Origin of the sequence: Streptomyces erythrochromogenes, from assembly GCF_036170895.1 — a bacterium.
Lineage (GTDB): Bacteria > Actinomycetota > Actinomycetes > Streptomycetales > Streptomycetaceae > Streptomyces > Streptomyces erythrochromogenes.
The window spans coordinates 6,297,501-6,412,843 of record NZ_CP108036.1 but is presented as its reverse complement, the minus strand read 5'-3'; the positions used below and the strand labels follow the sequence as shown (position 1 = coordinate 6,412,843).

General features: G+C 73.2%; 94 protein-coding genes, 2 rRNA genes and 4 pseudogenes (2 of these 100 cut by a window edge). 40 read left to right on the top strand and 60 right to left on the bottom strand.

The genetic code is table 11. The features are described from left to right. The 4 genes from OHA91_RS29325 to OHA91_RS29310 all read left to right on the top strand — a co-directional run. A protein-coding gene (locus OHA91_RS29325) for an exo-beta-N-acetylmuramidase NamZ family protein (protein WP_328740325.1) crosses the window boundary here: on the top strand, positions 1–701 show its 3' portion. It extends 583 nt beyond the left edge of the window; only the last 701 of its 1,284 coding nucleotides appear in the window; its start codon lies beyond the left edge, outside the window; the stop codon is at positions 699–701. A gap of 83 nt (positions 702–784) precedes the next feature. Continuing rightward, on the top strand, positions 785–2,098 hold the full coding sequence (locus OHA91_RS29320) for a serine-threonine protein kinase (protein ID WP_328740324.1): 1,314 nt from the start codon (positions 785–787) through the stop codon (positions 2,096–2,098). A 95-nt stretch (positions 2,099–2,193) separates the two neighbouring features. Then, entirely contained in the window at positions 2,194–2,775 is a 582-nt protein-coding gene (locus tag OHA91_RS29315) for a hypothetical protein (RefSeq protein WP_031153956.1), read from the top strand. Continuing rightward, positions 2,772–3,557 carry a 3-keto-5-aminohexanoate cleavage protein gene (locus tag OHA91_RS29310; RefSeq protein ID WP_328740323.1) on the top strand — a complete coding sequence of 262 codons (786 nt, stop codon included), beginning with the start codon at positions 2,772–2,774 and terminating at the stop codon, positions 3,555–3,557. The genes OHA91_RS29315 and OHA91_RS29310 overlap by 4 nt, the downstream gene beginning before the upstream one ends. Here OHA91_RS29310 and soxR read toward each other — a convergent pair. Beyond that, positions 3,538–3,981, bottom strand: a complete 444-nt coding sequence (soxR, locus tag OHA91_RS29305) for a redox-sensitive transcriptional activator SoxR (RefSeq protein ID WP_031153960.1) — start codon at positions 3,979–3,981, stop codon at positions 3,538–3,540. The genes OHA91_RS29310 and soxR overlap by 20 nt on opposite strands. A gap of 105 nt (positions 3,982–4,086) precedes the next feature. Here soxR and OHA91_RS29300 point away from each other — a divergent pair, with 105 nt between their 5' ends. Beyond that, positions 4,087–4,548: a MaoC family dehydratase gene (locus OHA91_RS29300; RefSeq protein ID WP_030901938.1), complete on the top strand. Its 462-nt coding sequence runs from the start codon at positions 4,087–4,089 to the stop codon at positions 4,546–4,548. On the opposite strand, the gene OHA91_RS29295 is transcribed toward OHA91_RS29300, so the two are convergent. The 3 genes from OHA91_RS29295 to OHA91_RS29285 form a co-directional block, all read right to left on the bottom strand. After that, complete coding sequence (locus OHA91_RS29295) at positions 4,539–5,174, bottom strand: TetR/AcrR family transcriptional regulator (protein ID WP_031153965.1); 636 nt, start codon at positions 5,172–5,174, stop codon at positions 4,539–4,541. The two genes, OHA91_RS29300 and OHA91_RS29295, sit on opposite strands and share 10 nt — an antisense overlap. Before the next feature lie 96 nt (positions 5,175–5,270). Further along, positions 5,271–5,558, bottom strand: coding sequence for a YiaA/YiaB family inner membrane protein (locus tag OHA91_RS29290; protein ID WP_030661476.1), 288 nt, complete (start codon positions 5,556–5,558; stop codon positions 5,271–5,273). Positions 5,559–5,617: 59 nt separating this feature from the next. After that, a complete protein-coding gene (locus OHA91_RS29285) occupies positions 5,618–6,769 on the bottom strand; it encodes an acyl-CoA dehydrogenase family protein (RefSeq protein WP_328740322.1) in 1,152 nt (383 codons plus the stop codon). A gap of 92 nt (positions 6,770–6,861) precedes the next feature. On the opposite strand from OHA91_RS29285, the gene OHA91_RS29280 reads away from it, so the two are divergent. After that, positions 6,862–7,515 carry a TetR/AcrR family transcriptional regulator gene (locus OHA91_RS29280; protein WP_266502854.1) on the top strand — a complete coding sequence of 218 codons (654 nt, stop codon included), beginning with the start codon at positions 6,862–6,864 and terminating at the stop codon, positions 7,513–7,515. Positions 7,516–7,627: 112 nt separating this feature from the next. Here OHA91_RS29280 and OHA91_RS29275 read toward each other — a convergent pair whose 3' ends face one another. The 8 genes from OHA91_RS29275 to OHA91_RS29240 form a co-directional block, all read right to left on the bottom strand. Continuing rightward, positions 7,628–8,707 (bottom strand): Zn-dependent alcohol dehydrogenase, encoded by a 1,080-nt coding sequence (locus tag OHA91_RS29275; protein ID WP_031153971.1) that lies wholly within the window; start codon positions 8,705–8,707, stop codon positions 7,628–7,630. A gap of 127 nt (positions 8,708–8,834) precedes the next feature. Then, a complete protein-coding gene (locus tag OHA91_RS29270; protein ID WP_031153974.1) occupies positions 8,835–10,247 on the bottom strand; it encodes an aldehyde dehydrogenase family protein in 1,413 nt (470 codons plus the stop codon). A gap of 96 nt (positions 10,248–10,343) precedes the next feature. Then, positions 10,344–11,831, bottom strand: coding sequence for a CitMHS family transporter (locus OHA91_RS29265; RefSeq protein WP_328740321.1), 1,488 nt, complete (start codon positions 11,829–11,831; stop codon positions 10,344–10,346). 73 nt (positions 11,832–11,904) lie between these two features. Next, complete coding sequence (locus OHA91_RS29260) at positions 11,905–14,103, bottom strand: molybdopterin-dependent oxidoreductase (protein ID WP_328740320.1); 2,199 nt, start codon at positions 14,101–14,103, stop codon at positions 11,905–11,907. 182 nt (positions 14,104–14,285) lie between these two features. Beyond that, complete coding sequence (locus OHA91_RS29255) at positions 14,286–14,906, bottom strand: TetR/AcrR family transcriptional regulator (protein WP_031153980.1); 621 nt, start codon at positions 14,904–14,906, stop codon at positions 14,286–14,288. A 35-nt stretch (positions 14,907–14,941) separates the two neighbouring features. Further along, entirely contained in the window at positions 14,942–16,246 is a 1,305-nt protein-coding gene (locus OHA91_RS29250) for a hypothetical protein (protein ID WP_328740319.1), read from the bottom strand. A gap of 184 nt (positions 16,247–16,430) precedes the next feature. Beyond that, positions 16,431–17,282 (bottom strand): cupredoxin domain-containing protein, encoded by an 852-nt coding sequence (locus tag OHA91_RS29245; RefSeq protein ID WP_031153984.1) that lies wholly within the window; start codon positions 17,280–17,282, stop codon positions 16,431–16,433. Positions 17,283–17,422: 140 nt separating this feature from the next. After that, complete coding sequence (locus OHA91_RS29240) at positions 17,423–19,693, bottom strand: right-handed parallel beta-helix repeat-containing protein (RefSeq protein ID WP_328740318.1); 2,271 nt, start codon at positions 19,691–19,693, stop codon at positions 17,423–17,425. A 217-nt stretch (positions 19,694–19,910) separates the two neighbouring features. Here OHA91_RS29240 and hmgA point away from each other — a divergent pair, with 217 nt between their 5' ends. Then, on the top strand, positions 19,911–21,239 hold the full coding sequence (gene hmgA / locus OHA91_RS29235; protein WP_266502841.1) for a homogentisate 1,2-dioxygenase: 1,329 nt from the start codon (positions 19,911–19,913) through the stop codon (positions 21,237–21,239). 68 nt (positions 21,240–21,307) lie between these two features. Further along, entirely contained in the window at positions 21,308–22,057 is a 750-nt protein-coding gene (locus OHA91_RS29230) for a GntR family transcriptional regulator (RefSeq protein ID WP_266502839.1), read from the top strand. 38 nt (positions 22,058–22,095) lie between these two features. Here the strand turns inward: OHA91_RS29230 and OHA91_RS29225 are convergent, their stop codons facing one another. Beyond that, positions 22,096–22,257: a hypothetical protein gene (locus OHA91_RS29225; RefSeq protein WP_167344737.1), complete on the bottom strand. Its 162-nt coding sequence runs from the start codon at positions 22,255–22,257 to the stop codon at positions 22,096–22,098. A gap of 148 nt (positions 22,258–22,405) precedes the next feature. On the opposite strand from OHA91_RS29225, the gene OHA91_RS29220 reads away from it, so the two are divergent. From OHA91_RS29220 to OHA91_RS29205, 4 genes and pseudogenes are all read left to right on the top strand, one after another. Beyond that, positions 22,406–23,530: a type ISP restriction/modification enzyme gene (locus tag OHA91_RS29220; RefSeq protein WP_328741185.1), complete on the top strand. Its 1,125-nt coding sequence runs from the start codon at positions 22,406–22,408 to the stop codon at positions 23,528–23,530. 78 nt (positions 23,531–23,608) lie between these two features. After that, positions 23,609–24,418: pseudogene (locus tag OHA91_RS29215) on the top strand (ATP-binding cassette domain-containing protein); the annotation flags it as partial. After that, a pseudogene (locus tag OHA91_RS29210) lies at positions 24,415–25,203 on the top strand (ABC transporter permease). The pseudogenes OHA91_RS29215 and OHA91_RS29210, both read left to right, overlap by 4 nt. An 83-nt stretch (positions 25,204–25,286) precedes the next feature. Next, positions 25,287–26,483 (top strand): CaiB/BaiF CoA transferase family protein, encoded by a 1,197-nt coding sequence (locus OHA91_RS29205; RefSeq protein WP_031153997.1) that lies wholly within the window; start codon positions 25,287–25,289, stop codon positions 26,481–26,483. 51 nt (positions 26,484–26,534) lie between these two features. On the opposite strand, the gene OHA91_RS29200 is transcribed toward OHA91_RS29205, so the two are convergent. After that, the gene (locus OHA91_RS29200; RefSeq protein ID WP_076046471.1) at positions 26,535–26,804 is read right to left on the bottom strand and encodes a hypothetical protein; all 270 of its coding nucleotides are present in this window, start codon (positions 26,802–26,804) and stop codon (positions 26,535–26,537) included. A gap of 290 nt (positions 26,805–27,094) precedes the next feature. Here OHA91_RS29200 and OHA91_RS29195 point away from each other — a divergent pair, with 290 nt between their 5' ends. After that, the gene (locus OHA91_RS29195) at positions 27,095–28,795 is read left to right on the top strand and encodes a serine/threonine-protein kinase (protein WP_328740317.1); all 1,701 of its coding nucleotides are present in this window, start codon (positions 27,095–27,097) and stop codon (positions 28,793–28,795) included. On the opposite strand, the gene OHA91_RS29190 is transcribed toward OHA91_RS29195, so the two are convergent. Continuing rightward, positions 28,765–29,568 carry an SGNH/GDSL hydrolase family protein gene (locus OHA91_RS29190; RefSeq protein ID WP_031154002.1) on the bottom strand — a complete coding sequence of 268 codons (804 nt, stop codon included), beginning with the start codon at positions 29,566–29,568 and terminating at the stop codon, positions 28,765–28,767. The two genes, OHA91_RS29195 and OHA91_RS29190, sit on opposite strands and share 31 nt — an antisense overlap. Before the next feature lie 205 nt (positions 29,569–29,773). Here OHA91_RS29190 and OHA91_RS29185 point away from each other — a divergent pair, with 205 nt between their 5' ends. Then, positions 29,774–30,868 carry a DUF5925 domain-containing protein gene (locus OHA91_RS29185; protein WP_037633113.1) on the top strand — a complete coding sequence of 365 codons (1,095 nt, stop codon included), beginning with the start codon at positions 29,774–29,776 and terminating at the stop codon, positions 30,866–30,868. A gap of 128 nt (positions 30,869–30,996) precedes the next feature. Here OHA91_RS29185 and OHA91_RS29180 read toward each other — a convergent pair whose 3' ends face one another. Beyond that, positions 30,997–31,386: a GntR family transcriptional regulator gene (locus tag OHA91_RS29180; protein WP_031154007.1), complete on the bottom strand. Its 390-nt coding sequence runs from the start codon at positions 31,384–31,386 to the stop codon at positions 30,997–30,999. A gap of 71 nt (positions 31,387–31,457) precedes the next feature. Between OHA91_RS29180 and OHA91_RS29175 the strand changes: the two genes are divergently transcribed. The 3 genes from OHA91_RS29175 to OHA91_RS29165 all read left to right on the top strand — a co-directional run bounded on the left by OHA91_RS29175 (position 31,458) and on the right by OHA91_RS29165 (position 34,191). Then, positions 31,458–32,399 carry a GNAT family N-acetyltransferase gene (locus OHA91_RS29175; protein WP_266502828.1) on the top strand — a complete coding sequence of 314 codons (942 nt, stop codon included), beginning with the start codon at positions 31,458–31,460 and terminating at the stop codon, positions 32,397–32,399. Beyond that, positions 32,396–32,878, top strand: coding sequence for a DUF402 domain-containing protein (locus tag OHA91_RS29170; RefSeq protein WP_031154012.1), 483 nt, complete (start codon positions 32,396–32,398; stop codon positions 32,876–32,878). The genes OHA91_RS29175 and OHA91_RS29170 overlap by 4 nt, the downstream gene beginning before the upstream one ends. A 230-nt stretch (positions 32,879–33,108) precedes the next feature. Continuing rightward, a complete protein-coding gene (locus OHA91_RS29165) occupies positions 33,109–34,191 on the top strand; it encodes a lytic polysaccharide monooxygenase auxiliary activity family 9 protein (protein WP_031154014.1) in 1,083 nt (360 codons plus the stop codon). Between the two features lie 36 nt (positions 34,192–34,227). On the opposite strand, the gene OHA91_RS29160 is transcribed toward OHA91_RS29165, so the two are convergent. From OHA91_RS29160 to OHA91_RS29150, 3 genes are all read right to left on the bottom strand, one after another. After that, entirely contained in the window at positions 34,228–35,088 is an 861-nt protein-coding gene (locus tag OHA91_RS29160) for an esterase/lipase family protein (RefSeq protein WP_031154016.1), read from the bottom strand. A gap of 156 nt (positions 35,089–35,244) precedes the next feature. Beyond that, positions 35,245–36,249, bottom strand: coding sequence for a DinB/UmuC family translesion DNA polymerase (locus tag OHA91_RS29155; protein WP_031154019.1), 1,005 nt, complete (start codon positions 36,247–36,249; stop codon positions 35,245–35,247). After that, positions 36,246–39,794, bottom strand: a complete 3,549-nt coding sequence (locus OHA91_RS29150; RefSeq protein WP_328740316.1) for a DNA polymerase III subunit alpha — start codon at positions 39,792–39,794, stop codon at positions 36,246–36,248. The genes OHA91_RS29155 and OHA91_RS29150 overlap by 4 nt, the downstream gene beginning before the upstream one ends. 163 nt (positions 39,795–39,957) lie before the next feature. Here OHA91_RS29150 and OHA91_RS29145 point away from each other — a divergent pair, with 163 nt between their 5' ends. Together OHA91_RS29145 and OHA91_RS29140 are read left to right on the top strand one after the other, a co-directional pair. Beyond that, positions 39,958–40,986: a YhgE/Pip domain-containing protein gene (locus OHA91_RS29145; RefSeq protein WP_037633084.1), complete on the top strand. Its 1,029-nt coding sequence runs from the start codon at positions 39,958–39,960 to the stop codon at positions 40,984–40,986. A gap of 927 nt (positions 40,987–41,913) precedes the next feature. Further along, on the top strand, positions 41,914–43,098 hold the full coding sequence (locus OHA91_RS29140; protein ID WP_031154026.1) for an AAA family ATPase: 1,185 nt from the start codon (positions 41,914–41,916) through the stop codon (positions 43,096–43,098). A gap of 211 nt (positions 43,099–43,309) precedes the next feature. Here OHA91_RS29140 and OHA91_RS29135 read toward each other — a convergent pair whose 3' ends face one another. Continuing rightward, positions 43,310–44,959 carry an amidohydrolase gene (locus OHA91_RS29135; protein WP_328740314.1) on the bottom strand — a complete coding sequence of 550 codons (1,650 nt, stop codon included), beginning with the start codon at positions 44,957–44,959 and terminating at the stop codon, positions 43,310–43,312. 32 nt (positions 44,960–44,991) lie between these two features. Beyond that, positions 44,992–46,374: a purine-cytosine permease family protein gene (locus tag OHA91_RS29130; RefSeq protein ID WP_328740313.1), complete on the bottom strand. Its 1,383-nt coding sequence runs from the start codon at positions 46,372–46,374 to the stop codon at positions 44,992–44,994. A gap of 132 nt (positions 46,375–46,506) precedes the next feature. Here OHA91_RS29130 and OHA91_RS29125 point away from each other — a divergent pair, with 132 nt between their 5' ends. The 8 genes from OHA91_RS29125 to OHA91_RS29090 all read left to right on the top strand — a co-directional run bounded on the left by OHA91_RS29125 (position 46,507) and on the right by OHA91_RS29090 (position 58,245). Beyond that, positions 46,507–47,109, top strand: coding sequence for a TetR/AcrR family transcriptional regulator (locus tag OHA91_RS29125; RefSeq protein ID WP_031154034.1), 603 nt, complete (start codon positions 46,507–46,509; stop codon positions 47,107–47,109). A gap of 173 nt (positions 47,110–47,282) precedes the next feature. After that, positions 47,283–48,185, top strand: a complete 903-nt coding sequence (locus tag OHA91_RS29120; protein ID WP_037633085.1) for an alpha/beta fold hydrolase — start codon at positions 47,283–47,285, stop codon at positions 48,183–48,185. Between the two features lie 367 nt (positions 48,186–48,552). Further along, on the top strand, positions 48,553–48,717 hold the full coding sequence (fxsA, locus tag OHA91_RS29115; RefSeq protein WP_063835594.1) for an FxSxx-COOH cyclophane-containing RiPP peptide: 165 nt from the start codon (positions 48,553–48,555) through the stop codon (positions 48,715–48,717). Between the two features lie 28 nt (positions 48,718–48,745). Beyond that, positions 48,746–50,998, top strand: coding sequence for a radical SAM/SPASM protein FxsBH, inactivated beta-hydroxylase extension form (fxsBH, locus tag OHA91_RS29110; RefSeq protein ID WP_328740312.1), 2,253 nt, complete (start codon positions 48,746–48,748; stop codon positions 50,996–50,998). Further along, positions 50,995–51,855, top strand: a complete 861-nt coding sequence (locus tag OHA91_RS29105) for an aminoglycoside N(3)-acetyltransferase (RefSeq protein ID WP_031154041.1) — start codon at positions 50,995–50,997, stop codon at positions 51,853–51,855. Before fxsBH ends, OHA91_RS29105 begins: the two co-directional genes overlap by 4 nt. A gap of 43 nt (positions 51,856–51,898) precedes the next feature. After that, entirely contained in the window at positions 51,899–53,287 is a 1,389-nt protein-coding gene (locus tag OHA91_RS29100; protein WP_245240191.1) for a TIR-like protein FxsC, read from the top strand. After that, a complete protein-coding gene (gene fxsT / locus OHA91_RS29095) occupies positions 53,271–57,272 on the top strand; it encodes an FxSxx-COOH system tetratricopeptide repeat protein (RefSeq protein ID WP_031154046.1) in 4,002 nt (1,333 codons plus the stop codon). Before OHA91_RS29100 ends, fxsT begins: the two co-directional genes overlap by 17 nt. A gap of 76 nt (positions 57,273–57,348) precedes the next feature. Next, on the top strand, positions 57,349–58,245 hold the full coding sequence (locus OHA91_RS29090; RefSeq protein WP_031154049.1) for a DUF4231 domain-containing protein: 897 nt from the start codon (positions 57,349–57,351) through the stop codon (positions 58,243–58,245). 22 nt (positions 58,246–58,267) lie between these two features. Here OHA91_RS29090 and OHA91_RS29085 read toward each other — a convergent pair whose 3' ends face one another. From OHA91_RS29085 to OHA91_RS29075, 3 genes are all read right to left on the bottom strand, one after another. Continuing rightward, positions 58,268–58,747: a hypothetical protein gene (locus OHA91_RS29085; protein WP_328740311.1), complete on the bottom strand. Its 480-nt coding sequence runs from the start codon at positions 58,745–58,747 to the stop codon at positions 58,268–58,270. A gap of 95 nt (positions 58,748–58,842) precedes the next feature. After that, on the bottom strand, positions 58,843–59,727 hold the full coding sequence (locus tag OHA91_RS29080; RefSeq protein ID WP_031154051.1) for a S1 family peptidase: 885 nt from the start codon (positions 59,725–59,727) through the stop codon (positions 58,843–58,845). A 932-nt stretch (positions 59,728–60,659) separates the two neighbouring features. Then, entirely contained in the window at positions 60,660–62,036 is a 1,377-nt protein-coding gene (locus OHA91_RS29075; RefSeq protein ID WP_266502811.1) for a DUF5685 family protein, read from the bottom strand. A 285-nt stretch (positions 62,037–62,321) separates the two neighbouring features. Between OHA91_RS29075 and OHA91_RS29070 the strand changes: the two genes are divergently transcribed. Next, positions 62,322–62,771, top strand: coding sequence for a cell division protein SepF (locus tag OHA91_RS29070; protein WP_030030440.1), 450 nt, complete (start codon positions 62,322–62,324; stop codon positions 62,769–62,771). Between the two features lie 9 nt (positions 62,772–62,780). Here the strand turns inward: OHA91_RS29070 and OHA91_RS29065 are convergent, their stop codons facing one another. Continuing rightward, a complete protein-coding gene (locus OHA91_RS29065) occupies positions 62,781–63,950 on the bottom strand; it encodes an acyl-CoA dehydrogenase family protein (RefSeq protein ID WP_031154056.1) in 1,170 nt (389 codons plus the stop codon). Positions 63,951–64,045: 95 nt separating this feature from the next. Next, the gene (locus tag OHA91_RS29060; protein WP_031154058.1) at positions 64,046–65,686 is read right to left on the bottom strand and encodes an MFS transporter; all 1,641 of its coding nucleotides are present in this window, start codon (positions 65,684–65,686) and stop codon (positions 64,046–64,048) included. 282 nt (positions 65,687–65,968) lie between these two features. Between OHA91_RS29060 and OHA91_RS29055 the strand changes: the two genes are divergently transcribed. Together OHA91_RS29055 and OHA91_RS29050 are read left to right on the top strand one after the other, a co-directional pair. After that, positions 65,969–67,084, top strand: a complete 1,116-nt coding sequence (locus OHA91_RS29055) for a glycosyltransferase family protein (protein WP_266502803.1) — start codon at positions 65,969–65,971, stop codon at positions 67,082–67,084. Between the two features lie 237 nt (positions 67,085–67,321). Next, positions 67,322–68,398: a phosphatase PAP2 family protein gene (locus OHA91_RS29050; RefSeq protein WP_328740309.1), complete on the top strand. Its 1,077-nt coding sequence runs from the start codon at positions 67,322–67,324 to the stop codon at positions 68,396–68,398. 292 nt (positions 68,399–68,690) lie between these two features. On the opposite strand, the gene OHA91_RS29045 is transcribed toward OHA91_RS29050, so the two are convergent. Beyond that, positions 68,691–69,659, bottom strand: a complete 969-nt coding sequence (locus tag OHA91_RS29045; RefSeq protein WP_031154065.1) for a helix-turn-helix transcriptional regulator — start codon at positions 69,657–69,659, stop codon at positions 68,691–68,693. Between the two features lie 426 nt (positions 69,660–70,085). Beyond that, positions 70,086–70,670: pseudogene (locus OHA91_RS39910) on the bottom strand (transglycosylase family protein); the annotation flags it as partial. Between the two features lie 296 nt (positions 70,671–70,966). Between OHA91_RS39910 and OHA91_RS29035 the strand changes: the two are divergent. Further along, a complete protein-coding gene (locus tag OHA91_RS29035; protein WP_031154070.1) occupies positions 70,967–71,779 on the top strand; it encodes a hypothetical protein in 813 nt (270 codons plus the stop codon). A 208-nt stretch (positions 71,780–71,987) separates the two neighbouring features. After that, a complete protein-coding gene (locus tag OHA91_RS29030; protein ID WP_266502799.1) occupies positions 71,988–72,383 on the top strand; it encodes a hypothetical protein in 396 nt (131 codons plus the stop codon). Between the two features lie 13 nt (positions 72,384–72,396). On the opposite strand, the gene der is transcribed toward OHA91_RS29030, so the two are convergent. From der to OHA91_RS29005, 5 genes are all read right to left on the bottom strand, one after another. After that, positions 72,397–73,860, bottom strand: coding sequence for a ribosome biogenesis GTPase Der (gene der / locus OHA91_RS29025; RefSeq protein ID WP_031154075.1), 1,464 nt, complete (start codon positions 73,858–73,860; stop codon positions 72,397–72,399). A 75-nt stretch (positions 73,861–73,935) separates the two neighbouring features. Beyond that, complete coding sequence (locus OHA91_RS29020) at positions 73,936–74,625, bottom strand: lysophospholipid acyltransferase family protein (RefSeq protein WP_078959442.1); 690 nt, start codon at positions 74,623–74,625, stop codon at positions 73,936–73,938. Beyond that, positions 74,580–75,287: a (d)CMP kinase gene (gene cmk / locus OHA91_RS29015; RefSeq protein ID WP_031154079.1), complete on the bottom strand. Its 708-nt coding sequence runs from the start codon at positions 75,285–75,287 to the stop codon at positions 74,580–74,582. Before cmk ends, OHA91_RS29020 begins: the two co-directional genes overlap by 46 nt. Positions 75,288–75,403: 116 nt before the next feature. After that, on the bottom strand, positions 75,404–76,492 hold the full coding sequence (locus OHA91_RS29010; RefSeq protein WP_031154081.1) for a prephenate dehydrogenase: 1,089 nt from the start codon (positions 76,490–76,492) through the stop codon (positions 75,404–75,406). A 117-nt stretch (positions 76,493–76,609) separates the two neighbouring features. Further along, positions 76,610–77,047: a YidB family protein gene (locus OHA91_RS29005; protein ID WP_328740305.1), complete on the bottom strand. Its 438-nt coding sequence runs from the start codon at positions 77,045–77,047 to the stop codon at positions 76,610–76,612. Positions 77,048–77,184: 137 nt separating this feature from the next. On the opposite strand from OHA91_RS29005, the gene OHA91_RS29000 reads away from it, so the two are divergent. The 3 genes from OHA91_RS29000 to OHA91_RS28990 all read left to right on the top strand — a co-directional run bounded on the left by OHA91_RS29000 (position 77,185) and on the right by OHA91_RS28990 (position 78,848). Next, the gene (locus OHA91_RS29000) at positions 77,185–77,526 is read left to right on the top strand and encodes a DUF952 domain-containing protein (protein ID WP_031154085.1); all 342 of its coding nucleotides are present in this window, start codon (positions 77,185–77,187) and stop codon (positions 77,524–77,526) included. 82 nt (positions 77,527–77,608) lie between these two features. After that, the gene (locus tag OHA91_RS28995) at positions 77,609–78,094 is read left to right on the top strand and encodes a Rieske (2Fe-2S) protein (protein ID WP_328740304.1); all 486 of its coding nucleotides are present in this window, start codon (positions 77,609–77,611) and stop codon (positions 78,092–78,094) included. 73 nt (positions 78,095–78,167) lie between these two features. After that, on the top strand, positions 78,168–78,848 hold the full coding sequence (locus OHA91_RS28990; protein ID WP_328740303.1) for a nucleotidyltransferase domain-containing protein: 681 nt from the start codon (positions 78,168–78,170) through the stop codon (positions 78,846–78,848). On the opposite strand, the gene OHA91_RS28985 is transcribed toward OHA91_RS28990, so the two are convergent. The 14 genes from OHA91_RS28985 to OHA91_RS28920 form a co-directional block, all read right to left on the bottom strand. Beyond that, entirely contained in the window at positions 78,837–79,598 is a 762-nt protein-coding gene (locus OHA91_RS28985; protein WP_328740302.1) for a nucleotidyltransferase domain-containing protein, read from the bottom strand. The two genes, OHA91_RS28990 and OHA91_RS28985, sit on opposite strands and share 12 nt — an antisense overlap. 3 nt (positions 79,599–79,601) lie before the next feature. After that, positions 79,602–80,612 carry an ADP-ribosylglycohydrolase family protein gene (locus OHA91_RS28980; RefSeq protein WP_031154094.1) on the bottom strand — a complete coding sequence of 337 codons (1,011 nt, stop codon included), beginning with the start codon at positions 80,610–80,612 and terminating at the stop codon, positions 79,602–79,604. Next, entirely contained in the window at positions 80,609–81,349 is a 741-nt protein-coding gene (locus OHA91_RS28975; RefSeq protein ID WP_328740301.1) for an NUDIX hydrolase, read from the bottom strand. Before OHA91_RS28975 ends, OHA91_RS28980 begins: the two co-directional genes overlap by 4 nt. Then, positions 81,346–82,425 carry an AAA family ATPase gene (locus OHA91_RS28970; RefSeq protein ID WP_031154098.1) on the bottom strand — a complete coding sequence of 360 codons (1,080 nt, stop codon included), beginning with the start codon at positions 82,423–82,425 and terminating at the stop codon, positions 81,346–81,348. The genes OHA91_RS28975 and OHA91_RS28970 overlap by 4 nt, the downstream gene beginning before the upstream one ends. Beyond that, positions 82,422–83,030: a nicotinamide riboside transporter PnuC gene (gene pnuC / locus OHA91_RS28965; protein ID WP_031154100.1), complete on the bottom strand. Its 609-nt coding sequence runs from the start codon at positions 83,028–83,030 to the stop codon at positions 82,422–82,424. Before pnuC ends, OHA91_RS28970 begins: the two co-directional genes overlap by 4 nt. Positions 83,031–83,164: 134 nt before the next feature. Continuing rightward, the gene (locus OHA91_RS28960) at positions 83,165–84,466 is read right to left on the bottom strand and encodes a pseudouridine synthase (protein ID WP_031154102.1); all 1,302 of its coding nucleotides are present in this window, start codon (positions 84,464–84,466) and stop codon (positions 83,165–83,167) included. Beyond that, a complete protein-coding gene (gene scpB, locus OHA91_RS28955; protein ID WP_031154104.1) occupies positions 84,466–85,098 on the bottom strand; it encodes an SMC-Scp complex subunit ScpB in 633 nt (210 codons plus the stop codon). Before scpB ends, OHA91_RS28960 begins: the two co-directional genes overlap by 1 nt. After that, positions 85,095–86,171 carry a segregation and condensation protein A gene (locus tag OHA91_RS28950; RefSeq protein ID WP_031154105.1) on the bottom strand — a complete coding sequence of 359 codons (1,077 nt, stop codon included), beginning with the start codon at positions 86,169–86,171 and terminating at the stop codon, positions 85,095–85,097. Before OHA91_RS28950 ends, scpB begins: the two co-directional genes overlap by 4 nt. Before the next feature lie 275 nt (positions 86,172–86,446). Continuing rightward, positions 86,447–86,986, bottom strand: a complete 540-nt coding sequence (locus tag OHA91_RS28945) for a hypothetical protein (RefSeq protein ID WP_266502783.1) — start codon at positions 86,984–86,986, stop codon at positions 86,447–86,449. After that, complete coding sequence (locus OHA91_RS28940; RefSeq protein ID WP_225884681.1) at positions 86,971–88,008, bottom strand: ParA family protein; 1,038 nt, start codon at positions 88,006–88,008, stop codon at positions 86,971–86,973. The genes OHA91_RS28945 and OHA91_RS28940 overlap by 16 nt, the downstream gene beginning before the upstream one ends. A 449-nt stretch (positions 88,009–88,457) precedes the next feature. Further along, positions 88,458–89,573 (bottom strand): alanine dehydrogenase, encoded by a 1,116-nt coding sequence (gene ald / locus OHA91_RS28935; protein WP_031154107.1) that lies wholly within the window; start codon positions 89,571–89,573, stop codon positions 88,458–88,460. A gap of 153 nt (positions 89,574–89,726) precedes the next feature. Further along, positions 89,727–91,751 carry a tetratricopeptide repeat protein gene (locus OHA91_RS28930; RefSeq protein ID WP_408059247.1) on the bottom strand — a complete coding sequence of 675 codons (2,025 nt, stop codon included), beginning with the start codon at positions 91,749–91,751 and terminating at the stop codon, positions 89,727–89,729. 299 nt (positions 91,752–92,050) lie between these two features. Then, positions 92,051–92,683 (bottom strand): NUDIX hydrolase, encoded by a 633-nt coding sequence (locus OHA91_RS28925; protein WP_328740299.1) that lies wholly within the window; start codon positions 92,681–92,683, stop codon positions 92,051–92,053. An 81-nt stretch (positions 92,684–92,764) separates the two neighbouring features. Further along, positions 92,765–94,417, bottom strand: a complete 1,653-nt coding sequence (locus OHA91_RS28920; protein WP_031154112.1) for a CTP synthase — start codon at positions 94,415–94,417, stop codon at positions 92,765–92,767. A gap of 446 nt (positions 94,418–94,863) precedes the next feature. On the opposite strand from OHA91_RS28920, the gene OHA91_RS28915 reads away from it, so the two are divergent. From OHA91_RS28915 to OHA91_RS28905, 3 genes are all read left to right on the top strand, one after another. Then, positions 94,864–96,693, top strand: a complete 1,830-nt coding sequence (locus tag OHA91_RS28915) for a glycoside hydrolase family 15 protein (protein WP_209441526.1) — start codon at positions 94,864–94,866, stop codon at positions 96,691–96,693. 136 nt (positions 96,694–96,829) lie between these two features. Then, positions 96,830–98,215 carry an FAD-binding oxidoreductase gene (locus OHA91_RS28910; protein ID WP_031154115.1) on the top strand — a complete coding sequence of 462 codons (1,386 nt, stop codon included), beginning with the start codon at positions 96,830–96,832 and terminating at the stop codon, positions 98,213–98,215. A 22-nt stretch (positions 98,216–98,237) separates the two neighbouring features. Then, a complete protein-coding gene (locus tag OHA91_RS28905; RefSeq protein WP_266502775.1) occupies positions 98,238–99,863 on the top strand; it encodes a PucR family transcriptional regulator in 1,626 nt (541 codons plus the stop codon). Positions 99,864–100,133: 270 nt separating this feature from the next. Here OHA91_RS28905 and OHA91_RS28900 read toward each other — a convergent pair whose 3' ends face one another. From OHA91_RS28900 to OHA91_RS28880, 5 genes are all read right to left on the bottom strand, one after another. Next, positions 100,134–101,243 (bottom strand): glycosyltransferase family 4 protein, encoded by a 1,110-nt coding sequence (locus tag OHA91_RS28900; protein ID WP_031154119.1) that lies wholly within the window; start codon positions 101,241–101,243, stop codon positions 100,134–100,136. A 256-nt stretch (positions 101,244–101,499) separates the two neighbouring features. Then, entirely contained in the window at positions 101,500–103,224 is a 1,725-nt protein-coding gene (gene recN / locus OHA91_RS28895; RefSeq protein ID WP_031154121.1) for a DNA repair protein RecN, read from the bottom strand. A gap of 188 nt (positions 103,225–103,412) precedes the next feature. After that, on the bottom strand, positions 103,413–104,321 hold the full coding sequence (locus OHA91_RS28890; protein ID WP_031154123.1) for an NAD kinase: 909 nt from the start codon (positions 104,319–104,321) through the stop codon (positions 103,413–103,415). Then, positions 104,318–105,133: a TlyA family RNA methyltransferase gene (locus OHA91_RS28885; protein WP_031154124.1), complete on the bottom strand. Its 816-nt coding sequence runs from the start codon at positions 105,131–105,133 to the stop codon at positions 104,318–104,320. The genes OHA91_RS28890 and OHA91_RS28885 overlap by 4 nt, the downstream gene beginning before the upstream one ends. A gap of 7 nt (positions 105,134–105,140) precedes the next feature. Next, the gene (locus tag OHA91_RS28880) at positions 105,141–105,458 is read right to left on the bottom strand and encodes a hypothetical protein (RefSeq protein WP_031154125.1); all 318 of its coding nucleotides are present in this window, start codon (positions 105,456–105,458) and stop codon (positions 105,141–105,143) included. Positions 105,459–105,523: 65 nt separating this feature from the next. Between OHA91_RS28880 and OHA91_RS28875 the strand changes: the two genes are divergently transcribed. Next, positions 105,524–105,871, top strand: a complete 348-nt coding sequence (locus OHA91_RS28875; protein ID WP_328740298.1) for an SCP2 sterol-binding domain-containing protein — start codon at positions 105,524–105,526, stop codon at positions 105,869–105,871. Between the two features lie 24 nt (positions 105,872–105,895). Here OHA91_RS28875 and OHA91_RS28870 read toward each other — a convergent pair whose 3' ends face one another. Genes OHA91_RS28870 through OHA91_RS28855 form a run of 4 tightly spaced genes read right to left on the bottom strand, consistent with a single transcriptional unit; the run spans position 105,896 to position 109,956 of the window. Next, on the bottom strand, positions 105,896–106,726 hold the full coding sequence (locus OHA91_RS28870) for an ABC transporter ATP-binding protein (protein WP_266502769.1): 831 nt from the start codon (positions 106,724–106,726) through the stop codon (positions 105,896–105,898). After that, entirely contained in the window at positions 106,723–107,763 is a 1,041-nt protein-coding gene (locus tag OHA91_RS28865; protein WP_408059246.1) for a FecCD family ABC transporter permease, read from the bottom strand. Before OHA91_RS28865 ends, OHA91_RS28870 begins: the two co-directional genes overlap by 4 nt. Before the next feature lie 2 nt (positions 107,764–107,765). After that, positions 107,766–108,824, bottom strand: coding sequence for a FecCD family ABC transporter permease (locus OHA91_RS28860; RefSeq protein WP_266502765.1), 1,059 nt, complete (start codon positions 108,822–108,824; stop codon positions 107,766–107,768). A 46-nt stretch (positions 108,825–108,870) separates the two neighbouring features. Then, positions 108,871–109,956: an HAD-IIA family hydrolase gene (locus OHA91_RS28855; protein ID WP_031154130.1), complete on the bottom strand. Its 1,086-nt coding sequence runs from the start codon at positions 109,954–109,956 to the stop codon at positions 108,871–108,873. Positions 109,957–110,043: 87 nt separating this feature from the next. Between OHA91_RS28855 and OHA91_RS28850 the strand changes: the two genes are divergently transcribed. Further along, positions 110,044–111,315 carry a DUF1015 family protein gene (locus tag OHA91_RS28850; protein WP_031154132.1) on the top strand — a complete coding sequence of 424 codons (1,272 nt, stop codon included), beginning with the start codon at positions 110,044–110,046 and terminating at the stop codon, positions 111,313–111,315. Between the two features lie 82 nt (positions 111,316–111,397). Here OHA91_RS28850 and OHA91_RS28845 read toward each other — a convergent pair whose 3' ends face one another. The 4 genes and pseudogenes from OHA91_RS28845 to OHA91_RS28830 all read right to left on the bottom strand — a co-directional run. Beyond that, complete coding sequence (locus tag OHA91_RS28845) at positions 111,398–112,258, bottom strand: tetratricopeptide repeat protein (protein ID WP_408059193.1); 861 nt, start codon at positions 112,256–112,258, stop codon at positions 111,398–111,400. Between the two features lie 195 nt (positions 112,259–112,453). Further along, positions 112,454–113,701: pseudogene (locus OHA91_RS39905) on the bottom strand (hypothetical protein); the annotation flags it as partial. 143 nt (positions 113,702–113,844) lie between these two features. Continuing rightward, positions 113,845–113,961: ribosomal RNA gene (gene rrf, locus OHA91_RS28835) — 5S ribosomal RNA — on the bottom strand. A gap of 108 nt (positions 113,962–114,069) precedes the next feature. Then, positions 114,070–115,343: ribosomal RNA gene (locus OHA91_RS28830) — 23S ribosomal RNA — on the bottom strand (it continues 1,849 nt past the right edge of the window).

Sequence of the window (115,343 nt, the reverse complement as noted above, 5' to 3'; positions counted from 1 at the left end):
GGGCGGCGGGCCCGGTGCTGGAGCGGCCGTACGCCAGCTTCGTGGGCCGGGAGCCGATCGCGCTCGCGCACGGGATGACGGCGGCCGAGCTGGCCCGGCTGTTCAACGGCGAGTTCCTGGCCGCCGGTCCGGTGAGGCTGACCACGGTGTCCATGTCCGGGTGGCGCCGCGGGGCCTTCTTCGGGGAGACCGGGCTGCCCTGGGTGCCGCCGAGCCCGAACATGCCGACGCCGGACACGGCCCTCGCGTACGCCGGGACCTGCCTGTTCGAGGGGACGAACCTCTCCGAGGGGCGCGGGACGACCACGCCCTTCGAGGTGCTGGGGGCCGAGGGGATCGACCGGCGGTGGGCGGAGGCGGCGAACGGGCTGGGGCTGCCCGGGGTGTGGTTCCGGGAGGCGTACTTCACGCCGACCTTCTCCAAGCACGTGGGGAAGGTGTGCGGCGGGGTGCGGCTGATCGTGCACGACCGGGAGGCCTTTGACCCGGTACGGGCCGGCATCGGGCTGCTGGTCACCGCCCGACGGGTGTGGAGCGGCTTCGGCTGGCGCGCGGACCACTGGATCGACCGGCTGACCGGCTCGGACCGGGTGCGCACGCTGGTGGACGCGGGCGCCGGGGTGGAGGAGGTCGCGGGCGACTGGGCGGCGGGGCTGGCCCGCTTCGATGCGGTGCGCGCGCAGTACCTGCTCTACTCCTGAGCCGGCCGCGCCGGGGGGCTGGTCGGGCGGGCGCCGCAGCAGGATGCTGACTGCACCGGAGGCACGGCGTGAAGGGGGACGTCATGGCGGACGTCGGTGGCGGATTCGGCTTCGCGACGGGGAGCGGGATCGGGGTGGGCCCGTACGCGGAGCTGACCTTCGACTCCGAAGGGGACGTGGACCGCGCCTCGCAGGGGGCGGTGTCCCGGATGGAGGCGACGGACGTGCTCGTCTTCGCGCACGGCTGGAACAGCGACCGGTCCACGGCGAACCGGCTCTACGACCGCTTCTTCGCGCCCTTCCCCGCACTGGTGGGGTCGGGGGTGCGGCTGGGGTACGTGGGTGTGGTGTGGCCGTCGATGCGGTTCTCCGACGAGCCGATACCCGACTTCGAGGCGCCCGGGGCACTCGCGGAACCGGGCCGCGGCTGCGCGCTCGACCCCCTGACCCGGCAGGCGCTCGGGGAGTTCTGGCCCGGACGGCGCGCGGAGCTGGACCGGCTGGCGGAACTGCTGGCGGAGCAGCCCGAGTCGGCGGCCGCGTTCATCGAGTTCGGCGCGCTCGTCAGGGAGCTGGCCGGCCTGGACGCGGTGCACGCGGTGGCGGCGCCGGCGGTACCCGCGATCTTCGCGGAGGACGTGCTGGAGGTCTGCCGGGCCCTCTCGCTCGCCCTGGCCAGGGCCGGCGCCGCGGCCGCCGGCACCGAGGGGCCGGGGCTCACGGTCGGCGGCGGCCTGCGCGGCCTGTGGGGCGGCGCCAAGGAACTGCTGCGACAGGCTACGTACTACAAGATGAAGAAGAGGGCGGGTGTGGTCGGCGAGCGGGGGCTGGGCCCGGTCCTGGCGGAGCTGGCGGCGGGCCGCCCGGCCCTGCGGTTCCATCTGATCGGGCACAGCTTCGGGGCCCGCGTGGTGTCCTTCTCGCTGCGCGCGGTGCCGGACGGGGCCCGGTACGTCAGGTCCGTGACCCTGCTCCAGGGAGCGTTCTCCCACTACGCGTTCGCCGACCGGCTGCCGCACGACAGGGGTCGCGGCGGCGCCCTGCGCGGCCTCCACCGCAAGGTCGACGGACCGGTGGTGGCCTGCCACTCCCCGCACGACTCGGCGCTCAAGGTCTTCTACCCGCTGGCGTCCCGGATGGCAGGTGATTCGGCCGGTCTGCTCGGCTTCGACGAGCGGTGGGGCGCGATCGGGCACGACGGGGTCCGGGCGGTGCCGGGAGCGCCCCGTCTGAGCCTCGACACCGCCCTGCGCGAGGGGGTGCCCACGGCCGGATGCGTCAGTGTGGACGCGGGCTCCGTGGTGCGGCGCGGCGGCGCCCCCTCGGGGGCGCACAGCGACATCTGCCACGAGGAACTGGCCCGGGTCGTGGTGTCCGCGGGGCGCATGGGGCGCTGAGTTCCGGCCATGTGCCACCTGCACGCCTCGTCCGCCCCCGCATGCGCCCGCACCCGACCGGGCATGTTGGGCACATCGGCGGAGGTGATGGTGTGATGGCGGGATTCCGGAGTCTGGCCTACCAGGTGCGCGACGCGCGCAATGACCGGGCCCTGCGGCGCCACTCGCTGCGCCGCTGCCTGGAGCGGTTCGCGCCCTACGGGCACCGGGCCACCTGGTGGCACCTGTGCGACCGGCACGGGATCGCCCCCGAGGACCGGGGGGCGGACCCGCTGCGGCTGGTGGCCGCGCTGGAGGAGCTGGAGGACGCGCGGACGGTCTGGCTGGAGTACGAGCGCCAGTTCGCGGAACGGCGCCGGAGGGAGAAGCACCACGGGCTGCGCCGGCCGGAGTGGGCCTGGGGCGGGAGCGGGGACGCGGTGGTGCGCTGCGCGGATCCGGGGGTGCGGCCCGAGGGGGCGCTGGGCGAGGTGCTGCGGCGGCTGGTCCGGGCGCTGGAGTCGGAGCCGGGGACGGCGTGCCCGGTCTGCGGGGACACGGAGCTGCGGTGGCCGGAGGTGGCTCCGCTGGGCCTCTGGGAGGGGGCGCCGGCCTGGGACGGGCCGGTGTGCGCGGGCTGCGGGATCGTGGTGCCGAGACCGGCCCTGGCGGACTTCCCTTCGACGGACGCGGCGTGAGAGCTGCGGGCGGGCCGGCCGTGGTGTCGGTCAACGGTTCGCGCTGCGCCGCCGACGGGCCTGCCGTGCCCATGTCACCGCGGGACCTGGCGGAGTCCGCGGTGCGGGCGGTCGCCGCCGGGGCGGGTGAGGTGCTCGTGCACCCGCGGACCCCGTGCGGGCGGGAGAGCCTCTCGCCGCGGGTGGTCGGGCCCCTGCTGGAGGCGCTGCGGGGCGCGGGGGTGGGCGTACCGCTGGCGGTGCCGGCGGACATCGGGGCCGAGCCGGATCCGGCGCAGCGGCTGGCGCGGGTGGGCGCGTGGACGGTGCTGCCGGACCGGGCGGTGGTGCATTTCGCCGAGCCGGGGGCGGCCGGGCTCGCCGAGGCGCTGCTGGAGCGGGGAGTGCCGGTGGACGCGGTGGCTCCGCTGGGCGGCCCGGCCGGGCCGGAGCCGCTGGAGCGGCTGCGGTCCTGGCTGGTACGGAGCCCGGGCGGCGGCCGCGGCGGGGTCCGGGTGGTGGCCGAGATCGCGGCGGGGCCGGTGGACGAACGGGTGACCGGGCCGACCCTGCCGGCCGGTCTGCGCGGGCTGCTGCCGCGAGCGGTGCTGCTGTTCGGGCGGGACGGGGCCTCCTGGCCGGTGCTGCGGCTGGCCGCCCGGTGCGGCACGGCCGCGCGCACCGGCGTAGGAGACGTGCTGCACCTGCCGGACGGGCGCCCGGCGCGGTCGAACGCCGAACTGGTCGCGGCGGCCCGGGAACTGCTGCCCGCGCAGAGGGCCGTCAGAGCCGCGAGCCGGTGAGCCGTTCGCCGAAGACGTCGTCGGGGTTGGACAGGGCGCAGGTCTCCATCGAGAGGCAGCCGCAGCCGATGCAGTCCGTCAGATGGTCGCGCAGGCGGGCGAGTCGGCTGATCCGTTCGTCGAGCTCGGTTCGCCAGGCCTCGGACAGGCGGGCCCAGTCCTCGCGGTTCGGCGTGCGCTCCTCGGGGAGCTGGGCCAGTGCCTCTCGGATGCTGGCGAGCGGGATGCCCACCCGCTGGGCCGCGCGCACGAAGGCCACCCGGCGCAGCGCGTCACGGGTGTAGCGGCGCTGGTTGCCGGACGTGCGGCGGCTGCTGATCAGGCCCTTGGCCTCGTAGAAGTGGAGCGCGGAGACGGCGGCGCCGCTGCGGGCGGACAGCTGGCCGACGGTGAGTTCGTGGACTTTCTCGGGAATCTGCGGCACCCGGCCGAGGGTAGTCGGAGGTCCGTTGACATACACATACGGTCCCAGCATGCTGAGCAAGCGCTTATTCGTCCGTCAGTGGTCCCGCGAGAGACAGGAACAGGCATGGCCGAGCCGAGGGTCTTCACGTCCGCCGAGGAGCTGCACGCCGGGATCGGCGAACCGCTCGGCCCGAGCGGTTGGCTGGAGGTGGACCAGAAGCGGATCGACCTCTTCGCGGACGCGACCGGCGACCACCAGTGGATCCACGTGGACCCGGAGCGCGCCGCGACCGGACCCTTCGGTTCCACCATCGCGCACGGCTATCTGACGCTGTCGCTGCTGCCCAGCCTGGTGCCGCAGGTCATGCGGGTCGAGGGTATGCGGATGGGCCTCAACTACGGCACGAACAAGGTGCGTTTCCCGGCGACGGTGCCGGTCGGTTCACGCCTGCGCGCCACCGCCGTGATCACGGAGGTCGCGGAGGCGGGCGGCGGCGTACAGGTCACCGCGACGGTGACGGTCGAACGCGAGGGCGGCGAGAAGCCGGTGTGCGTGGCGGAGTCGGTGTCCCGCTACTACTTCTGAGGGCGCGGCCGCGCGCCCACCATGCGGAGCACGAGGTCGGCGTAGAGCGCGCCGACCTCGTCGGGCGTGCGCTGTCCGGCCACGCTGAACCAGCGGGCCACGTCGATGCACAGCGACAGCACGGCGAGGGTGGTGCCCGGCACGTCGGGGACGTCGAACTCTCCCGCAGCGACCCCGTCGGCGAGGATGCGGCGCACGGCGGCGTCGCTCTGCCGGCGCAGCGTCACGATCTCGGAGCGGTGCCCGGGGGCGAGGGCGTCGAGCTCGTACTGGACCACGCGCGCGGTGGTGTGGTGCGCGGCGTGCCACCGTACGAAGGACCGCACGGCGGCGTCGAGGCGCTCGGCGGCGCAGCCGGGGCCGTCGGCGGCGGTGGTGAGGATCTCCAGCGCCTTGTCGTGCCCGATCCGGCTGATCCGGTGGAGCAGCTCTTCCTTGGTCTTGTAGTGGATGTAGAGCGCGGCCGGGCTCATGCCGGCGCGGCCCGCGATGTCACGGGTGGTGGTGGCGTGGTAGCCGCGCTCGGCGAAGGCGTCGACGGCGGCGACGAGCAGCCGCCGTGCGGCGTCCGGGGTGACCTCGGACCACGGCCGGTAGCCGTCGGCCGTGTCCTCCGCGCTGTCCATCGCTCACTCACCTCTTCACCGTTCGGGAGTGAACACCCTACATGGAGGGTGAGCAAGCGCTTAGCATTCTCGAGCCGGCCGCTCCGGCCCGTGCGGCTACTTCGGCGCGAAGGGGTCGTACTCGGCCATGATCTTCTCCATTCTGGCCTGGTCCACGCGGCTGACGATCTGCGTGACCTCCTGGCGGTCACGGATCACCTTGGCGAGGGTGAAGGCCGAGGTGGTGAGGTAGAGGACCGCGATCCCAAGGAAGGCGCGGACCCAGCCGTCGGCCTCCAGACGATAGATCCCGACGGCCACGGCCACGAGGGCGATGGCGAAGGAGGCGACGGCCTGTCCGTAGTACGCCCCCGTGTTCTGCTGCTTGACCGGTGTCTCGTTCATGCGTCGAGCATCGGGCGGGCGACGGGAGAGCACATCCGCGCACGTACTCATAGCGGTACTCAGAAGGCGGAAACCCCGGTGAGGGCACGGCCGATGAGGAGCTTCTGGATCTGGCTGGTGCCCTCGTACAGGGTCGCCACGCGGGCGTCGCGGAGCAGCTTCCCGGTCGGGTACTCGTCGATGTACCCGTAACCGCCGTGCACCTGGAGGGCGTTGCTCGCGGCGCGCACGGCGGCCTCGGAGGCGAAGAGCTTGGCGGTGGAGGACTCGGTGGCGAAGGGCCGTCCGCGGTCGATGAGGTCCGCGACGCGCCAGGTCAGCAGCCGGGCCGCGTCCACGTCGACCGAGATGTCGGCGATGAGCTCCTGGACCAGCTGGTGGTGGGCGATCGGCTTGCCGAACTGCTCGCGGTGGGCGGCGTACGAGACGGCTGCGTCCAGGGCGGCCTGCGCGATGCCGACGCAGCCGGCGGCGACCGACATGCGGCCCTTGGCGAGTGCGGACATGGCCACCGAGAAGCCCTTGCCCGCCGGGCCGAGCATCGCGGAGGCGGGCACGCGGACGCCGTCGAGGACGAGTTCGGAGGTGGCCTGGCCGCGCAGGCCGAGCTTGCCGTGGATCTCGCGGCGGGTGAGGCCGGGGGTGTCGGTGGGGACGAGGAAGGCGGAGACGCCGCGGTGGCCCGGCTCTTCTCCGGTGCGGGCGAAGAGCAGCACGACGTCGGCCCAGGTGCCGTTGCTGATGAAGGTCTTGGTCCCGTGGAGGACGTACGAGTCCCCCTCGCGCGCGGCGCGGGTGGTGAGGTTCGCGGCGTCGGAGCCGGTGCCGGGCTCGGTCAGGCCGAAGCAGCCGAGCGCGTCGCCGGAGCACAGGCGGGGCAGCCAGGTGCGCTTGTGCTCCTCGGTCCCCCAGGCGGCGACGGTCTTGGCGACCAGGCCGAGGGAGACGGAGACGATGCCGCGCACGGCGGAGTCGCCGCGGCCGAGCTCCTCGGTGACGAGGACGTAGGAGAGGTGGTCGCCGCCGGAGCCGCCGTACTCCTCGGGGACGGTCAGGCCGAGGAATCCGAGGGCGCCCAGCTTCTTCACGATGGCCCGGTCCACGCTCTCGGCCCGGTCCCACTCGGCCGCGTACGGGACGATCTCGCGCTCGGCGAACTCACGGGCGAGCCGGCGCACGGCGCTCTGCTCCTCGCTCAGCTCCAGATTCACCGGGACCTCCTCCAGGCGGGTGGCGGGTGGCGGCCGGCGCCGTTTTAACTAGCACCGGTAGTTTTTGGTGGGCAGGCTTTACTATGTGGCGCATGGCCAGACCGCGCAAGCCCCTTCTCAGCCGGGACCGGATCGTCGAGGCGGCCGGGGTTCTGGTCGACGCGGAGGGGCTGGAGGCGGTGTCGACCCGGCGGCTGGCGGCCGCGCTCGGGGTCAGCGGGCCCTCGCTCTACAACCACTTCCGCACCAAGGACGAGATCCTGGACGCGGTGGCGGACGCGGTGAGCTCGCGGGTCGACCTGTCGATGTTCGAGGGCGGTCAGGACTGGCGGGGAGCGCTGCAGGCGTGGGCTCACTCGTACCGGGACGCCCTCGCGGACCATCCCAACATCGTGCCGGTGCTGGCGCGCGGGCCCGGGCGCCGTCCGGCGGGGCTGCGGGTGGCGGACGCGGTGTTCGGCGCGATGACGGAGGCCGGGTGGCCGGCGGCGCAGGCGACCCGGATCGGCGCGCTGATGCGGTACTTCATCCTGGGCTCGGCGGTGGGTTCCTTCGCCCGGGGCTTCGTGGACGACCGCGCGGCCTACGACCCGGCGGACTACCCGCACCTGGGCCAGGCCCACCTGCTGGCCGAGCGGCAGCGCGAGGTGGACGAGGGCGCGTTCGAGACGGGCCTGGAGGCGCTGCTGGACGGACTGGCCCTCCAGTACGAGGCGCTGACGCGCCCGAACCGGGCCGGCGGCTGAGGCGCGCACCCCCGGCACCGGATCTGGTCCGGTGCCGGGCCAGGGACCGGGCCAGGGACCGGGCCAGGGACCGGGCTAGCGACCGGGCCAGCGACCGGGCCAGCGACCGGGACTAGAAGACGACGAGGGAGCGGCCGCCCTTGCCCGCGAGCATGGCCTCGAACGCCGCCGGGATGTCGTCGAGGGTGATCCGGTCGGTCACCAGGGCGCCCAGGTCGAGGCGGCCCGCCCGGACGTGCTCGGCGATCACCGGGAGGTCGCGGGCGGGGTCGCTGTTGCCGTAGACGCAGCCGGTGAGGGTGCGGGCGAAGTGGAAGATCTCCAGGGCGTGGAAGGTGACCTGCTGTTCCTTGCCGCCGATGCCGACGACCGTGGTGCGGCCGCCGCGGCGGGTCGACTCCCAGGCGCCGCGGATGGTCTCGGCGCGGCCGACGCATTCGACGGCGACGTCCGCGCCCTGCCCGCCGGTGAGCGCACGGATCTGCTTGGCGGTGGTGTCGGAGGCGAGCACGAACTCGGTGGCTCCGGCCGCGCGCGCCAGTTCCTCCTTGGCCGGTGACACGTCGACGGCGACGACCGGGCCCGCCTGCGCGATCCGGGCGGCCTGGAGCGCGGCCAGGCCGACCCCGCCGACGCCGAAGACGGCCACCGACTCGCCCGGGCGGACCTGGGCGCTGTGGTGGACGGCCCCGTAGCCGGTGAGGACGGCGCAGCCAAGCAGGGCGGCCTCGGCGAGCGGAATGCCGGCGGGCGCGGGCAGCACGCAGTTGGCCGCGACGACGGTCTCCTCGGCGAACGCGGCCACGTTCAGCCCGGGGTGCAGCGCGGTGCCCCGGGCGTCGTGCGCGTAGACGTTCCCGACCCCGGCGAGGGCGGTCGCGCAGAGCCAGACCTCGCCGATGGTGCAGTGGTGGCACTTCCCGCAGGACGGAGCCCAGTTGAGCACGACGCCGTCGCCGGGGGCGACGTGGGTGATGCCCTCCCCGACGGCGAGGACCGTGCCCGCGCCCTCGTGGCCGAGGACGGCGGGCACGGGAACCCGCATGGTGCCGTCGGTGAGGGACAGGTCGGAGTGGCAGACGCCGGCCGCGGCCAGCCTGACGCGGACCTGCCCGGGGCCGGGGTCGGGCAGCACGATCTCCCTTATCTCCAGCGGTGCTCCGACGGCGGGCAGGATGGCGGCGCGGACCATGGGCGTCGTCTCGACTTTCCGGTGCGGGGGCGGGTGCGGGTGCGGGGCTGCGGGAGCCTGCGGCTGCCGGGCGGGTGGTGGACGTTGCGGGTACTGCGGGAGCTGCAGATGATGCAGGTGCTGCGGCTCAGAACTGCAGGGACTTGGTCTGGAGGTACTCGGCCAGGCCGTGCGGGCCCAGCTCGCGGCCGACGCCCGACTGCTTGTGGCCGCCGAAGGGCGCGAGGATGTTGTAGCGGCCGCCGTTGATGTCCACCTGCCCGGTGTCCATGCGGCGCGCGAAGGCTGCGGCCGTCTCCTCGTCCGCGGCCCAGACGGCGCCGCCCAGGCCGTAGACGGTGCCGTTGGCGATGCGCAGGGCCTCATCCTCGTCCTCGTACGCGAGGATGGACAGGACCGGGCCGAAGATCTCCTCCTGGGCGATGGTCATGTCGGGGGTCACGTCGGCGAACACGGTCGGGGCGACGAAGTACCCCTGCTCGTACGGCGCGTCCGGTCCGCCGGCGACCAGGCGCGCGCCCTCCTCCACGCCCTTGGCGATGAAGCCGCGGACGCGCTCGTGCTGCTTGGCGTTGACGACGGGGCCGACACGGGTGCCCGCCGTGCGGGGGTCGCCGACGGGGTGGTCGGCGACGGCGGCGACCGCGAGTGAGACGGCCTCCTCGTACTGGTCCCGGTGGACGAGCATCCGGGTGAGTGCGTTGCAGCTCTGGCCGGTGTTGTTCATGACGTGGCCGACACCCGCCGCGACGGCCTTGGGCAGGTCGGCCCCGGGCAGGATGACGTTCGCCGACTTGCCGCCCAGTTCGAGGGCGACGCGCTTGACGGCGGCGCCGGCCGTGGCGCCGACCTGCTTGCCGACGGCGGTCGAGCCGGTGAAGGAGACGAAGTCGACTCCCTCGTGGGCGGCCAGTGCCTGGCCGGCGACCGGGCCCGTACCGGTCACCAGGTTGAAGACTCCGGCCGGGATCCCCGCCTCGTGCACGGCTTCGGCGAAGAGCTGTGCGGTCAGCGGGGTGTCCTCCGCCGGCTTGAGGACGAGGGTGCAGCCGGCGGCGAGAGCGGGTGCCACCTTTGCAACGACCTGGTACAGCGGGTAGTTCCAGGGCGTGATGGCCCCGACCACACCGACCGGCTCCAGCAGGACGGTGGAGTTCCCGATGCGCTCCTCGAAGGCGTACGAGGCGGCGAGCTCGACGTAGGTGGAGACCACGGCGATCGACGAGCCGACGTGGACCGCCTTGGCGAAGGGGAGCGGGGCTCCGAGTTCGGCGGTGACGGTCTCGGTCAACTCGTCCTTGCGGGCCTGGAGCGCGTCGCGGAGCGCGCCGATCAGGGCGGCCCGCTCGGCCGGGGGCGTGGCCGACCAGCCGGGCAGGGCCGCACGGGCCGCGCGTACGGCGGCGTCCACGTCCTCTTCGGTGCCGGCCGGCACCTGGGCGATGATCTGGCCGTCGGCCGGGTTGACGACCTCGATCCGGCCGGTTCCGACGGCGGGCCGCCACGCGCCGTCGATGTACATCCCGTCCTGGGCCTTCATGGCATTCCTCCCGAGTGCGCACGTGCGCGTGGATCCACCTGCCCGTCACCCTACAAACTAGCGCCGGTAGTTTTTGTCGGCCAGGGGTGGCAGGGGTCAGATGATGCCGAAAATCATCCCTGCCGCGAGGACGACGAGAGAGGTGAGGGCCGCCCATTTCACGGTGAATCGGGTGTGGTCCCCGAACTCGACCTTGGCCATGCCGACCAGGACGTAGACGGCCGGAACCAGCGGGCTCGACATGTGCAGCGCCTGGCCGACGAGGGAGGCGCGGGCGATCTCCAGCGGGGAGACCCCGTGGGCGGCGCCTGCCTCGGCGAGGACGGGCAGGACCCCGAAGTAGAAGCCGTCGTTGGACATGAAGTAGGTGAGCGGCAGGCTGAGCAGGCCGGTGACCAGCGCCATGTGCGGACCCATGCCCTCGGGGATGGCGCCGACCAGCCAGTCGGCCATGTCCTTGACCATGCCGGTGCCGGTGAGGACCCCGGTGAAGACGGCGGCGGCGAAGACCATGCCGGCGACGTTCAGGACGTTGTCGGCGTGGGCGGCGATCCGGGCCTTCTGGTCGGGCATGTGCGGGAAGTTGACGGTGAGGGCGAGGGCCGCGCCGAGCAGGAACAGCACCGGGATGGGCAGCCACTCCATGATCATCGCGGTGAGGAGGGCGACGGTGAGGCCTGCGTTGAACCAGTAGAGGCGGGGGCGCAGGGTGGGCCGGTCGGGGTCGAGGCCCTGGAACCCGTCCTCGGGGTCGGGGCCGGAGCCCGTGTCGGAAGTGGAGGGGGAGGGGGAGATGGAGGCGGAGGTCTCGGCGGGGGCCGGCCCGGTGGACGGGCCCGACACCACGGGCCCGGCGGAGGCCGTCTGGGCGGTGCCTCCGGTGGCGGCCCCGGCCATGTCCTCCCGGACGCCCTCGACGCCCTCGACGTCCTCGACGTCCTCGGGCGCCTTCTGGCCGGGGAGGGCCAGAACTCCGACGCGACGGCGTTCCCTCAGGCCGAGGACGTACGCCAGGGCGAACACGAAGAGCAGGCCCACCGCGAGGGCCGGGATCATCGGGACGAAGATGTCGGCGGCGTCCAGCTTGAGGGCTGTGGCGGCACGGGCCGTGGGACCGCCCCAGGGCAGGGTGTTCATGACGCCGTTGGCCGTGGCCGCGACGCCCGTCATCACCACCAGGCTGAGACCGAGTCGCTTGTAGAGCGGGTACATGGCCGAGACCGTGATCATGAAGGTGGTCGATCCGTCGCCGTCGAGCGAGACGATCGCGGCGAGGACCGCCGTGCCGACCACGACGCGCATCGGGTCGGCCTTGCAGAAGCGCAGGATGCCCCGGACTATCGGGTCGAAGAGGCCGACGTCGATCATCAGGCCGAAGTAGACGATGGCGAACATCAGCATGGCGGCGGTCGGTGCGAGCTTGCCGACGCCTTCGATGACGTAGTCGCCGAGGTGTGCGCCCTTTCCTGCGAACACGCAGAACAGTGCGGGGATGAGGACGAGCGCCGCGATGGGCGACATTTTCTTCATCATGATCAGGACCAGGAAGGTCGCGATCATGGCGAAGCCGAGGAAGGTCAGCATGGGGGGAAGGTAGGTGCCGCCTCCTTTCGCCAACAAGACGTCGGCGCGTGAGCAATACGAGCAAAACCCCAGCTCAGGGCAGGGGTGTCAGCTCGACGGGGAAGGCGTTGAGCACGGCCGTGCCGGAGAGCCGGTCGATCCGGGTGCCGTCGAGCAGCTGGTTGACGTTGGCGCCGGGCGTGGCGGAGGCGACGCCCAGGCGGGCGCCGGCGCGGTCGTGGCCCCAGCCGTGCGGGAGGCTCACCACTCCCGTGCGGACGGCTTCGGTGACCTCGACGGGGACCTCCAGGCTCCCGCCGTCGGCGGCGACCCTGGCCCGTCCGCCGTCGGTGAGGCCCAGCCGGGCCGCGTCCTGCGGGTGGACCTGGAGGGTGCAGCGGTTGGAACCTCCGGTGAGGGCCGGGATGTTGTGCAACCAGCTGTTGTTGGACCGCAGATGGCGGCGGCCCACGAGCACCAGGGCGGTGGGGCGGTCGGCGAGCGTCGCGCGCAGCCTGGGGAGCTCGGCCGCGATCGGGTCAGGGAGCAGCTCGATCCGGCCGCTGCGCGTCTTCAGTACCTCCGGGAGCCGGGGCCGCAGCGGGCCCAGGTCGATGCCGTGCGGCGCCTCCAGCAGGTCGTCGAGGACCAGCTCGTACGGCCCGAGGCGCAGCATCATGTCCAGCCGCCTCTCCGGGCCCGTGCGCCCCGTCAGCCGGCGGGCCTGCTCGGACGGGTCAGTGCCGTGGAGCGGCGAGTGCGCGTCGGCGGCGGCCCGGGCGAGGGTGTCGGCGATGACGCGTTCGTCGACGGCCTCGGGCGGGGCTCCGTGCAGCCCTGACACGGCGAGGATCAGGCGCGCGTGGATCTCGCACTCGTCCAGCCGCCCCTCCTCCAGGGGAATGGCGGGTGGCGAGTAGCGGGCCTGGTTGCGTACGGCGAAGGCGTTGAACGCGAAGTCGAAGTGCGCGCTCTGTGCGGGCGGTGGCGGCGGCAGCACCACGTGGGCATGACGGGAGGTCTCGTTCAGGTACGGGTCGACCGAGACCATGAAGTCGAGGCCGGCCAGCGCCCGGTCGAGGCGGTCGCCGTCGGGTGCGGAGAGGACGGGATTGGCGGCGATGGCGATCAGGGTGCGGATCCGCCCCTCCCCCGGCGTCTCGATCTCCTCGGCCAGGGCTGCGATGGGCAGTTCGCTCTTGGCCTCGGCGTGGCCGCTGACCCGGCTGTGCCAGCGGCCGACCGTGAAGCCCCTGCCGGGACCGGCCGGCCGGGGCGTGCGGTCGGTGGCGGAGAGCGGGAAGAGGGCTCCGCCGGGCCGGTCGAGGTTGCCGGTGAGGATGTTCAGTACGTCGACGAGCCAGCTGGCGAGCGTGCCGTGCTCGACGGTGCAGCTGCCGATCCGTCCGTAGACGGCGGCGGTGGGTGCGGCGGCGAGCTCGCGGGCGAGGCTGCGGATCTCGTCGGCCGTGAGGTCGCAGGCGGGTGCGACGGCCTCAGGTGTGAAACTCCCGAGGGCGGCGCCGAGTTCCCCGAGCCCTTCGGCGTGTTCCTCCAGCGTCCCGGGGGCGGCGAGCTTCTCGGCGAGGAGGGTGTGCGCGAGGGCGGCGAGCAGGAGTGCGTCGCTGCCGGGGCGCGGTGCGAGGTGGCGGTCGGCGAGTGCGGCGGTCCGGGTGCGGCGCGGGTCGACGACGACGAGGGTGCCGCCGCGGGCGCGCAGGGCTTTGAGCCGGCCGGGGAAGTCGGGGGCCGTGCAGAGGGAGCCGTTGGACTCCACCGGGTTGGCGCCCAGGAGCAGCAGGAAGTCCGTCCGGTCGAGGTCGGGGACCGGGATGGCCAGGGGGTCTCCGAAGAGGAATCCGCTGGAGACGTGCTTGGGCATCTGGTCGAGCGTGCTGGCGGTGAACAGGTTGCGGGTGCCGAGGGTCTTGAGGAGCAGCGGCGGGTAGAGGGCGCCCGCCATGGTGTGCACGTTCGGGTTGCCGAGGACCACGCCTGCGGACTGGGCTCCGTGCTCCGCGACGAGGCCGGGCACGGCGGCGGCGATGGCGTCGTAGGCCTCCTCCCAGGTGGCCTCCTGCAGTCGTCCGTCGCGGCGGACGAGGGGGGTGCGCAGGCGGTCGGGGTCGGCGTCGATCTGCCCGAAGGCGGCGCCCTTTGGGCAGATGAAGCCGCGGCTGAAGACGTCGTCGCGGTCACCGCGGGCGCCGGTGACCGCGGTGCCTTCGATGGTGAGGGTGAGGCCGCAGGTGGCTTCGCAGAGGGGGCAGATGCGCAGGGCGGTGCGGGGCATGGGCCCTCCAGGGCGGCAGGCTGCGGCACGGGCACGCGGGGAGCACCGAGCATACCGACCGGTAGGCACGGTGGCGAGGGAGTACACGGCGCCGGTCGTCACGAAACGCGGGCGGGCCGAGCGGGATACGGGCGGCGGGGCCGGGAGGAAGAGGGAGCGGCCGGGAGGAACGGGGAGGTGGCTCAGTCCAGTACGCGGGCCAGGTAGGCGTGCATCATCGCGCGGGTCTCGGCGACGATGCCGGGGTCCCCGGCCGGGTCGGTCCGGAAGGCCAGTTGGATGAGCGCGTCGGTGGCCTCGACGGCGACGAGTACCGCTCGCTCCAGCGTGGCGTCGGGGGTCAGGCCGAGGTGCGCGGAGAGCAGCTCCGTCAGGCGGGCCGCCACCTGGTGGTTGGGGTCGCCCTCGGCGTCCCCGGCCGGCGGCGCGGGCACGCCGAAGTCGACCAGCGCGAAGCCGGGCACGCTGCGCTTCATAGCCAGGTACTCGTCCAGTACGGCGTCCACGACCGGTCGCCAGTGCGTGGCGGGGAGGCCTTCGAGGCGGTCCGCGATGCCGTCGACGTAGCGGTCCAGGTTGCGGTGGGCGAGGGCGATGGCCATGGCCCGTTTGTTGCCGAAGAAGCGGTAGACGGATCCGATCGGCACGCCGGCGCGCAGGGCGACGGCGCGGGTGCTGAGGTTCTCGTACCCGGTCTCGTCCAGCAGTTCGGCACAGGCGTCGAGGATCCGGGCGAGCCGGTCGGCGCTGCGCTGCTGGATCGGCGTACGGCGCAGGGAGTGGGCGGGAGGCACGGGGTCCATCATGCCGCTCCTCGCTTCCGGGTCCGGCGGGGGCCTCAGTTCAGGAGGAGGCTGAGGCCCCCGATCGTGTAAATGATCATCAGGGTGAGCAGCGGCAGTTGCCCGGCCACCGCTTTCGCGGGCGGGAAGAGGCGTACGGAGCGGTCGTGGGCGGCGACGACTCCGAGGACGTGGCCGGTGACGACGGCGATGACCTGGAGGGCGGCGAGGCCGCCGGGGCCCAGTGGTGGAGCGGGTTCGGGGGCGTTGTCAGTGCCGAATGCCACCATTACTGTGCGTGGTCCTTCGACTACCAGGAGGGAGAAGTAGTGGGCGATGAGATAACCGAGGGCGATCGGGACGAGTGAGTGCGCGAAGGCGGTCAGCGGGCCGGGGTGCGGGCCGCTGACGAGGCGGGTGGCCGCGGCGCACAGGCAGTAGAGGGCGGCGACGAGGGCGATGGAACCGAGCAGTCCGAGGGTGGCCGTGGGGGTGCGGCCGAGGGGGGAGGTCTGGAGGGTGTTGATCCACGAGGGGTTGTCGGAGAAGCCGTCGTAGGCGGTGGATCCGAGGAGGACGCAGACGGTGGCGACGAGTCCGGGCCGCTCGGGCGTCGCGTCGAGTCCGTGGAAGGGGTTGCGGAGTACGAGGCGGCCGTCGCTGCGGCGGCCGAGGGGGGAGAGGCGGGCGAGGAGGGCGGAGTACGCCTCGAAGGCGTCCCCGTCGGCGAACCAGCTCTCGCCGTAACGGGCGGCGAGCAGCAGCTGGGCGGTGGTGTAGGCGGCGAGCGCGATGAGGAGGGTGGTGGTGGATGCGGGATCGGGAGAGACGAGTTCCAGCCAGGTGAAGCCGAACAGTCCGGCGGCGGCGGGCCACAGCCCCAGCCGGGCGGGAAGGGGGTGGTGGCCGGTACCGGGGCGGTGCAGGGCCCTGGAGAGCAGGCGGTGCAGGGTGCGCAGCGGGTTGAGCAGGCGCCAGACGGGGCCGAGGAGGAGGGAGGCGGGCACGAGTCCGACCCAGAGGAGGACGTAGACGGCACCGGGAGCGGGGTTGTGCGCGGGGTCGTCGGGACCGAGGAGGAGGTACAGCAGGACGACGAGCGCGGCGGCGAGTCCGAGTCCGCGCAGGGTGGTTCGGGTGGCCGGCGCGTCGGCCGCCCGCTGGAGGGCGGCGGGCAGGGCGAGGCCCGAGTGCTCTCCGCGGAAGCGGGAGGTGGACCAGAGCAGGCCGAGTGCGAGGAAGGAGACGAACAGCGCGGCGAAGGCTCCGGCGAACGCGTAGAAGGGAGAGATCGGCAGATCGTGCTGGGATCCGATGCCGTGCGCGAGCGCGGTGAACGGTTCGGCCGGGTGAAGGACCACGCCCTGGCCGTGACCGTGTCCGTGACCGGGGCCGAGGGGGCTCGGGCTCACCATCGGACCGCCGAGCACCGCGTGCCGCCGACGGATCGGCCTTGCGTCCCGGGCTCGGGCCCGAGCCCGGGCGGCCGGGCCGGGGCGTCGGTGGCGGGCGGAGCGTCGGCGGCGCGTGTGGCGTGGCGGGCGGTCATCGGACGAGGAGTTGGGTCAGGACGAGGCTGGACCCGTGGGTCTCTACCTCGAAGAGTCCCGTGCGGTCGGTCGTCAGGATCAGGGTGGCCTCCTGGCCTGCCGGCAGGGCGAGTTCCTTGTCGTAGCCGTGGACGTGCAGGGTGTCCGCGCGGTCGCTGGTGACGCGCAGGGCAACGCGTTCGCCGCGCCGCAGTTCGGTGCGGGCCGGGGCGGGGCTGACCTTGCCGTCCCGGACGGTGATGGTGACCGTGCGGTCCGCCTGCCCCTGGCCCGGGGCCGGCGACTGGGGCGACTGGGGTGACTGGGGCGGCTGGGGCGACTGCGAAGGGGCTTCGCCGTGGCTGTGGCCGCCGGGCGTGCCCGGCGCGGGAGCGGTGAGCTGCGCCGCGCCCTCGACGGGTTTGCCGGAGACCGCCCAGGCGGTGTGGTCATCCGCGTAGAGGCGGACGGTCAGGGTGTGCGCGCCTTCGGGGACCTGCGCCGCGGGCAGGTGGAACCAGGGGCCGTACAGCCTGGCGATCTTGCGTCCGTCGAGTTCCAGGTGGGCGTGGCCGGCGCCCGGGAGGGCGGCGCCGCCGGTGCTGTCGGGGGTGAAGCGGAAGTTCTTCACGCTCAGCTGGAGGTTCCAGCCGTCCTCGGAGTCCGGGCGGAGGGCCAGTCGGACCTCCGGGGCGCCCTCGGCCGGGACCTCGCGGAGCTTGTGGCCGGCCGCGTCGGCGGTGGCGAGCAGGGTGCCGACGCTGCCGGAGGCCTGCTCGTGGCTGGTGCCGGGCTTGTGGTGGGTGGTGGCCCGCCCGCCGCAGCCCGTCGCCGCGCCGCCCGTGAGGAGCAGGGCGAGGGCGATCAGGGCCGCGGTGCGGGCCGATCGGGCGGTGCGAGCGGTTCGCCGGTGCCCGCGCGCCGCCCGGGTTGCACCGGCCGCGCGGGGCGGCGTACCGCAGTCGTCGCAGGGGGTCCGGCCGCCCGGCCGGTCGTCGGGCCGGTCGGTCACGACTGGCCTCCCGCCACCCGGGGCGCCCGGGCTTGCCCGGCGCCCCGGGCCCCCGGAGCCGCTGCGGGTGCCTCGGCTGCCTTGGTGGTCCCGGCCGCCGCGGTCGCCCCGGCTCCCGGAGCCGACTCGGCGGCTTCGGTTGTCCCTGCCGTCCCTGCCGTCCCGGCCTCGTGCAGGGTCGGGGCGGGGCCGGGCGGGGCCGGGGCACGGTCGCCCTCGGGGTCGTCGCCCGGGCCGGCGGGGCGGGCCGGGGCGGCGCCCGGCCGGGCCGAGGCGACGACCGCCCACAGGACCCAGACCACCGCTACCAGGGCCCGCACCCAGGCGGGGCTCAGCGGGGTCCACGGGACCATCAGGACCGCCTTGTCGAAGGCGTCCAGCAGGGTGAGCCCGGCCAGCAGCAGGGTCAGGCGGGCCAGCCAGGGGCGGGTGGGACGCAGCACCAGGCCGGCTCCCGTCCACCACAGGCCGAGCAGCAGGAGGGCGAGGGCGGGAACGAAGGTCGCGGTCAGCGCCGTGGTGGAGCCGGCCACGTCGAGGGCCAGACCGGCCAGGCCCAGCAGCGTGGCGGCCGTGCCCAGGCGGGAGCCGCGCAGGCGGCGCCACCACAGGACTCCGCCGACCAGCAGCAGCACGGCGGCCACGGCCAGCGCGAGCTGGGTCTCCACCCGCTCCAGTCCGCGCGCGCCGTACCAGTCGCAGCCGGCCGGGAGTTTGCGTGCCTGGACGTTGTAGTCCGCGCAGACGAGGAGCTGGACCAGCTTGACCGGCTCGCCGACCAGGCGGGCCGACGCCCCCGTGACGTCGCCCCGCCGCTCGCCGCACCGCGGGACCGTGCCGGGGGTGGACCCGTCGGGGCCGTCCTGCCAGCAGTTCCCGCTGCCCTGGCCGTCCCACCAGACGTCCATGCCGTTGGGGCGGGATGCGCCGGACCGGTCCTTGCCGAGGACGTTGCCCGCGTAGCGGTTGTGGTGGGAGGTGTCCGTCTGCTTCGACCAGGCCTCCTCGCCGCGGATGAAGGCGGGGACCGCGCTGAGGAAGAAGCCCGCGCGCTCGTGCCCGTACACCCAGTTGCCCTCGTAGAGGTTCCAGTTGCCGCCCGCGGTGATGATGCCGGTGCCCGGCGGCATGGAGATCTGGGGGCAGACGACGCCGCGCTCGTAGCCGCGCTCGATCGGCGGTTTGGCGCAGGTTCCGTCGGCGACGTGGCGGTAGTAGTCCTGGTTGTTGTCGTGGATCAGGTTCCGCTCGAACTTGGCGTGGTTCTGCGGGAGTCCGGGGTGGCCGGGGAAGGCGCTGTCCATCGAGGCACCGCCCATGTTCTGGTCGAACTCGTTGTCGTGCACCCACACCGAGTCGCCCGCGGTACCGGAGTAGCCGACCATGTTGTGGTGGCTGCGGCAGCCGGTGATCTCGATGGAGTAGCGGGGGACCTCGTAGCCGCGGCCGTCGTTGATGTTGGAGGCGCTGCCGGGGTAGATGCCCGAGTCGCCGTTCCCGTAGGACTCGCAGTTCTTGTAGAGCCCGTGGTCGCTGGCGAAGGTCAGGAAGCCGTACTCGTCGTTCCAGCGGGTGAGCACGTCGTCGATGACGAAGCCGTCGGCGGCGAGGACGTACAGCGAGTTGAAGGTGGTGCGCTGGGCGGTGAAGTTGCGGAAGTAGACGCCGTCGGACTTGTCGGCGCGGATGGCGTTCAGCTTCTGGTACTTGGCGTCGAAGACCACGTCCAGGCGGGACGCGCCGGTGCCCTCGATCTGCAGGTTCTTCTTGCCGAGGACGGCGACGAGGTTCTGGTTGTGCCGGCACCGCACCTGCTGCTCGTACGACAGGATCTGGTAGCCGAGCGCGGAGTCGGGCGCCTTGAGCGCGGCGCACTCCCCCGTCGGCTTGGGCAGTGAGGGCTCTTCCTCGTAGAGGCCGGGGAGGACCGCGATGTTCATCCCGGGCCGGTCCACGGCGTCGACGGCTTCCTGGAGGTGGCGGTAGCCGCTCTTCTCGCACCGCTCGTACAGGGCGAGGTTGCGGGCCTTGAGCTCCTCGGGGAAGGCGGATATCCGGCGTTCGAAGGCCGGCCGGTCCGTCTTGCAGACGATGAGGTCGGGGTCGGCCTTGCGGTACTCCGGCACGGATCCGGAGCCGTCCGGGAAGGTGACCGGGCGCTCTTCGTGCGCGCGGGCTGCGGGCGCGGCGGCGAAGAGGGACAGGAGGGCGAGGAGGGCGGCGAGGAGCGCCCCCGGCACGGCAGGGAACCTGCGGGTCCACGACATGCGCGTGAGAGTAGAGCAATGTTCATCTTTTGTGATCCCCCCGGGAGCGAATCCGCATCCCCGCCCGGCCGCCCTACGGGCCTTCCTCCCGGATCCTGCCGTTTCCTCCCGCCCCGCCCCCGGACCCACCACGGACACCGCCAGGGCGCCGTTGACGCACGGGCCGCGGAATCCTACTGTCGACCATAGGATTCCTTCGACGGAGCGGGAGCAGCACATGAGCGAGCAGGCCGGCAGCGAGCAGGCCCGGAAGACGGCCGAGGCATTGGAGTACCTCACCGGCTTCGGCAACGAACACAGCTCCGAGGCCGTCCCCGGCGCACTGCCGCTCGGCCGGAACTCGCCCCAGCGCGCCCCCCTCGGCCTCTACGCCGAGCAGCTCAGCGGCAGCGCCTTCACCGAACCCCGCAGCCACAACCGCCGCTCCTGGCTCTACCGGATCCGCCCCTCGGCCGCGCACCCGCCCTTCACCCGGATCGACAACGGCGCCCTGCGCACCGCCCCCTTCACCGAGGCGTCCGCGGACCCGAACCGGCTGCGCTGGAATCCGCTGCCCGACCCGGCCCCCGGCACCGACTTCCTGGCCGGCCTGTGGACCCTCGGCGGCAACGGCGACGCGACCCAGCGCACCGGCATGGCCGTCCACCTCTACGCCGCCAACGCGTCCATGACGGACCGGGTGTTCAGCGACTCCGACGGCGAGCTGCTGATCGTCCCCGAGCGCGGCGGCCTGCTCCTGCGCACCGAGCTGGGCCTGCTCGCCGCCCGCCCGGGCGACGTGGCGATCATCCCGCGCGGCGTCCGCTTCCGCGTCGAGCTGCTGGACACCGACGCCCGCGGCTACGTCTGCGAGAACTACGGCCAGCCCTTCGTCCTGCCGGACCTCGGCCCCATCGGCGCCAACGGCCTCGCCGCCGCCCGCGACTTCCGGGCCCCGGTGGCCGCGTACGAGGACGTCGAGCGCCCCACCGAGGTGATCAACAAGTTCTGCGGGAACCTCTGGTCGGCCACCTACGGCCACTCCCCGCTCGACGTGGTCGCCTGGTACGGCACGCACGTCCCCTACGTCTACGACCTGCGCCGCTTCAACGTCCTGGGCACGATCAGCTACGACCACCCGGACCCGTCGATCTTCACCGTCCTGACCTCGCCCTCGGACACCCCGGGCCTGGCGGGCGTGGACTTCGTCGTCTTCGCGCCGCGCTGGCTGGTCGGCGAGGACACCTTCCGCCCGCCGTACTTCCACCGCAACGTGATGAGCGAGTACATGGGCCTGATCGAGGGCGCCTACGACGCCAAGGCGGAGGGCTTCGTCCCCGGCGGCGGCTCGCTCCACAACATGATGTCCGCGCACGGCCCCGACCACGAGACCTTCGACAAGGCCAGCGCCGCCGAGCTGAAGCCGCAGAAGATCGACGACGGCCTGGCTTTCATGTTCGAGACCCGCTGGCCGATCACCGCCACCGCCCAGGCGGCCGCCGCGGACCACCTCCAGCGCGGGTACGACGACGTGTGGCAGGGTCTGCAGCGCCACTTCCGCGCCTGACCTGCACTGCATACCCTGCGCATGCGCCGCCGCACGTCAGCCCCGTCCAGCCGTTCGGAGATCCACCCGTGACCGCCTTCGCCCCCGACTCGCTGGTCCTGAACCGGAAGCTCCCGCTCTGGTATCAGGTCTCGCAGTCACTGCGCGCCTCGATACTGGGGCGCACCCCGGACGCCTCGCTGCGCCTGCCCACCGAGGAGCAGCTGGCCGAGCACTACGGGGTGAGCGTGCTGACCATGCGGCAGGCGCTCAAGGAACTCGAGGGCGAGGGCCTGATCAGCCGGCACCGGCGGCGCGGCACCTTCATCGAGCCGGGCGCGCTGCGCAGCACCCCGGTCCGGCTGCTGGGCTCGGTCGACGCGATCGTGGCCCAGCAGTCGGGCGAGCGCACCACCGTCCTCGGCCACGGGCGCACTCCCGTGGCCGGGGAGCTGCTGGACCACTTCCCGGACACCTCCGAGGTGGTCACGTACCGGCGGCTGCGGCGCGACCGCGAGAGCGGCGAGCCGACCAACTGGGCGGAGAACGCGGTCCTGCCGGAGTTCGCGGAGGCCGTCGACGTGACCGATCTGGAGCGCTGGCCGATGACGAAGGTGCTGCGGGACGTCGTGGGGGTGCGCATCAGCCGGATCACGGACACCGTGGAGGCCCGGCTCGCGGACCCGGAGACGGCCGAACTGCTCCAGGTCCCGCTGCTCAGCCCGATCCTGCACTACACGGGCGTGACCTACGCCGAGGACGGGCGGGTGGTGGACGTGGCGCGGATCCGCTACCGGGGCGACCGGTTCTCCTTCACGGTGACGGTCGACGCGCACTGACCGGGGGCGTCACTTCCCCGCACCGCCGCCGCTCGTCGTCACTTCTTCTCGTCGTCGGCGGTGCGCTCGCCCTCCGCCTGGGACGGCGTGGTGCGCATCGTCTGGGGGTGTCGCTCCTTGCGCTGCGCCTCGTCCATGTCCTCGTCGAGGCGTTCACCCTCGGCCTGGGACGGAGTCGAGTATTCGTCGTACTGGCTCATGACCGTCTCCTCGGTCGATACCGTACGTATCCATACATAAGGAGCGTAGCTCCTCGGCCTGGAAGCAGCCCGGCCATCGGAGCCCGTCGCTACCATCGGCGGCGTGAGCGCTGACACACCGCAGCCGGACCCGCTGCTGGACGATCTGATGCCCTGGACCGTGGGCGGCCTGCGCCTGGGCCGGGACTGGGTGGCCGCACCCGATCCGGCGGCCCTGCGCACCCGCTGGGCCGTCCTGGCGGGCTCCGCAGGCGCCGAGCGGGACCGGCTGTTCCGCCCGAGCCGCAGCCGTACGCCCACCGCCTCGGCGGCCGCGCTGCCCGGTCAGCGCTCGGCGGCCACGGCCCGGTTCGCCGACGCCCCCGGGCCCTGCCCCGACCCCGTACGGATCCTGCGCGAGCCGTTCGACGAGCAGTGGCTCCTGCCCGACCAGCGGCTCATCGACACCGCCCGGCCGGAGCTCTGGCGGGTCCTCGACGAGCACCAGCTGTTCCTCGTCGAGACCCCGGAGCCGCTGGTCACCGCGCACCTCCCGGCCGGCCGGCTCGGCCGGATCCGCCCGCTGCACCGGCGCCCGGGCGGCGCCGAGCCGAACCTCGCCCCCGGCCTGCTGCCGCTGCTGGGCGAGCGCCACGGCGGCTGGGTGACCCCCGAGGACGTCCTGTGCTGGATCCTGGCGGCCGGCCGCCCCGGCCCGCGCGGGTACGAGGTCCCGCTCGCGGCCGACCCCGGGCGCTGGCGGGCCGGACTGGAACTGGGGCACCGGCTGCTCACCGTCCAGCTGCGCGGGGCGCGCGGCGGGGAGGCGCCCCGGCTGCCCGGCGGGCGCCGCCCGTACGTCCGCTCCGCGGTCGGGGTATGGCCGCGCGAGCTCTCGTACGACGGGGAGACGGAGACGCTCGGACTGGGGAGCGGGACGGTCTCCCCCGTGCCGGCCGGGGCGTGGGAGTACGAGGTGCAGGGCGCGCGCGTACTGGAGAGCTGGTTCGCCGCCCGCACGGCGCACCGCGGACCGGAGGCCGACGGTCTGGCGGCGCTGGGGCCCGCCGAGTGGCCGCAGAGCTGGACCTCGGAACTGCTCGCGCTGGTGACGACGCTGGCTCTGCTGGCCGAACTGGCTCCGGAGCGGGCCGCGTTCGAGCCGGGTCCGGGCCTTCCGGCCGCGGAGCTGCGCGCGGCGGGGGTGCTGCCGCCGCCGGCCTGGAGCCGACGCCCGGCCTCGGTGCTGGACCACCAGGAGGAGGGCCCGGGGGGCCAGTTCGCCCTGCTGTGACCACCCGCGCCGCCCACACCGCCCGCACCGCCCACACCGCCCGCCCCGCCCGCACCTGCCGCTCGGCCCGCACCGCCGCCCACCGGCGGCCGCGCCCTCGTCGCCGGCCACGACGTCACCCGCGACCCGGCTGCCGTCCGCCGCGCCATCGGCGTGACCGGCCAGTACGCCTGTGTGGACGGGGATCTGACGGGCCGCGAGAACCTCCGGCTCTTCGCGCGCCTCGCCGGACTGCGGGACTCCGCCGGCCGCTCCCGCGCCGACGAGCTGCTGCAGCGCTGCGGGCTGGGCGGGGTCGCCGACCGGGTGGCCTCCACCTGGTCCGGCGGTATGCGGCGGCGCCTGGACCTGGCCGCCGGACTCGTCACCCGCCCCCGGGGGCTCTTCCTCGACGAGCCGACCACCGGCCTGGACCCGGCCGCCCGCGAGCAGATCCGGACGGCGGTGCGCGCGCTCTCGGAAGAGGGCACCACGGTGCTGCTCACCACCCAGTACCTGGAGGAGGCGGACCGGTTGGCCGACGACGTCGTGGTCGTCTCCGAGGGCCGGGTCCTCGCCTGCGGCACCCCGGCCCGGCTCAAGGCCCGGATCGGGTCCCGGGCCGAGGTGGCCGTCACCGCGCGGGAGGAACTCGCGGGCGCAGCCGCCGTACTCGACCGGCTCACCGGCGGCCGGCCCGTGCTCGACGAGGAACGGCTGACCGTCGGCGCGACCGTCCTCGACGCCGGGATCACCCTGCCGCGCATCATCCGCGAGCTCGACACCGCGGGCGTCCCGGTGACCGACGCGCGCCTGCGCCCGCCCACCCTCGACGAGGTGTTCCTCCGCCTCACCCGCGTACGCACCACGGCGGACACCGCCGGCCAGGAGCAGGAGGCCGCCGCATGAGCACGCTGCTGTCCGACGGCGGAGCCGTCCTGACCCGCCAGCTCCAGAAGGCCCGGCACGCACCGGCGCTGCTGGTCCTCACCCAGACCATGCCGATCACGATGCTGCTCTTCTTCGGCTACGTCTTCGGCAGCGCGCTCGCCATGCCGGGCGCCGAGTACCGGGAGTTCCTGGTGCCGGGGCTGCTCGCCGCCACGGCCGCGAACGGCCTGATGACCGGCATGTTCACGGCCGCGCAGGACGCCCACCGCGGGGTGACGGACCGCTTCCGGACCCTGCCGATGAGCCGCAGCGCCGTGCCGCGCGGGCAGGCCGCGGCCGACCTGCTCACCACGGCCGCATCGATGGTGCCGCTGATGCTGGTGGGGCTGGCGATGGGCTGGCGGACGGAGAACGGCCTGCCCGGCGCGCTGGGGGCCCTGGGCGTGCTGCTGCTCTTCCGCTTCGCCACCGCCTGAGTGGGCACGTACCTGGGCCTGCTGAGCCGCAGCGAGGAGGCGGCGGGCCAGCTGGGCAGCGCCACCTTCGTGCTGCCGATGCTCTCCGGCGCGTACCTGCCGACCGCCGGCCTGCCGGGGTGGCTGCGCACGGTCGCCGAGTGGAACCCGATCAGCGCCGTCGCCACCGCCGTGCGCGAGCTGTGCGGAAACGCCGGGGCGCAGGCCGGGGCGGACGCCGCCTGGCCCGCCGCGCACCCGGTGGCCGCCGCGCTGCTGTGGTCGGTGCTGCTCCTCGCCGTGTTCGCACCCCTGGCCACCCGCAGGTTCGCCCGTGGCGGGGCCTGACACCGGTCCTCATAGGCGATCAACGGCGCATATCGTCCGCCGAGTGGTGACAGACCCCTGTCGGACCCGGTAGGCAGGGCTTCATGACCACCGAACCGCTGCCCCTGGACGGCATCACCGTCGTCGCCGTCGAACAGGCCGTCTCGGCGCCCTTCGCCACCCGCCAGCTCGCCGACCTCGGCGCCAGGGTGATCAAGGTCGAGCGTCCCGACGGCGGCGACTTCGCCCGTGGCTACGACACCGCCGCGCACGGCCTCGCCTCGCACTTCGTGTGGGCGAACCGGGGCAAGGAGTCGATCGCGCTCGACCTGAAGGACCCGCGCGGCCGCGCGGTGCTGCACGGCCTGCTGGCCGGCGCGGACGTCTTCGTGCAGAACCTCGCCCAGGGGGCCGCCGCCCGCCTCGGGCTCGACTCGGCCGCGCTGTGTGGCCGCTACCCGCGGCTGGTCGCGGTGGACGTGTCCGGCTACGGCCCGGAGGGCCCGTACGCCCACAAGCGCGCCTACGACATGCTCGTGCAGTGCGAGGCGGGGCTGGTGTCGGTGACCGGAACCCCGGAGCAGCCCGTCAAGGCGGGGATCCCGGCGGCCGACATCGCGGCGGCCATGTACGCCTTCTCGGGGGTACTGGCCGCGCTGCTGCGCCGCGGTGTCACCGGGCGCGGCGGCCGGGTGGAGGTGTCCATGCTGGACGCGCTCGCCGAATGGATGGGGCACCCGCTGCACCACACGATGCACGGCGGGGAGCAGCCCGTGCGTACGGGGCTCGCGCACGCGGTGATCGCCCCGTACGACGCCTACGCGACGGCGGACGGGGACCGGGTGCTGCTGTCGGTGCAGAACGACCGCGAGTGGCGGCGGCTCGCACAACAGGTGCTGCAGCGGCCCGAGTTGGCCGAGGATCCGGCGTACGCGACGAACACGGCCCGGACCGGGAACCGGGAGAAGACAGACGCGGTCGTGGCCCGGGCGCTGGGACGGTTGGACGCCGACGAGGCGATCGGGCGGCTGGAGGCGGCGGGCATCGCCTGCGCGCGACTGAACTCGGTGGCCCAACTGGCCGGACATCCGCAGCTCGCGGCCCGGGACCGGTGGCGGGAGGTGGGATCGCCGGTCGGTCCGCTGCGGGCCCTGCTGCCGCCGATCGGGCTGCCGGGCGGCGCGGCACCGCACATGGGTGCGGTGCCCGCGCTGGGTGAGCACACCGATGACCTCTTGCGCGCCCTGGGGATGGCGGGCGCACAGATCTCGGAACTGCGCCGGGACGGTGTGATCGCTTAGGGCCGGGTGGCCGCAGGCCGGGAGGGCGAACGGCCGCGGGTGCGGGGTCTGTTACGAGCGGCGGCTGCCGAAGAGCGTGCGACGCAGACGGCGCAGCGGCGCGAAGAGCGAGACGCGCGCACTCCGGCTCCGCAGACGGTGCGTGTGGTCGCGGGAGGTGAGCTCGCGCATCAGCAGCGTCGCCTCCGCGGTCTCCCGGTGCGGGACGGCGGGTCCGCCCAGCACGGCGAGGTGGCGGTCGAGGCGCGAGCTGGTCGCACTGCTGCCGCAGGTGATGGCAGGCACGCGAGGCGGCCTGCTGCGCATTGCTATCTGTTCCATGATCTCTCCCCACCCGTACGAGGGCACCCGGCCCGGGCAGGTTAACCCTATCGCCCCCGCGTTGCCCGCGGGTATCCCGGTGGTGTGAATTACCCCTGTGGCGACGGGGAGTTGACGATTACTCAGCGGAGTCACCCGTTACTCTCCGCACAGAAGCGGGTGCGGAAATCACGCTCCGGAAGAGCTCGGCCCGAGTCTCGTCACGACAGGGGCCGCTCGGCGCTCGCTGCGCTAACTTGGAGTGACGGGACGATGACACATGGGCGCACAGAAGCATTCGGGGGGCTCGCGTGAGTGAGGAATCCAACTCCGATCGTGTCGTCTCGGGCCGCTACCGGTTGCTGGAGCAGATCGGCCGCGGCGGGATGGGCGTGGTGTGGCGGGCCCGGGACGAGGTGCTGGCCCGCGACGTGGCCGTCAAGGAGGTACGCGCACCGGCCGGGCTGGACACCGCCGAACTCCAGCGCATGTACCGGCGCCTGGAGCGGGAGGCCTGGGCCGCCGCCCGGGTCTCCCACCGCGGGGTGGTCACGGTCTACGACGTGGCCTCCGAGGACGGCCGGCCCTGGATCGTGATGGAGCTGGTGCGCGGGCTCTCGCTGGCCGACGTGCTGGAGGCGGAGGGGCCGATGACCCCGCAGCGCGCCGCGCACATCGGCGAGCAGGTCCTGGCCGCGCTGCGCTCCGCGCACGATTCGGGGGTGCTGCACCGGGACGTGAAGCCGGCCAACGTGCTCATCGCCAACGACGGCCGGGTGGTGCTCAGCGACTTCGGGATCGCGAGCCTGGAGGGCTCCTCCGCCATCACCATGACCGGCGAGGTGGTCGGCTCCCCCGAATTCCTGGCGCCCGAGCGGGCGTTGGGACGCGAACCCGGCCCCGGTTCGGACCTGTGGTCGCTCGGGGTCATGCTCTACGCCTGCGTCGAGGGGGTCACGCCCTTCCGGCAGGCCACCGCGCTGGACACGCTGCGGGCCGTGGTGGACGAGGAGCCGCCCCCGGCGCGCCGGGCCGGTCCGCTGGAGCCCGTACTGACGGGGCTGCTGCGCAAGGACCCCGCGGAGCGGCTGGACGCGGCGGAGGCGGCCCGGATGCTGCGGCTGGTGGGCGCGGGCGGAGCCGTACGGGCCTCCGGCGGGCCGGTGTCGGGAGCGGGAACGCCGACGCCGACGGGCCGCCTCGGGCACGAACCGCGGGGCGGCGGCGGGGCGTACGGGCCGCAGGCGCCGCCGGCTCCCGCACCCGGGCCGGTGCCGGCGGGCGCGCCCGGGGAGAGCGGGGGCGGAGGTGCGGGCGGGGGCGCGGCCGGGCCGGTGCTGGTCGCCGGGATCGCCGTACTGCTGCTCGCCCTGGCCGCGCTGGGCTGGGTGCTGCTCAAGGACTTCGGGGACGAGGACGGCCGCGGCGGGAACGGGGGTGCCCCGACGGGCTCGGCCACCGCCCCGGCCCCCACGACGGCTCCCACGGCCACCGCACCGGCGTCCGCGCCCGCATCGCCCTCGGCCCCGGCCTCGCCGAGCACGGGCCCGCACGTCTCGGTGTACGTCGACGCGGTGCGCACCAAGTACTCCGGGAGCTGTCCGCCGCCCGCCGGGCACGCGCCCGCCTTCAGCGCGACCGTCGAGGTGGAGCGGATCCCGGTGGTGCTGGAGTACCGCTGGGCCACGCGGAGCGGCCGGACGTCCGGGCCCGGCTGGCAGTCCGTCACGTACGAGGCGGCCGGACCGAAGAGCCGGCGGCTGGAGCACACCGAGCTCACGCACGTACCCGGCGAGGTCTTCGAGGACGCGGTCCGGCTGGAGGTGCGGGGACCTGCGGAGGTCGCCACCGAGTGGGTGGCGACCTCCGTGACGTGCGAGAGGGCGACCCCGTCGGGCGGGGCCTCCTCCCCCGGCGCGAGCCCGTCCCCGGGGTCGCCGACGGCGAGCGCCGGGGCGACCCCGGAGGCCGGCGGGGAGGATCAGGCGGCGTTGGTGAGGACGGGCAGGTAGCCGCCGGACTGTCCGGCGGCGGTCGGGTGGTAGGACTCGGCGATGTTGAGCCAGTTGACGCTGTGCAGCCAGGGGCTGCCGGAGCAGATCTCGTGGCCCGTGAAGGAGCCGGCGACCGAGGCGAAGGTGAAGCCGTGGTTCGCGGCGCGTTTGGCGATGGCGGCGTTGAGGTGGTCGGCGGCGCCGTTGATGGCGGCGCGCTCGCCCTCGCTCAGACCGGTCGTGCAGGTGCCGTTCAGCTTGTAGAAGCGGGGATAGCCGAGGACGACGACTCGGGCGGCGGGCGCCCGGCTGTCGATGGCGTTGTAGACCTGGTCGAGCAGCCCGGGGAGGGTGGAGTCCACGTAGGCCTTGGCCTGGTTCACGCGGTTGACGCACGTGGATTCGGACTGGAGCACACAGGTCGTCATGACGTCGGAGAATCCGGCGTCGTTGCCGCCGATGGTGATGCTGACCAGGTCGGTCCCGGAGTTGAGGGGGGCGAGCTGGCCCGAGAGCACGTCACCCGTACGGGCGCCGGAGCAGGCTGTGAAGGCGAAGGTCTGCGGGGAGTGGGCCGCGGCCCAGAGGGCGGGGTAGGCGCGGGTGGTGCGCTTGCAGTTGCCGCTCGCACCGTCGTAGTTGCCGGCGCCGAGGCCGGAGGAGTACGAGTCGCCGAGGGCGACGTAGCCGAAGTCGGCCTGGGCGGCGGCCGCCTGGCCGGCGCCGAACAGTGCGGCGGTCGCGGCGAGTAAGAGGGAGGAGGTCAGGGCAGCGAAGCGCGACATTCTGATGCTCATGTGTGCGGCTCCTTGTGGGGGTTACTCCTGAGTCCGTGGTACAAGCAGCCGAGGGTTGCTGGAAGTGTCCATGCCAAGAATGTTCGGGGCAGAGTTGCGGCCCGAATCTTCACCCGCCCTGCGTTTGAAGAGGGAACTTGGCACCCGATCCGGCGAAACACGGGTGCACGAGGGCACCTCGTGCCGGATCATGGGCGCCATGCCAGCCAACCCGCATGACGCGCTGCCGATCCGGCTCAACGTCGACGACAGCGATTCGCCGTCGGACGTCGTCGACGCGCTGTTCCTCGGCCGGTTCGCCTCGGGCGAGCAGCCCTACTCGCACAGCGTGTCGATCGAGCGGGTCAAGGCGGAGGCGACCCTCCTGCCCCCGGAGGCCACGGTGTTGCGCTCGGCGCGCGACAGCGACCGCAGCGCCACCCTCGCCGAGGGCGAGGGCTGGACCATGCTCGTCTCCCGCTGGAGCCGGGGCGCGGACGTCACCGTGACGGCCGTCAGCGACGAACTCGCCGCCGGTGTGCTCGGCAAGGCCACCGAGGGCGTGCAGGACGAGCCGGAACCGCAGCCGGAGAACGTCACGATGGGCTTCTGGTACGTCTCCCCGCGCCGCGGCCCGTACCGGACGACCCGCCAGATCGCCGCCGGGACCTGGGCGGAGGTGCGGCCCAACTACACCGCGCCGGTCGCCGGGGCGATGGACCGGCTGATGAAGGTGACCCCGGACGACATCGCGGGCCGGCTGCTCCTGCTGCACGGGCCGCCTGGCACGGGCAAGACCTCCGCCCTGCGCACGCTGGCCCGGTCCTGGCGGGACTGGTGCCAGGTGGACTGCGTCCTGGACCCGGAGCGGCTGTTCAACGACGTCGGCTACCTGATGGACATCGCGATCGGCGAGGACGAGGGCACGGCGAAGGGCCGCTGGCGGCTCCTGCTGCTGGAGGACTGCGACGAACTCATCCGCGGCGAGGCCCGGCACACCGCCGGCCAGGCGCTGTCGCGGCTGCTGAACCTGACGGACGGCCTGCTCGGGCAGGGCCGCAACGTCCTGGTCGGCGTGACGACCAACGAGGACCTGGAACGGCTCCACCCCGCGGTGGTCCGCCCCGGGCGCTGCCTGGCCCGCATCGAGGTCGGCCGGCTCACCCACCGCGAGGCGGTGGACTGGCTGGGCACCGACGAGGGCGTCCCCCGGGAGGGCGCCACCCTGGCCGAACTCTTCGCCCTGCGCCGCGGCACGGGCCCGGCGGCGATCCTGCCCCCGCAGCCCCACTCGGAGGCGGGCCTCTACCTCTAGGGACAGCCCCGCCGGCGCTCTGAGGCGCGGGGGTGCGGGGTGCGGGGTGCGGGGGTGCGGAGCCCGCGGGCCGGGCCGGGCCGCGGCAGGCCGGGCGGGCTTCCCCCGCAGGCCGGGCCGCGGGCCGGTTACTTCGCGGCGTACCTGGCCCGGAGGGCTTCGGTGGCGGCGGAGACCGCCTCGGCCTCCGTCAGCCCCAGCCGGTGCACCCGCTCCGCGAACGCCTGCGCGGCCGACGCGGCCTCGCGCGCCGCGCCCTCCCCCGCCGCGGCGACGAAGGTCCCGTTGCGGCCCCGCGTCTCGATCACCCCGTCGGCCTCCAGCGCCCGGTAGGCCTTCGCGACGGTGTTGGCGGCCAGCCCCAGGTCCTCCGCCAGCCCCCGTACGGTCGGCAGTTTGAAGCCGGCCGGCAGCTTCCCGGACCGGGCACGGGCGGCGATCTGCGCGCGCAGCTGTTCGTACGGGGCGGCCGAGCCGGCCGAGCCGTCGATGGTGATCTTCAGGTTCGTCGAGCTCACGGGGGTGATTGTCCACCATCGGCGGTTAATTGGGAGGCGCCGGGCGCGCGGGCGCGCATAGCGTCTGCCGCATGACTGTTCTGATCCGCGATCTGCGTCCGGACGACCTCCGGGACGTGGAATCGGTGGTGCGGGTACGCCGCGCGGCCCTGCCGTTCCTGATCACCAGTGCCAGGGACGTGGCCCACGAGCTCGCCGGCGCCCACCCCGACAGGCACCATCGCGTACTCGTCGCCGAGACCCCCGGCGGCGAGGTCGTCGGCAGCGCCCAGGCCGGCATCGCCCCCTACAGCCCGCGCCCCGGCCAGGGGTACGTCAACGCGTACGTCGACCCGGCCCGCCGCGGCCTCGGCGCCGGCCGGCTCCTGCTGCGCGCGGCCGAGGAGCACCTCGCCGCACGGGGCGCGGTGGACTCGTACGCCTGGGTCCTCGACGAGCCCGCGCACCGCGCCTTCGCGGAGCGGCACGGCTACCGGCCGGGCCGCTCGGCGCACTTCCTGCGCCTGGACCTGACCGAGGCCGCGCTGCCCGCGCTCCCGGACGCCCTCCCGGCCGGGGTGGAGCTGCTGCCCGCGACCGCCTTCGCCGCGGACCCGCGCCCCCTGTTCGCTATCGACGCCGAGACGACGGCGGACGAGCCGGGTGACGTGGCGGCCGAGTTCGACGACTACGAGCACTGGATGGCCGACACCTGGCACAACCCCTCCCTCGACAAGGAGCTGACGACCGTCGCCCTGGTCGACGGGAAGGCCGTGGCCTTCAGCGCCGCCCGGACCGACGGCGCCACCCGCTACGGCTCGGCGATGACCGGCACGCTGCGCGCCTTCCGCGGCCGCGGCCTGGCCAAGCTCGCCAAGAACACCTCCCTCCACCGGGCCCGCGCGGCCGGATACACGCAGGCGTTCACCGGCAACGACTCCGGCAACGACCCGATGCTCGCCATCAACCGGTGGTTCGGGTACGAGATCTGCGCGACCGAGACGCGCTACACGAGGAAGCTGGGGACACAGTGACCGAGCAGCTGACCGTCGTCCTGACCAAGGCCGGCCGGACCAAGATCCGCTACCCGGCGACGCGGGTCGCCGACGACGGCGACCGCATCTCCGTACGGGCCCCGTGGGCCGCGGAGGACGTGCGGGACTTCGGCTTCGTCCGCTTCGAGCCGGGCGACGTGTTCGTCGAGCACTTCTGGCGGACCCGCTGGTACGCGGTCAAGGAGGTGCGCACGGGCGACGGCGTCCTGAAGGGCTGGTACTGCGACGTGACGCGTCCGGTGCACGTCCAGAGCGGGGAGATCCTCGTGGAGGACCTGGACCTCGACCTGTGGGTCTCGGCGGACGGGACGTCCGTACTGCGGCTGGACGAGGACGAGTTCGCCGAGAGCGGGCTCACGACGAGCGACCCGGAGGCGGCGGCCCAGGCCGTCCGCGCCCTGGACGCCCTGGACGACCAGGCCCGTTCCGAGTCCGGCCTGGCCGCGCTCCTGCGGTAGAGCGCCGTTCCCCCGTGGGCCGGGGGCGGTTCCTGATGCCTCGCTTTCCCCCTCCTTAAGCGGACCCTAAGGATCCTCTCCTGGGGGGTCTGTGCGGCGAAAAGGCGTGGTCCGGGGGCTAGCTTGGCGGGGCCAGGACAGGAAGGGCCGGTCGTGGCGCCGCCGGGGGGCGGCGCCGCCGAGCCCGCTTCCGCAGGCGCGCCCCCGCCTTGCCCGAAGGAGATCCACTCATGCCCGCACGCCGCCGTACCGTGACGCCGATCCGAATCGCCGCCGCCGGTCTCGCCCCGCTCGCGCTGGCCGCGTACGCCGCCGTCCCCGCTGCCGCACACGGCTCGATGACGGACCCGGTCAGCCGGGTCGCGGCGTGCTACGCGGAGGGACCGGAGTCGCCGAAGTCGGCGGCGTGCAAGGCGGCGGTCGCCGCGAGCGGGGCCCAGGCGTTCTACGACTGGAACGCCGTCAACATCGCCAACGCCGCCGGGAACCACCGGGCGCTGATCCCGAACGGCCAGCTGTGCTCGGCCGGCAACGACAAGTACCAGGGCCTGGACCTGGCCCGCGGCGACTGGCCGGCCGGCCCGATGTCCGCCGGCCCGCACACCTTCCGCTACAAGGGCACGGCCCCGCACAAGGGCTCCTTCGAGCTGTACGTGACGAAGGACGGCTACGACCCGTCGAAGCCTCTGAAGTGGTCCGACCTGGAGCCCGCGCCGTTCGCGAAGGCCACCGACCCGGGCATGCAGAACGGCGACTACGTGTTCTCGGGGACCGTCCCGAACAAGTCCGGCCGCCACCTGATCTACAGCATCTGGCAGCGCTCCGACAGCCCGGAGGCCTTCTACACCTGCTCGGACGTGGTCTTCGGCAAGGACAACGGCGGTAGTGGGGGCAACGGGGGCACTGCAGGGAACGGCGGTACGGGGGCCTCGCCGAGCACCAAGCCCAGCAGCGGCAACGACAGCGGGTCCGGGAACGGGAACGGGTCGAAGCCGTCGGACAAGCCCTCCGCCCCGACCGACCAGCAGATCGCCGACGGCGCCGGCAAGTCCTCGGTGGAGCACAACGGCCACGGCGACAACGACCCGAAGACGAACGGCGCGACCGGCGCCCCCCTCCCGTCCCAGTCCTCGCCCGCCTCCGCGAACCCGGCGGGCTCGGGCTCCTCGGCGGGCGGCAACCTCGCGGAGACCGGCGGCAACAGCGCCACCCCCTCCATCGCGATCGCCGGGGCCGGCGCCCTGGCCGTCGGCGCGGCCGTGCTGTTCGCGGTGGCCCGCCGCCGTTCGGTGGCGGGCCGCCACGGCCGCTGAGGGGTGTCTCGCCGAGCGGACCGCCCGCGCCTGGTGTCAGTCGAACACCGAGGCGCAGGTGGTTCGTTCGGCGTTGGCCGGGTCGAGGGCGTTGACCGCCTCGTGCCAGGCGATCCGGTCGGTGAGCCCGATGGTCACGTGCTCCGAGAGGTCCAGGAAGCACAGGTCCTGGAGCACGACGTTGCGCACGTTCGGCCCCTCCAGGAAGCCGCTCCGGTACGGCGTCACCACCTCGTCGTACTTGGTGGCGATCACCGTGTACTTCACCCCGGGCACGGTGTCCCCGCCCGCGTTGAGCTTCTGCAGGAAGGCGGAGCCGGCGATCTGGTCGGCGAGGCCGGGGGTCGCGGTGCTGATCAGGTCCTCGGCCCCGGGGAAGTACGGGAGGAGCTTGGTGAACCCGAGCAGAGTGGTGCCGTGGTTGTCGGGAGCGAGCCCGACCAGCGCGTTCACCTTCTCCGCGCCCCCGAGGAACTTCAGGTAGTAGCGCGGCATCATGCCGCCCTGGGAGTGCCCGATGATGTCGGTCTTGGACGCGCCGGTCGAGGCGAGCACCTTGTCGACGAAGACGTCGAGCTGTTCGGCGGACTTGTCGATGGGGCCGAGCCCGTTGAAGAAGGGCACGCCGGGCAGCTGGCCGTAGTCGAGCGAGTAGACGCAGTACCCGCGGTGGACGAGGTACGGGGCGAGGCCGAGCCAGTTGTCCCAGGAGTTGCCGAAGGTTCCGTGGACGAGGACGACGGGGCGCGGGTGGGCGGCGGACGGCTTGCAGGACCAGTTGTTCCAGCCGCTGCTGGGGGCGGATGCGGCCTGCGCTGCGCCGGTGGGGGCGACGAGTGCGGCGGCGGTGAGGATGAGGACGGCCAGCGGGCGGAGCAGGCGTCTCCAGGGCAGCATCGTGTGATCTCCTTGCGGTCGACTCAAGGGGATGAGCGTGGGGATTCGTCCCGTGATCCGGATCACAAGGGGGCGCTGCTGCCGCTAAATTACGTGTGAGTAGCAACACAGGGAAGTTACGCGTCGGTAAAAACTCGCGTGTCGTCCGACCGTCCGTCAGGCGGCCAGCGTGCCACGGGCTATGGCGTGCGGACCGAAGCGCGAACGGACCCGGTCCGTGACGGCCTCCAGGCGGCGGGCCTTCTCGTCCTCGGGGTCGAAACTGAGCTGCCGCACGGCCCGTTCGGCCGGGATCAGCTCCTCGGCCCGCAGGGACAGTGCGCGGACCCGGGCCCGCTGCAGGCCGAGGCCGTCGTACAGGGCGTAGGCCGTGGCGGTCAGGGCCGCCGAGTGCGCGGTGGGTTCGGCCAGGGTGCGGGTCCGGGTGAGCGTGGTGCGGTCGGCGCAGCGGACGGTGAGCGTCAGGACGCGGCACACCCGCCCGCCCTCTTGTGTACGAAGCTTCGCGCCGAGCTCCTCCGTCAGCGAGAGCAGGGCCCGCCGGTGCCGTACGGGATCCAGCTCGTCCCGGTCGAAGAGCCGCTCGGCGGCGAGGGCGCGGGCGGCGGCGCCCGGCCGGACGGGGGTCCGGTCGATCCCGAGGGCGCGCTCGTGCACCTCGCGGCCGAGCCGGGCGCCGAGGATCCGGCGCAGGGCGGCGGGCGGGGCGGCGGCGACCCGGCCGACGGAGTCGAGGCCGTAGGAGCACAGGGTGCGGGCGGCCTTGGCGCCGATTCCGTCGAGTGCGGTGACCGGCTTGTCCGCCAGGAAGTCCCTTACGGCTGCGGGGTCTTCGGGGAGCACCAGGGTCCCGCCGGGCCGGGCCTCGCGGGCCGCCGCCCGGGCCAGCATGGGGTTGCCGGCCACGCCGACGGCGGCGTCCACGCCGTACAGGGCGAGGGCCCGGACCCGGATCACGGCGGCCAGCCGGCGGGCGTCGCAGCCGAAGTAGCGCAGCGCGCCCCGGACGTCGGCGAGGGCGGCGTCCGGCGGCAGGGCCTGCACGGCCGGGGTGATCCCGCCGAGCAGCGCGAGCACCCCGGCGTACTCCCGCGCCCCGAGCGGTCCTCCGCCGGCGGGGTGCAGCCGCAGGCACATCACGGCCTTCCCGGTGGCGCTCATCCCGCGCTCCCCGGGCTGGAGTGCCACAGTTTGCGGCCGGTGGCGGGGCCGGTGCCGGGCGGCTGGAGATCGGCCCAGGGGTTCATCTCGTACCCCGTGGACATGCGGATCGTGCGCCCCGGCCCCTTCGCGGCCGGCTCCCCGTCGGCCGCGTCGCCGGACGCGTCGCCGTCGCCGTCGCCGGAGGCGTTGCCGGAGGCGTTGCCGGCCGGCTCGGCGAGGCGGGCCGCGACCGCGTCCAGGCCGCCCGCCGCCCGCAGTTCCACCAGCTCCGCCAGGTTCCACGCCGCCGCCCCGACCACACTCAGGCTCTGCGGGCCCCTGCGCTGCACGACACCGCGTACCAGCAGCAGGAAGGAGTGGAAGACGGTGTGCGCGCACCGCTCGTGGCTGTCGTCGAAGAAGGCCAGGTCGACCAGGCCCGTGCCGTCGTCCAGCGTCGTGAAGATGACCCGCTTCCCGGACCGGATCGGCGGGGTCTGGGTGGCTGCCTTGGCTCCCGCGACGAGCACGGTCTGCCCGTGCTCGGTGCCGCGCAGCCGGCGCGCCGGGATCACTCCCAGCTCGGCCAGGAAGGCGTGGTGGTCACCCATCAGGTGCCGTGAGGCGTCCATGCCGAGGACGCCCAGCTCGGCGCTGAGCCGTTCCGCGTCGGTCAGGTCGGGCAGCCCGACGGACGCCGTGGACCGGCCGCCCTCCAGCGGCAGTTGCGGGCCCCGTACGCCCGCCGCCCGCTGCGCGCCGTGCAGTTCGGTCAGGTGCAGCAGCAGGTCGCGCCGGTTGGCGCCGAACGAGTCCAAGGCGCCCACCTGGGCGAGCCGTTCGGCGACCGGGCGCCCCGGATGCGCCCGGTCCCAGAAGTCGCGCAGGGAGGCGTAGGGCTGTCCGGACTCGATCCGGGCCGCTTCGGCCCCGCTGATGCCGTGGACGTCGGCGAGCCCCAGCCGCAGCCCCCACACACCACCCGCATCGGACACCAGTTCGATACGGTGGGCGGCCGCCGACCGGTTCACGTCCAGCGGCAGCACCGGCACTCCCCGCCGCCGCGCGTCCGCCAGCAGCAGCCGCTTCGGGTACATCCCCGGATCGTGGGTCAGCAGCCCGGCGTAGAAGGCCGCCGGGTGGTGCGCCTTCAGCCAGGCCGACTGGTAGGTGGGCACGGCGAAGGCCACCGCGTGCGCCTTGCAGAAGCCGTACGACCCGAAGGCCTCCACGATCTCCCAGGTACGGGCGATCACTTCCACCGGATAGCCCCGCTCGGCCGCCTGGGCCGCGAACCAGACCTTGATCCGCGCCTGCGACGGCGGGTCGGACAGCCCGCGCCGCACGCGGTCCGCCTCGTCCCGCCCGCAGCCGGTCATGACGTCCACGATCTCGATGATCTGCTCGTGGAAGACGACCACCCCGTACGTCTCGCGCAGCGCGTCGGCCAGGTCCGGGTGCGGGAAGCGCACCGGCGCCCGCCCGTGCCGGGCCTCGATGAAGGGCCGCACCATGTCGGCGGCCACCGGCCCCGGCCGGAACAGCGAGATGTCGACGACCAGGTCGTGGAAGGTGGCCGGCTGGAGCCGCCCCACCAGGTCCCGCTGGCCCGGCGATTCGATCTGGAAGCAGCCCAGCGTCTCGGCCGAACGGATCAGCTCGTACGTGGCCCGGTCGCCCGGCGGCACCTGCGCCGGGTCGTCCAGGTCGAGCTCCTCCCCCGTGCCGCGCCGGATCTCCGCGACCGCGTGCGCCATCGCGGACTGCATCCGCACGCCCAGCACGTCCAGCTTGAGCAGCCCGAGCTCCTCCACGTCGTCCTTGTCGAACTGGGACATGGGGAAGCCCTCGCCGCTGGTGGGGACCACCGGCGTACGGGCGAGCAGCGAGGCGTCGGAGAGCAGCACCCCGCACGGGTGCATGGCGGTCCCGCGCGGCAGCGCGTCCAGCGATTCGACGAACTCCCACAGCCGCCCGTACGACTCCCCGCGCACGTCCCGCAGTTCGGGCAGCTCCTCCAGCGCGGCGCGGGCGTCGCGGGCCCGGATGTGCGGGAAGGCCTTGGCCAGCCGGTCGACGACGGCCGGGTCCATGGACAGGGCGGCGCCGACGTCGCGGACGGCGTGGCGGACCCGGTAGGTCTCGGGCATGGAGACGGTGGCGACGCGCTCGGCGCCGAACCGGTCGATGATCCGCCGGTAGACCTCCAGCCTGCGGGCGGACTCCACGTCGATGTCGATGTCGGGCAGGACACGCCGGCGCTTGGACAGGAAGCGCTCCATCAGCAGGCCGTGCTCGACGGGGTCGGCGTGCGCGATCCCGAGCAGGTGGTTGACGAGGGAGCCGGCGCCGGAGCCGCGGGCCGCCACCCGGATGCCCATCTCCCGTACGTCGTCCACCACCTGGGCGACCGTCAGGAAGTACGAGGCGAAGCCGTGGTGGGCGATGATGTCGAGCTCGTGGTGCATCCGCTCCCAGTAGGCGGGATCGCCCGCGTAGCCGCGCAGCACCATGCCGGCGGAGGCCCTGGAGGCGAGGACCCGCTGGGCGCTGCGGTGGGCCGCGCCGACGAGCCGGGCCTCGGGGAAGTGCACGGAGCCGATGCCGAGGTCGTCCTCGGGGTCCACGGAGCAGGCCTCGGCGGTGTGCCGGGTCTGCGCGAGCAGGCGCCTGGCGTCGGCGGGGCCGAGGCCGGCCGCCCGGGCGATCAGGTCGGCGGCCTCGGCCATGGCGGCGGGGGCCTTGAGCCAGCGCTCTCCGGTGTCGAGGGGGCCGCGGCGGTCGATGGGGACCAGGCGGCGGGCCGCGTCGAGGATGTCGGCGACCGGGCCCTGGCCGGGGTCGGCGTAGCGGACGGCGTTCGTGAGCACGGCCGGGACGCCCTGCTCGGCGGCGAAGCCGACGGTACGGGCGGCCAGCCGCAGCGAGCCGGGGCCGGTGCCGGTGCGGCCGTGGTGGACGGCCTCCAGGCGCAGGGAGTCGCCGTAGACCTCCCGCCAGGGTGCGAGCAGCCGGGCGGCCCGGTCGGGGCGGCCCGCCGCGAGCGCCCGCCCCACCTCGGAGCCGGGCCCGAGGAGGACGAAGACGCCCTCTCCGCGCAGGGCGTCCCAGGGCACGAGCGGGACCTCGGCGGCCGTCGCGTGGGCGGCGGTGACCATCCGGCACAGCTCCGCCCAGCCGGCGGCCCCGTCCCGGGCCAGGAAGACGGCCCGGGCGGCGGACTCGTCCAGGAAGGCCCCTCCCTTGACGGGAGTGCGCCGCCGGTACGAGGCCTCGCCCGGACCGCCGCCCGCGGCGGACGCGGTCGAGCCCCCCGGCCCGGCCGATCCCGCCGCGGGAGACCCGGCGGGAGAGACCGCCATGTCCGCACCGAACAGCGGCCGGATGCCCGCTCCGGCACACGCCTTCGCGAACCGGACCGCGCCCGCCAGGGTGTCGCGGTCGGTCAGGGCGAGGGCGTCCATGCCCCGCTCGGCGGCACGCTCCGCCAGCCGTTCCGGGTGCGAGCCTCCGTAGCGCATGGAGAACCCCGAAACGGTGTGCAGATGCGTAAAACCAGGCACCCGCGGCCTCCTGCTTCGCTCGTAGAACACCACCCCCGCTCTCCACCATAGAGCAATTCGAATACCCGTGCGAAACACTTGTTCGATCACCCGAGCGGGGACGGGTCATCCGTTCGGCCCGCCCCTGCTGCGGCCCGCCCCCCGCACGCCGAGCGTGTGAAACATGACCCCGTCCCAAGGTTTCCTCGCCGAGATCAAGGACGCCGTGACCACCCGGGCGGCGCTGCTCGTCCTGGGGGTGCTGGTGCTCCAGCTCGCCTTCATCACCTCGTACATCGGGGCCTTCCACCATCCGAAGCCCAGCGAGATCCCGATCGCCGTGACCGCGCCCGCCGCGCAGGTGGCCGAGCGGTCCGCGCAGCAGCTCGGCGCCCTGCCCGGAGACCCGCTCGACCCCCGTGTCGTCGAGGGCGAGGCCGCGGCGCTCGCGCAGGTACGGGACCGGGACGTCGACGGCGCGCTGATCATCGACCCGGCCGGCCGGACCGACCGGCTGCTGGTCGCCTCGGGCGCCGGAGCCTCGCTGTCCCAGGCCCTGGAGGAGGTCGTGGGCGCCGCCGAACGGGCCCAGGGACGGACCGTGCGGGTCACCGACGTGGCCCCGGCCGCCAAGGGCGACAGCCGCGGCCTGAGCTCCTTCTACCTCGTCATCGGCTGGTGCGTGGGCGGCTACCTGTGCGCCGCGATCCTCGCGATCAGCGCCGGCGCGCGGCCCGCCAACCCGCACCGCGCCGTCATCCGGCTCGGCGCGCTGCTCGTGTACGCCATCGCCACCGGGCTGCTCGGCGCGGTCATCGCCGGGCCGGTCCTGGACGCGCTGCCCGGCAGCATCATGGGCCTGTGGGGGCTGGGCACCCTGGTCGTCTTCGCGGTGGGCGCGATCACCCTCGCCTTCCAGGGGCTGGCGGGGGTGATCGGCATCGGCCTCGCGATCCTGCTGGTCGTGGTCCTCGGCAACCCGAGCGCGGGCGGCGCCTACCCCTACCCGCTGCTGCCGCCGTTCTGGAGCACCATCGGGCCGGCCCTGCCGCCGGGCGCCGGTACGTACGCCGCGCGCTCCATCACGTACTTCAACGGCAACGGCGCCGGGGGGCCGATGCTGGTGCTCTCCGCCTGGGCCCTGGTCGGCGCGGCGGTCACCCTGGCCTGCGCAACCCTCCGCCACGACCGCCCGGTGGTGCCCGCCGACTGACCCCTGCGGGCCCGTTCCCCTGGCGGGGGGCGGGCGGATCCGGGCCGGGCCGTGGCATCGCAGTGCCGGCGGGATCCGGGCGCGGTGCCGTTCCCCTCCCGGGGCGGGCGGATCCGGGCGCGGTGTGGCCGGGCCGTGGCATCGCAGTACCGGCGGAATCCATGCCCCGTGCGGGCGGGTCGCGGTGCCGTTCCCCTCCCGGGGGGCGGGCGGATCCGGGCAGGGCCGTGGCATCGCAGTACGGGCGGAGTCCATTCCCCGTGCGGGCGGGTCGCGGTGCCGCGGAGGGGTGTCTCCTCGGCTCGGCGCGTGCGGGCATGTCTCGGCTGTACCCGGTGGTTGCGCGCTCGTCCTGCGGGGACACCCCTCCCCGTCCCCGCTCCAGCCGTACGAGCCCGGTTCCGGGAGACGTGGTCTTGGCCGGGCGAAGTCATGGCGTGGGGTGGGGACACGGTGGAGTGTCCCCGCAGGACGAGCGCGCGACCCAGGCCGCCTCGCCGAGACACCCCGCACGCGCCGAGCCGAGGAGACACTCCGGCGGGGCACCGCCCCACCCGACCCACCCCGCCCCACGCAAACCGCAACCCCGGCGGAAGCCAGAGCCGAAGGACCGAAGCCGCCCCGCGACAACCCGCAACCCCGGCGGGAGCCAAGCGGCACCGCCCCACCCCATCCATCCCGCCCCACGGAAACCGCCCACCCCGGCGGAAGCCAGAGCCGAAGGACCGAAGCCGCCCCGCGACAACCCGCAACCCCGGCGGGAGCCAAGCGGCACCGCCCCACCCCATCCATCCCGCCCCACGGAAACCGCCCACCCCGGCGGGAGCCGAAGGGCCGAAGGACCGAAGCCGCCCCGCGGAAACCCGCAACCCCGGCGGGAGCCAGACCGTTCCGCCGAGCCGCGCAGCGACCCGGCATGATCGGGGTGTGATCACCACCCTCGCCGTCGAGAACTACCGCTCCCTCCGCCACCTGGTCGTCCCCCTCGGCCGGCTCACCGTCGTGACCGGAGCCAACGGCACGGGCAAGTCCAGCCTCTACCGCTCCCTGCGCCTCCTCGCCGACTCCGCCCGCGGCGGCGCGATCGCCGCCCTGGCCCGGGAGGGCGGGCTCCCCTCCACCCTGTGGGCGGGCCCGGAGAAGCTGGGGCGGGCGGTGCGCGAAGGGCACCACCCCCTCCAGGGCACGGTCCGCACCGAACCGGTCAGCCTCCGCCTCGGCTTCGCGGGCGACGAGTTCGGCTACGCGGTGGACTTCGGGCACCCGGTGCCGGTCGCGAACTCCCTCTTCTCCCTCGACCCCGAGATCAAGCGCGAGTGCACCTGGTCGGGGCCGGTCCTGCGCCCGGCGGCGATCCTGTCCGACCGTTCGGGACCCGCCGTACGGACCCGCACCGCGGACGGCGGCTGGCACCGTACGCAGAACGCCCTGCGCCCCTACGACTCCATGCTCAGCGAGCTCGCCGACCCCCAGCTGGCCCCCGACCTCCTCGCCCTGCGCGAGCTGATGCGGTCCTGGCGGTTCTACGACCACGTCCGCACCGACGCCGCCGCCCCGGCCCGCACCCCGCGGATCGGCACCCGTACGCCGGTACTCGGCGCAGACGGCTCCGACCTGCCCGCCGCGCTCCAGACGATCCGCGAGACCGGGGACGGGGCGGCGCTGGACGAGGCGGTGTCCGCGGCCTTCCCCGGCAGCCGGATCTCCGTCACCGAACAGGACGGCCGCTTCGCGCTGGAGCTGCACCAGCACGGCCTGCTGCGTCCGCTGGGCGCGGCCGAGCTGTCCGACGGGACCCTGCGCTACCTGCTCTGGACGGCGGCCCTGCTGACCCCGCGCCCGCCGGCGCTGATGGTCCTCAACGAGCCGGAGACCAGCCTCCACCCGGACCTGCTGGCCCCGCTCGCGGACCTGATCCTGACCGCCGCCCGGGACACCCAGACGGTGGTCGTCACCCACGCGGAGCCCTTGGCCGAGGCCTTGGCGGCCGGCACCCGCCGGCACCGGGTGGACCTGCGCACGGTCGAGCTGGTCAAGGATTTCGGCCGGACCGAGGTGGCCGGCCGTGAGGGTCCCCTCGACGAGCCCCTCTGGTACTGGCCCAAGCGCTGAACCCCCGCCCGGTCACCCGCCCGCTTCCCTGCGGACCGGGGATCCGGGCTCGGTGCGGGCGGTCCGCGGTGCCGCCGAGGAGACACTCCGGCGGGGCACCGCCCCGCACCACCGAGCCCCGCCCAGGGGCCTCCCAGCGGTGGCCGGGGGATGTTGATGCGCGGGGTCTGGGGCGGAGCTCCGGGAACACCGGCCGCAGCCGAACCGGGCGTCAGGGCGCCCGGTGGACGATCTCGCCCGCCACCACCACGGTTTCGGCCACCGTGCCCGGGATCTCGTCCACCGGGACGGCGAGGATGTCGCGGGACAGGACCACGAAGTCCGCCGCCTTGCCCACGGTCAGCGAACCGCGTTCCTGCTCCAGGAAGTTGGCGTGGGCGGAGCCCATCGTGTAGCCGTGCACGGCGGTGGCGACGTCGACCGTCTCGGCCGGCTGCCAGGCCGGGCCGTCGCCGGAGAGCGAGCGGCGCGTCACGGCCGTGTAGATGCCGATCATCGGGTCCATCTCCGCCACGTTCCAGTCGCTGGAGAACGCCAGTACCGCTCCCGCCTCGTGCAGGCTGCGCATGGGCCAGGCCTTGTGCCAGCGGTCCTCGCCGACGTTCTCCGCCCAGTCCTTGCCCGGACCGGCGATCTCCGGCGCGCAGTGCCTGGGCTGCATGCAGGCGACCACGCCGAGCTCCTCGAAGCGCGGTACGTCCGCCGGATCCAGGCACTCCACGTGGACCACCTGGTGGCGGGCGTCGCGCGGGCCGTTCACCGCCCGCGCGTGCTCGACGGCGTCCAGGACGGTGCGGATGCCCCGGTCGCCGGTGGCGTGCACGAAGCACTGGAAGCCGCGCGCGTCCAGGCCGGCCAGCAGTTCCGCGAACTCCTCGGCCGGGTAGAAGGTCTCGCCGCGGTGCGCGCCGCATCCGGTGTACGGCTCCAGCAGCGCGGCCGTGCGCGGTTCCACGACGTCGTCGATGTAGAGCTTGAGGGGGCCGACGCGCAGCCGGTCCCCCGAGTAGGAACGGGCGGCCGCCTCGAAGTCGTCGAGGTCCTGCGGCGTGGTGCCGCGCGGGTGGAAGAGGGCGGCGACGATCCGCGAGCGCAGGCGGCCCTCCGCCCTGGCCCGCTCGTAGAGGGCGAGGTCGTCGAGGGAGTTCTGCGGTTCCACGACGGTGGTGATGCCGTAGCCGATGGCGTCGTCGAGGCTCTTGGCGAGCCGGCCGTACTGCCGGTCAGGGGAGGCCCACGGGACGCCGAGGTGGCGCAGGGCCCGGTGGCCTTCGCGGGAGAGGCCCTTGACGGCGAAGTCCTTGACGAATCCGGTGGGTTCGCCGGTGTCGGGGTCCAGGGCCGCCGTGCCGAAGGGGAGGTCGGTGCGGTCCCGGGTGACGCCGAGCCGGTGCATGGCGGCCGTGTTGAGCCAGGCCGTGTGCACGTCGTACGAGAGCACGATCGCCGGGGTGTCCCCGGTGACGGGGTCGAGGTCCGCGGCGCACGGCATCCGCCCGTCGGGGATCGCGGAGTAGTCGAAGGCCTCGGCCTCGATCCACTCGGCGTCCGGGTCGGCCTCCCGCCGGGCGAGGATCCGCTCGTGGATGCCCTCCAGGGTCGTCACGCCGGCGAGCTGGACACAGGCGTCGTCCGAGCCGAGGCGGACGTGGTTGTGCGCGTCGATGAAGCCGGGGAGCACGAGGCGGCCGGCGGCGTCGATGCGTTCGGTGTCCGGTCCGGCCCAGGCGGCGGCCTCGTCGTCGGGGCCGATCCACACGATGCGGCCGTCGCGCACGGCGAGGGCCTCTGCCTCGGGCAGGTCCGGGTCCACGGTGTGGATGCGGGCGCCGGTGAGCAGCAGGTCGGCGGGGTGGTTCATGGGTGGTGCTCCTGTTGCGGTGGTGGGAGGGGTCAGGCGGCGGCCGGGACGGCGGCGGATCTGGGGGTCCTGCGGTACAGCGCCGTGTAGACGAGGCCGGAGACGACCGCGCCGAGCAGGGTGAGGTCGGCGCCGCCGAGGGGTGCCACGAGCGGGCCGGTCCACAGCTCGGAGTCGCAGGTCAGGGCGGCGAAGGTGATGCCGGCGAGGAGTGCGGCCAGGCCGGCCGGGTGGTAGCCGGAGCGGTACCAGTAGGCGCCGTCGGGGCCGGTGGTGTGCAGGGCGTGGCCGTCGTAGCGGCAGCGGCGCAGCAGCATGTCGGCGAGGAAGACCCCGCCCCAGGGCGCGAACACGATGATCAGGAGGGAGAGGAAGGAGGTCAGCGCGCTCGTGAAGTCGGTGAGGAAGAGCGCGGCGAGGGAGCCGAGGCCGGTGATGGCGGCGCTGACGACGATGGCCCGGGAGCGGCTCCACGGGATGCCGAGGACCTGGAGGTTCAGGCTGGAGGAGTAGAGGGTGATGATCGAGTTGGTGACGGAGCCGCCGAGGACCAGGGCCAGGAAGACGGGCTGGAACCAGCCGGGCAGCAGGCTCTCGGTGCCGGCGACGGCGTCGGTCATGTCGGTGCGGGTGGCCGCGGCGACGCCCGCGATGCCGAGGGCGACGGAGGAGAGGAAGCCGCCGAGGGCGCCGTACCAGGTGATCGACTTCAGCGAGGTGGTGCGGGGCAGGTAGCGGGTGTAGTCGGCGGGCATCGGCAGGTACGAGAAGGGGGCGGCCAGCATGATCACGAAGGCCAGGCTCCAGCCGGAGGCGCCGGGCACGCCGGTCGCGGGGGCGGCGGTGTCGGCGCCGGGCAGCAGGAAGGCGAGCAGGGCGGCGAAGCCGACGGCGAGGACGTAGGCCATCCAGCGTTCGGCGAACTGGACGGTGGCGTGACCCCACATGGCGACGACGAAGGTCAGGGCGAGGGTGGCGAAGAGGGCGGCGGCCCGGGCCGGGGTGCCGTGCAGGAGGCCCAGTTCTTCGAGGAAGACCTCGAGGGCGAGGGTGCCGACGACGGTGTTGAGGATGGTGTAGCCGATGCCGACGAGCCAGTTGAGGACTCCGGCGGGCAGGTTGCCGCGGACGCCGAAGGCGGCCCGGGAGATGACCAGGGTGGCGGTGCCGGTGCGGATGCCGGACAGTCCGGCGGCGCTGATGGCGAAGAAGGCCAGTCCGCTGACCACGACCACGGCGGTGGCCTGCCAGAAGGTGAGGCCGAAGGCGACGGCCAGGGCTCCGTTGATCACGTAGGTGAAGGTCAGGTTGGAGCCGAACCAGAGCCAGAAGAGGTCGCGCGCCCTGCCGTGCCGCTCGCTGTCCGGGATCGGATCGATGCCGCGCGTCTCGACTCTGAAGATCTCGTCACTCATCGCTGCACGCACCCTTGATCTTGAATGGCGTTCTAAGTTCTTGAATGGCATTCAAGATGAAGGGTGGACCGGACCCCCGTCAAGACCCTGTCCGGGATAAGGTCGGCCCACGAAGATCGGGAGGCGGCAGCGGTGGCAGGAGCGGCACGGCGGCGCGACGGGCAGGTCGCCCAGGAGCGGATGCTGGAAGAGGCCATGGCGGCGATCGCCGAGGACGGGCTCGCGGCGCTGACCATGTCCAAGCTCGCCGACCGGCTCGGCACCAGCGGCGGCCACATCCTGTACTACTTCGGCAGCAAGGACCGGCTGCTGCTGGAGGCGCTGCGCTGGAGCGAGGAGCAGCTCGCCGTCGAGCGCGCGGCCCTGCTGCGCCGTCGCGTCACGGCCGCCCGCAAGCTGGAGCTCTTCCTGGAGCTGTACCTGCCGCGCGGCCCGCGCGACCCGCGCTGGACCCTGTGGATCGAGCTGTGGGCCCGTACGCCGTCCAACGAGGACCTGCGCGCGGCCCAGGAGGAGATCGACGCCGGCTGGTACGAGGACCTGCGGGCGCTGCTGGCGAAGGGCGTCGAGCAGGGCCGGTTCGCCCCGACGGACACGGCCGACCGGGCCTCGGAGCTGCTCGCGCTGCTGGACGGGCTGAGCACCCGGGTGGTGCTGGGCCAGCGCGACGCGGACCGGGTGCGGGCGCTGGAGCGGGCGCGCTCGGCGACGGCCCTGCTGATCGAACACCTCTGAGCCGGCCCCGCCCCTGCGGTCACGGCACTCGCGCATCCCGGGCCACACCGGTCGGCGGCGCGCGCTTGCGGGCGCCTTCACGAGAATTGCCCCCGAAGTGCGCCCTACCGCACTCCTCCCCCAGCGAGCACAATCGCCGTGACGACCCACACCGATCGTGAGGGAGGGAGCGCGTGCGCCATCAGGTGCGCACAGCGGACGGGCGCGCTCTGACCGTGGAGCGCTGGGGCGATCCGGACGGCAAGCCCGTCTTCCTGCTCCACGGCATGCCCGGCAGCCGCCTGGGCCCGGCCCCCCGGGGCATGGTCCTCTACCAGCGCCGGATGCAGCTCATCGCCTACGACAGACCCGGCTACGGCGGCTCCGACCGGCACCCGGGCCGCACCGTCGCCGACGTGGCCCACGACGTGGCCGCCGTGGCCGACTCCCTCGGTCTGGACAGGTTCGCGGTGGCGGGCCGTTCCGGAGGCGCCGCCGGCGCCCTGGCCTGCGCCGCCCTGCTGCCGGATCGGGTCAGCCGCACCGCGGCGATGGTCGGACTGGCCCCCCGGGACGCGGAGGACCTGGACTGGTTCGCCGGAATGGCCGCGTCGAACGTCCGGGAGTACACCACCGCCTCCACCGACCCCGAGGAACTGGCCGCCCGGCTGATCCCGCGCGCCGCCGGCATCCGCAAGGACCCGGGGCGGCTGCTGGACGAGCTGCGCCGGGAACTGACCGCCAACGACCGCATGATCGTCTCGGACGCCGGGCTGCGGTCGATGCTGCTGCGGAACTACCGCGAGGGGCTGCGCCATTCGGCCTACGGCTGGATCGACGACGTCCTCGCCTTCAGCCGCCCCTGGGGCTTCGACCCGGCCGACATCCGCTGCCCGGTGCTGATCTGGCACGGGGAGCTCGACGTGTTCTCCCCCGTGGGCCACTCCCGCTGGCTCGCGCGCCGGATCCCGGGGGCCACCACCACGATCGAGCCGGCCGCCGCCCACTTCGCGGCCCTGCGCGCGCTGCCCGACGTGCTGAACTGGCTGCTGCGCGACCTCCCGACGCCGCCGCTCAGCGAACAGCAGCCCGCGTAGCGGCCGTTCAGGCTCCCGGAGCCCCCTCGGCGAGCGTCGGAGAGCATCCCGGCCAGGGGCGCGGGCCGGTCTCCGGGGCAGCGGCCGTCCCGTCCGGCCGGACCGTCCCCCGGCCGCCCCTGGACCGCCCCCGGCGCGGCCCCGGCAGCGCGTCCGGGGCGACGCCGGGAGAAATGGATCTTGCCGTCCGGCGAACGGCCGAATAAGCCACCTCGGGAAATACGCCGCGCTCGCTATAGAACGGTTGACCAGGCGTCATGTCTCGGTTGCCAATGGGGTGTGGCCGAGTAAAGTCCACGCTTGACGGCAGCGCGTCGCTGTTGTCATTCACATGCCCATTCCATATGGCTTCCCCGAGGACGGTGTCGTGAACACTTCCGCAACCCCCGCGACCAGCACGGTCAAGGCCCGCCGGGTCCCCCTCACCAAGATCGACGTCGAAACCGCGTCCGCGGCCGCGACGCTCGGTCGCGTGCTCCCGACTGAATCCGGCCGTCCGGTTCAGGCACCGATCTTCAACTCCGCACTCTGAGGCGGAGCGAGAGCTCTAGACTGGCGGAATGACCGGCCTGATCGCATTTCGCGAGATCGTCCTGAAAGTTCACAGCAGATGCGATCTTGCTTGTGATCATTGCTACGTCTACGAACATGCAGATCAGAGCTGGCGAGCCCGGCCGAAAGTGATCTCCCCCGAGGTTATTTCACAGACCGCGTCCAGGCTCGCCGAACATGCCCGTGACCATGCACTCCCCTCCGTCACGGTGATTCTCCACGGAGGGGAACCCCTGTTGGCGGGCACGGCCCGGCTCCGACTCGTCTGCGAGGAGTTCAGCCGGGCGCTCACCGGGATCGCCACCCTCGACCTGCGGATCCACACCAACGGGCTCCAGCTCAGCACGCGTTACCTCGACCTCTTCGCCGAGTTCGGCGTCCGGGTCGGCATCTCCCTCGACGGGGACCGCGCCGCCAACGACCGCCACCGCCGCTTCGCGGACGGCCGTACGAGCCATCCGCTGGTCCTCGCGGCCGTCGCGCTGCTGCGCTCCGCGCCCTACCGCCACCTCTACCAGGGTCTGCTCTGCACCGTGGACGTGGCCAACGACCCCGTCGCCGTGCTCGACGCCCTCGTCGAACTAGAGCCCCCGCGCGTGGACTTCCTCCTCCCGCACGCCACCTGGGAGACGCCGCCCGTCCGGCCCGACGACGCCCCGGACGCGTACGCCCGCTGGCTCCTGAGGATCTTCGACCACTGGGAGCGGCTGGGCCGCCCGGTACCCGTACGGCTCTTCGAGTCCGTCCTGTCCACGCTGCGCGGCGGACCCAGCCTCACCGAATCGCTCGGCCTCGCGCCCACCGACCTCGTCGTCGTCGAGACCGACGGCACCCTGGAGCAGGTGGACTCCCTCAAGAGCGCCTTCGAGGGGGCGGCGGCCACCGGGTTCAACGTCTTCGACCACGCATTCGACCGGGTCGCCGCCCATCCCGGGGTCCGCGCCCGGCAGCTGGGCCTGGCCGGCGTCAGCGACTCGTGCCGCCGCTGCCCCGTCGTACGCTCGTGCGGGGGCGGGCTCTACACCCACCGCTACCGAGACCGCAACGGCTTCGACAACCCCTCCGTGTACTGCACCGACCTGCGCGAACTGGTGGACGGGGTCGAGGGCCGCACGGCGTCCCGGGAGACCGCTCCACAGCTGTCCGACCCGGCCGAACTGGCCCGCTCCCAGGAGGAGCTGACCCGGATCCTGCTGGCCCGGCTGAACGCGGACCTGGCCGGCGACCCCGACTGGGCGCACGCCTGGGAGCTGGTGGCCGCCGTGGAGCGGGCCGGGCAGGCGGGCGCCGACGCTCTGGACGCCGTACTGGACCACCCGTTCACCCGGACCTGGGTGCTGGCCGCCCTGGACGCCGCGCGCGAAGGCCTGCCCGGGGGTGCGGAGGCGGCCCGCAGGCTCACCGCGCTGGCCGCCGCGGCCGTGCTGCGCGGCGGGCTGGACCTGCCGGCCGAGGTGGCCTACCGGGACGGTGAGGTGTACCTGCCGACGCTCGGACTGCTGCGGCTCGGGGAGCCGGGTACGGAGGGCCGGGCCTCCCTGCACGTCACCGACGACGGCTACGTCGCCCGGGACGGCCGCTCCGAGCACCGCTTCGGGCCGGCGGCGGGCGACGCCCGCTGGCAGCCCGTACGCACCTGGTCGCCCGGCCCGGACGCGGCGCCGGTGGCGCTGGAGGACCTCGACCCGTACCGCAACTGCTTCCCCCGCCCGCCCAGGCTCCGGCTCGGCTCCGGCGAGACCGAGGAGTGGCGGGGCCGGCTCGACCGGGCCTGGGCGCTGCTGCACAAGGCGGTGCCCGGGTTCGCCCGGGCGGCGGCGACCGGGCTGACCACGCTGACCCCGCTCGCGGGCGGCCCGCGGGCCGGCGGCTGGGGCGAGGCGGGCCGGCACGGCCCGGGGGCGCTCGGGGTGCCGTACGCGGCGGGCGTTCGGGAGACCGCGCTCGCGCTGCTGACCGGGCGGCGGCGGACCCGGCTGCGGGCCCTGACCGAGGTGACCGACCTGTACGCGCTGGACGGGGAGTGGCAGCACCGGTCGCCGTGGCGGTCCCGCCCGGTGCCCGTGTCGCGGCTGCTGGCCGACGTGCACGAGCGGGTGGCGGTGGAGGCGTACCGGCGGGCGACGGCGGGCCCCGAGCCGGGCGGCTCGGACCGCATCCACGAGGCCCTGGAGCGGCTCTCGGCCGCGGCCGAGCTGACGGTCACCGGCAAGCGGCTGGTGGCGGAGCTGCGCTACGAACTGAAGGCGGTCGACGCGTGAGCGCCCACTCCCACTCCCCCGCCCCGGCCCCTTCACCGGCGGGCCCGGGCCGGGGCCGCCGCGCCGCCGGCACCCTCCAGCTCGCGGTGCAGCTGCGGTTGCTCGGCGTACGGCCGGGGATGCGGCTCATGGTGCACGCCTCCCTGCGCGGGACCGGGCTGCGCGCGGAGCAGCTGCGCGACGCCCTGACGGGCGTCCTGGGCCCGCGCGGCACCCTGGTGGTGCCCGCGTTCACCCCGGAGAACTCCAGGACCTCCAGCGCCCATCTGGAGCGGATCGCCGGTATGGACGAGGCCGAGGTGCGGGCCTTCCGCGACCGGATGCCCGCCTTCGACCCGGCGAGCACCCCCAGCCAGGGCATGGGCTCCCTGGCGGAGGCCGTCCGCACCGCGCCGGGCGCCGCGCGCAGCTCCCATCCGCAGACCTCCTTCGCCGCGCTCGGCGCGGACGCGGAGCGGCTCTGCAGCGGGCACCGCCTCGAAAGCCACCTGGGTGAGGAGTCGCCCCTGGGAAAGCTGTGCTGGGAGGGCGGACAGGTACTCATGATCAATGTGGGGTTTTCCGTCTGCACCGCTTTCCATCTCGCGGAGTATCGAATTCCGAAGCCCCCCTTGCGCATGTACGAGTGTGTGGTGAAGGTGAACCTTCCGGAGGGGCACCAGGGGTCCCGCCAGGAGGGGGAGTGGACCGCATACGAGGACGTCACGCTGGATGACGGCGATTTCGCGGAGATCGGCAGGGCGTTTCCGGATTCGCGGGTGCGCAGGGGGCGGGTCGGAGGGGCGTCGACCATGCTCTTCTCCGTCCCGGAAGCCGTCGACCACGCCCTTGAGTGGATGACCGAAAACCGATGTTGATTGACTGAACGATGAGGGGATGTGGCGAAGCAGCTCCGGAATGATGTTTCTTCGCTCGCATCTTCGGGACGGGGGGCGTGTGCCCGCATCAGTGCAGCCGTATTTTTTTCTCAGTTATGCGCATACACCGAGGTTCGGGGCCGGGGGGCCCGATCCCGACATGTGGGTGGAGCGCCTGTTCCGCGATCTCTGCAGTCATGTCATGGCGCTGACGGATCTGCCCGCCGGAGCCGAGGCCGGCTTCATGGACCGGGAGATACGCAGCGGCGAGGGCTGGTCGGAGCGGCTCGGGGCGGCGCTCGCCACCTGCCGGGTCTTCGTCCCGTTGTTCTCACCGCGGTACTTCGCCAGTGAGATGTGCGGCAAGGAGTGGTACGCCTTCGCGCAGCGGGCGATCCACCAGGGGGCCCTGAGCAACCAGCCGGCCGAGGCCATCGTGCCCGCGTTATGGGTGCCGGTCCCGCCATCGCAACTGCCCGGACCCGCGGAGCGGTTGCAGTTCAACCACAACACCTTCGGCGAGCGCTACGTCACCGACGGGCTGTACGGGCTGATCAAACTGCGCGGTTACGCCGAGCAGTACGAGCGGGCGGTGTACGAGCTCGCCAAGCGCATCGTCCGGGTCGCCGAGACCGTCCGCCTCGAACCCGTCCGCCCGCTGGACTACCGCGGGGTGCCGAGCGCCTTCGGCCCCACGGGCAGCAGCCCCGCCCGCACCCTGCACGTGACCGTGGCCGCCGCCTCCCGGCACGACCTGCCGGACGGGCGCAGCCCCGAGTACTACGGGGACAACGCGCTGGAGTGGAACCCGTACCACCCGGTGGCCCAGCGGCCCATCGCCTACGTCGCCGAGGACCTGGTCAAGAACCTCAACTACCAGACCAGCATCGGCTCCTTCGACGACGAGGCCGGGCACTACGACAGCAAGCAGCCGCCGACCCGGCCGGAGATCCTGATCGTCGACCGCTGGGTGGTGGAGGACGAGCACCGCCGCCAGCGACTGGCCGCCTTCGACCAGGAGTCCCGCCCGTGGGTCAACGTCGTGGTGCCGTGGAACCGCTACGACCACCAGAGCCGCGCGAAGGAGATCGAGCTGGCGCGGCGGCTGGAGGAGACCCTTCCCGTCAAGATGGGCCAGGGCCGGGCCGCCTGCCGGGCCGCCGCCAACGGGGTGGCCAACATGGAGACCCTCGGACAGATCCTGCCGCAGGTGGTCGAGGCCGCGGCGCAGCAGTTCCTCAGACACGCCCAGGTGTACCTGCCGGCCGGCAACACCCACACCGAACGCCCGCGGCTGCTCGGGCCGATGGGGATGAGCGGGCCTCCGGCCCCGCCGCGGGCGCCCTTCCCGCCCGACACGTTCGGCGGCCACAACGACGGCAACGACAGCAACGACACCGACCGGGGGGACGCGGATGACAGCGAGTCGTGACACCAGGGACGGCCGTGACGGGCGCATCGTCACCTTCTACTCGTACAAGGGCGGCACGGGCCGCACCATGGCGCTGGCCAACACCGCCTGGATCCTGGCGGCCAACGGCAAGCGGGTCCTGGCGGTGGACTGGGACCTGGAGGCCCCGGGCCTGCACCGCTTCTTCCACCCGTTCCTGGACCCGTCCACGCTCGGGGCCACCACCGGGGTCATCGACCTGATCAGCGAGTACGCGTGGGCCGCCACCAGTCCGGTGGCGCGCGCCGACGACTGGCACAAGGACTACGCGCGGATACAGCCGCACGCGGTCTCGCTCACCCCGGAGACCCTGGGCTGGGAGTTCCCCGACGGCGGCACCCTGGACTTCGTCTCGGCGGGCCGGCAGAACCGCGAGTACTCCGCGACGGTGTCCACCTTCGACTGGGACAACTTCTACGACCGTCTCGGCGGCGGCCTGTTCTTCGACGCCTTACGCGCCGACATGAAGCGGAACTACGACTACGTCCTGATCGACAGCCGCACCGGCCTGTCCGACATCGCGGACATCTGCACCGTGCACCTCCCGGACATCCTCGTGGACTGCTTCACCCTGTCCGACCAGTCCATCGACGGCGCCGCGTCCGTGGCCCGCCAGATCGACGAGCGGTTCAACGACCGCGGCATCAAGATCTACCCGGTCCCGATGCGGATCGACGAGGGCGAGAAGGAGAAGGCCGACGCGGGCCGGGCGCTGGCCCGGATCAAGTTCGACCGGTTCCCGGGCGGCCTGGTCGGGGACGAGCTGACCTCCTACTGGGGTGCGGTGGAGATCCCGTACCGGCCGTACTACGCCTACGAGGAGACGCTGGCCACCTTCGGCGACGAGGCCGGGCTGACCAACTCCCTGCTCTCGGCGTTCGAGCGGCTGACCGCAGTGGTCACCGAGGGCGGGATCACTTCCATGCCGGCCATCGGCGAGGAGGTCCGCCTGCGCATCAGGGACGCCTTCACGCGGCGCCGTCCGGCGCTGCCGGCCGACCTGTTCCTGTCCTATGTCGCCGAGAACCGGATGTGGGCCGACTGGATCGAGTCGGTGCTGACCCGGGCCGGCTTCCGGGTGGTGCCCAAGGACGTCTCGGCCGAGCGGCCGCCGGCGGCGGCCGGCCCGGGCTCCGCCGGGGACACGCTCGGCGGCGGCACGGGCATCAGCATCGACACCGCCGCCCGCACGGTGGTGCTGCTCTCCACGGCCTACCTGAAGTCGGCCCGGGCCGTGGACGTGTGGGAGCGGGCGGCCGCCGAGGACCCGACCGGGGGCCGGCGCCAGCTGGTACCGCTGCGGGTGGGCGACGTACGGCTGTCCACGCCGTACATCGACCGCAACCCGGTGGACCTCTTCCGGCTCGACGAGGTGCACGCCACCGCCGCCCTGCTGCGCGCGGTGGAGCGGCCCATGGCCCTGCCCGACAGCGTGGCGAGCGCCTCCCAGCCCGGTCCCCGCTTCCCGGGGACCGTTCCGAAGATCTGGAACGCCCCGCCCCGCAACCCCGGGTTCACCGGCCGCAGCATCGTGCTGGAGCGGATGCGCGACCAGCTCGGCGGCGGCATGGCCGTGGTGCTCCCGCAGCCGCAGACCCTGTTCGGCCTCGGCGGCGTCGGCAAGACGCAGGTGGCGCTGGAGTACGTGCACCGGTTCATGGCCGACTACGACCTGGTGTGGTGGATCTCCTCGGAACAGACCGACGACGTGGTCGCCGCGCTGGCGGAGCTGGCCGTACGGCTGGGCGCGCAGACCGGCGAGGACATGGCGGCCGCCTCCCAGGAGGCGATCGACCTGCTGCGGCGCGGGGTGCCGTCCTCCCGCTGGCTGCTGGTCTTCGACAACGCGGACGATCCCGAGACCCTCAAGCGGTTCTTCCCGCCGGGCGGTCCGGGGCACGTGCTGGTGACCTCCCGCAACCAGTCCTGGTCGCAGTACGGCGACGCGCTGCCGGTGGACGTGTTCCTGCGTGAGGAGTCCATCGAGCACCTCCAGCGCCGGGCCCCCGGGCTCACCAAGGAGGACGCCGAGCAGGTGGCGGTCGCGGTGGGCGACCTGCCGCTGGCCGTCGAGCAGGCGGGCGCCTGGATCGCGGAGACCGCGACCCCGGTGGCCGCCTACATCGAGCAGCTGGCCCAGCAGGCGGCGAGCGTCCTGGGCCTGAACCAGCCGCCCGGATATCCGGAGCCGGTGGCCGCCACCTGGAACATCTCCATAGAGCGGCTCCAGTCCCGTTCGCCGGCCGCCGTGCGGCTGCTCCAGCTGTGCGCCTTCCTGGCTCCCGAGCCGATCTCGGCGAACCTGCTGTACAGCAAGGAGATGATCGACGCCCTCAAGCCGTACGACGCCTCGCTCCAGGAGAAGCTGGTGCTGGGCCGGGTGATCCGGGAGATCGGCCGGTTCGCGCTGGCCAAGGTCGACCAGGTCAGCAACAGCATCCAGGTGCACCGGCTGGTGCAGGCCGTCATCCGGTCGCAGATGCCGGAGGAGGACCAGCGGGAGGCCCGGCACGCCGTCCACCGGATCCTGGCCGGCGCCCGGCCGGACGACGACGAGCCGATCGACAACCCGGAGACGTGGCCGCGGTTCAACACCATCTGGTCGCACCTCACCCCGGCCGAGGCCCGGTACTGCAAGGAGCCGGAGACGCGCCGGCTCCTGATCGACCGGGTCCGCTACCTGTGGAAGCGCGGCGACTTCAAGGCCGCCTACCAGCTCGGCGAGGAACTGCGCGAGGCCTGGAAGGAGATGCTGGGCAACGACGACCTGCAGTACCTGTACCTGCGCTTCCACCTGTCGAACATCCTGCGTTCGCAGGGCCGGTTCGTGGAGGCGAAGGAGCTGGACGAGGTCACGCTGGAGCGGCAGCGGGCGGTGCTCGGACCCTCGCACCCGCACACGTACATGACCATGAGCGGCCTGGCCAACACTCTGGGCGCGCTGGGCCAGTACGGGCAGGCGATGGAGCTGGCGACCGACGCCCACGAGGGGTTCAGCCAGATCTTCCACGAGGCGCACCCGCGCACCCTGGCGGCCGCGAACAACCTGGCGCTGAACCTGCGGCTGGTGGGCCAGTACACCAGAGCCCGTGAGATCGACCAGGAGGTGTACGACCTGCGCACGGAGGTGCTCGGCCCGGAGCACCCGTACACCCTGTCGTCCGCGCAGAACCTCGCCCGCGACCTGCGCGAGGTGGGCCGGTACGAGGACTCGGTGCAGCTGCTCAGCCGGACGTACGAGATCTACAAGCGGACGCTGGGGCGGGCGTTCCCCGGCACCCTGTCGGCCGCGAAGAACCTGGCGGTGTCGCTGCGCAGGGCCGGCCAGCTGGAGGACGCGCTGCGGCTGACCACGGCCACCCGGGCCCGCTACCGGGCCAAGTACACCTCGGTCAACCCGGACCTGCTCTCCTGCGAACTGAACCTGGCCTCGGACCTGTTCGCGACCGGGGACCCCGGCGGGGCGCGGGACCTGGCGCAGGAGGTGGTGGACGAGTACATGAAGGTGCCGGGCGAGCGGCACCCGTACACGCTGGCGGCCGTGAACAACCTGGCGGTCTTCCACTGGGGCACGGGCTCGGCGGAGCCGGCGGAGGCGATGCTGCGGCAGACGATCCGGGGAATGCGGGACGTCCTCGGCGACAACCACCCGCACACGGTCTTCGCCCACCTCAACCTGGCCAACGCCCGGGCGGACCTGGGCGATCCGGAAGGAGCCCTGGAGCTGGAGCGGCTCGCCGTGCTGCGGCTGCGCGAGGCGCTCGGGGCACACCATCCGGAGACCCTGGCGAGCAGCTCCAACATGGCGATCAGCCTGGACTCGATGGGCCGCAAGGAGGAGGCGGCGAGACTGCGCGCCGAGGTGGTGTCCGAGCTGACCCGGCTGCTCGGCGAGGACCACAGCCTGACCCGGTACGCGCGGGACGAGCGGCGGATCCACCGGGACCTGGAGCCGCTCGCCGTGTGATCCGACGGAGGACGGCGGGGGCCCGCGGCCCCCGCCGCCCGCCACCCGACCAGAGGGGGGCGTTGTGACCGACAGCATGACCTTTCGAAACGAGGACCTGCCGGCCCTCTTCCACCACACGGACCAGGCGGCGGTCTCCCGGCAGCGGGAGTCCACCCAGGCCACGAGGATGCAGCTGCTGCTGCTCGTCGCGGCCGCGGGAGCCGCCGCGCTGCCGCCGGGGCCGAAGCTCGGCTCGCTGCACCTGTTCGGGCTGCTCAGCGTGCTCAGTTACGCGGGGGTACTGGCCGTCGGCATGCGGGCGACCAGGCGCCGGGCCCGCCCGCAGTGGCAGCTCAACCGCAGTGCGGCGGAGTTCATCAAGTCGCTCGCCTGGCGGTACGCGGTGCACGGGGCGCCGTTCGGCAGTGACGTGGCCGACCCCGGGGAGACGTACCGGACGCGGCTGGAGGCGGGCCTGGCCGAGCTGCGCAAGATGGGCTGGGAGGATCCGCGCACGGCGGGCTCCGTGCCGGAGGGCGCGGAGATCACCGGAGCGATGCACCGGCTGCGCGGCAGGGACTACCACGCGCGGCGGGAGACGTACGTCAGGGACCGGCTGATCGAGCAGCGCAACTGGTACCGGCGGCGGACGGAGGTGTCGCGGCGGGCGACGCTCCTGTGGTCGTGGACGATCGTCCTGCTGACCTGCCTGGCGCTGCTGTTCGCCCTGATGAGGGCGTTCGGATCGGGTCCGGGAGCGGGCCTGACGGGGCTGCTGAGCACGGCGGCGGCGGCCGGCATCGCCTGGAACGAGGTGCGCCGCCACCATCCGCTGATCGAGGCGCACACGCTGATCGAGCAGGACCTGGCGGCGATGATGGTCGTGATGCAGACGACCATCACCGAGTCCCAATGGCCGTCGTCGGTGTACGAGACCGAGCGGTACGTCTCGCCGCAGCACACGGACTGGCTGGTCCGGCACAGCAGTTGAGGCACGGGTGGGCGGGCGTGGCTCAGTCCCGGGTCACGCCGTCGCACCACAGGACGGTGACCGGCTTGCCCAGGGCCCGGGCGTAGGCCACGATCTCGGCGGTGCCGCCGTGCCCGCGGGCGGGCCGGCCGTCCCAGACTGCGACGAGCCGGTCGCAGGAGTCGGCGATGTAGGTGCCCGCGGCGTAGTAGGCCTCGTCCGTGGAGCGGGCGAAGTCCATCCGGATCTCCTGGGCGGCCCGGAGCCTGAGGCGCCGGTAGCGGTCCAGCGCCTCGGCGCCCTCGAAGGCCGCTTCGTAGTCCTCGCTGGGGATCACGACGGTGAGGTCGGCGCCGCATTCGAGCGCGATGGCGGCGAACAGCTGGTCAGCTCCGTCGGCGAGGCTGGAGAGGGCCTCCAGCGGCCCTTCGTGGCCGCCCAGTACGGCTCGCAGGCCGCTCTCCACATGGCCGAGCACCGAGTCCGGGAGGGACCGGTGCCCGGTCACGCCGATGCGTTTCATGCAGGAACCTTCCCCCGTGGACACGGCCGCCCTGGACATCCTCCCAGAAGGCGGGAGGACGTCCAGGGTGCCGACAGGGGCGCGCGGGGCACGGGTCAGTAGACGCTGACCCCGTAGGCGTTGAGCGCTTCGACCACGGGCTGGAAGAAGGTCGTGCCGCCGGAGGAGCAGTTGCCGCTGCCGCCGGAGGTGAGGCCCACGGCACGGGTGCCCGAGTAGAGCGGGCCGCCGCTGTCGCCGGGCTCGGCGCACACGTTGGTGCGGATCATGCCGTAGACGACGTCGCCGCCGCCGTAGTTGACGGTGGCGTTGAGGCCGGTGACCCGGCCGCTGTGGGTGCCGGTGGTGGAGCCGCGCCGGGTCACGGACATGTTGACCGTGGCGTTGACGGCGCTGGTGATGTCCTGGCTGCCGACGGTCCCGGGCGGCACGGGCGTGTTGCTGGCGTACTTGACGAGGCCGTAGTCGTTGTTCGGGAAGCTCGATCCGGTCGTGGAGCCGAGGACGTTCGTGCGGGCGGAGTTGGTCCACCAGGTGCCCGCGCCGTCGGTGCAGTGCCCGGCGGTCAGGGCGTAGTAGTTGCTTCCGCTGCGGACGTTGAAGCCGAGCGAACAGCGCCAGCTGTTGGCGTAGATGGCGTCGCCGCCCGAGGCGAGCTTGGTCAGCTTGCCCGGGATGCGCTCGATGCGCAGCGCCCCCGCCTCGGTTCCGGCCTCGCGCTTGATTCTCGCGATGGCGGCGGCGGAGACGGTGGAGTCGGCGGAGACCACGAGGGTTCCGGTGGCGGGGTCGGCGTGCCAGGCGGTGCCCGCTACGTCGGCCCGCAGGACGGACGCGCCGGCGGAGGCGAGCCGGTCGGCGCTGAAACCGCCGTCCTGCGGGTCCGCGCTCGCCGCGGTGGGGGCGGCGAGCGCTGCGGCGGCGGCCAGGCCGGTGGCCACCGCGAGCAGCCTGTTACGGGTGGTGCGCTTGATCCTCACTTCTCGTCCTCCTGGAGAGGGTCGGGGGCCCGGCGGTCGTGGGGGTGCCAGAGCCCGTGAGGCGCAGCCGGGGGCACGGCGGGCGCATGAACTTTGGCCGTGCCCCTGACAAGCGCTGTCGGGAGTGTCCTGTCGTCGGATACCAGTCGCAAGAGCGGCTTTCGGCCTGCACGCGCTGCCTTTCCCCGTGGGGGCGGTGTGTTCCGGGGCGGTGCGAGAGGCCGGGGGCGGGGGTCCGCGAAGGCGCGGTCGGGCGGCGCCTCGGAGCCCGGTCGGGCTCCGGGGTGAGGGCGCCCCGCGCGCCGGATATGCCGGCCTGCGCGCGGCGGAGGCGGCGCCGGCCGCGCCCGGCGGCCGCGGAGAAAAGGGGCGGCTTCCGGCCGGGGCCGGGGCGGCGTGCGTTCCCGTCGGAGTTCGCCACCGGACCGGCCCGGTCGTGCGCGGACGCGGGGGTACCCCCCGGCGGCACCGGCACCCGGGCGCCCGGGTGGGCTGCGGCGCACCCGGCGACGGGGCCGAAGGCGCGTGCCGTCCAACGCCCTTCGGGCCGGATCACGGCGGCCCGGGCGGTCACGGCCGGGAGGGAAGACCGCGCGGGCGGGAAGGCAGCGGCCGTGACGGCCCGGCCCGTCACGGGCTCGGGGCGCCGGCGTTCACGGTACCCGGCCGGGCGGACGGGGCTTCGCGGACCCAACCCGGGGCCCGGAACGGCCGGAATTCGACCTTCCGGGTGGCCGGCCGGGCGGGGGCCGCCGTCCCGCGCGGGAGGACCGTACGGGGCGGACCCGGCGGCCTCGGCCGCGTGCCCGCGGCGTGTCCGCCGGGCCGCGTGCGGATCGTCTGCGTCATCGCTCATCCCGCTCAGCCCTTCCACGCGCACCCGGACGGGAATCCCCGCATACGCCGTCCGGGCGCGTGGAACTGACGCGGGCTCAGTCGCAGCAGCAGCCGCAGTTGCAGTCGCAGCAGCCGCCGTCGCCACCGCCGCCGCCCGAGCCGCCCTCGGAACCTCCGGTCGCCGAGGAGTTCGGCCGACAGCAGTCGCAGCACTCGCAGGCGTCGCACCACGGGTCCCGCTTCTTGCGCGACCAGGGGCCCTCGTGCTCGGTGCAGCAGATCTGGCAGGTGCAGAAGAGCCCGATGGCCACCGCGCAGCCGGCCAGCAGGCCGCGGCGCGGCCGCTGCGGGTGCTGACCGCCGCCGAAGCCGCCGCCACCGAAACCGCCGCCTCCGCCACCGCCGAAGCCGTCGCCGCCGAGCCCCCCGCCACCGCTGCCGTACCCGCCCGGCCTCGCGGGCGGCGGGCCGCCCGGTACCTGGGGGTTGTCGGGGTCGTAGGGGTTGGCGCCGTACGGAGGCCCGCCGTAGGGGTTCCCGCCGTTCCCGCCGTACGGGTTCGAGCCGTACGGGTTCGGGCCCTGCCCGGCCGAGGCGGTGGCCGTGTGGCCGCAGCTCATGGTCCCGAAGGCCCGGTCCACCGAGGTGCGCAGCTCGTGCACGAGCAGCCGGTGGGCGAGCCCCGCGTCGGCGAACTCGACCTCGCCCAGCGCCAGCCTGATCCCGTGCAGGGCGTCGTCGCAGAGCCTGCGGGCCTCGGCGAGCGAGGTCCCGGTGGCGGTGAGCGGGTTCCAGGCACCCGCCTCGGCGTCGGCGCCCTGGTCCTCCACAGCGTCCAGCAGGTGCGCGAGCCGCCCGAAGTACCGGCCGGCCTCGGCCAGTGCGGGGGCGTTGCCCGGCCGTCCGGCCAGCTGCGCGGTATGCGCGAACGCGGCGGCCGTCGCGGTCTCCGTCGGCTCGGTGACCACGAGCACGGGAGTGCCGGGGCCGGCCAGGATCTCGATGCCCGCCTGCCGGTCCACCGCGTCCACGAGCACCGCGGTGTCGAAGCCGAGCGAGGCGCCGGTGCGCGCACCGGCCCGGTCCCAGCCGCGGGCCACCCTGCGCGCGGCGGCGGCGATCGGGGCGCGGGCCAACAGCCCGTCCCGGTCGGCCACGTGGTCGCGCACCTTGGCGGAGGCCAGGACCAGCGAGACGGCGGCCGCGAGCCGGGCGCCCTCGCCCTTGGCGACGGCTGCCGTGCGCATCCCGCGCAGCGGGCAGGGACCGGCGGTGCGCCGGGAGCCGGGCGCGGGTCCCGACTGAGCCTCCGTCAGAACGGAGACGAGGAGCCCGTCATAGTTCGTGACGATCCGGGCGAACTGCCCGTGGTCTCCCCGAAGTGCCAGGCACAGCCCGCACAGATGGGCCATCCACTCCGCCTTGAACCGCTCCCCGAGCCGGTGCGTGCAAGGTCTGACTATGCCGAACAAGCTGCTTCCCCCGTGTGTCGTACGCGTGCCTGCCGGGCATCGTATCGACCCGCGTCTTTCACCCGTACGTCCCCGTCGCCCACCCGTACGGCGGCGGCGGTCGTATTTTCACTCAGTCAGCAGCGGTAGCGACCGGGATCCTTGACCGTGCAACGGATGTTCTGCACCAGTACCGTCACGAAACCCCTGCGCGGCGACTATCCACTTGGCGCGTTGTCAGCATCATGGACGAGCATAGGGGCAGCGGAGAGAAGACAGACTGACCGCGGTGAAAGGAGGCAGTCCATGGGTTCGGTGCGCAAGGCGAGTGCCTGGCTGGGTCTCGTGGAGGACAGCGACGACGAGCGCTACTACGACGACGACTACGCGGAGGCCGCCCACGGTTCCGTCGCGGGCCCCGGTGACCAGTGGGTGACCGACCCCCGCGTCAAGGTGGCCTCCGAGTCGGCAGTGGAGCACGGCCGCCGGATCGCGACGGTCACCCCGGACGGATTCCGTGACGCGCGCGGCATCGGCGAGCTGTTCCGCGACGGGGTCCCGGTGATCGTGAACCTGTCGTCGATGGACCCGACCGACGCGAAGCGCGTCGTCGACTTCGCGGCGGGACTGACCTTCGGTCTGCGCGGTTCGATCGAGCGGGTGGCGACCAGGGTCTTCCTGCTGACCCCGGCCGACACCCAGATCGTGAGCGGCGAGCCCGGCGGCCGCTCGCGCGACTTCTTCAACCAGAGCTGAGCAGGGCTCTCACCGGAAGGCGTCCAGCCCGGTGAGCGCCTTGCCCAGCACCAACTGGTGCATCTCGACGGTGCCCTCGTAGGTGAGCACCGATTCGAGGTTGGTGGCGTGCCGCATGACGGGGTATTCGAGCGAGATCCCGTTGGCGCCGAGGATGGTCCGCGCGGTGCGGCAGATCTCGATGGCCTCGCGGACGTTGTTGAGCTTGCCGAAACTGATCTGCTCCGGCCGCAGGGTGCCCGCGTCCATCCGCCGGCCCAGGTGGTGGGCGAGCAGGATGCCCTTGTGGAGTTCGAGGGCCATGTCCGCCAGCTTGGCCTGGGTGAGCTGGAAGCCGCCGATCGGCTTGCCGAACTGCTCCCGCGTCCTCGCGTAGTCGAGCGCGGCCTCGAAACTGGCCCGCGCCGCGCCCATGGATCCCCAGATGATCCCGTACCGCGCGTGGCTGAGACAGCCGAGCGGCCCCTTGAGCCCGGTGACGAGCGGCAGCACCGCGTCGGCGGGCAGCCGTACGTCGTCCATGACCAGTTCGCTGGTGACGCTGGCCCGCAGCGACCACTTGTGCTTGATCTCCGGCGCGGAGAAGCCGGGCGTGTCGGTGGGCACGGCGAAGCCGCGGATCCCGTCGTCGGTCTGCGCCCACACCACGGCCACCGCGGCGACGGAGCCGTTGGTGATCCACATCTTGCGGCCGTTGAGGATCCAGTCCGTGCCGTCGCGCTTGGCGTGGGTCCGCATCGCCGCGGGGTCGGAGCCCACGTCGGGCTCGGTCAGCCCGAAGCAGCCGATCAGCTCGCCCGCGGCCATGCCGGGCAGCCAGCGCTGCTTCTGCTCCTCGGAGCCGTACTTCCAGATCGCGTACATGGCCAGCGACCCCTGTACGGAGACCAGCGAGCGGATGCCGGAGTCGGCGGCCTCCAGCTCCAGGCAGGCGAGGCCGTACTGCACGGCGCTGGCGCCGGCGCACCCGTAGCCCTCCAGGGACATACCGAGCGCCCCGATGGCACCGAGCTCCCGGGCCAGCTCACGGATCGCGGGCAGCTCGCCGCTCTCGTACCACTGGGCGATGTTCGGCAGCACCCGGTCGGCGGCCCAGGTACGGACGGTGTCCCGGACGGCGAGGTCCTCGGGCCCGAGGAGCTCGTCGAGCCCGAGCGGATCGGTGGGAACGAAGGACACGGGGCCTCCCGGCGGCCTGAGCAGGAACCTGGCGGCGCAAGTTTTGCGCCCGGCCGACGCTATTGGCCCGCGCCCCGCAAATCCAGCCCCGTCTTTCAGCCCGCCTGCTCGACCGGGGTCGGCCGCGGCTCGCCCTTCGCCTGCGCGGGCAAGCGCACCGGCTCGGCCTCCTCGGCCGCCCCGCAGTCCATCACCCGCGGCAGCTTCAGCGCCATCACGGCGCCCGCGAACAGCAGCGCCGCGCTCACCAGCAGCGTCACGTGCAGCCCGTGCACGAAGGAGTGCCGGGCCGCCGCGTACAGGGCGGCTCCCGCCGGACCGCCGAGGCCCGAGGCGATCTGGTACGCCTCGCCCAGCGAGTTCGCGGCGCCCGCCGACTCCGCCGCCGAGACCCCCGGCACCGAGGCGAGCCCCGGCCGGTACGCCGCGTTCATCACGCTGCCCAGCAGCGCGATGCCGATGCCCGCGCCCAGCTGGTAGGAGGTCTCGCCGATCGAGGCCGCCCCGCCCGCGGTCTCGGCCGGGGCCTCGCTCAGCATCGACTCGTACGCGGCGAACAGCGTGGTCTGCAGTCCGAATCCGAGCAGGATGAAGCCGACGGTCAGCAGGACCGGCCGGTCCTGCTGGCCCATCAGCGTCAGCAGCAGCACGGCGAAGGCCGTCAGCAGGAAGCCCAGCGACACCATGGTGCGCGGCCCGACCCGCGACAGGGTGTAGGAGCCGGTGGCGCCCGCGGCCATGGCCGCGAAGGTCAGCGGCAGCAGCCGCAGGCCGGTCTCCAGCGGGCTGAGGTGCAGCACCAGCTGGAGGTACTGGACGGCGATCAGCTCCAGCCCGACCAGCGCGAGCATGGCGAGCACGATGCAGGCGACCGAGGTGGAGAAGGCGGCCCGCGAGAACATCCGCATGTCGATCAGCGGGTGCTCGCGCCGCTTCTGGCGCCGTACGAACAGCACGAGCAGCGTCGCGCCGAGCAGCAGCGGGACCAGCGCCTCGGCGTCGAGGAGGTGCCGTTCGGCGCCGAGCCGCTTGATCCCGAGCACCGAGCCGAGCACGCCCGCGGCGGCCATCAGCGCGCCGAGCACGTCCCACGGCCCGTCCGCGGAGCCGCGCGACTCCGGCAGCAGCCAGCGGCCGAGCGGAAGGATCAGCGCCATCAGCGGGATGTTGATCAGGAAGACGGAGCCCCACCAGAAGTGCTCGATGAGGAAGCCGCCGAGCACCGGGCCGCTGGCCGCGCCGATCGCGGCGACGGCGGTCCAGATGCCGATGGCCAGGGCCCGCTCGCGCCGGTCGGGGAAGACCTGGCGCAGGATCGACAGGGTGGCCGGCATGATCATCGCGCCGCCGATGCCGAGCAGGGCGCGCGCGGCGATGAGGACCTGGGCGTTGTCGGCGAAGGCCGCTATCGCGGAGGCCGCGCCGAAGAGTCCGTAGCCGAGGAGGAGGATGCGGCGGCGGCCCACCCGGTCCCCGAGGGTGCCGAAGAGGATCAGCAGCGAGGCGCAGACCAGCGGGTAGGCGTCGACGACCCAGAGGAGCTCCATCGGGCCGGGCCGCAGGTCCTCCGTGACGGACGGGACCGCGACGTGCAGGATCGTCGCGTCGAGCGCGACGAGGACCAGGCTGACGCAGAGAACGGCCAGGACGACCCAGCGGTTGGCACCGCCGGAGGCCGCTCCCAGCCGCTGCCAGGGCGAAGGGGTCCCGGCCGTGGCCGCGTTCGTCCCCGCCATGCATGTACCTCCCAGGTGATCCCTCGCGCTCGGTGGACCAGCGTCTGGCGGAGCCACGGGGGGTGGTGCGCTGTGCGGCATCCAACGGGGTCCGGCATCGACACGCGAGTGAACGGTCAGCGTACGCGAGTTCGCGTGCCCGACACGTGGCCAAGCTCTCATACCGGCAGCACCCCCCGTGTGGCGTGCGCCACTCCCCGCCCCGAAGTCCTCCCCCGCGTACACGCCCGCTCACGGTCCGTGGTTCTCGGCGCCGGCCCCGGTCGGACGCCACCGATAATCATGCCTGTGGAAGATCTTGGATTTCGTCGGGCCGCGCCCGCGCTGGCCGCCTTCGCCGCGGTCCGGCTGCTCGGGCTGACCGTGCTCGCGGTGTGGGGCGCGGTGGCGGGCAGCAGCCCGCACACGCTGCTGTCGGCCCGATGGGACTCGCTCTGGTACGCCCGCATCGCCGCCGAGGGGTACGGCTACGAGATCGTCCTGCCAGGCGGGGACGTCCACTCGAACCTGGCGTTTTTCCCGCTGCTGCCGTGGCTGGAACGGGTGGTGTCGGCGGCGACCGGGCTCTCGTACGGCTCGGCGGGCCTGGTGGTGTCGGTGCTCGCCGGGCTCGCCGCGGCGTGGGGGATCTTCGCGGTGGGCGACCTGCTGCACGGTCGCCGCACCGGGGTGTTCGCGGTCGCCGTCTGGGCGGCGCTGCCCGTCGGGATCGTGCAGTCGATGGCGTACAGCGAGTCGCTGTTCACCGCGCTCGCCGCGTGGGCGCTGTACGGGGCCCTGCGCGGCCGGTGGCTGACGGCGGGCCTGCTCGCCGCCGGGGCCGGGCTGACCCGCCCGGTCGGCGCGGCCGTCGTCGCCGCGGTGTGGGTCGCCGTCGTACTGGCCCGGCGGCGCGGGGAGCGCTCGTGGCGGATGGCGGCCGGGGCGCTGCTGGCTCCGGCGGGCGCGGCCGCGTACGTCCTGTGGGTGGGCGCGCGCACCGGGGGCGGCCTGCTCGGGTACCTGGAGGTGCAGGCCGGCTGGGGCAACGGCTTCGACGGCGGGTGGGCCTTCGCCCACTTCGTCGGGGCGAAGCTCGCCTCGTCCGCCTGGCCGGCCGGGCTGGGGCTGATCGCCGGGGTCGTCCTGGTGCTGTGGCTGTACTCGGCGTGCGTGCGGCAGCGGCAGCCCGCGCCGCTGCTCGTGTACTGCGGGATCGTCGTGGCGCTGGCGTTGTGCGCGTCGGGATACTTCGGTTCGAAGCCGCGGCTGTTGCTGCCGGCCTTCCCGCTGATGCTGGTGCCGGCGGTGGCGCTCGCCCGTTGGCGGACCCGGCGGGCGGCCCTGGTGGTGGGCGCGGCCGCCCTGGCCTCGGCGGTGTACGGGGCGTTCTGGCTGAACGGCTCGGGCCCTCCGTAGAGTCGCGGCCACCGGGGCGGATCCTCCCCGGCCGCCCACGGGCACGGTAATCGACCTGCGGCAATAAAGTCCGAATAAGCGGCCGAAACAATTTCCGGACACCGGATCGAGAAGGATCCAACCCCTGCCGGAATACCGGGAATTAGGGTCCGCGTGAGACCAACTCCACATCACATGGTCATCACAAAGCCCGCGATTCGCCCGGGCCGACCATCGCCGGGCGGTAACGTCGATTGAGTGCGTACCGATCAAATCCTGACCCGTCTGGAGCGGGTCTTCGCCCGGCTGGACCGGGAACCAGAGCGACCGGCTCATCTGCAGACTCCGCAGATGAGCCGGCACCGCGTCGTGCTCCTGGGATCGACCCTCGCGTTCTACCTCGCCATCGTGGTGGCCGTGCTGACCACGTCCTGGCTGGTCCGCCTGGACTGGCAGATCATGTTCTTCCGGCCCTACGAGCAGTGGCCGCAGCTGCACGCCTTCCTCGACTACCTGGTCGTGCTCGGCCAGCGCGGGCCCACCGCGGTCATGGTCGCCGCGTGGCTCGGCTGGCGCTCCTGGCGGCAGCACACCCTCCGCCCGCTGATCACCCTCGGCGTCGCGCTGCTGCTGCTCAACGTCACCGTCGGGTCCGTGAAGCTGGGCCTCGGCCGGCTCGGCCCGCACTACGCCACCGAGATCGGCTCGGCCGAACTCTTCGCGGGCGGCGATATATTCCCTTCCGGCCACACCGCCAACGCCGTCGTGACCTGGGGAATCCTGGCCTACCTGGCTTCCACCGTGGTCACTCGGCGGGTGCTGTCCGTGGTGTCCGCGGTCGTCTCGCTGAGCGTCGGCGCCACCACCGTGTACCTCGGCACGCACTGGGTCAGCGACGTCCTGCTGGGCTGGTCCGCGGGTCTGCTGATCCTGCTGGCGCTGCCCTGGTTCGAGCCGCTCATCGCCCGGACCGAGGCCTACGTCTTCGACCTGCGCGAGCTGCTGCGCCGCCGGGCCGAGACCGGACGGATGCCCGTCCCCGTGGTCTCCGCGCTCACCCCGCTGCTCTCCGCGGGCGGCAAGTGGCAGCTGAAGCCCGTCGCCGAGACCGTCGGGGAGCCGGTCGCGGCGCCCGCCGCGGCAGCGTCGGCCGGCGCCGCCGCGGGACACTCCCCGGCCCACCGTTCGGCCGCACACCCGGCCAACCGGCCGCATCTGATCCGCTCCGAGCGGACCCCGGTCACCCCGGTCGGCAGCCGCCGCCCGGCCCACCCCGCGCACCCCGAGCGGGCCGGAACCCGGGGCACCGCGGCCCGTCCGGTCGCCGGCGGCTGACGGCCACGGCGGGGCGGTACGCACCCTCCACCCCCGCACCACGAAGGCGGGCCGGGTCATCGACCCGGCCCGCCTTCGGCGTTCGTCAGCGCCACGCCCGGACGTTCGTCCGTCCCGGGTCACGCTTGTGTCACAGAATATCTACAGTCGCCAATTGTTTTCCGGACCGCGACACGCCCGGGGTCCGGACGTATTCGAATTTCCGTCGAGAACCGCAGAATTGCCGCAGCGGATTACCACGGACCCCTTGGACCGGACCAGCTGAATCCCCCTCAGGTCCCCTACATTTCCTTCACCTCTCCGGCCCGACGGCCCTCCCCAGGAGATCTCTGAGGTCCCTCATCCGATCCGTGAGACCGGGCGGCTCGACCACTTCGAACTCACAACCGAGCAGCATGATGTGAATCACCAGAACGTCCAGGTTCACGGCCCCGGTGCGCAGCAGACAGGTATGGGCGTCGACCGGTTCCAGGACCCCGTCGCTCGGCGTGATGATCTGCGCCGCCTCCTGTTCCGGCAGCTTCAGCCGCACCACCGCGCGGGTGGCGTAGACCCGCTGCGACACGCCTTCGGAGACGTATGCGGCGAGGTCCTCGGCCGGTGGCGGGCGCGGGGTGAACCGCGGTCCGTGGGGCGGTCTGGGCTCGATCCGGTCCGCGCGGAAGGTCCGCCACGCCTCGCGGTCCAGGTCCCAGGCGACCAGGTACCAGCGGCGCTCCGTGCAGACGAGCCGGTGCGGTTCGACGGTACGGCGGCTGAGACTGCCCTCGTGGTCCCGGTACCCGAAGCGGAACCGCTCGGCGTCCCGGCAGACCGAGGCCAGTTCGGTCAGCACCGAGGCGTCCACGGTGGAGCGCTGGGCCCCGCGCAGCATCGGCACGGTGAACTCGTTGAGGGCGGAGACCCTCCGGCGCAGGCGCGACGGCAGGACCTGCTCCAGCTTCGCGAGGGCGCGTACGGAGGCCTCCCCGATCCCCTCGACCCCGTTGCCCGCGGCGGTCCGCAGCCCGACGGCGACGGCCACGGCCTCGTCGTCGTCCAGCAGCAGCGGCGGCAGCTCGGCGCCCGCCCCCAACTGGTAGCCGCCTCCGGTCCCGGGACTGGCGTTCACCGGATACCCGAGTTCCCGCAGCCGGTCCACATCGCGCCGGACCGTCCGGGCGGTGACGCCGAGACGGTCGGCGAGGTCGGCGCCGGTCCATTCGCGGTGGGCCTGGAGCAGGGAGAGCAGGCGCAGCAGCCGTGCGGAGGTCTCGAGCATCCCCCGAGTCTGCCAGTGGCGCCGCCGCGCACGGCCCGTGGTTGTTCAGCGGAAGGACGACGGCCCCGGCCCCGCCGCGCGCGCGGGCCTCCGCCCGGCCAGGGGGCTCGGCTCCGGCCCGGGCACGGGCTTCGGCTTCACCGCAGGCACGGGCTTCGGCTCCGCCGCAGGCACGGGGCTCGGCTTCGCCGCAGGCACGGGCTTCGGCTTCGCCGCAGGCACGGGCTTCGGCTTCACCGCAGGCACGGGGCTCGGCTTCGCCGCAGGCACGGGGCTCGGCTTCGCCGCAGGCACGGGGCTCGGCTTCACCGCAGGCACGGGGCTCGGCTTCACCGCAGGCACGGGGCTCGGCTTCGCCACGGGCACGGGGCTCGGCACGGTCGCAGGCGCGGGGCTCGGCTCGGCACCCGGCACGGGGACCGGCTCCGGGAGGACCAGCAGCGTGCCCACCGCGATCGCCGCCGGCTCCGGCCCGATCGCCTTCCGGTTGGCCTCGTACAGCGCCTGCCATCCGCCCTTCACCCGCCGCTCCCGGGCGATCGTGACCAGCGTGTCCCCGGCCCGTACGGTGTGCATCCGCCCGGCGAGTCCGTAGCGCTTCGAACAGACCGGCCACGCGTTCCATCCCTGCGCGGCGAGGACCTCCTGCGCCACCCGGATCTGCTGCACGCGGTGCGCCAGGTCGGCCCGCGGCGCGAACGCCAGACCGCCGTACTCCTCCCACGTCGGCTGCCAGAACTGCAGCCCGCCGTAGAAGCCGTTGCCGGTGTTGACGGCCCAACGCCCGCCGCTCTCGCAGTCGGCGACGCAGTCCCAGGGCCACTCCCCGCCGGGCCCGCAGTCCCCGGGCCCGCTCCCGATCACGCCCGGCGAGCCGGGGTGCGCGGCCCCGGCCGGACCCGGCGCGGGCGGCGGCGGTGCCGCGTCCGCCGGCCCCTGGGGCGCTACGAGCGCCAGCACGACGGCGGCGACGGCGGCGCGGGCGGCCCGGGGGATCCGGAGGTTGGGCATCGGGTCACGCTACGCAGCGCCGCGCGGCGCCCCACGGCCCGCCACGCGGCGGGTCACGCCACCCCACCCGGTCGGCCGACCGCACCCTTCCACCGAAACGGCCACACCCGGCCACCAACTGCGCACAACCGGGAATCAGTTGGCACAAAAACGAAGCTCGGGTCGCACCGTTCACCCTTCCGGGCGCCCGGTTCGAATCCGTTCCCTCAAATGGCGTGACCCCGGCCACCGCTCCTGCGTTGTGCCCGGCGAGCCGGGAGCCTCCCGGACCCGCACCTATGCCGAGGAGCCACCCCGTGCCGCGCATGCTCGACGTCAGTGATGAGGTACGTGCCGAGATCGGCGACGAAGAAGCCGACAGGCTGCTCGTCGGCGACGACGCGCCGCGCAGTTACGACTGCACCTCCTGCCGCACTCCGGGCGACCCCGAGAACGACCGCACCAGCACGGTGCTGTTCGTCGGCGAGGAGACCGCCGTCCTCGCCTTCGCCCACGCCACCTGCATCCCCTCGCAGGTCGTCTCCGTCTCCGAGGAGCAGCTCCAGGGCGCGGTGCGCAGCATCACCGGCGACAGCCCGGCCTCCGCGTCGGACACGGGCGCGCCCGCGCCGCAGAACGTGCCCGGCGGACAGGCCGTCCTCGGCATCACCAGCGGCCTCGTGCTCATCGGCGGCGAGCTGCACCCGGCCCTGGTCGTCGAGCCGACCGCGCCGATCGCCCGCCCGGGCAGCGACGGCCCCGGCGACGACTTCCTGCCGCTCCTGATCGAGCAGGGCTTCATCCCGGTGACCGACACGTCCGAACTCCCCACCCTCCTCGGCGGATGGTCGGTCCTGCTCGCGGCCGGGCAGCTGCACGCCGTGCTCCAGCCGGGCACCGAGGGCGGCGGCCAGGTCGCCTGGTGGCAGGCGCACCAGGCGCTGTCGGTCACCGACGGCTGGCGGACCGCCGTCCAGAAGACCCAGCGCGTGCTCATCTACGCCGCGCCGGTCGGCTCCATCGGCCAGCAGCCCCGCGAGGACCTGCTGCGCGACGCGCTGGACAAGGCCGCCGCCGCGGGCAAGCTCGTGGCCGCCGCGATGCCGCTGGCGGGGACGCCCGGCGCCTGATCCAGCGGGTACCGAAAGCGGCCGCCCGGCCCCCGCAGAGGGGGCCGGGCGGCGTGCGCCGGGGGTGTGCGGTCCGTCCCGCACACCCCCGGCGATCTGTGTTTCCCGCCCCTTCACCCCGCATCCGCAGCGCGCCGATTTCGTTGGCTGATACGTGCATCCATACGACTCCTCCCGCGCCCCGTCCTATCCGAGCACCGTCCCCGCCATGCGTCCCGTACGCGACCGGGACAGCTCTCCGGCCGTCTCGCACACCCCGATCTACGACACGCTGTACTCGGAGTACCTGCGCGCTTTCCGGGCCCTGCCGGGCGACCGTACGGGCGAGGAGGACCTCGGGTTCACGGCCTTCTCCTACGGGGGCGGCTACACCGGCACGTACGGCAGCGGCTGGAGCGGTTCGGCCTGGCAGCGGACCGACTGGCAGCCCTCCTACGGCTCGCAGGCCCCGTCCCAGACGCCGTCCCCGACGCAGGCGCAGCCCCAGACCCAGCCCGCCTACTCGTACGCGGGCGGCCCCGGATACGCCGACGGGCGGCAGCACCAGACCGGGATGACGCACATCCCGGCGGCCCTGCCGCCCGCTCCGCGCCGGGGCTACTGACCCCGGACCGCCGCTACTTCTTCTTCTTGTACTGGGCGCCGCGCTTCTCGCGCACCCGCACCGAGATGTGGATCGGGGTGCCCTCGAAGCCGAACTCCTCGCGCAGGCGGCGCTCGATGAAGCGCCGGTAGCCGTGCTCCAGGAAGCCGGAGGCGAACAGGACGAACCGCGGCGGCTTGCTCCCCGCCTGGGTACCGAACAGGATGCGGGGCTGCTTGCCGCCGCGGATCGGGTGCGGGTGGGCGGCGACGACCTCACCGAGGAAGGCGTTCAGCCGACCGGTGGGGACGCGCGTCTCCCAGCCCGCGAGGGCCGTCTCGATCGCCGGGACCAGCTTCTCCATGTGACGGCCGGTGAGCGCCGAGACGTTCACCCGGGGCGCCCAGGAGACCTGCTGCATCTCGGTCTCGATCTCGCGCTCGAGGTAGTAGCGGCGCTCCTCGTCGAGCTCGTCCCACTTGTTGTAGGCGATGACGATCGCGCGGCCGGCCTCGACGGCCATGGTGATGATGCGCTGGTCCTGGACGCTGATGGTCTCGGTGGTGTCGATCAGGATGACCGCCACCTCCGCCTTCTCGACGGCCGCGGCGGTGCGCAGCGAGGCGTAGTAGTCGGCGCCCTGCTGGAGGTGGACCTTCTTGCGGATGCCGGCGGTGTCGACGAACTTCCAGGTGACGCCGCCGAGCTCGATCAGCTCGTCGACCGGGTCGCGGGTGGTGCCGGCGAGCTCGTTGACGACGACCCGGTTCTCCTTCGCGACCTTGTTCAGCAGCGAGGACTTGCCCACGTTCGGGCGGCCGATCAGCGCGATGCGGCGCGGGCCGCCGGGAGCGACGCCGCCGAAGGTCTGCTCGGGGGCCTCGGGCAGGACGTCGAGGACGGCGTCGAGCATGTCGCCGGTGCCGCGGCCGTGCAGCGAGGAGACCGGGTGCGGCATGCCGAGGCCCAGCGACCACAGCGAGGCCGCGTCGGACTCGCCGCTCTGGCCGTCGACCTTGTTGGCGCACAGGACGACGGGCTTCTTGGCCTTGCGGAGCAGCCTGACGACGGCCTCGTCGCTGTCGGTGGCGCCGACCTTGGCGTCCACGACGAAGACGACCGCGTCGGCGGTCTCGATGGCGTACTCGGCCTGTGCGGCCACGGCCGCGTCGATCCCGAGGACGTCCTGCTCCCAGCCGCCGGTGTCGACGACCTTGAAGCGCCGGCCGGCCCATTCGGCCTCGTAGGTGACGCGGTCGCGGGTGACGCCGGGCTTGTCCTCGACGACCGCCTCGCGGCGGCCGATGATGCGGTTCACCAGCGTCGACTTGCCGACGTTGGGGCGGCCCACGACGGCGAGGACGGGCAGCGGGCCGTGGCCCGCCTCCTCGATGGCGCCTTCGACGTCTTCGAGGTCGAAACCCTCTTCCGCGGCGAGCTCCATGAACTCCGCGTACTCGGCATCGCCAAGTGCTCCGTGGTCGTGCTGGTCGTTCATGAAGTCCGTTCCTCGTCGTTCGTGGTGATCGGTGGTGCCCGCGCAGCGCGGTTCCACTACTAGGTCAAGTCTCGCTCAGCGCCCGGTCAGGCGCTTGGCGTCGGCCAGGTGGGCGGTCAGCCGGTCCTGGATGCGTACGGTGGCCCGGTCCAGCGCGGTACGGGTACGGCGGCCACTGCCGTCCCCGGCGTCGAAGGCCGAGCCGAAGACGACGTCGACCCGGCTCTTGAAGGGCGGCAGCCCCGGGATCAGCCTGCCGCGGCCCTCGGCGCTGCCGAGGACGGCGACGGGCACGATGGGCGCGCCGCTGCGGACCGCGAAGTACGCCAGTCCCGCGCGCAGCGAGGCGAAGTCGCCCTCGCCCCTGCTGCCCTCGGGGAATATCCCGAGGGCCCCGCCCTGGTCGAGCACGGCGAGGGCGCGGCCTATCGCCGCCCGGTCGGCGCCGGAGCGGTCGACCTTGACCTGCCCGATGCCGTCCAGGAACGGGCCGAGCGGGCCCACGTACGCTTCCTTCTTGATCAGGAAGTGCAGGGGGCGGGGCGCGGTGCCCATCACCATGGGGCCGTCTATGTTGTGCGTGTGGTTCACGGCGAGGATGACGGGGCCCGAGACGGGCACCTTCCAGGCGCCCAGTACGCGCGGCTTCCACAGCCCGTACATGAGGCCGATGCCGATGCGCCTGCCGACCGCCGCACCCTTGAGGGAGGGCGTTTGGCTCACTTGCGGCCCGCCCGCTTCTCTTCCACGAGCGTCACGACGCACTCGATCACCTGGTCGAGCGTGAGCTCGGTGGTGTCCACCTCGACCGCGTCGCCGGCCTTGGCCAGCGGGGAGGTCTTGCGGCCGGAGTCCGCGGCGTCGCGCTTGATCAGAGCCGCCTTGGTGGCCGCCAGGTCGGCGGCCTCCTTGCCGCGGAGCTCTCCGCTGCGCCTGGCGGCGCGCGCCTCGGCGGAGGCCGTCAGGAAGACCTTGAGGTCGGCGTCGGGCAGGACGGTGGTGCCGATGTCCCGGCCCTCGACGACGATCCCGTCCGCTTCGCGGGCCGCCTCGGCGGCGATGGAGCGCTGCAGCTCGGTGATGAGCGTGCGCACCTCGGGGACCGCGCTGACGGCACTGACCTTGGAGGTGACCTCCTGGGTCCGGATGGGACCGGCGGCGTCGAGGCCGTCCACCGTGATGGTGGGGGCGGCCGGGTCGGTGCCGGACACGATGGAGGGCTTGCCGGCGGCGATCGCCACGGCCTGCGCGTCGTCGGTGTCGACCCCGTTGGAGATCATCCACCAGGTGATGGCCCGGTACTGGGCACCGGTGTCCAGGTAGCGCAGCCCGAGCTTGGCGGCCACGGCCTTGGAGGTGCTGGACTTGCCCGTGCCGGAGGGACCGTCGATGGCGACGATCACGGCGGACGGAGCTGCGGTTTCCACGGTGCGGGCACCTTCCTGGTTGCGCGTGCGTGTCAGGGCGCGGCAAAGCGCCCCTCTGCAAGGTTACCGGGCCGCCGACACCCCCCGGCCCCGCCCGCGTTTTCCGGCCCCCCGGACTACTGCTTGCGCAGGGCCCAGCCCCGTTCGCGCAGCTCTGCGGTCAGGCCCGCCACGGACCGCGGTTCCACCATGAGCTGGACGAGGCCGGCCTGCTGGCCCGTCGCGTGCTCGATCCGCACGTCCTCGATGTTGACGCCGGCGCGGCCGGCGTCGGCGAAGATCCGGGCCAGCTCGCCCGGCTGGTCGCTGATGAGCACGGCCACCGTCTCGTAGACCGCGGGAGCCGCTCCGTGCTTGCCCGGGACCCGCACCCGGCCCGCGTTCCCGCGGCGCAGTACGTCCTCGATGCCGGCGGCTCCGCCGCGCCGCTTCTCCACGTCGGCGGACTGCAGGCTGCGCAGGGCGTCCACGGTCTCCTCCAGGTCGGCCGCGATCCCGGCGAGGACGTCGGCGACCGGTCCCGGGTTGGCCGACAGGATCTCCACCCACATCCGCGGGTCGGAGGCGGCGATCCGGGTCACGTCCCGGATGCCCTGCCCGCACAGCCGCACGGCCGTCTCGTCGGCCTCCTCGAGGCGGGCCGCGACCATGCTGGAGACGAGCTGCGGGGTGTGCGAGACGAGCGCGACGGCCCGGTCGTGGGCGTCCGCGTCCATCACCACCGGTACGGCCCGGGAGAGGGCGACCAGCTCCAGCGCGAGGTTGAGGACCTCGTGGTCGGTGTCCCGGGTCGGGGTGAGCACCCACGGGCGGCCCTCGAAGAGGTCCGCGGTCGCGGCGAGCGGCCCGGACTGCTCCTTGCCCGCCATCGGGTGCGTGCCGATGTAGGCGGTGGCGTCCACGCCGAGCGCGGCCAGTTCCCGCCGCGGTCCGCCCTTGACGCTGGCCACGTCGACGTAGGCGCGCGCCGCGCCGCGCCCTATGAGGTCGGCCAGGGTCGCGGCCACGTGGGCCGGCGGTACGGCGACGATCGCGAGGTCGACCTGCTCCTGCGGGGGCTCGTCGGTGCCGGCCCCGAGAGCGGCCGCCGTGCGGGCCCGGTCCGGGTCGTGGTCGGCGAGGTGCACGGTGATCCCGCGGGCGGTCAGGGCGAGCGCCGCGGAGGTGCCGATCAGTCCGGTTCCGATGACGACGGCGGTTCTCACGGGGCGCTCCACGGGTGCGTGACGACAGGTTCTGACTCAGGGTAGCCAGACGTGACGCCGCGAGGGCCCGGCTGCCCGCCCTGTGGGACGGCGGCCGGGCCTCGGGGGCGAAAGTCGTCAGAACTTCTGCTGCCGGATGATGTCCTCGAGCGAACCGGAGGGGATCTCTCCGTCCGGTGTCAGCTTGTCGACGGCCTGCGGCAGGGACTGCGCGATCCGGTCCGCGGCCTCCTCGGGGGTGACTCCGGCCTGGGCCGCGACCTTCTGGAGGGTCTCGTCCGGGACGGCCTCGCTGATCTGCGCGCCGCTGACCGGCTTGTTCTCGCCCGTGCCGATCCAGGACTGCGCCTGGTCGGCCAGGCCCGACTTGGTCAGCATGTCCATGAGGCCGCCGAGCGGGTTGCTGGCGCCGCCGGCCGCCTGGCCGCCGCCACCACCGCCGCCCATGAGCGCGCCGAGCAGGGCGCCGAGGACGTCGCCTCCCCCGCCGCCGCTCCCGCTCTTGCCGCCGCCGAGGAGGCCGCCGAGGAGCGAGCCGAGGTCGTTGCCTGCCATCGTCATGCCTTTCGCAGGGGGGCCGGGCCGCGCGGACAGCGCCGTACCCGGCTTCGAGACACGGACAATGTGGCCCAAAGGGGATGGTGTCGCCACCCGGCACCCGGACCGGCGGCCGCTGCGGTAGAACGATCGGCATGATCTTCCACATCGTCCCGCTCACCGACTGGACCGCCGCCCCCGAGCTCCCGTACGCCCCGCCCTCGCTGGACTCCGAGGGATTCGTGCACTGTTCGGCGGACCCCGCGACGGTGCTGGACATCGCCGACACGCACTACCGGGCGCAGCCGGGGACCCTGCTGGCGGTCGAGCTCGACGAGGACGCCCTGACGGCGGAGGTCCGCCGGGAGGGTGATTCCGGTGGCCGTTTCCCACATGTTTTCGGCCCACTGAACCGGGACGCCGTTGTCCACGTGTGGGAGGTCGTACGCACACCTGGCACACCTGCCTCACTGGCACCGTGGCAGCCGGGCTCGTGAAACGGCGCGGCAGGCTTCACCTGAGGCCCGCCGCAGGCCAGGATGCTGCACGCCGATCCGGCCACAGAGCGAGGAGAGACTGATGAGCGACCCCACGCAAACCGTACGGCGCAAGGTACTGGTGATCGGCGCGGCCGCCCTGGCAGGCGGTGCGCTCACCGCCTGCGGCAGCGGCGGCGACGGCGCGGACACCGGGTCCGGTGAACCGAACGGCGCCGCCAGCCCGCCGCCCGGCGACGCTCCCGCCGCCACCCCCTCGGCGGGCGGCGCGCCCGCGGGGAAGGCCATCGCCAAGGCGACGGACGTGCCCGTGGGCGGCGGCAAGGTCCTGAAGGATCAGAAGGTCGTCGTCACGCAGCCCACGGCGGGTTCCTTCCGCTGCTTCACCGCGGTCTGCCCCCACCAGGGCTGCCTGGTGACCAAGGTGGAGGACAACACGATCAACTGCGCCTGCCACAACAGCGAGTTCAAGGCCACGGACGGTGCGGTGATCAAGGGACCGGCCACCAAGGGGCTGGCCGAGAAGAAGATCACGGTCGCCGCGGACGGCAACATCGCGCTCGCGTAGCGGGCGCTCACAGCCCTGCCGGCCTGCGGAAACGGCCCGGCAGGGCGGGTGCGCCCTGCCGTAGGCTCCCGGGATGGACGATCTGACGCTGGTACGGGACCACACGGTCTACCGCTGCGTGATGGGCTCCCGGGCGTTCGGGCTGGCCACGGAGACCAGCGACACCGACCGGCGCGGTGTCTACCTCGCCCCGACACCGCTGTTCTGGCGGTTCGAGAAGCCCCCCACGCACGTGGAGGGCCCGCGGGACGAGGAGTTCTCCTGGGAGCTGGAGCGCTTCTGCGAACTCGCCCTGCGGGCCAATCCGAACATCCTGGAGTGCCTGCACTCCCCCCTGGTGGAACACGTCAGTCCGGTCGGCGCGGAACTGCTCTCCCTGCGCGGGGCCTTCCTCTCCCGCCGGGCCCACACCAGCTTCGGCCGGTACGCGGCCTCCCAGCACGGCAAGCTCGTCGCGGACGTCCGCGTCCACGGCGCGCCGCGCTGGAAGCACGCCATGCACCTGCTGCGTCTGCTGCTGTCCTGCCGCGACCTGCTGCGCACCGGCCTCCTGAGCATCGACGCGGGCCCGTACCGCGACCGCCTGCTCGCCGTCCGCGGCGGGGAGCTCACCTGGGACGAGGTCGACGCCTGGATGACCCGCCTGCAGGAGGAGACGGAGAAGGCCCTGGCCGGCACTCCCCTGCCGGAGGAGCCGGACCGCGCCCGGGTGGAGGACTTCCTCGTCCGCACCCGGCGCGCGTCAGCCGCTTAGGCTCCCGCGCCGCCGCACGACGTACGCGTCCAGCGCGTCGTACGCCGAGCCGTGCGCGGGCAGCGCCGTGGCCGACTGCGCAGCGTCGAGCACGGCGTGCAGCGCCTCGAAGTCCTCCCGTACCGCGGCGACGGGCGGGCCCTCGTAGCCCCCGTGCTCGGCGGCGACCTTGGCCTCGATCAGTCCGGCGAGGTAGGGCGGCGCCTCCGGCACCTCGGCCAGCAGGGTCGGCAGGTGCGCCTGCACCTCGGCCGACCGCATCAGGTGGATGCCGGTCAGCAGCGACCGGAAGGCGTAGAGGAGCGGCTTGAGTTCGGCGGTCTTGCCGAAGAGCCGCCACTGGGTGTTCGCGAACCCCCGGTAGTGGTGGGCGTGGTGGGAGGTCAGGACGCCGGGGGCCAGTGCGACCAGTTCCTCGCGCGCCGCCGTCGTGTGGACCACGAGCGGGGAGAGCAGCTGCTCCAGCACGTAGCCGTTGCGGTTGAGCATGAGCCGGACGAACTTGCGCAGGTCGTGGGTGACGAGGTCCATCTCCACGTCGTCGCGGTCCCACATGCGGGTGCGGGTCTCCTCGGGCTCGCGCAGGCCCAGGAGGTCCTCCACCGGGAGCAGGTGCGCCCCGCGCAGGTCGATGTCGGAGTCCCGCGACGGGAAGCCGTACAGGTGTGCGCCCGAGACCGTGGCGAAGAGCAGCGGGTCGGGCTGCTCCGCCACGACGGGGGTCAGGTCGATACTCAGGGCGTCCAGCACGGATCAAGCATCCCAGAGGGTGCCGAAGGCCAGGAGTTCGTCTCGGTACTCGATGCGGCCCTCCCATTCGCGCGGCCAGACGTCCGCCCCGAGGTGGGCTCCGGCGAAGGCGCCGGCGAGGCAGGCGAGGGAGTCGGAGTCGCCCTTGGTGCAGGCGGCGCGGCGCAGGGCCGTCAGGGGCTCGTCCGGGAAGAGCAGGAAGCACTGCAGGGCGGTGGCCAGGGCCTCCTCGGCGATCCAGCCGTCGCCGGTGGTCAGGCAGGGGTCGGTCTCCGGGGACGGGGACCGCAGGGCGGCCGCGAGCCGGTCCAGCACCGCCAGGCACTCGTCCCAGCCGCGCGCGATGAAGGACTCCGGTGTGGCGTCACTGGCGGTGCGCATCCACAGGTCGCCGAGCCAGCGCTCGTGGTAGCGGGTGCGGTTCTCCAGGGCGTACGAGCGCAGCCGCCCGACCAGGCCGGTGACCTCGGTGCCGGTGGCCAGCAGGTGTACCGCCCGCGCCGTCAGGTCGGAGGCGGCGAGCGCCGTCGGGTGGCCGTGGGTGAGGGCGGACTGGAGCTGGGCCGCGCCGGCCCGTTCCTCGTCGGTCCAGCCGGGCACCAGTCCGACGGGGGCCACCCGCATGTTCGCGCCGCAGCCCTTGGAGCCGGTCTGGCTGGCGTCGCGCCAGTCGCGCTGCGGGTCGTTCAGCAGGTCGCAGGCCCGTAGGCAGGTGTTGCCGGGGGCCCGGTTGTTCTCCGGCGAGTGGTACCAGTCGACGAACTCCTCCCGGACCGGGCGGGCCAGGCGCAGCGGGTCCGGGCGTCCGCGGTCCGTCGCGGTCCGGATGCCGCGCGCCAGGGCGAGGGTCATCTGGGTGTCGTCCGTGACGATCGCCGGGCGGGGCAGGCGCATCTCGCGCCACGGGCCCGTCTCGGCGAGGATCGCGGGAACGTCGTTGAACTCGGTCGGGAAGCCCAGGGCGTCGCCCAGGGCCAGGCCGACCAGTGCGCCGGTCGCGGCTCGCTTCGTCATCGGGTGGGTCCTTCCGGTCGGAGCAGAGGTGGATGGAGCGCGGTCGCCGGGCCGGCCCGGTAGAGGGCGGCCGGTTTGCCGCGGCCCCCGGTGAGCCGGGCCGCGCCCGGTACGGCCTCGACGAACCCGGGTGTCGTCAGGACCTTGCGGCGGAAGTTGGGGCGGTCGAGCACGGTGTCCCAGACGGTCTCGTACACGGCCAGGAGCTCCCCGAGCGTGAACTCGGGCGGGCAGAAGGCGGTGGCCAGGCAGGTGTACTCCAGCTTCGAGCGGATCCGCTCGCGTGCGTCCGCCAGGATCACCGCATGGTCGAAGGCCAGGTCCGGGGCCTGCCCCAGGGGCAGCCAGCGGGCCTGCGCCGCGTCCCCGCCGCCCTCGGCGGCCGGCTCGGGCAGGTCCGGGACGAGGGCGGTGAAGGCCACCGAGACGACCCGCATCCGGGGGTCGCGGTCCGGCTCGCTGTAGGTGCGCAGCTGCTCCAGGTGCAGGGCCGCCACGACCTGCCAGTGCAGGCCGGTCTCCTCGGCGAGTTCGCGGCGGGCCGCGGCCTCGGCGGACTCCCTCGGCAGGACGAACCCGCCGGGCAGCGCCCAGGATCCCGCGTACGGCTCCTGGCCGCGCCGGATCAGCAGCACGTGCAGGGCGCCGCCGCGCACGGTGAACACGGCGAGGTCGACGGTCACCGCGAACGGCTCGAAGGCGTACGGGTCATAGCCCGGGTCCACCGCCCCGCTCATCGGTTCTCCGGGAGGGGGGCGGCGAACCGCCAGCCTTCGGCGAGCAGTTCGTCCACGGCCGCCACGGCCGTGGCCAGCCGCTCCCGCCGGTCGCCGCGCACGGACAGGAAACGCCGTCCGGTGCTCTCCAGCTCCTCGCGGAACCGCCGGGTCATCCAGGGTCTGAGCTCGGGCCCGTCGCGCAGCCCGTCGTCCTCGAAGGGGACGTCGGCGTCCTCGGTCAGCAGGTACAGGTCCCGGTGGGTGAGGGCGGCGATCCGCTCGACCTCCGGGTTGCGGCCGCCCATGTACCGCTCGTGCCAGATGCCGGTGGCGAAGGAGTCGGTGTCGCAGACCAGCACCGGGGAGCCGACGCGTGCCGCCCGTTCCTCGGCCTCGTCCTGCCGGCGGGCGATCACGGGGAACTCCTGCGAGGTGAAGGTGACGTCCGCCCACGTGGCGCCCGGGTCGGCGGCCCGGGCCGCGGCGAGCTTCTCCTCGCTGTAGCGGCGTCCGTACTCCTCGACCCAGCCGGTCGCCGCCCAGACGCCGCCGCGCGCCCGGAGGTGCGCGGCCAGGTCCCGGGACAGCGTGGTCGTCCCGGTGGACTCGGCACCCAGTACGACGACGCGGCGCGCGAGGCGGGCCCGGACGGCCGGGCCGAGGAAGTCCCAGCAGGCGGCCGGGTCGGCCCGTACGGCGGTCCCGGAGACCGGGAACAGGGTCCGGGCGGGGTCCACGCAGACCTCCTCGGCGCCGAACCTGCGGGCGAGCTCGGTCCCGTACTCCTCGGAGGTGAAGACGGCGTCGACGGGGCGGCCGACGGCGGCCCGGAAGATCGCCATGTGGGCCTCCCAGATCTCCGGGTCGTGCAGGTCGACGGGGATGTCGTCGACGGCTCCGACGACGTCCGCGTCCGGGTGGGCCTCGCGCATCCAGGCGACGCGGTCGGCGAGCGGCACCGATTCCACGGAGGCGGCGCAGACCAGGACGGTCAGCCGCTCGCAGCGGTCCTGGGCGGTGCGCACCAGGTGGTGGTGGCCGGCGTGCGGCGGGTAGAACTTGCCGAGCACCAGCCCGTGGCCGAAGCGCCTCATGCCGTCGCCTCCAGGGCCGTGCGGGCGCCGCGCTCGGTGAGGGTGCGCCGCCAGCCGATCAGGCCCGCGACGCACAGGGCGAGGAAGCCGACGTAGAGCAGGGCGGTGAGGTGGAGCCCCTTGTGGACGTACAGGGGGATGTAGACGAGGTCGGCGGCGATCCACAGCCACCAGGACTCGACCAGTTTGCGGCACTGGCCGTAGGTCGCGGCGAGGGAGAGCGCCGTCGTGGCCGCGTCCCAGAAGGGGACGGTCGAGTCGGTGGCCCGGGCGAGTAGCAGGGTCAGGCCGAGGGTCCCCGCCGCCCCCGCCGCGGCCAGCCAGACCCATTCGGTGCGCGTGGTGCGGCGCACCGGCAGGGCTCCGGCGGTTCCTGGTCCACCCCCGTGGGTCCAGGACCACCAGCCGTACGCGGCGAGGGCGATGAAGACGATCTGGAGCCCGGCGTCGGCGTAGAGGCCGGCCTGGGCGAAGAGCACGATGAAGAAGATGTTGTTGGCGATGCCGATCGGCCAGTTGGCGATGTGCTGACGCGCCACCAGCCACACGCACAGGGCGCCGGTGGCGAACCCGAGCACCTCGGTCCAACTCAAGGTCCAGTTCATGCCCGGCCCCCACTTCCTTTAATAGTCACTGTGACTATAAACAGGGGGCCGGGGTCGGGGCAAGGGAAAAGCCCGCGGTGCCGTGGGCACCGCGGGCTTCTCGTGGAGCGGGGTGGAGCGGGGTGGAGCGGGTCCTACAGACCGACCTCGCGCATCAGCATGCCGACCTCGGTGTTGGTCAGGCGGCGCAGCCAGCCGGACTTCTGGTCGCCCAGCTCGATGGGACCGAAGGAGGTCCGGACGAGCTTGTCGACGGGGAAGCCAGCCTCGGACAGCATGCGGCGGACGATGTGCTTGCGGCCCTCGTGGAGGGTCACCTCGACCATGTAGTTCTTGCCGACCTGGTCCAGCACGCGGAAGTTGTCGGCGCGGGCCCAGCCGTCCTCCAGCTCGATGCCGTCCTTGAGCCGCTTGCCGATGTCGCGCGGCAGCGAGCCGGTGATCGCGGCGACGTAGGTCTTCTTCACGCCGTACTTCGGGTGCGTGAGGCGGTGGGCCAGCTCACCGTGGTTGGTGAGCAGGATGATGCCCTCGGTCTCGGTGTCCAGCCGGCCGACGTGGAACAGGCGCGTCTCGCGGTTGTTGACGTAGTCGCCCAGGCACTGACGGCCGTCCGGGTCCTCCATCGTGGAGACGACACCGGCCGGCTTGTTCAGCGCGAAGAACAGGTACGACTGGGTGGCGACGGTCAGGCCGTCCACCTTGATCTCGTCCTTCGGCTGGACGCGCTTGCCCTGCTCGGTGACGATCTCGCCGTTGACCTCGACGCGGGCCTGCTCGATGAGCTCCTCACAGGCGCGGCGCGAGCCCATGCCGGCGCGGGCGAGGACCTTCTGCAGACGCTCGCCCTCCTGCTCGGCGCCCGGGAAGGTCTTCGGGGTCTTGATCACGGGCTTGTCGGCGTACCGGTCGCGCACGCGCTCCTCGATGCGCGCGTCCAGCTCGCGCGGGCGGGACTGGCCGCTGCGGCTGCCCGGACCGCGGCGCGGGCCGCCGGCGCCGCCGATGCCGGGGGTCTTGGGTGTACGGGGGCCGCCCTTGGCACCGCCGCGCGCCGCGTCACCGCGGGCACCGCCGCGGCTGCGCTCGCCCTCGGGGCCGACGTCGTAGCGGCGCTCCTCGGGGCGGGGGTTGCGGGGACGCTGGGGAGCCTGGTCGCGGTCGCGGTCGCGCGAGCCGCCCTGGCCGCCCTGGCCGCCCTGACCGCCGCGGTAGCCACCGCCACCGCTGCCGGAGCCTCCGCCGGAGCCGCCCCGGTAGCCGCCGCCACCGCCGGAGCCGGAGCCGCCGCGGTAGCCGCCGCCACCGCTGCCCGAGCCGCCGCCGCGGTAGCCACCGCCGCCGCCGGAGCCGCCGCCACGGGCGCTACCACGCCCGCCGCCGCCACCGCCGCCGCTGTTCCTGTTGCCACCGTTGCCGTTGCCGCTGCTTCGCATCAAAGTTCCGTCGTCTTGTCGTCTTCATCGGTGTCCGGTGCGTCCGGATCGAACGACGGCACACCTTCTTGCGTCTCGGCTTCGATCGCGTCCGCCTCGGGGAGGAAGGGCGCGAGCTCCGGGAGCTCGTCCAGGCCGCGCAGGCCCATCCGCTCCAGAAAGTAGTTCGTCGTCCTGTATAGGATCGCACCTGTTTCGGGTTCCGTCCCCGCCTCCTCCACCAGACCGCGCTGGAGGAGGGTCCGCATGACCCCGTCGCAGTTGACTCCGCGCACGGCGGAGACCCGCGACCGGCTCACCGGCTGGCGGTACGCGACGACCGCCAGGGTCTCCAGCGCCGCCTGGGTGAGCCGGGCCTGCTGGCCGTCCAGGACGAAGGCCTCGACGGCCGGGGCGTACTCCGCCCGCGTGTAGAACCGCCACCCGCCCGCGACGAGCCGCAGCTCGAAGCCCCTGCGCGCGGCCGTGTACTCGTCGGCGAGCTCCCGCAGCGCGTCCGCCACCTCGCGCGGGGTGCGCTCCAGCACCTTGGCGAGGTGCGCCTCGGTCGCGGGCTCGTCCACGACCATGAGGACGGCCTCCAGGGCCGGCTTCAGTTCCGGCGCGGCCACCGCGCCGGCGTCGCTGTTCAATCCTTCGCCTCCACGATCTGGTCGAACTCGTCGGTCACGGTCGGCATGCCGTCACCGTCCCCGCCGCTCCAGCGCACGGTGAGGGTCCGCAGGGCCTCCTCCTGGTCGAGGACGACCGCCTTCTCCCGGTAGAGCTCCAGGAGGGCCAGGAAGCGCGCCACGACGGTGAGGGTGTCCTCGGCGTCCTCGGTGAGCTCCTGGAAGGTGGCTTCGCCGCGCGCCTTGAGCATCCGCACGACGACGCCGGCCTGCTCGCGCACGCTGACGAGGGGCGCGTGGATGTGGTCCACGTACACCTGTGGCTTGGCCTTGGGCTGCATGGCCTTGACGGCGAGCCGGGCGAACCCCTCCGCGCCGATGCTGATGACGACGTCGGGCAGCAGGTCGGCGTGGTGCGGCTCAAGCCCCACCGTGCGGGGGTAGCGCCGGCCCTCGCTCTCCGCCCGCCGCTCGAAGATCTCGGCGATCTGCTTGTACGCGCGGTACTGGAGCAGGCGCGCGAAGAGCAGGTCCCGGGCCTCCAGGAGGGCGAGGTCGGCCTCGTCCTCGACCTCGGCCACCGGCAGCAGCCGGGCGGCCTTCAGGTCGAGCAGGGTGGCGGCCACGACGAGGAACTCGGTGGTCTGGTCGAGGTCCCAGTCGGGCCCCATGGCCCGGATGTACGTCATGAACTCGTCGGTGACCTTGGACAGCGCGACCTCGGTGACGTCGAGCTTGTGCCGGGAGATCAGCTGGAGCAGCAGGTCGAAGGGCCCCTCGAAGTTGTCGAGCCGCAGCGTGAACCGCCCGTCGCCCCCGGCGGGGCCCGACGGCACGCCGCCCACGGGCTCCGCGGCGGGCTCCGCCGGTGCCGGGCCCGGACCCTCGGCGGGCTCTGCCGCGTCCAGGGTCCCGGGGGCCCCGCCGGCAGGCCCGACCGGCTCCCCGGTCCCGTCGGCCGCGCCGGCGGGACCGTCGACCACCTCGGCGGGCTCCCGCACGTCCGGAGCGGCGGCCGGGGCCTCGCCGACCGCTCCCGGCCCGCGCCCCAGGCTCCGGCGGGCCGGGCGGGCGGCGTCGTGGTGGGGGGGCATGGCGGTCCAGGTGGGTACGGAAGAAACGGCAGGTCGGCCATACGAAGCCTAGCCCTGGCCGAACGATTCCCCGCCCCGGCGGGCCGGGAGCGTGCGACCGCCGCCCGCACTGCGCGAGGAGCAGCACCCGGGGACGTTCGTCGGCCCCCGCACGCGGCGAGAGGCCGCCGACGACAGGTCGGCGGCCTCTCGGCAGACGTCAGCAGTGCCACTGCCACTCGCGCTGCGCGGCCCAGTCCCGGCCGAGCGGCGCCGCAGGCGGCCGGCAGGAGGGGTCAGCGGCCGCGGAGGCGGCGGACCAGGATGCTGGCGTCCCCGCGGGACTCCAGGTCGGCGAGGACGACCGCCACCGCCTCGCGGACGATGCGGCCGCGGTCGACGGCCAGGCCGTGCTCCCCGCGCAGCACCAGCCGGGCGTGCTCGAGGTCCATCAGTTCCTCGGCGGAGACGTAGACCGTGATCTTCTCGTCGTGCCGCTCGCGGCCGCTGGGCCGCCGGTTGGCGCCGCGGCCCTGGCCCTTGCCCCGCCGGGTCGCCCCGGCTGGGGCGGAAGCCGCCCCGGCGGTCGGTCCGGCCTGGCTGACAGAACCTTCCTGCGGTCGCCGCGGCTGCCCCACCACGGGGCCGCCCGTCTCCGTACCGGCCTCAGCCTCCCGGCTGCGGCCCTCTCCCGCCGTGCTCCCGGCCGGAGCGGCCGAGTGTTCCGCGGCGGGTGCCTCGTCGGCCCCGCGGCGCGGCGAGGACGACTGGAGCGCCATCCCCCCGGTCGTACGGAACAGTTCGTCGGCGCCGGGCAGACTCACTCGGCGTGACACCGGGCGAGCACCTCCCTGGCCAGCTGGCGATAGGCGGCGGCGCCGACGGAGTTGGACGCGTACGTCGTGATCGGCTCACCGGCGACCGTGGTCTCCGGGAAGCGCACCGTCCGGCCGATGACCGTGTGGTAGACGTGGTCGTCGAAGGCCTCGACGACGCGCGCCAGCACCTCGCGGCTGTGCACCGTGCGGGAGTCGTACATGGTGGCGAGGATGCCGTCGAGCTCCAGCTCGGGGTTGAGCCGCTCCTGCACCTTCTCGATGGTCTCGGTCAGCAGCGCCACGCCGCGCAGTGCGAAGAACTCGCACTCCAGCGGGACGATGACCTTGTGAGCCGCCGTCAGGGCGTTCACGGTCAGCAGACCGAGCGAGGGCTGACAGTCGATCACGATGTAGTCGTAGTCGGCCATCAGGGGCTTCAGGGCCCGCTGCAGCGTGGACTCGCGCGCGACCTCGCTGACCAACTGCACTTCCGCAGCGGACAGGTCGATGTTGCTCGGCAGCAGGTCCATGTTGGGGACCGCCGTCTTGAGCAGCACCTCGTCGGCCGACATGCCCCGCTCCATGAGCAGGTTGTAGACCGTCAGGTCGAGTTCCATCGGGTTCACGCCGAGACCCACGGACAGCGCGCCCTGCGGGTCGAAGTCGACGAGCAGCACGCGGCGCCCGTACTCGGCGAGCGCGGCACCCAGGTTGATGGTCGACGTGGTCTTGCCCACGCCGCCCTTCTGGTTGCACATCGCGATGATCTTCGCGGGACCGTGGTCGGTCAGCGGACCCGGGATCGGGAAGTACGGGAGCGGGCGTCCGGTCGGGCCGATCCGCTCACGGCGCTGGCGAGCAGCGTCGGGGGCGAGGGTGGCCGCGTACTCGGGGTCCGGTTCGTACTCCGCGTCGGGGTCGTAGAAGTGCCCCTCGGGCACATTGTCGTAGTCGGCGAATCCCGTGGGCGTATCGCCGCTCAGGTCGCCGGCCCTGGAGTTCACGTCTAGGCCGTCCATGCTCTTTTGGGGCGTCGTCATGTGCTGGTGGTTTGCGAAGGTGCGTACTGCGACGGAGCCGACAGCTTCGAGCCCGGCAGGACTCTGGCCCCGCTCAGGGACGCCTGCTCCACCACCCCCAGGAGTAAATGTCGACTCATTCACAAGTCGTCTTACCTCCTCGGACGTGACCAGGACACTTATCGATAGGTCAGCGTGGCACCATGCCGACGGTTGGCGACTCTATGGCGTGTCACCGCTCAGCGGCAACACAATCCGCCGGACCCGGCACGATGTGTCGGCAACCGAACACCACTCTGTCAAGGGCGTCCGAGCTGTCGCTGCGAAGTTTCGCGGGTGCGCGAAAGGGTTAAAGGGTTACGTTCGAGGCGAGTTGAGCGGGATCTCGGGGCGGTCGGCAAACGCCTCCGGCCGGACCTTGCGGGCAAGGTCCGGCCGGATACGTGAGATTGACGTCAGTCGTTGACGGGTCAGCCGAGCAGCGTGCTGAGCTCGAGGGTCTCGAGACCGTGGGCCTCGGCGACCGGACCGTAAACGACCTGGCCGTCATGGGTGTTGAGGCCCAGGCCGAGCGCGGGGTCACGGCGCAGCGCCTCGACCCAGCCAAGGTTCGCGAGCTGCACGATGTAGGGCAGCGTGGCGTTGGTCAGCGCGTAGGTGGAGGTGTTCGGCACCGCGCCCGGCATGTTGGCGACGCAGTAGAAGACCGAGTTGTGAACCGTGAAGGTCGGCTCGGCGTGGGTGGTCGGACGGGAGTCCTCGAAGCAGCCGCCCTGGTCGATCGCGATGTCGACAAGTACACTTCCGGGCTTCATCTTGGCGACGAGCTCGTTGGTGACCAGCTTCGGGGCCTTCGCACCCGGGATGAGGACGGCACCGATGACGAGGTCGGCCTCGACGACGGCCTTCTCCAGCTCGTAGGCGTTGGAGACGATCGTCTTGATCTTCGTGCCGAAGATCTTGTCGGCCTCGCGGAGCTTGTTGATGTCGCGGTCGAGCAGGGTCACGTGGAAGCCCATGCCGATGGCGATCTGCGCGGCGTTCCAGCCGGAGACGCCGCCGCCGATGACGACGCACTCGCCGGCGTGGGTGCCGGGGACACCGCCGGGGAGGACGCCGCGGCCGCCGGCCGAGCGCATCAGGTGGTAGGCGCCGACCTGCGGGGCCAGGCGGCCCGCGACCTCGGACATCGGGGCGAGCAGCGGGAGCGCGCGGTTGGCGAGCTCGACCGTCTCGTACGCGATGGCGGTGGTGCCGGACTCCAGCAGCGCGTCCGTGCACTCGCGGGAGGCCGCCAGGTGCAGGTAGGTGAAGAGCGTCTGGTCCTTGCGGAGGCGGTGGTACTCCTCCGCGATCGGCTCCTTGACCTTGAGCAGCAGGTCGGCGGTGGCCCAGACCTCGTCGGCGGTGCCGAGGATCTCCGCGCCGGCCGCGACGTACTCGGCGTCCGTGATCGAGGAGCCGACGCCGGCGTTCTGCTCGATGAAGACCTGGTGGCCGTTGCGGACCAGCTCATGCACGCCGGCAGGCGTGATGGCGACCCGGAACTCGTTGTTCTTGACCTCGCGGGGGATGCCGACCTTCATCGTCGATCACGGTCCTTGACTCAGGGGGAAATAACGGGGCACTTCCATACATACCCGCCCACAAGAGTGCGCAACGGGATGCACCACGAGATGACGTGGTGAAGCCAGTTTAATGAAGGATGAGTCGCTGTCTAGCCTTGCAAACCAATAATCTCAGTCGGATCCACTGCGGATTTCGCAGGCAGCGGGGTCGTCTCCGAGCAATCTGTCTGCCGCGGAGCGGTGCAGTCTCGCGGCCGCGGGGTCCCCGAGCCGGTCCAGCGTGTCGGCCAGCCGGACCTGGAGCGCGGCCTGAAGCCGCTGGTCGCCGGCCCGGCGCGCCAGCTCCACCGCCTCGCGGCACGTGTGCAGGGATTCCTCGGGCCGGCCGGCGTACTCCTGGATCCGCGCCATCTCGCTCAACGCCTTGGCCTGGCCCGGGACATCGGCCAGTTTCCGGTAGCCCGCGGCGGCGGCCCGCCAGCTGCGCAGCGCGTCCCCGTACCGGCCCGCGTACGTGTGGACGTTGCCGAGCCGCCCGTACAGCCGGGCCTCGTCCGCGCGCTCACCGCGGGAGAGGGCCTGGGCGAGCGCCCGGCCGAACCAGTCGGAGGCCCGGTGCCAGTCCGCCAGCTCCTGGTAGGCCCCACCTACGGATTCCATCGCGCGGCCCGTCGCGTACGGGTCGTTCGCGGCCCGTCCGGCGTCCAGGGCGGCCCGGTAGCGCTCCAGGGCCTCCTGGGTGCGGCCGGTCTCGGCGTCCAGGTCGGCCAGGTTCAGCAGTGCCGCGGCCTGCTCCCGGTGCAGGCCGCGGCGCTCGGCCACGTCCAGGACCAGGCGGTGCAGCCCGTAGAGCTCGGGGGCGGCCTCGGCGGTGCCCCGGTGGTCCGCGAGGGCCCGTACGAGGGCCGCGACCAGCCGGCGGGCCAGGGTGTCCAGCTCGCCGTCGGCCACCGCCAGGGAGGCGGCCGCGGTGAGCGCCGAGAGCCGGGTGTCCAGCCAGACGGCGGCGGCCCGCCGGTCGGGGAACCGCAGGGCGCGCGGCAGGCCGTCCAGCAGTTCCTGGAGCTCCGCGTCCGGGTCGTCGCCCTCGGCGACCGCCATGGCCCGGCAGGAGTGCAGCAGCCGGACGGTCCGCTCCAGCATCCGGGCGCGGGCCAGCTGGACCTCGGCGGGCCGCTCCTTGGCCTCCAGGAGCGCCTGGAGCATCGGCGCGAGGGAACCGGGCAGCAGGAACAGGCCGTCGGGGGCGTGCCGGACCAGTCCCAGCCCGGCGAAGTCGTCCAGCGTGGACTGGGCGGCGGCCACGGAGCAGCCGGCCAGCGCGGAGGCGGTGTGCGAGTCGACGAGGCCGGCGGGGGCGAGCGGCAGCAGGCGCAGGGTCCGCTGGGCGGGCTGCGGCAGGGAGTCGTACACGAGCCGGAAGGCGCGGCCGAGCGGCCCGCCGGCGCCGCCGGGCATGTCGTGGAGCTGCTTGGCCACGTCGGCGACGGCGGCCTTGGGGCGGGCCGCCAGCCAGCCTCCGACGAGTTCGAGGGCGGCGGGCTGGCCCCCGCACGCCTCGGCGAGGGATTCGGCGGCCCGCGGGTCGGTGGCGACGCGGGTGTCGCCGATGCGGCGGGCGAGCATCCCGACGGCGGAGACGGTGTCCAGGCCGCCGAGGGTGCAGGGGCGCACGTCGGGGATGCCGGTGAGCGGGCCCTCGGCGGTGACCACGACGAGGCATTCGGGGGTGTCCGGGAGCATGGCGTCGACCTGGTGCGGATCGGCCGCGTCGTCGATCAGGATGATCGCCCGCCGCTCCTGGAGCGCGGTGCGCAGGACGGAGCTGAGCTCGTCCTCGCCGGCGCCGGGCGGAGTGCGCTGTCCCAGTTCCGCCAGCAGGCCGCGCAGGGCACGCTCGGTCGCCACGGTCTCCCCGCCGGGGGCGGTGAGCCTGGTCCGCAGCACGCCGTCGGGGTACTGGTCGGCGACCTCGCGGACGAACGTCTCCGCGAGGGTGGTCCGGCCGGATCCGGGGCGCCCGGCGACGAGCAGCACCCGCGCCCGGGGAGCCTTGGCCTTGCGGCCGGAGAGGGTGTCGAGCCCGGTCCGCGCGATGTCCTCGCGCAGCTCCTTGAGCTCACGCCGCCGCCCGACGAAATCCGTCACGGATCCGCTCCTCTCCCTGCCTTCGGGTTGCGAGCGTAGTTCACGCAGAGCGACGGCCCGTGTGGAGCGCGGCGGGTAAATCCCCCAATCGGATCAGCGGATGGTCGGCTTTTCCGTGCGGCGGCCGGCGGCGCGGACGGGGTGGCGCGAGCCGGGGTGCCGCGGCCGGGGTCGGGCCGCGGCCCGCGGCCGGGTACCGCCGCTGCGCGAGGCCGTCCCCCCACCCGCCCTTCCACCGCGGCCCTGGGCTCTGCCCCCGGACCCGGCGCCCCGGTCTCCCCAGCTACCGCTGGGAGGTACCCCCTGGCGGGCTCGAAATCTCCGGCGCCGCGGGCGGGATTCCCCGGCTACGCCTCGTACGGCCGGGCCGGCCACGGTGCGAGGGCCGGGCGCAGGGCGTCGACGCCGCCCTCGGAGGCCAGTGCGGCGGACAGCGCCAGCACCCCGGTCACCAGCCCGGGGTTGCCGAGCTCGCCCGCCAGGACGCCCCGTACCAGCTCCGCCAGCGGGACCCAGGTCACCTCCATGTCCGCCTCCTCCGAGCCCGACTCGGAGTAGCGCTCGCCGTCCGCCTCGCAGACGCCCCGCGCCAGGAACACCCGGATCGCCTCGTCCGACCCGCCCGGCGAGGCGTAGAAGTCGACCAGAACCCGCCAGTCCTCCGCCTTGGCGTGCGCCTCCTCGTAGAGCTCGCGCTGCGCGCCGAGCAGCGGGTTCTCCCCGGGGACGTCCAGCAGTCCGGCCGGCAGCTCCCACAGCCGGCGCCGCACCGGGTGCCGGTACTGGCTGAGGACCAGCACCCGCCCGTCCTCGTCGAGCGCGAGCACGCACACCGAGCCGGGGTGCACCTGGTAGTCGCGGCGGGCGGTCGAGCCGTCCGGCATCCGGACCTCGTCGGAGTCCACCGCCGTCTTCGCGCCCTGGAACGGCCGCCGGCTCGACAGCGTCTCCCAGGATTCCGACGTGTCCTTGATGTTCATGCCCCGAAGCCCTCCACAACGCGCGACAGCCGGGGTACGGATCTTCCGTACCCCGGCTGTCTACGTTATGCGGTCAGTCGCTCACTTCGCGGACTGCTGCCGCTCCACGGCCGCCTTGACCAGACCCGCGAACAGCGGGTGCGGGCGCGTCGGGCGCGAGCGCAGCTCCGGGTGGGCCTGGGTGGCCACCAGGTAGGGGTGGACCTCGCGCGGGTACTCGACGTACTCGACGAGCTTGTTGTCCGGGGAGGTGCCGGAGAAGACGATGCCCGCCTTCTTCTCCAGCTCGCCGCGGTAGGCGTTGTTGACCTCGTAGCGGTGGCGGTGGCGCTCGTCCACGTACGCCTCGTCGCCGTAGACCTCGCGCACGATGGAGCCCTCGGCGAGCTTCGCCGGGTACATGCCCAGGCGCATGGTGCCGCCCAGGTCGCCCGCGCCCTCGACGAAGGCCAGCTGCTCCTCCATGGTCGAGATGACCGGGTGCGGGGTGGAGGCGTCGAACTCGGTGGAGTTGGCGTCCTCGATGCCCGCGAGGTTGCGCGCGGCCTCGATGACCACGCACTGCAGGCCCAGGCACAGACCGAGCAGCGGGATCTTGTTCTCGCGGGCGTAGGTGATCGCGCCGACCTTGCCGTTCACGCCGCGGTCGCCGAATCCGCCGGGCACGCAGATCGCGTCCACGTCGGAGAGCTGGGCCGCCGCGCCCGCGGGGGTCTTGCAGTCGTCGGAGGTGACCCACTTGATCTGGACGCGGGCCTTGTTGGCGAAGCCGCCGGCGCGCAGCGCCTCGGTCACCGACAGGTAGGCGTCGGGCAGGTCGATGTACTTGCCGACGAGCGCGACCTTGACCTCGTGGTCGGGGTTGTGGACCCGGTCGAGGAGGTCCTCCCAGACGGTCCAGTCGACGTCGCGGAAGGGCAGGTCGAGCTTGCGCACGACGTACGCGTCCAGGCCCTCGGTGTGCAGGACCTTGGGGATGTCGTAGATCGACTTGGCGTCGATGGCCGCGACCACGGCCGCCTCGTCCACGTCGCACATCAGCGAGATCTTGCGCTTGATGCTGGTGGGAACGTCGCGGTCGGCGCGCAGCACGATGGCGTCGGGCTGGATGCCGATGTTGCGCAGGGCGGCGACGGAGTGCTGGGTCGGCTTGGTCTTCAGCTCGCCGGAGGGGCCGATGTAGGGCAGCAGCGAGATGTGCACGACGAAGACGTTGTCGCGGCCGACCTCGTGGCGGACCTGGCGGACGGTCTCCAGGAACGGCAGCGACTCGATGTCGCCGACGGTGCCGCCGACCTCGGTGATGACGACGTCGACGTCCTCGGTCGCCATGCGGCGGATGCGGTGCTTGATCTCGTTGGTGATGTGCGGGATGACCTGCACGGTGTCACCGAGGTACTCGCCGCGGCGCTCCTTGGCGATGACGGTGTTGTAGACCTGGCCGGTGGTGACGTTGGCCGAGCCGTCGAGGTCGACGTCGAGGAAGCGCTCGTAGTGGCCGATGTCCAGGTCGGTCTCGGCGCCGTCGTTGGTGACGAACACCTCGCCGTGCTGGAACGGGTTCATCGTGCCCGGGTCGACGTTCAGGTACGGGTCGAGCTTCTGCATCGTGACCCGCAGGCCGCGCGCCTTCAGGAGCGCACCCAGGCTGGAGGCCGTCAGGCCCTTGCCGAGGGAGGAAGCGACACCCCCGGTGACGAAGATGTGCTTGGTCGTCATGGATTTGGGCGGCATCGCCAAGAGGGGGCTCCCGTGGTCGCGAGGTGAGGTGCGTCCGGCGCCGGCCACCGTCGATCCGGAAGGGTCTCAGGGGGCGCCGAAGCTGCGGTTTCGGGGCCCCTGATTCGCACAGGCAGACCACCGGTCCACGGGGTACCAGCCTATCAGCGCCCGGGCCGGTCCGCCTCCGGCCACGCGCCGTCGACGGGTCGTAGCAGAGCGCCGAAGTGCGCCGGGGCGGAGATCCCGCGGCTCACCCGTTCGGCCCAACGGCATTCCCCGCGGCCTGGAGAAGATCACTAGGGTGCCGTCATATCCTGCTCGGATATTGAACACATCACCGCCGGGCAGTCCGTCGGACGGCCTAACCGAGCCGATATACGGAATCATGGGCTCACGCGGGGATCCCTGCACACAGGAGACCGCGCAAACGCGCATTGCAAGCGCCCTACGGGGCGGACGTGGCCGTTCGACTGGAGATGCACGTGTCCGGGCGCATCGAGGATTACGCACTGATCGGTGACATGCAGACCGCGGCGCTGGTCTGCCGGGACGGGGCCGTGGACTGGCTGTGCCTGCCCCGCTTCGACTCCCATGCCGTGTTCGCGAGCATTCTCGGCACCGAGGATCACGGGTTCTGGCGGATCGGGCCGGCGTTCCCGGCGGGCGCCGAGGCCCCGCGTGCCACCCGCCGCCGCTACCGCGGCGACTCGCTGGTGCTGGAGTCCGAGTGGGACACCCCGCGGGGCAACGTCCGCGTGATCGACTTCATGCCTCCCCGCGAGGACCACGCGCCGCAGCTGATCCGCATCGTCGAGGGCGTCAGCGGGCGCGTCCCGATGCGCTCGACGCTGCGGATGCGTTTCAGCTACGGCCGGGTGGTGCCGTGGGTGCACAAGGTCGACGGCCGCACCGTCGCCGTCGCCGGCCCGGACTCCGTCTGGCTCGACACCGACGCGCAGACGTACGGCAAGGACCTCACGACGTACTCCGACTTCACCGTCGGCCCCGGCGACCGGGTGGCCTTCAGCATCAGCTGGCAGCCCTCGCACCGCGGCGCGCCCGAGGCCCCGGACGCCGAGGCGGCCCTGGACTCGACCGCCGAGTTCTGGCGCGAGTGGGTCGACCAGTGCACCTACCACGGGCCCTACCGGGAGGCCGTGGTCCGCTCCCTGATCACCCTCAAGGCCCTCACGTACGCCCCCACGGGCGGGATCGTCGCCGCGCCGACCACCTCCCTGCCGGAGGAGATCGGCGGGGTCCGCAACTGGGACTACCGCTACACCTGGCTGCGGGACGCGGCCATCACCCTCTCCTCGCTGCTGCGCACCGGCTACCGCGAGGAGGCCCGCGCCTGGCGCGAGTGGCTGCTGCGCGCGGTGGCCGGCGACCCGGAGAACCTGCAGATCATGTACGGGATCGCGGGCGAACGGGAGCTCGGCGAGACCGAGCTGGACTGGCTGCCCGGCTACGAGGGCTCCCGCCCGGTGCGCGTCGGCAACGGCGCCGCCGGCCAGCTGCAGCTCGACGTGTACGGCGAGGTCACCGAGGCCCTGCACCTGGGCCACATGACCGGCCTGGCCCGCAGCGACTACGCCTCCCTGCTCCAGCTCAAGCTGATCCGCTACCTGGAGACGCACTGGTCCGAGCCCGACGAGGGCATCTGGGAGGTGCGCGGCCCGCGCCGGCACTTCGTGCACTCCAAGGTGATGGCCTGGGTGGCCGTGGACCGCACGATCAAGCTGATCGAGAGCGGGGACGCGGACGGCCCGCTGGATCGGTGGCGGGAACTGCGCGACGAGATCCACCAGGACGTGTGCGAGAAGGGCTACGACAAGGAACGCAACACCTTCACCCAGTCGTACGGGTCGAAGGAGCTGGACGCCTCGCTGCTGCTGATCCCGCAGATGGGCTTCCTGCCGCCGGACGACAAGCGGGTCATCGGCACCATCGAGGCGATCCAGCGCGAGCTGTCCACGCCCGACGGTTTCATCCTGCGCTACCCGACGGCGGGCGAGGAGGCCGGTGTGGACGGCCTGGAGGGCGACGAGGGCGCCTTCCTCGCCTGCTCGTTCTGGATGGCCGACGACCTGGCGATGATCGGCCGGGTGGACGAGGCGCGGCGGCTGTTCGAGCGGTTGCTGGCCCTGCGCAACGACCTGGGCCTGCTGGCGGAGGAGTGGGATCCGCGGCTCCAGCGGCAGGTGGGGAACTTCCCGCAGGCGTTCAGCCACGTTCCGCTGATCGACACGGCCCTGCGGCTGACCGCGAGCGGCGCGTACGGGGGCTGAGGCCCGCGGGCGCCCCGTCCGGGCGCCCCGTCCGGGGAGCCGTCCGGGCGGGGCGCGGCGCCCACCGCGCCCCGGTGATCCTCCGGGCCTAGGCTGGAGGGGTCTTATGCCCTCCGTCCGTTGGAAGGGGGCAGCCATGGCTCCCCTCTCGAAGGCGGGCGCGGCCCTGACCGCGCTCCGCGAGGATCTGTCCGGTGAGGTGTTCGCTCCGGACGATCCGGGCTACGACGAGGCCCGGACCGTCTTCAACGCGATGATCGACCGCAGGCCCGCCGTGATCGCCCAGTGCGAGAGCGCGGAGGACGTGGTCACCGCCGTGCGCTTCGCGAGGGACCTGGACCTGAAGATCGCCGTGCGGGGCGGCGGGCACAGCGTCTCCGGTTCCGCCCTCGGTGATGCCGCCCTGGTGATCGACCTCCGCCGGATGCACGAGGTCACCGTCCACCCGGGGGCCCGCGCCGTCCGGGTCGAGGGCGGGGCGACGATGAGCCACCTGGACCGGGCGTGCGCCCCGTACGGGCTCGCCACCACCGGCGGCCGGGCCTCCACCACCGGGGTCGGCGGCTTCGTCCTGGGCGGCGGCAGCGGGTGGCTGGACCGCAAGTGCGGGCTGGCCGTGGACAACCTGCTGGGCGTGGAGCTGGTGACGGCCGACGGATCGGTCGTGGAGACCACCTCCGAGGAGCACCCCGAGCTGTTCTGGGCCCTGCACGGCGGCGGCGGGAACTTCGGCGTGGCCACCGCGATCACCCTGCGGCTGCACGAACTGCCCGCCATGGCGATCGCCTTCGTCCTCTACCTGCCGGAGAACGGCCCCGAGGTGGTGCGGACCTACCGGGACCTCCTCGAGGGCGGGCCGGCGGAGGCGAGCGGGGGCGTGATCTACCTGACCGGCCCCCCGGACGACGACTTCGTGCCCCCGCACCTGGCCGGGAGGCTGGTGTGCGCGGCGCTGCTCACGTACGCGGGCCCGGAGGAGCGGCTGCGGGCGCTCGCCGAGCCGCTGCTGGCACTGCCGCACGAGGCGGCGATGGTCACCGCCATCCCGTACGCCGATCTCCAATGCATGATCGACGACCCGCCGGGGCTGCGGAACTACTGGTCGGCGGAGTACCTGACCGCCGCACCGGACGCGTTCGTCGACGCGTTCTGCTCCCGGGCCTCGTCGATGCCGGTGCCGACCGGGACCCAGCACATCCTGTTCCCGCAGGGCGGCGCGATCGCCTCCGGCCCGGCCGACTACCCGGTGCCGTACCGGGACTCCCCCTGGGCGGTGCACCCGTTCGGGATCTGGGAGGACCCGGCCGACGACGAACGCTGCAGGCAATGGGTCAAGGACGTCCGCGCGGCCGTGCAGCCGTGGAGCACCGGGGCGGTGTACCTGAACTTCACCGGGGACGAGGGCTCGGACCGGGTGGTCTCGGGGCTCGGCGCGGACAACATGCGGCGGTTGGGGCAGGTGAAGCGCGCGTACGACCCGGACAACGTCTTCCGCTTCAACCACAACATCCGGCCGGCCTGACCCCCTGATAGCGTCCCGCGACATGGACGATCAGGGCGGGATCACGGTTCAGCGGGCACTGGAGCTGCCGGGGCTGCGCAGCGGCCTGCCGGAGGTGGTGGCCTGCGCCGACCGCCTGGGCCGCACCGTCCGCTGGGTGCACGCGGGCGAGGTCCCGAACATCGCCTCCCTGCTCAAGGGCGGTGAGCTGCTGCTGACCACGGGGCTCGGCCTGGGCACCCGACCCGCCGAACAGCGGGCCTTCGTACGCCGCCTCGCGGACCGGGGCATCGCCGCGCTGGTGGTGGAGCTGGGCCCGCGGTTCACCCGGCTGCCCGCGACGCTCGTGGAGACGGCGCGCGCGGCGGGGCTGCCGCTGGTGCAACTCCACCGGGAGGTCCCCTTCGTCGCGGTCACCGAGGAGGTCCACACCGAGATCGTCAACGGCCACTACGCCCTGCTCCAGCGGGCCGAGGAGGTCCACCGGCGATGTACGCAGGCCCTGTTGGGCGGCGGGGGCATCCCGCAGGTGCTGCGCATCCTGGCCGACTTCACGGGGAACCCGGTCTTCCTGGAGACCCCGGACGGGCAGTTGCTGTACGCGGCCGCCAGCTCGGCCGGGGACCCGGGTGCGGACCCGCTCCAGGTGTGGGAGGGGCTGCGCGGCCAGCGCGAGGCCGAACCGTCGGCGAACACCGTGGTGGTCGACGTACCCGGCGGCGGCCACGGCACGGGCTCGGTGCGGGCCCGGGTGGTCCTGGTCGGGGTCTCGGCCCCGCTGCTGCCGGTGCACCGGATGGCGGCGGAGCGCACGGCCGGCGTGCTGGCCGTGGTCCTCATGCAGGCGCGCCAGGAGGAGGAGCTGGCGGCGCGCGGCCGCGGCGACTTCCTGACGGACCTCGCGGAGGGCCGCATCTCGGCGGAGGACGCGCCGGGGCAGGCCCGTGTGCTGGGCTTCAAGCCGGGCGCCGGGCCGCTGCTGCCGGTGGTCATGCGGCTGTCGGACCTCGGCCCGTCCGGCAACTGGGCCGTCCTGGCCCGGGCGGTGCTGGAGGAGCTGTCGTCCGTCGGGGTCCCGGTCCTGCTGGGGGTCCGGCCGGTCGAGGGCCGGGTGCCGCTGCTGGTGTCGCTGCGGGCGGAGTCGGAGCGCACGGCGGTCGCCGACCGGGTCGCGGCTGCGCTGCGGGCGGGCGTCGAGCGCGCGGGACTGGACCGGGCCACCGCCCCGCCGGCCGTGGTCGTCGGCGTCGCGGGCGGCTGGGCGGCGGCCTCGTCGGGCCTGCGGCACGCCGCGGAGACCGCCACCGCGGCCCACGGCCTGCCGGCCCGGCCCTGGTACGACGCCCGGCGCCTCGACATCGACCTGCTGCTGTGGCGGCTGCGCGAACACCCGGACCTGGCGGCCTTCGTGGACCGCGCGATCGGCCCGCTGCGCGCGCACGACGCCGCCTCGCGGCCGCCGCTGCTGCCCACCCTGGAGACGTACCTGGCCCATGCGGGCCGCAAGGCGGAGACGGCCCGTGAGCTCCACCTGAACCGGCAGACCCTCTACAACCGGCTGGCGCGCATCTCGGAGCTGCTGGGCACGGACCTGGACGACCCGGAGACGGTCCTCTCCCTGAGCCTCGCCCTCCGCGCCCGCCGCCACGCCAGCCCGCCGCCTCCGTGACGCGCCCTTCGCTCGGCCCGGCCCCTGGGGGCTTCTCCGGCTTCGCGCCGCTGCGCCGGACCCCGTCCGCCGACCCCGCGGGCGACCCCGCCCCGCCCGGGGCGCGGAGCCCCGCCGGATCAGCCGCGCCTGCATGCGCGGCGCGGGGGTTCGGGGCGGAGCCCCGCAGCGGCGCCCCACCCGGCGACGGTGGCGGGGCTGGAGGAGAAGGGCTCCGGCGGGCCGGAAGGCGGGACCCGCGCCAGGAGCGCGACCTGCCACCGCCGGGGGCTATCGGTGGCGTTCCATCAGTTCGTCGTAGACGGACAGGACCTGGGCCACGGTGTCGTCCTCCGACGGCCAGGTCGCGGCCTGGACGCGCCCGGCAGCGGCCAGGTCGGCCCGGCGGGCCGGATCGGCCAGGAGGCCGGTCACGGCCGAGGCGAGGGCCCCCGCCTCCCCCGGCGGGACGAGCACCGCGCCCTCCCCCACCAGCTCCGGCACACCGCCCACCGCCGTGGCCACCAGCGGCACGCCCACCCGCAGCGCCTCCTGCGCCAGCAGTGCCGGCGCCTCCCACCGGCTCGGTAGGACCGCCAGGTCCGCCGCCGCCAGCAGCTGCGCCGCGTCCCTGCGCCGTCCGAGCAGCCGGACCGGGAGCCCCTCCGCCTCGATCCGCCGGGCCAGTTCGGCCCGTAGCGGCCCCTCGCCCGCGATCACCAGCAGCGGTGCCGGTTCCAGGGCCCGCCACTCGCGTGCCGCGTCGAGCAGGACGGAGTAGCCGCGGTGCGCCACCAGGCTGCCGACCGCGATGAGCAACGGCCGTTCCACGACGCCGAGTTCCGCCCGCACCTTGCCCGGGTCCGACATCCCCTCCGGAGCCGCAGGGAAGGCCACGGGCGCCAGCCGCGCGTCCCTGGCGCCGCGCTGGCGCGCCAGGTCCACGAGGTCCGAGGAGGCGCCGAGCACCACCGCGGCGGCCCGCGCCACGCGCCGTTCCAGCATCCGGCTCAGCCGCCCGAGTGCGCCGTGCACCGTCGGGCCGTCGCCGTGCCAGGTCACCACCAGCGGCACCCGGCGCCCGCGTATGGCCAGCGCGGCCCGCAGGCCCGCCTTGACCCCGTGCGCGTGGACGACGTCCGCGCCGGCACAGGCGGCCCGCAGCACGCTCACCGCGTCGGGCGCGAACTCCGCCCCGGCACCGGTGAAGTCGTACTCCCCCTCCGCGTGGACGGGAGCGCACACCGTGACCCGCACCCCGCGCGCGGCGAGCCCGGTGGCGAGCGATCGGACGTGCGTGCAACTGCCCGCGCCCGCACCGTCGCCGAGCACGTGGACGGTGCGCAGCGGGCGCCCGTAGGGCTGTGCCGCGGCGGAGGTGGAGACCGGGGAGCTGCTCACTGGCCGAAGCTCCAGGGTGAGGGAAGAGTCAGAGACGTCGCCAAGGATGCCAGTCCGCACGCGCGTTCCGGGACCATACGGGTGCGGATCCTGTGCGAGATACGGCCGGAGACCTTCCGGCCTCACCCACACGGCGTAAGTGGAATCCGAAGAGTGACGTGCTGATCGGTCCGTTTCGGAGCCGAACCGGTCTTTCACGGACAAGCGGAAGGCCCGGAACGTCGTCCGCTCCGGGCCCTCCAGGTGGTGTGCGGGCTCACACGTCGGCGCGCGCCGCCTCCAGCAGTTCCTCGGCGTGCGCCCGCGCGGAGACGGAGTCCTCGTGCCCCGCGAGCATGCGCGACAGTTCGCGGATCCGGTCCTCGCCCTCCAGGACGGTGACCCCGCTTCGGGTGACCGAGCCGTCGTTGGTCTTCTCCACCAGCAGCTGCCGGTCGGCGAAGGCCGCCACCTGCGGCAGGTGCGTGACGACCACGACCTGTGCCGACCTGGCCAGCTTCGCCAGGCGCCGGCCGACCTCGACCGCCGCCTTGCCGCCGACGCCGGCGTCGACCTCGTCGAAGAGGTACGTGGGCACCGGGTCGGAGCCCGCGAAGACGACCTCGACCGCGAGCATCACGCGGGACAGCTCACCGCCCGAGGCGCCCTTGGCGATCGGCCGCGGCTGGGCGCCCGGGTGCGGGGCCAGCAGCAGTTCGACCTCGTCGGCGCCGGAGGGTCCGTAGGCGACCGGGCGGCCGTCCACGTCCACTCCTTCGGGGTCCTCCGCCTGCCGGACGTCGATCGTCACCCGGGCGTGCGGCATCGCCAGCGACGCCAGCTCCTCCGTCACCGCGGAGGCGAAGCGCGTCGCCGCCTCCACCCGGGCGTCGGTCAACGTCTGTGCCAGCAGGGACAGTTCGGAGCGCAGCCCGTCCCGTTCCGCGGTGAGCTCGGTGATCCGCTCGTCGTCGCCGTCCAGTTCCAGGAGCCGCGCCGCGCCCTGTTCGGCCCACTCCAGCACCGCGTCCACGGTGCCCCCGGTGCCGTACTTGCGCGTCAGCTGCGTCAGGGCGGCCCGGCGCTCCTCCACCGCGGCCAGCCGCAGCGGATCGGCGTCGAGGTCGTCGGCGTAGCCGGCCAGCTCCCCGGCCACGTCGGCGAGCAGGATGCCGAGCTCGCCGATCCGCTCGGCGAGCGCGCCGAGCGCCGGGTCGTGCGACCGTACGGTTTCCAGGGCCCGGTGGGCCCCGGCGACGAGCATGTTCGCATCGATGGCCTCGGGGTCCTCGGGGTTGCCCGCGAGCGCGGCGTGCGCCGCCTGGGCCGCCGAGGCCAGCGCTTCGGCGTGTCCGAGCCGCTCCGCCTCGGCCGCCAGTTCGGCGTCCTCGCCGGCCACCGGCTCCACGGCCGCGATCTCGTCGAGGCCGAAGCGGAGCAGGTCGGCCTCCTGGGCCCGTTCCCGGGCCCTGGTGGTGATCTCCTCGAGTTCCACGGCGACCGCGCGGAGCCTGCGGTAGGCCGAGCCGTACTTCTCCAGCGGGACGGCGACGGCGTCTCCGGCGTACCGGTCGAGCGCCTGCCGCTGCCGGGCCGGCCGGAGCAGGCCCTGCTGGTCGGTCTGCCCGTGTACGGCGACCAGGTCGTCGGCGAGTTCGCCGAGCAGGCCGACGGGCACGGAGCGGCCGCCGACGTGGGCGCGCGAACGCCCCTCGGCGGACACGGTCCGGCTGATCAGCAGGGCGCCGTCGTCGAGCTCGGCACCCGCCTCCTCGGCGCGTACCGCGGCGGGGGCGTCCGGGCGCAGGACGATGCGGCCCTCGACCACCGCCGCCTTGGCCCCGATCCGCACCAGGGCCGGGTCGGCGCGACCGCCGAGCAGCAGCCCGAGGCTGGTGACGACCATCGTCTTGCCCGCGCCGGTCTCGCCGGTCACCGCGGTGAAACCGGGCGACAGCTCGACCACCGCGTCGTCGATGACCCCGAGCGATCGTATCCGCATCTCCTCAAGCACGGGACGACGATACCGAGGTTTCCCGGGTGCCATGTGACGTCACCCGCCCCGAGTTCTCCGAACGCATGTGCTATTAAGGCTCTCGCGACCGGCGCCGAACGGCAACACCGGGAATCTCAGCCGGGCTTGCCGGCGACGAGGGTCGCCGCCGCCCGCCGCCGACTGTGCCGGGACCGTCAGTGGGGCGCGCCCCGCCAGCCCGACACGGGCAGCGCGAACTTCGCGACGAGCCGGTCCGTGAACGACGCGTGGTGCAGCCGGGCAAGCCGCACGGGCACCGCACCCCGCCGGACCTCCACGCGCGCCCCGGCCGGCAGGTCCAGCATGCGCCGGCCGTCGCACCACAGGACCCCGTGCGGGGTGCCGTTCTGCACCTCCACCGCCAGGACCGAGTTCGGCGAGGTCACCAGCGGCTTCGCGAACAGCGCGTGCGCGCTGATCGGCACCATCAGCAACGCCTCCACCTCCGGCCAGACCACCGGCCCGCCCGCGGAGAAGGCATAGGCCGTCGAGCCCGTCGGGGTGGCGCAGACGATCCCGTCGCAGCCGAAGCCGGTCACCGGGCGCCCGTCGATCTCCAGGACCACCTCCAGCATCCGCTCCGGGGACACCTTCTGGACCGCGGCCTCGTTCAGCGCCCAGTCCCGGTGGACGACGTCGCCGTTCGTCCGCACGATCACGTCGAGGGTCATCCGCTCCTCGACCTCGTACGAGCGCGTCACCACCCGGTCCACGACCTTGTCCAGGTCGTCGCGCTCGGCCTCGGCGAGGAAGCCGACCCGGCCCAGGTTGACGCCCAGCATCGGCACGCCCGAGGCCCGCGCGAGCTCGGCGCCGCGCAGCAGGGTCCCGTCCCCGCCGAGCACCACCAGCAGCTCGCACCCGTCGAGCACCCCCGGCGTGGACTCGGTGACGAGCTCCACCTCCGGTGGCAGCGGCAGGTCCACCGCCTCGTGGTCGAAGACCCGTACGCCCAGCCCGCAGCGCAGCAGGCCCTTGACGACCAGCTCGGCGCTGCGGATGGCCGCCGGCCGTCCGGTGTGCGCGAGCAGGAATACGGTGCGTTCCCCCGAAGAATCTGTCACTGCGGCCCCTCCGCCACTGCACGGTCAACATCCGCCGGGTCGAGTGCCGGTGCCCCCGCCCTCAGCCACAGAAAGTACTCGACGTTCCCCGACGGCCCCGGCAGCGGACTGGCGGTGACCCCGAGGACACCCAGTCCCAGCCCCGCGGCGCTGGCCGCCACCTCGCGCACGGCCTCGGCCCGCAGCTCGGGGCTGCGCACCACGCCGCCGCTGCCCAGCCGGTCCTTGCCGACCTCGAACTGCGGCTTGACCATCAGCACCAGGTCCGCGTCCGGAGCCGTGCACCGCACCAGCGCGGGCAGCACCAGGCCGATCGAGATGAAGGACAGGTCGCCTACGACGAGGTCCACCGGGATGCCGTCGATCTGCTCGACCGTCAGCTCGCGCACGTTCGTGCGGTCCTTCACGGTGACCCGGTCGTCGCTCTGCAGCGACCAGGCGAGCTGCCCGTAGCCGACGTCGACCGCCATGACGTGGGCCACGCCCGCGCGCAGCAGCACGTCGGTGAAGCCGCCGGTGGACGCGCCCGCGTCCAGCGCCCGGCGGCCCTCGACCCGCAGCCCCTGCGGCCCGAAGGCCGCGAGGGCGCCCGCGAGCTTGTGCCCGCCGCGCGAGACGTAGTCGGGGTCGGCGTCGTCCTTGAGGACCACCAGGGCCGCGCTGGTCTCGACCTGGGTGGCGGCCTTGGTCGCGGTGGTGCCGCCCACGGTCACCCGGCCCGCGGCGATCAGCTGCGCGGCGTGCTCGCGCGAGCGGGCCATGCTGCGGCGTACCAGTTCGGCGTCCAGGCGGCGGCGTGCCACTCCTGCCACGTTCGGTTCAGCTCCTGTTTTCGTACGGTCCGGGGACGGGCGGTGCGTCCAGCGCGGTCAGCGCCTCACGCAGCCCCCGGTGCACATCCTCGTACACCTCGACGTGTCCGTCCGCCCCGAGGTGGTCCGCGTCCGCCAGCCGCGCCAGGTGCGCGTCCACCCCGGCGTGCCCGGTGGGGGTGCGTACGACGCCCAGCGCCGCGGGCCCCGCGGGCTCCACCGGCTCGGCGGCCTCGGCGGGGGCTCCTGCCTCGACCTCGGCTCCGGCATCGGCTCCGGCCGTGCTCTGGGCCTCGGCCCGGGTCTCGGCTGCTTCGTCGGTCATGCCACGACGCTACCCCGAAGCGCCCCCACGGCGACGCGCGGCTCTGCGGTACGGTCGTGATCACGATGGCTACGATCCAGGAGTGCCGTGAAGCACTCGACCGACTCTCCGACAACCTCGCGCGGGCCGAGGACGGCGTGCGCGGCGCGGCCGCGTTCGACCGCTCCCTCAGCTGCCACATCACGGACCTGGACCAGACGTTCACGGGCCGCCTCGACGGAGGCAGGATCCGGGTGGACGCGGTCGCGCCGGGCCCGCCGGCCCGCAAGGCGGAGATCCGCCTCGCGTTGACCGGCGACGACCTGGTCACGCTGGTCGCGGGCGAGCTGAAGTTCGCGAAGGCCTGGGCCTCCGGCCGGGTCAGGCTGGAGGCCGGCTTCCGCGACCTGCTGCGGCTGAAGAGCCTGCTCTAGGCGGCAGCGGCCGTCCCCGAGCCACTACACCTCGGCGGCCGCCTGGGCGCGGGAGCGGCGCGCCGCCGGGATCACCAGCGGCGTCCCCGTCTCCGGGTCGTCGATGACCTGGCAGCGCAGCCCGAACACCTTCTCCACGAGGTCCGCGGTGACCACCTCCTGCGGCGGCCCCTCGGCGATGACCTTCCCGCCCCGCATCGCGATCAGGTGCGTGGCGTAGCGGGCGGCGTGGTTGAGGTCGTGCAGGACGGCGACGAGGGTGCGCCCCCGGGTCTCGTGCAGTTCGGCGCACAGGTCCAGGACGTCGATCTGGTGCTGGATGTCCAGGTAGGTCGTCGGCTCGTCGAGCAGCAGCAGCGGGGTCTGCTGGGCCAGCGCCATCGCGATCCACACGCGCTGCCGCTGCCCGCCCGACAGTTCGTCCACGGCCCGGTCCGCGAGCTCGGCGACCCCGGTCGAGGCCATCGACTCGTTCACGATCCGCTCGTCCTCGGGCGACCACTGCCGCAGCAGGCCCTGGTGCGGGTACCGGCCGCGCGAGACCAGGTCGGCGACCGTGATGCCGTCGGGCGCGATCGAGGACTGCGGGAGCAGGCCCAGGGTCTTGGCGACCTTCTTCGCGGGCATGGACCCGATGGCCTGCCCGTCCAGCAGCACCCGCCCCTCGGAAGGCTTCAGCATCCGCGACAGGGCCCGCAGCAGCGTGGACTTGCCGCAGGCGTTGGGGCCGACGATCACCGTGAAGGAGTTGTCGGGGATCTCCACCGACAGGTTCTCGGCGATGACCCGCTGGTCGTAGCCGAGGGTCACGTTCTCCGCGGTCAACCGCTGCACTTGCGCACTCCTGAGGTTCATATACGTCCTGCCTTGCGCTCGGTGACGAGCAGCCAGAGCAGATAGACACCGCCGACCAGCCCGGTCACCACGCCCACCGGCAGCTGGTCCGCGCCGAAGGCCCGCTGCGAGGCCCAGTCCGACAGCAGCAGCACCACCGAGCCCATGAGCGCGGCGGTCAGCAGGTTGGCGCCGGGCGAGCGGGTCAGCCGCCGTGCCAGCTGCGGCGCGGCGAGCGCGACGAAGCTGATCGGCCCGGCCGCGGCGCTCGCCGCCGTGGTGAGCAGGATCGCGGCCAGCATCAGCAGCAGCCGGGTGCGCTCCACCCGTACCCCCACCGCGTACGCCGCGTCGTCGCCCATCTCGATCATCCGCAGGGCCCGGCTCTGCCCCAGCACCAGCGGGAACAGCACCGCGCAGGTCACCAGCAGCGGCCACACCTGCGCCCAGTCCCGGCCGGCCAGCGAACCGGTCAGCCAGACCATCGCCCGCGAGGCCTCCACCAGCTGGGCCTTGGTGATCAGGTACTGGATCACGGCCACCAGCATCGCGGAGGCGCCGATGCCCACCAGGACCAGCCGGTAGCCGTGGATGCCCCGCTTGTACGCCAGCAGGTAGACGGCGGCGCCTGCCAGCAGGCCGCCGAGCAGCGCGCCGGCGGCGACCTCGGTCGCCGAGCCCTTCAGCAGGATGATGACGACGAGGGCGCCGACCGCGGACCCGTACGAGAAGCCCAGGAGGTCGGGCGAGCCGAGCGGGTTGCGGGTCACCGACTGGAAGACGGCCCCGGCCATCCCGAGGGCGGCGCCGACCAGCAGCGCGACCAGCACACGCGGCAGCCGCAGGTCGTTGACGATGAAGTCGTTGGCGGGGGTGCCGTTGCCGAACAGGGTCTGTACGACGTCCCACGGCGCGATGTCGAAGTCGCCGGTGCCGATCAGCAGGACGGACATGGCGAACGCGGCGAGGACCAGCAGGGCGCCGACGGCCAGGGCGCGCCGCTCGATCCGCAGCGACACCCCGCCCGGGAGCCGCACGGGACGGGCTTTGGCGGTCACGGTCACAGCTGGGCCATCCTCTTGCGCCGGACGAGGTAGATGAAGACGGGCCCGCCGATGAGCGCGGTGACGATGCCGACCTGCAGCTCGGCGGGCCGGGTGACGACCCGGCCGACGACGTCCGCGCCGAGCAGCAGGACGGGTGACAGGACGGCCGAATAGGCCAGCACCCAGCGCATGTCCGGTCCGGTGAACACCCGCACGAGGTGCGGGATCATCAGGCCGATGAAGACGATGGGCCCGCAGGCGGCGGTCGCCGCACCGCAGAGCAGGGTGATGGCGAGCATCGCGCCGACCCGGGTCCGCGTCAGGTTCGCGCCGAGTGCCCTGGCCGTGTCGTCGCCCATGGCCATCGCGTTGAGCGGCCGGCCGAGCGACAGCGCGAGCACCGCGCCGACCAGCAGGAACGGGGCGACCTGCCGGACGGTGTCCATGTTGGCCGAGGCCAGCGACCCCACCGTCCAGAAGCGCAGCTTGTCCAGCGCCTTGCTGTCCATCAGCTGCACGGCGTTGATGTAGCCGACGAGGGCCGCGCTGGCCGCCGTACCGGCGAGCGCGAGGCGTACCGGTGTGGCGCTGCGGCTGCCACCCAGCACGTACACGACGACCGAGACCACGGCGGCGCCGAGGAAGGCCCACCACACGAACTCGCTCAGCGAGCTCGCGCCGAAGAAACTGATCGCCGAGACCACGGCCGCCGCGGCACCGGCGTTGACGCCGAGGATGCCGGGCTCGGCCAGCGGGTTGCGGGTCAGCGCCTGCATCACCGCCCCGGACAGGCCGAGCCCGAGGCCGACCATCAGCCCGAGGAGGGTGCGCGGGACCCGCAGGTCCCGCACGACCACGTCCGAGGTGGTCCCCGAGTAGTGGAAGAGGCCGTGCCAGACCTCGTCCAGGGGCATCTGCTTGGCGCCCACGGCGATGCTCAGCACCGCGATCAGGGCGAGCACCGCGAAGGCGCCGGCCAGACCCGCGGCACGCGCGGCATGGCGTGGGCGGGCGACGGCGTCCGGCGGGGGCGCCGCGCTTGGCCCGGATTCAGGGGGACTCTCAACCAACACGCAGGTTAGGTTAGCCTAGCCTCCGCCTCGAACGGACCCCCGGAGGTCACTGAAGACCCAGCCTGGCCAGCGCCTTCGCCGCGTCCAGCGTGCACACGTCCTCGGCGGCGGCCGTCCAGGCCGCTGCGCACAGCGCCCGCAGCCCGTCCAGCGGGTCCAAGCCCGTTCCGCCGTCCCCGCTCACGCCGCTCTCCCCGCCCTCTCCGTCGTCCTCGCGCAGTTCGAGCACGCCGTTGTTCAGCGCGACCGCGGTCCAGCCCCCGCAGCGGAACCCCTCCGCGGCCGGCACCACCTCCGGCTGGCCGGCCAGCAGCCCGCGCAGGTCCCGGTCCACGTAGGTCGGCCGGTGCCGGGGCTCGGCCCGCAGCAGCTGCTCCGCGTCGGTCACCCCGGTCAGCACCAGCAGCGAGTCCACCTCCCCGTTGAACGCGCCCTCGATGTCGGTGTCCAGCCGGTCCCCGACGACCAGCGGCCGCTTCGCCCCGGTCCGCAGCACCGTCTCCCGGTGCATCGGGGGCAGGGGCTTGCCCGCCACCTGCGGCTCCGCGCCCGTGGCGATCCGTACGACCTCCACCGCGGCGCCGTTGCCCGGCGCGATGCCCCGCCCACCGGGGATCGTCAGGTCGGTGTTCGACGCGTACCACGGCACGCCCCGGTTGATCGCGTACGAGGCCTCCGCGAACCGGCCCCACGCCAGGTCCGGGCCCCCGTAGCCCTGCACGACCGCCGCCAGCCCCTCCTCGTCGGCGGACTCGACCGGCACCAGCCCGCGTTCGCGCAGCGCGACCCGCAGCCCCTCCCCGCCGATCACCAGCACCTTGGACCCCGGCTCCACCTGCTCCGCGATCAACCGGGCCACGGCCTGCGCCGAGGTGATCACCTCGGCCGCGTCCGTCGGGATGCCCAGTTCGCCCAGGTGCTCCGCCACCGCCTCCGGGGTCCGCAGCGCGTTGTTCGTCACGTACGCGAGGTGCATGCCGTCGGCGCGGGCCGCCGCGAGGGACTCCACGGCGTGGCCGATGGCCCGCCCACCCGCGTACACCACGCCGTCCAGGTCCAGGAGAGCGGTGTCGTACGCCTGGTGCAGACTCTGGTCACACGCCGCAGGACTGGTCCTGATCTGCCGGGTCATTCTGGCCGCTCCCTGTGAGATCGATCTTGTCCGATTCCGTACTGCCCCGATCATCCCGCATGGCGAGACGCGATTTACCATGCACCAATGACCACTTCTGGCACCGCGGACCACGGGCTGCGCCTCATCCCGTTCCATGGCCTGCGCTACGTCCCCGAGCGTGTCGGCAGCCTCGCCGCCGTCACCTCGCCGCCGTACGACGTGGTCGTGCGCCCCGACGGAGTCGACCACCTCGAATCCGCCGACCCGCACAACATCGTCCGCCTCATCCTCCCGCAGGCCGGCACCCCGGCCGCGCGCAACGAACAGGCCGCGCGCACCCTGCGGGACTGGCTCGCCGGGGGCATCCTGTCCGCCGACCCCGAGCCCGCCCTGTACGTGTACGAGCAGCGCCGGGCCGGGCTGCTGCAGCGCGGCATCATCGGCGCCCTCGCCCTGTCCACCGCCGACGCCGGCATCGTCCTCCCCCACGAGGACGTCATGCCGGACGTGGTGACCGACCGGGCGGGCCTGATGCGGGCCACCTCCGCGAACCTCGAACCGCTCCTCCTCACCTACCGCGGCGACGACCCCGGGGCGGGTGCGGCGGCGGTCGTCGAGCGGACCGCCCAGCGCGCGCCGCTGCTGTCGACCACCACCGAGGACGGCTTCCAGCACCGACTCTGGGCCATCACGGACCCGGCCGAACTGGCCGCCGTCACGGCGGATCTCAGCCACCGCCAGGCGCTCATCGCCGACGGCCACCACCGCTGGGCGACGTACCTGCGCCTCCAGGAGGAGCACGCCTCCCCCACCGCGTGGGACTTCGGCCTGGTGCTCCTCGTGGACACCGCCCGCTATCCGCTCCAGGTCCGCGCCATCCACCGGATGCTGCGCCGCCTCCCGGTCGCCGACGCGCTGGCCGCCGTCGCCGGTCACTTCCGGGTCCGCCCGGTCGACGGACCGCTCCCCCTGGCTTTGGACGCCCTCTCGGACGCGGCGGAACGCGGCAACGCCTTCCTCCTCGCCGGCGACGGCACCTTCCACCTGGTCACCGATCCCGACCTGGCCCTCCTCGACCGCACGGTCCGCCACGACCGCCCCGAGGCCTGGCGCCGGCTGGACGCCACCGTGCTGCACGCGACGCTGCTCGACGCCCTCTGGCACGTCCCCGACGCCCCCGACCAGATCACGTACATCCACGACGCCGCGTCCACGGTGGCCATGGCCGAGCGGCACGGGGGCACCGCCGTACTGCTGCATCCCGTACGCGAGGAGGTCGTGCGCGACCTCGCCCGCCAGGGGGTCACCATGCCCCGCAAGTCGACGTCCTTCGGACCGAAGCCGGCCACCGGCCTGGTCCTGCGCGGACTGGGCTGAGCCCCTCCCGGACACGGGCCGGACATGAAGAAGGGCGGTACCCCGTTCGGGGTACCGCCCTTCTCCTCTAGGTCAACACGGCTCAGGCCTTGTCGCCCCGGACGTCGGCGTCGGCCGCGGACTGCTCCAGCGACTCGTACTCCTCGTCGTCCTCGTCGTAGTACTCGGTGACGTCGGTGGCGCGCTCGGCCGCGGCGACCTCAGCCGGGTCCTCGTCCTCGATGTCCTCGTCGTCCTCGTCGTCGATGTCCTCGTCCCGGTCGTCCTCGCCGAGGTCGTCGTTCCCGACCTCGTCGTCGTCGGACAGGTCGATCGCGGCGTCGACGAACTCGACGCCGTCGAGCTCGGCGAGACGGTCGGAGGCGTCGGTGGCCCCTTCCTTGTCCGCCTCGAGGGCCTTGCCGAACCACTCGCGGGCCTCGTCCTCACGACCGGCCGCCAGCAGGGCGTCGGCGTAGGCGTACCGCAGGCGCGCGGTCCACGGCTGGACGGCGCTGGACGCCAGCTCGGGGCTCTGCAGGGTCACGATGGCCGCTTCGAGCTGCCCCTGGTCCCGCCGGGCACCGGCCGCGACCAGACGCATCTCGACCTGGCCGGCCTTGTCGAGCTTCTGCACCTCGGGCTCGCCGGCCATGGCCAGGGCGCGCTCGGGACGGCCGAGGCCGCGCTCGCAGTCGGCCATGACGGGCCACAGCTCGACGGAGCCGGTCATGCGCTTGGCGGCGCGGAACTCCGCGAGGGCCTCGCTGTACTTCTGCGTGGCGTACGCGGCGAAACCGGCGGCCTCGCGGACGGCGGCGACGCGGGAGGCAAGGCGCAGCGCGATGCGCGAGTACGCGTACGCCTGCTCGGGGTCCTCGTCGATCAGCCGGGCGACCATGACCAGGTTCTTGGAGACTTCTTCGGCCAGGCCCTTGGGCAGGCTCAGCAGCTCCTGGCGCACGTCGGCGTCGATCTCGAGGCCGGTGACGTCCTCGTCGATCGGAAGCCGCTTGACCGGGTCACGGTCGCGGTCCGAACGGTAGCCGCGGTCGCCGCCACGGTCGTCGCGACCCCGGTAGCCACCACGGTCGTCACGGAACCCACCGCGGTCGCCGCCGCGGTCGTCACGACGGGGGTAGGAGGGACGGTCGCCGCCACGGTCGTCGCGGCGGTCGTCGCGACGCGGGTAGGACGGACGGTCCCCGCCACGGTCGTCACGGCCGCCACGGAACCCACCGCGGTCGTCATCACGACGCGGGTACGACGGACGGTCCCCGCCGCGGTCGTCGCGGCGCGGGTAGGACGGGCGGTCGCCACCGCGGTCGTCACGGCCGCCACGGAAACCGCCACGGTCGTCATCACGACGCGGGTACGAGGGACGGTCACCACGGTCGTCACGACGGGGGTACGACGGACGGTCGCCACCACGGTCGTCACGGCGCGGGTAGGACGGACGGTCGCCCCGGTCGTCACGACGGAAGGAGGGGCGGTCGCCACCGCGGTCGTCGCGGCGCGGGTAGGACGGGCGGTCGCCACCGCGGTCGTCACGGCCGCCACGGAAACCGCCACGGTCGTCATCACGACGCGGGTACGAGGGACGGTCACCACGGTCGTCACGACGGGGGTACGAGGGACGGTCGCCACCGCGGTCGTCGCGACGCGGGAAGCTGGGACGGTCGCCACCACGGTCGTCGCGACGCGGGTAGGACGGACGCTCGCCACCGCGGTCGTCACGGCCGCCACGGAAACCGCCACGGTCGTCATCACGACGCGGGTACGAGGGACGGTCACCACGGTCGTCACGACGGGGGTACGACGGACGGTCGCCACCACGGTCGTCGCGACGCGGGTAGGACGGACGGTCGCCCCGGTCGTCGCGACGGAAGGAGGGGCGCTCGCCACCGCGGTCGTCGCGGCGCGGGTAGGACGGACGGTCGCCACCGCGGTCGTCACGGCCGCCACGGAACCCACCGCGGTCATCATCACGACGCGGGTACGAGGGACGGTCGCCACCGCGGTCATCGCGACGCGGGAAGCTGGGACGGTCGCCACCGCGGTCGTCACGGCGCGGGTACGAGGGACGCTCGCCCCGGTCGTCACGACGCGGGTAGGACGGACGGTCCCCGCCACGGTCATCGCGACGCGGGTAGGACGGACGGTCCCCACCACGGTCGTCACGGCGGAAGCCGCCGCCACCGCCGGCGGGACGCCCACCACGGTCGTCGCGACGGTAGCCACCGCCGCCGCCACCGCTGCCACCGGTGGGTCGACCGCCGCGGTCGTCACGACGGAACGGGGGACGGTCGCCGCCACGGTCGTCACGGCCCCCGCGGTAGCCGCCCCTGTCACCGCCGTCGTTGCGACGAGGCTCGCGCTCCGGACGATCGTCGGGAGAGTTGGACATGGGTGTGACTCCTGTCTTCGGGGTACCGCTAGTCATTCTCGCGCAACCAACCCATGGCCGCGCTTCGGCGTAAAGATGGTGAAAAACAAAAAAGGACCCTTGGTCCAGCGTTGAACGCTGGACCAAGGGTCCTTTGAAAGATTGTTCGGCGGCGTCCTACTCTCCCACAGGGTCCCCCCTGCAGTACCATCGGCGCTGAAAGGCTTAGCTTCCGGGTTCGGAATGTAACCGGGCGTTTCCCTAACGCTATGACCACCGAAACCCTATCGGTTTCGAGCGAACAAGCACACTTTGTAGTTATGTGTTCCAGCTCTAGAAACCAGCAACTGTTCGTTGCTTCAGAACTAACACAGTGGACGCGAGCAACTGAGGACAAGCCCTCGGCCTATTAGTACCAGTCAGCTTCACCCGTTACCGGGCTTCCACATCTGGCCTATCAACCCAGTCGTCTACTGGGAGCCTTACCCTCTCAAGGAGGTGGGAATACTCATCTTGAAGCAGGCTTCCCGCTTAGATGCTTTCAGCGGTTATCCCTCCCGAACGTAGCCAACCAGCCATGCCCTTGGCAGGACAACTGGCACACCAGAGGTTCGTCCGTCCCGGTCCTCTCGTACTAGGGACAGCCCTTCTCAATATTCCTACGCGCACAGCGGATAGGGACCGAACTGTCTCACGACGTTCTAAACCCAGCTCGCGTACCGCTTTAATGGGCGAACAGCCCAACCCTTGGGACCGACTCCAGCCCCAGGATGCGACGAGCCGACATCGAGGTGCCAAACCATCCCGTCGATATGGACTCTTGGGGAAGATCAGCCTGTTATCCCCGGGGTACCTTTTATCCGTTGAGCGACGGCGCTTCCACAAGCCACCGCCGGATCACTAGTCCCGACTTTCGTCCCTGCTCGACCCGTCGGTCTCACAGTCAAGCTCCCTTGTGCACTTACACTCAACACCTGATTGCCAACCAGGCTGAGGGAACCTTTGGGCGCCTCCGTTACCCTTTGGGAGGCAACCGCCCCAGTTAAACTACCCATCAGACACTGTCCCTGATCCGGATCACGGACCGAGGTTAGACATCCAGCACGACCAGAGTGGTATTTCAACGGCGACTCCACACCAACTGGCGTTGATGCTTCAAAGTCTCCCACCTATCCTACACAAGCCGAACCGAACACCAATATCAAACTGTAGTAAAGGTCCCGGGGTCTTTCCGTCCTGCTGCGCGAAACGAGCATCTTTACTCGTAGTGCAATTTCACCGGGCCTATGGTTGAGACAGTCGAGAAGTCGTTACGCCATTCGTGCAGGTCGGAACTTACCCGACAAGGAATTTCGCTACCTTAGGATGGTTATAGTTACCACCGCCGTTTACTGGCGCTTAAGTTCTCAGCTTCGCACACCCGAAAGTGCACTAACCGGTCCCCTTAACGTTCCAGCACCGGGCAGGCGTCAGTCCGTATACATCGCCTTACGGCTTCGCACGGACCTGTGTTTTTAGTAAACAGTCGCTTCTCGCTGGTCTCTGCGGCCACCCCCAGCTCACGGAGTAAATCCGATCACCAGTGATGGCCCCCCTTCTCCCGAAGTTACGGGGGCATTTTGCCGAGTTCCTTAACCATAGTTCACCCGAACGCCTCGGTATT

What these genes read in the sequence shown, in the direction of transcription:
- OHA91_RS29320 (WP_328740324.1), top strand. Translation starts at nt 785, where the DNA reads ATGGCGGACGTCGGTGGCGGATTCGGCTTCGCGACGGGGAGCGGGATC.
- OHA91_RS29315 (WP_031153956.1), top strand. Translation starts at nt 2,194, where the DNA reads ATGGCGGGATTCCGGAGTCTGGCCTACCAGGTGCGCGACGCGCGCAAT.
- OHA91_RS29300 (WP_030901938.1), top strand. Translation starts at nt 4,087, where the DNA reads ATGGCCGAGCCGAGGGTCTTCACGTCCGCCGAGGAGCTGCACGCCGGG.
- OHA91_RS29295 (WP_031153965.1), bottom strand. Translation starts at nt 5,174, where the DNA reads ATGGACAGCGCGGAGGACACGGCCGACGGCTACCGGCCGTGGTCCGAG.
- OHA91_RS29290 (WP_030661476.1), bottom strand. Translation starts at nt 5,558, where the DNA reads ATGAACGAGACACCGGTCAAGCAGCAGAACACGGGGGCGTACTACGGA.
- OHA91_RS29280 (WP_266502854.1), top strand. Translation starts at nt 6,862, where the DNA reads ATGGCCAGACCGCGCAAGCCCCTTCTCAGCCGGGACCGGATCGTCGAG.
- OHA91_RS29275 (WP_031153971.1), bottom strand. Translation starts at nt 8,707, where the DNA reads ATGGTCCGCGCCGCCATCCTGCCCGCCGTCGGAGCACCGCTGGAGATA.
- OHA91_RS29270 (WP_031153974.1), bottom strand. Translation starts at nt 10,247, where the DNA reads ATGAAGGCCCAGGACGGGATGTACATCGACGGCGCGTGGCGGCCCGCC.
- OHA91_RS29265 (WP_328740321.1), bottom strand. Translation starts at nt 11,831, where the DNA reads ATGCTGACCTTCCTCGGCTTCGCCATGATCGCGACCTTCCTGGTCCTG.
- OHA91_RS29260 (WP_328740320.1), bottom strand. Translation starts at nt 14,103, where the DNA reads ATGCCCCGCACCGCCCTGCGCATCTGCCCCCTCTGCGAAGCCACCTGC.
- OHA91_RS29255 (WP_031153980.1), bottom strand. Translation starts at nt 14,906, where the DNA reads ATGGACCCCGTGCCTCCCGCCCACTCCCTGCGCCGTACGCCGATCCAG.
- OHA91_RS29240 (WP_328740318.1), bottom strand. Translation starts at nt 19,693, where the DNA reads ATGTCGTGGACCCGCAGGTTCCCTGCCGTGCCGGGGGCGCTCCTCGCC.
- hmgA (WP_266502841.1), top strand. Translation starts at nt 19,911, where the DNA reads ATGAGCGAGCAGGCCGGCAGCGAGCAGGCCCGGAAGACGGCCGAGGCA.
- OHA91_RS29225 (WP_167344737.1), bottom strand. Translation starts at nt 22,257, where the DNA reads ATGAGCCAGTACGACGAATACTCGACTCCGTCCCAGGCCGAGGGTGAA.
- OHA91_RS29220 (WP_328741185.1), top strand. Translation starts at nt 22,406, where the DNA reads ATGCCCTGGACCGTGGGCGGCCTGCGCCTGGGCCGGGACTGGGTGGCC.
- OHA91_RS29205 (WP_031153997.1), top strand. Translation starts at nt 25,287, where the DNA reads ATGACCACCGAACCGCTGCCCCTGGACGGCATCACCGTCGTCGCCGTC.
- OHA91_RS29200 (WP_076046471.1), bottom strand. Translation starts at nt 26,804, where the DNA reads ATGGAACAGATAGCAATGCGCAGCAGGCCGCCTCGCGTGCCTGCCATC.
- OHA91_RS29185 (WP_037633113.1), top strand. Translation starts at nt 29,774, where the DNA reads ATGCCAGCCAACCCGCATGACGCGCTGCCGATCCGGCTCAACGTCGAC.
- OHA91_RS29175 (WP_266502828.1), top strand. Translation starts at nt 31,458, where the DNA reads ATGACTGTTCTGATCCGCGATCTGCGTCCGGACGACCTCCGGGACGTG.
- OHA91_RS29165 (WP_031154014.1), top strand. Translation starts at nt 33,109, where the DNA reads ATGCCCGCACGCCGCCGTACCGTGACGCCGATCCGAATCGCCGCCGCC.
- OHA91_RS29160 (WP_031154016.1), bottom strand. Translation starts at nt 35,088, where the DNA reads ATGCTGCCCTGGAGACGCCTGCTCCGCCCGCTGGCCGTCCTCATCCTC.
- OHA91_RS29155 (WP_031154019.1), bottom strand. Translation starts at nt 36,249, where the DNA reads ATGAGCGCCACCGGGAAGGCCGTGATGTGCCTGCGGCTGCACCCCGCC.
- OHA91_RS29145 (WP_037633084.1), top strand. Translation starts at nt 39,958, where the DNA reads ATGACCCCGTCCCAAGGTTTCCTCGCCGAGATCAAGGACGCCGTGACC.
- OHA91_RS29135 (WP_328740314.1), bottom strand. Translation starts at nt 44,959, where the DNA reads ATGAACCACCCCGCCGACCTGCTGCTCACCGGCGCCCGCATCCACACC.
- OHA91_RS29130 (WP_328740313.1), bottom strand. Translation starts at nt 46,374, where the DNA reads ATGAGTGACGAGATCTTCAGAGTCGAGACGCGCGGCATCGATCCGATC.
- fxsBH (WP_328740312.1), top strand. Translation starts at nt 48,746, where the DNA reads ATGACCGGCCTGATCGCATTTCGCGAGATCGTCCTGAAAGTTCACAGC.
- OHA91_RS29100 (WP_245240191.1), top strand. Translation starts at nt 51,899, where the DNA reads ATGTTTCTTCGCTCGCATCTTCGGGACGGGGGGCGTGTGCCCGCATCA.
- fxsT (WP_031154046.1), top strand. Translation starts at nt 53,271, where the DNA reads ATGACAGCGAGTCGTGACACCAGGGACGGCCGTGACGGGCGCATCGTC.
- OHA91_RS29090 (WP_031154049.1), top strand. Translation starts at nt 57,349, where the DNA reads ATGACCTTTCGAAACGAGGACCTGCCGGCCCTCTTCCACCACACGGAC.
- OHA91_RS29085 (WP_328740311.1), bottom strand. Translation starts at nt 58,747, where the DNA reads ATGAAACGCATCGGCGTGACCGGGCACCGGTCCCTCCCGGACTCGGTG.
- OHA91_RS29070 (WP_030030440.1), top strand. Translation starts at nt 62,322, where the DNA reads ATGGGTTCGGTGCGCAAGGCGAGTGCCTGGCTGGGTCTCGTGGAGGAC.
- OHA91_RS29060 (WP_031154058.1), bottom strand. Translation starts at nt 65,686, where the DNA reads ATGGCGGGGACGAACGCGGCCACGGCCGGGACCCCTTCGCCCTGGCAG.
- OHA91_RS29055 (WP_266502803.1), top strand. Translation starts at nt 65,969, where the DNA reads ATGCCTGTGGAAGATCTTGGATTTCGTCGGGCCGCGCCCGCGCTGGCC.
- OHA91_RS29045 (WP_031154065.1), bottom strand. Translation starts at nt 69,659, where the DNA reads ATGCTCGAGACCTCCGCACGGCTGCTGCGCCTGCTCTCCCTGCTCCAG.
- OHA91_RS29030 (WP_266502799.1), top strand. Translation starts at nt 71,988, where the DNA reads ATGCGTCCCGTACGCGACCGGGACAGCTCTCCGGCCGTCTCGCACACC.
- der (WP_031154075.1), bottom strand. Translation starts at nt 73,860, where the DNA reads ATGAACGACCAGCACGACCACGGAGCACTTGGCGATGCCGAGTACGCG.
- OHA91_RS29005 (WP_328740305.1), bottom strand. Translation starts at nt 77,047, where the DNA reads ATGGCAGGCAACGACCTCGGCTCGCTCCTCGGCGGCCTCCTCGGCGGC.
- OHA91_RS29000 (WP_031154085.1), top strand. Translation starts at nt 77,185, where the DNA reads ATGATCTTCCACATCGTCCCGCTCACCGACTGGACCGCCGCCCCCGAG.
- OHA91_RS28995 (WP_328740304.1), top strand. Translation starts at nt 77,609, where the DNA reads ATGAGCGACCCCACGCAAACCGTACGGCGCAAGGTACTGGTGATCGGC.
- OHA91_RS28990 (WP_328740303.1), top strand. Translation starts at nt 78,168, where the DNA reads ATGGACGATCTGACGCTGGTACGGGACCACACGGTCTACCGCTGCGTG.
- OHA91_RS28980 (WP_031154094.1), bottom strand. Translation starts at nt 80,612, where the DNA reads ATGACGAAGCGAGCCGCGACCGGCGCACTGGTCGGCCTGGCCCTGGGC.
- OHA91_RS28975 (WP_328740301.1), bottom strand. Translation starts at nt 81,349, where the DNA reads ATGAGCGGGGCGGTGGACCCGGGCTATGACCCGTACGCCTTCGAGCCG.
- OHA91_RS28970 (WP_031154098.1), bottom strand. Translation starts at nt 82,425, where the DNA reads ATGAGGCGCTTCGGCCACGGGCTGGTGCTCGGCAAGTTCTACCCGCCG.
- pnuC (WP_031154100.1), bottom strand. Translation starts at nt 83,030, where the DNA reads ATGAACTGGACCTTGAGTTGGACCGAGGTGCTCGGGTTCGCCACCGGC.
- OHA91_RS28960 (WP_031154102.1), bottom strand. Translation starts at nt 84,466, where the DNA reads ATGCGAAGCAGCGGCAACGGCAACGGTGGCAACAGGAACAGCGGCGGC.
- OHA91_RS28950 (WP_031154105.1), bottom strand. Translation starts at nt 86,171, where the DNA reads ATGCCCCCCCACCACGACGCCGCCCGCCCGGCCCGCCGGAGCCTGGGG.
- OHA91_RS28940 (WP_225884681.1), bottom strand. Translation starts at nt 88,008, where the DNA reads ATGACGACGCCCCAAAAGAGCATGGACGGCCTAGACGTGAACTCCAGG.
- ald (WP_031154107.1), bottom strand. Translation starts at nt 89,573, where the DNA reads ATGAAGGTCGGCATCCCCCGCGAGGTCAAGAACAACGAGTTCCGGGTC.
- OHA91_RS28925 (WP_328740299.1), bottom strand. Translation starts at nt 92,683, where the DNA reads ATGAACATCAAGGACACGTCGGAATCCTGGGAGACGCTGTCGAGCCGG.
- OHA91_RS28920 (WP_031154112.1), bottom strand. Translation starts at nt 94,417, where the DNA reads ATGCCGCCCAAATCCATGACGACCAAGCACATCTTCGTCACCGGGGGT.
- OHA91_RS28910 (WP_031154115.1), top strand. Translation starts at nt 96,830, where the DNA reads ATGGCTCCCCTCTCGAAGGCGGGCGCGGCCCTGACCGCGCTCCGCGAG.
- OHA91_RS28905 (WP_266502775.1), top strand. Translation starts at nt 98,238, where the DNA reads ATGGACGATCAGGGCGGGATCACGGTTCAGCGGGCACTGGAGCTGCCG.
- recN (WP_031154121.1), bottom strand. Translation starts at nt 103,224, where the DNA reads ATGCGGATACGATCGCTCGGGGTCATCGACGACGCGGTGGTCGAGCTG.
- OHA91_RS28880 (WP_031154125.1), bottom strand. Translation starts at nt 105,458, where the DNA reads ATGACCGACGAAGCAGCCGAGACCCGGGCCGAGGCCCAGAGCACGGCC.
- OHA91_RS28875 (WP_328740298.1), top strand. Translation starts at nt 105,524, where the DNA reads ATGGCTACGATCCAGGAGTGCCGTGAAGCACTCGACCGACTCTCCGAC.
- OHA91_RS28870 (WP_266502769.1), bottom strand. Translation starts at nt 106,726, where the DNA reads ATGAACCTCAGGAGTGCGCAAGTGCAGCGGTTGACCGCGGAGAACGTG.
- OHA91_RS28855 (WP_031154130.1), bottom strand. Translation starts at nt 109,956, where the DNA reads ATGACCCGGCAGATCAGGACCAGTCCTGCGGCGTGTGACCAGAGTCTG.
- OHA91_RS28850 (WP_031154132.1), top strand. Translation starts at nt 110,044, where the DNA reads ATGACCACTTCTGGCACCGCGGACCACGGGCTGCGCCTCATCCCGTTC.